Origin of the sequence: Streptomyces viridosporus T7A (assembly GCF_008704515.1) — a bacterium.
In the GTDB taxonomy this organism is placed as follows: domain Bacteria; phylum Actinomycetota; class Actinomycetes; order Streptomycetales; family Streptomycetaceae; genus Streptomyces; species Streptomyces viridosporus.
Map to the genome: position 1 here is coordinate 747,532 of NZ_CP023700.1, position 115,343 is coordinate 862,874.

The 115,343-nt window shown below is 71.1% G+C and carries 98 protein-coding genes, 1 tRNA gene and 2 pseudogenes (2 of these 101 only partly in view); 58 read left to right on the top strand and 43 right to left on the bottom strand.

The window, feature by feature from the left end; all coding sequences use genetic code 11:
- A protein-coding gene (locus CP969_RS03675; protein ID WP_004992683.1) for an alpha/beta hydrolase crosses the window boundary here: on the top strand, positions 1 to 409 show its 3' portion. The gene continues 389 nt to the left of window position 1, outside the view; only the last 409 of its 798 coding nucleotides appear in the window; the start codon falls outside the window, past its left edge; it ends in the stop codon at positions 407 to 409.
- Between the two features lie 133 nt (positions 410 to 542).
- Here CP969_RS03675 and asnB read toward each other — a convergent pair whose 3' ends face one another.
- The 7 genes from asnB to CP969_RS03710 all read right to left on the bottom strand — a co-directional run bounded on the left by asnB (position 543) and on the right by CP969_RS03710 (position 12,337).
- Positions 543 to 2,372, bottom strand: coding sequence for an asparagine synthase (glutamine-hydrolyzing) (gene asnB, locus CP969_RS03680; RefSeq protein WP_016827850.1), 1,830 nt, complete (start codon positions 2,370 to 2,372; stop codon positions 543 to 545).
- A 219-nt stretch (positions 2,373 to 2,591) separates the two neighbouring features.
- Positions 2,592 to 3,551, bottom strand: a complete 960-nt coding sequence (locus CP969_RS03685) for a ParB/RepB/Spo0J family partition protein (protein WP_158689421.1) — start codon at positions 3,549 to 3,551, stop codon at positions 2,592 to 2,594.
- 325 nt (positions 3,552 to 3,876) lie between these two features.
- Positions 3,877 to 7,644 (bottom strand): SDR family NAD(P)-dependent oxidoreductase, encoded by a 3,768-nt coding sequence (locus CP969_RS03690; protein WP_016827848.1) that lies wholly within the window; start codon positions 7,642 to 7,644, stop codon positions 3,877 to 3,879.
- A 344-nt stretch (positions 7,645 to 7,988) separates the two neighbouring features.
- The gene (locus tag CP969_RS03695) at positions 7,989 to 9,335 is read right to left on the bottom strand and encodes a condensation domain-containing protein (RefSeq protein WP_016827847.1); all 1,347 of its coding nucleotides are present in this window, start codon (positions 9,333 to 9,335) and stop codon (positions 7,989 to 7,991) included.
- 13 nt (positions 9,336 to 9,348) lie between these two features.
- Positions 9,349 to 10,215, bottom strand: coding sequence for a hypothetical protein (locus CP969_RS03700; protein WP_004992671.1), 867 nt, complete (start codon positions 10,213 to 10,215; stop codon positions 9,349 to 9,351).
- A complete protein-coding gene (locus CP969_RS03705; RefSeq protein ID WP_026085458.1) occupies positions 10,209 to 11,027 on the bottom strand; it encodes a glycosyltransferase family 2 protein in 819 nt (272 codons plus the stop codon). The genes CP969_RS03700 and CP969_RS03705 overlap by 7 nt, the downstream gene beginning before the upstream one ends.
- Positions 11,024 to 12,337 carry a DegT/DnrJ/EryC1/StrS family aminotransferase gene (locus CP969_RS03710; RefSeq protein WP_004992667.1) on the bottom strand — a complete coding sequence of 438 codons (1,314 nt, stop codon included), beginning with the start codon at positions 12,335 to 12,337 and terminating at the stop codon, positions 11,024 to 11,026. Before CP969_RS03710 ends, CP969_RS03705 begins: the two co-directional genes overlap by 4 nt.
- Before the next feature lie 351 nt (positions 12,338 to 12,688).
- Between CP969_RS03710 and CP969_RS03715 the strand changes: the two genes are divergently transcribed.
- The gene (locus CP969_RS03715; protein WP_063744527.1) at positions 12,689 to 14,155 is read left to right on the top strand and encodes an FAD-dependent oxidoreductase; all 1,467 of its coding nucleotides are present in this window, start codon (positions 12,689 to 12,691) and stop codon (positions 14,153 to 14,155) included.
- A 226-nt stretch (positions 14,156 to 14,381) separates the two neighbouring features.
- Here the strand turns inward: CP969_RS03715 and CP969_RS03720 are convergent, their stop codons facing one another.
- The 6 genes from CP969_RS03720 to CP969_RS03745 form a co-directional block, all read right to left on the bottom strand.
- Positions 14,382 to 15,428 carry a LacI family DNA-binding transcriptional regulator gene (locus CP969_RS03720; RefSeq protein WP_004992663.1) on the bottom strand — a complete coding sequence of 349 codons (1,047 nt, stop codon included), beginning with the start codon at positions 15,426 to 15,428 and terminating at the stop codon, positions 14,382 to 14,384.
- Complete coding sequence (locus CP969_RS03725; RefSeq protein ID WP_004992659.1) at positions 15,425 to 16,456, bottom strand: Gfo/Idh/MocA family protein; 1,032 nt, start codon at positions 16,454 to 16,456, stop codon at positions 15,425 to 15,427. The genes CP969_RS03720 and CP969_RS03725 overlap by 4 nt, the downstream gene beginning before the upstream one ends.
- Positions 16,441 to 17,292, bottom strand: a complete 852-nt coding sequence (locus CP969_RS03730) for an HAD-IIB family hydrolase (RefSeq protein ID WP_223887043.1) — start codon at positions 17,290 to 17,292, stop codon at positions 16,441 to 16,443. The genes CP969_RS03725 and CP969_RS03730 overlap by 16 nt, the downstream gene beginning before the upstream one ends.
- On the bottom strand, positions 17,276 to 18,625 hold the full coding sequence (locus CP969_RS03735) for a DegT/DnrJ/EryC1/StrS aminotransferase family protein (RefSeq protein ID WP_016827841.1): 1,350 nt from the start codon (positions 18,623 to 18,625) through the stop codon (positions 17,276 to 17,278). The genes CP969_RS03730 and CP969_RS03735 overlap by 17 nt, the downstream gene beginning before the upstream one ends.
- Before the next feature lie 8 nt (positions 18,626 to 18,633).
- Positions 18,634 to 19,779 carry a glycosyltransferase family 2 protein gene (locus tag CP969_RS03740; RefSeq protein ID WP_016827840.1) on the bottom strand — a complete coding sequence of 382 codons (1,146 nt, stop codon included), beginning with the start codon at positions 19,777 to 19,779 and terminating at the stop codon, positions 18,634 to 18,636.
- 89 nt (positions 19,780 to 19,868) lie between these two features.
- Positions 19,869 to 21,278, bottom strand: a complete 1,410-nt coding sequence (locus CP969_RS03745; protein WP_223887044.1) for an MATE family efflux transporter — start codon at positions 21,276 to 21,278, stop codon at positions 19,869 to 19,871.
- Between the two features lie 458 nt (positions 21,279 to 21,736).
- Here CP969_RS03745 and CP969_RS03750 point away from each other — a divergent pair, with 458 nt between their 5' ends.
- From CP969_RS03750 to CP969_RS03770, 5 genes are all read left to right on the top strand, one after another.
- A complete protein-coding gene (locus CP969_RS03750) occupies positions 21,737 to 22,408 on the top strand; it encodes a 4'-phosphopantetheinyl transferase family protein (protein ID WP_016827838.1) in 672 nt (223 codons plus the stop codon).
- A 244-nt stretch (positions 22,409 to 22,652) separates the two neighbouring features.
- Entirely contained in the window at positions 22,653 to 23,747 is a 1,095-nt protein-coding gene (locus CP969_RS03755; protein WP_216087571.1) for a histidinol-phosphate transaminase, read from the top strand.
- A 430-nt stretch (positions 23,748 to 24,177) separates the two neighbouring features.
- Positions 24,178 to 25,935 (top strand): carbamoyltransferase family protein, encoded by a 1,758-nt coding sequence (locus CP969_RS03760; RefSeq protein WP_004992643.1) that lies wholly within the window; start codon positions 24,178 to 24,180, stop codon positions 25,933 to 25,935.
- A gap of 91 nt (positions 25,936 to 26,026) precedes the next feature.
- Positions 26,027 to 27,946 carry a hypothetical protein gene (locus CP969_RS03765; RefSeq protein ID WP_016827836.1) on the top strand — a complete coding sequence of 640 codons (1,920 nt, stop codon included), beginning with the start codon at positions 26,027 to 26,029 and terminating at the stop codon, positions 27,944 to 27,946.
- Positions 27,947 to 27,999: 53 nt separating this feature from the next.
- Positions 28,000 to 29,037 (top strand): phosphotransferase family protein, encoded by a 1,038-nt coding sequence (locus CP969_RS03770; RefSeq protein WP_223887046.1) that lies wholly within the window; start codon positions 28,000 to 28,002, stop codon positions 29,035 to 29,037.
- A 96-nt stretch (positions 29,038 to 29,133) separates the two neighbouring features.
- Here the strand turns inward: CP969_RS03770 and CP969_RS03775 are convergent, their stop codons facing one another.
- Together CP969_RS03775 and CP969_RS03780 are read right to left on the bottom strand one after the other, a co-directional pair.
- On the bottom strand, positions 29,134 to 31,305 hold the full coding sequence (locus CP969_RS03775) for a carbamoyltransferase family protein (protein WP_016827834.1): 2,172 nt from the start codon (positions 31,303 to 31,305) through the stop codon (positions 29,134 to 29,136).
- 432 nt (positions 31,306 to 31,737) lie between these two features.
- Positions 31,738 to 33,297 (bottom strand): PHP domain-containing protein, encoded by a 1,560-nt coding sequence (locus CP969_RS03780; RefSeq protein WP_026085455.1) that lies wholly within the window; start codon positions 33,295 to 33,297, stop codon positions 31,738 to 31,740.
- A 130-nt stretch (positions 33,298 to 33,427) separates the two neighbouring features.
- On the opposite strand from CP969_RS03780, the gene CP969_RS03785 reads away from it, so the two are divergent.
- The 5 genes from CP969_RS03785 (at position 33,428) to CP969_RS03805 (ending at position 40,646) form a co-directional block, all read left to right on the top strand.
- Positions 33,428 to 34,408, top strand: a complete 981-nt coding sequence (locus CP969_RS03785) for an HAD family hydrolase (RefSeq protein WP_144055277.1) — start codon at positions 33,428 to 33,430, stop codon at positions 34,406 to 34,408.
- 11 nt (positions 34,409 to 34,419) lie between these two features.
- Positions 34,420 to 36,252, top strand: coding sequence for an ABC transporter ATP-binding protein (locus CP969_RS03790; RefSeq protein ID WP_051044561.1), 1,833 nt, complete (start codon positions 34,420 to 34,422; stop codon positions 36,250 to 36,252).
- Positions 36,249 to 38,075 (top strand): ABC transporter ATP-binding protein, encoded by a 1,827-nt coding sequence (locus CP969_RS03795; RefSeq protein ID WP_016827830.1) that lies wholly within the window; start codon positions 36,249 to 36,251, stop codon positions 38,073 to 38,075. The genes CP969_RS03790 and CP969_RS03795 overlap by 4 nt, the downstream gene beginning before the upstream one ends.
- Complete coding sequence (locus CP969_RS03800; RefSeq protein ID WP_106431089.1) at positions 38,062 to 39,729, top strand: glycosyltransferase; 1,668 nt, start codon at positions 38,062 to 38,064, stop codon at positions 39,727 to 39,729. Before CP969_RS03795 ends, CP969_RS03800 begins: the two co-directional genes overlap by 14 nt.
- A gap of 74 nt (positions 39,730 to 39,803) precedes the next feature.
- Complete coding sequence (locus CP969_RS03805) at positions 39,804 to 40,646, top strand: phosphotransferase (protein WP_004992617.1); 843 nt, start codon at positions 39,804 to 39,806, stop codon at positions 40,644 to 40,646.
- Between the two features lie 462 nt (positions 40,647 to 41,108).
- Here the strand turns inward: CP969_RS03805 and CP969_RS03810 are convergent, their stop codons facing one another.
- Positions 41,109 to 42,050, bottom strand: coding sequence for a phosphotransferase (locus tag CP969_RS03810; protein ID WP_026085453.1), 942 nt, complete (start codon positions 42,048 to 42,050; stop codon positions 41,109 to 41,111).
- Between the two features lie 49 nt (positions 42,051 to 42,099).
- Here CP969_RS03810 and CP969_RS03815 point away from each other — a divergent pair, with 49 nt between their 5' ends.
- Complete coding sequence (locus CP969_RS03815) at positions 42,100 to 43,824, top strand: VanW family protein (protein ID WP_016827826.1); 1,725 nt, start codon at positions 42,100 to 42,102, stop codon at positions 43,822 to 43,824.
- Between the two features lie 344 nt (positions 43,825 to 44,168).
- Here the strand turns inward: CP969_RS03815 and CP969_RS03820 are convergent, their stop codons facing one another.
- Positions 44,169 to 44,633 (bottom strand): hypothetical protein, encoded by a 465-nt coding sequence (locus CP969_RS03820; protein WP_026085452.1) that lies wholly within the window; start codon positions 44,631 to 44,633, stop codon positions 44,169 to 44,171.
- A 176-nt stretch (positions 44,634 to 44,809) separates the two neighbouring features.
- Here CP969_RS03820 and CP969_RS03825 point away from each other — a divergent pair.
- Positions 44,810 to 44,883 (top strand) — tRNA-OTHER (locus tag CP969_RS03825).
- Between the two features lie 226 nt (positions 44,884 to 45,109).
- Here CP969_RS03825 and CP969_RS03830 read toward each other — a convergent pair.
- Positions 45,110 to 45,499, bottom strand: coding sequence for a VOC family protein (locus tag CP969_RS03830; protein WP_016827824.1), 390 nt, complete (start codon positions 45,497 to 45,499; stop codon positions 45,110 to 45,112).
- A 256-nt stretch (positions 45,500 to 45,755) separates the two neighbouring features.
- Entirely contained in the window at positions 45,756 to 46,667 is a 912-nt protein-coding gene (locus CP969_RS03835; protein WP_016827823.1) for a LysR family transcriptional regulator, read from the bottom strand.
- Positions 46,668 to 46,800: 133 nt separating this feature from the next.
- Between CP969_RS03835 and CP969_RS03840 the strand changes: the two genes are divergently transcribed.
- The 3 genes from CP969_RS03840 to CP969_RS03850 all read left to right on the top strand — a co-directional run bounded on the left by CP969_RS03840 (position 46,801) and on the right by CP969_RS03850 (position 49,729).
- Entirely contained in the window at positions 46,801 to 48,069 is a 1,269-nt protein-coding gene (locus CP969_RS03840; protein WP_016827822.1) for a pyridoxal phosphate-dependent aminotransferase, read from the top strand.
- A complete protein-coding gene (locus tag CP969_RS03845) occupies positions 48,066 to 48,416 on the top strand; it encodes a hypothetical protein (protein ID WP_016827821.1) in 351 nt (116 codons plus the stop codon). Before CP969_RS03840 ends, CP969_RS03845 begins: the two co-directional genes overlap by 4 nt.
- 95 nt (positions 48,417 to 48,511) lie before the next feature.
- A complete protein-coding gene (locus tag CP969_RS03850) occupies positions 48,512 to 49,729 on the top strand; it encodes an MFS transporter (protein ID WP_016827820.1) in 1,218 nt (405 codons plus the stop codon).
- Positions 49,730 to 49,963: 234 nt separating this feature from the next.
- Here CP969_RS03850 and CP969_RS03855 read toward each other — a convergent pair whose 3' ends face one another.
- The 5 genes from CP969_RS03855 to CP969_RS03885 all read right to left on the bottom strand — a co-directional run bounded on the left by CP969_RS03855 (position 49,964) and on the right by CP969_RS03885 (position 55,122).
- Complete coding sequence (locus tag CP969_RS03855; protein WP_223887047.1) at positions 49,964 to 50,254, bottom strand: hypothetical protein; 291 nt, start codon at positions 50,252 to 50,254, stop codon at positions 49,964 to 49,966.
- A gap of 210 nt (positions 50,255 to 50,464) precedes the next feature.
- A complete protein-coding gene (locus CP969_RS03860) occupies positions 50,465 to 51,169 on the bottom strand; it encodes a hypothetical protein (RefSeq protein WP_223887048.1) in 705 nt (234 codons plus the stop codon).
- Positions 51,170 to 52,270: 1,101 nt separating this feature from the next.
- Positions 52,271 to 52,912, bottom strand: a complete 642-nt coding sequence (locus CP969_RS03875) for an NADPH-dependent F420 reductase (protein ID WP_004992580.1) — start codon at positions 52,910 to 52,912, stop codon at positions 52,271 to 52,273.
- Between the two features lie 341 nt (positions 52,913 to 53,253).
- Positions 53,254 to 54,243 carry an aldo/keto reductase gene (locus CP969_RS03880; RefSeq protein ID WP_016827815.1) on the bottom strand — a complete coding sequence of 330 codons (990 nt, stop codon included), beginning with the start codon at positions 54,241 to 54,243 and terminating at the stop codon, positions 53,254 to 53,256.
- A 462-nt stretch (positions 54,244 to 54,705) separates the two neighbouring features.
- A complete protein-coding gene (locus CP969_RS03885) occupies positions 54,706 to 55,122 on the bottom strand; it encodes a hypothetical protein (protein ID WP_026085449.1) in 417 nt (138 codons plus the stop codon).
- Between the two features lie 341 nt (positions 55,123 to 55,463).
- Here CP969_RS03885 and CP969_RS03890 point away from each other — a divergent pair, with 341 nt between their 5' ends.
- The 7 genes and pseudogenes from CP969_RS03890 to CP969_RS34735 form a co-directional block, all read left to right on the top strand.
- Entirely contained in the window at positions 55,464 to 56,618 is a 1,155-nt protein-coding gene (locus CP969_RS03890) for a PP2C family protein-serine/threonine phosphatase (RefSeq protein WP_016827814.1), read from the top strand.
- Positions 56,619 to 57,109: 491 nt separating this feature from the next.
- Positions 57,110 to 57,634: a DUF6584 family protein gene (locus CP969_RS03895; RefSeq protein ID WP_016827813.1), complete on the top strand. Its 525-nt coding sequence runs from the start codon at positions 57,110 to 57,112 to the stop codon at positions 57,632 to 57,634.
- A 541-nt stretch (positions 57,635 to 58,175) separates the two neighbouring features.
- A complete protein-coding gene (locus tag CP969_RS03905; RefSeq protein WP_078495464.1) occupies positions 58,176 to 58,607 on the top strand; it encodes an ankyrin repeat domain-containing protein in 432 nt (143 codons plus the stop codon).
- 386 nt (positions 58,608 to 58,993) lie between these two features.
- Positions 58,994 to 59,704, top strand: coding sequence for a 2-phosphosulfolactate phosphatase (locus CP969_RS03910; protein WP_026085447.1), 711 nt, complete (start codon positions 58,994 to 58,996; stop codon positions 59,702 to 59,704).
- 384 nt (positions 59,705 to 60,088) lie between these two features.
- A complete protein-coding gene (locus CP969_RS03915; protein WP_026085446.1) occupies positions 60,089 to 61,135 on the top strand; it encodes a S66 family peptidase in 1,047 nt (348 codons plus the stop codon).
- Positions 61,136 to 61,418: 283 nt separating this feature from the next.
- On the top strand, positions 61,419 to 61,646 hold the full coding sequence (locus CP969_RS03925) for a hypothetical protein (RefSeq protein WP_016827808.1): 228 nt from the start codon (positions 61,419 to 61,421) through the stop codon (positions 61,644 to 61,646).
- 193 nt (positions 61,647 to 61,839) lie between these two features.
- Positions 61,840 to 62,109, top strand: a pseudogene (locus CP969_RS34735) (hypothetical protein); the annotation flags it as partial.
- Here CP969_RS34735 and CP969_RS03935 read toward each other — a convergent pair.
- Positions 62,106 to 64,118, bottom strand: coding sequence for an APC family permease (locus CP969_RS03935; RefSeq protein WP_016827807.1), 2,013 nt, complete (start codon positions 64,116 to 64,118; stop codon positions 62,106 to 62,108). The pseudogene CP969_RS34735 and the gene CP969_RS03935 overlap by 4 nt on opposite strands.
- Positions 64,119 to 64,227: 109 nt before the next feature.
- The gene (locus tag CP969_RS03940) at positions 64,228 to 64,881 is read right to left on the bottom strand and encodes a hypothetical protein (RefSeq protein ID WP_223887049.1); all 654 of its coding nucleotides are present in this window, start codon (positions 64,879 to 64,881) and stop codon (positions 64,228 to 64,230) included.
- 24 nt (positions 64,882 to 64,905) lie between these two features.
- On the opposite strand from CP969_RS03940, the gene CP969_RS03945 reads away from it, so the two are divergent.
- From CP969_RS03945 to CP969_RS03960, 3 genes are all read left to right on the top strand, one after another.
- Positions 64,906 to 65,145 (top strand): hypothetical protein, encoded by a 240-nt coding sequence (locus CP969_RS03945; RefSeq protein WP_150474892.1) that lies wholly within the window; start codon positions 64,906 to 64,908, stop codon positions 65,143 to 65,145.
- A 664-nt stretch (positions 65,146 to 65,809) separates the two neighbouring features.
- Positions 65,810 to 66,148 (top strand): hypothetical protein, encoded by a 339-nt coding sequence (locus CP969_RS33140; RefSeq protein WP_191093693.1) that lies wholly within the window; start codon positions 65,810 to 65,812, stop codon positions 66,146 to 66,148.
- Positions 66,149 to 66,918: 770 nt separating this feature from the next.
- Positions 66,919 to 67,551: a TetR/AcrR family transcriptional regulator gene (locus CP969_RS03960; protein WP_004992549.1), complete on the top strand. Its 633-nt coding sequence runs from the start codon at positions 66,919 to 66,921 to the stop codon at positions 67,549 to 67,551.
- Positions 67,552 to 67,629: 78 nt separating this feature from the next.
- Here CP969_RS03960 and CP969_RS03965 read toward each other — a convergent pair whose 3' ends face one another.
- From CP969_RS03965 to CP969_RS03980, 4 genes are all read right to left on the bottom strand, one after another.
- Positions 67,630 to 69,246: a long-chain fatty acid--CoA ligase gene (locus CP969_RS03965; protein ID WP_016827804.1), complete on the bottom strand. Its 1,617-nt coding sequence runs from the start codon at positions 69,244 to 69,246 to the stop codon at positions 67,630 to 67,632.
- Between the two features lie 37 nt (positions 69,247 to 69,283).
- Positions 69,284 to 70,624 carry an MFS transporter gene (locus CP969_RS03970; protein ID WP_026085444.1) on the bottom strand — a complete coding sequence of 447 codons (1,341 nt, stop codon included), beginning with the start codon at positions 70,622 to 70,624 and terminating at the stop codon, positions 69,284 to 69,286.
- Positions 70,625 to 70,787: 163 nt separating this feature from the next.
- Positions 70,788 to 71,987, bottom strand: a complete 1,200-nt coding sequence (locus CP969_RS03975; protein WP_016827802.1) for an acetyl-CoA C-acyltransferase — start codon at positions 71,985 to 71,987, stop codon at positions 70,788 to 70,790.
- A complete protein-coding gene (locus tag CP969_RS03980; protein ID WP_016827801.1) occupies positions 71,984 to 72,892 on the bottom strand; it encodes an SDR family NAD(P)-dependent oxidoreductase in 909 nt (302 codons plus the stop codon). Before CP969_RS03980 ends, CP969_RS03975 begins: the two co-directional genes overlap by 4 nt.
- A gap of 550 nt (positions 72,893 to 73,442) precedes the next feature.
- Between CP969_RS03980 and CP969_RS03985 the strand changes: the two genes are divergently transcribed.
- A complete protein-coding gene (locus tag CP969_RS03985) occupies positions 73,443 to 73,679 on the top strand; it encodes a hypothetical protein (protein WP_026085443.1) in 237 nt (78 codons plus the stop codon).
- A gap of 348 nt (positions 73,680 to 74,027) precedes the next feature.
- Here the strand turns inward: CP969_RS03985 and CP969_RS03990 are convergent, their stop codons facing one another.
- Positions 74,028 to 74,615, bottom strand: coding sequence for a rhodanese-like domain-containing protein (locus tag CP969_RS03990; RefSeq protein WP_016827799.1), 588 nt, complete (start codon positions 74,613 to 74,615; stop codon positions 74,028 to 74,030).
- 81 nt (positions 74,616 to 74,696) lie between these two features.
- Between CP969_RS03990 and CP969_RS03995 the strand changes: the two genes are divergently transcribed.
- On the top strand, positions 74,697 to 74,984 hold the full coding sequence (locus CP969_RS03995; RefSeq protein WP_016827798.1) for a metal-sensitive transcriptional regulator: 288 nt from the start codon (positions 74,697 to 74,699) through the stop codon (positions 74,982 to 74,984).
- A gap of 34 nt (positions 74,985 to 75,018) precedes the next feature.
- Here CP969_RS03995 and CP969_RS04000 read toward each other — a convergent pair whose 3' ends face one another.
- From CP969_RS04000 to CP969_RS04010, 3 genes are all read right to left on the bottom strand, one after another.
- Entirely contained in the window at positions 75,019 to 75,765 is a 747-nt protein-coding gene (locus tag CP969_RS04000; RefSeq protein WP_016827797.1) for a sulfite exporter TauE/SafE family protein, read from the bottom strand.
- Complete coding sequence (locus CP969_RS04005) at positions 75,762 to 76,148, bottom strand: rhodanese-like domain-containing protein (RefSeq protein WP_016827796.1); 387 nt, start codon at positions 76,146 to 76,148, stop codon at positions 75,762 to 75,764. Before CP969_RS04005 ends, CP969_RS04000 begins: the two co-directional genes overlap by 4 nt.
- 97 nt (positions 76,149 to 76,245) lie before the next feature.
- Complete coding sequence (locus CP969_RS04010) at positions 76,246 to 77,613, bottom strand: MBL fold metallo-hydrolase (RefSeq protein ID WP_016827795.1); 1,368 nt, start codon at positions 77,611 to 77,613, stop codon at positions 76,246 to 76,248.
- 184 nt (positions 77,614 to 77,797) lie between these two features.
- Between CP969_RS04010 and CP969_RS04015 the strand changes: the two are divergent.
- From CP969_RS04015 to CP969_RS04025, 3 genes and pseudogenes are all read left to right on the top strand, one after another.
- A pseudogene (locus CP969_RS04015) lies at positions 77,798 to 77,998 on the top strand (DUF302 domain-containing protein); the annotation flags it as partial.
- Between the two features lie 542 nt (positions 77,999 to 78,540).
- Complete coding sequence (locus tag CP969_RS04020) at positions 78,541 to 79,422, top strand: universal stress protein (protein WP_016827793.1); 882 nt, start codon at positions 78,541 to 78,543, stop codon at positions 79,420 to 79,422.
- A 246-nt stretch (positions 79,423 to 79,668) separates the two neighbouring features.
- Positions 79,669 to 79,884 carry a LapA family protein gene (locus CP969_RS04025; protein ID WP_016827792.1) on the top strand — a complete coding sequence of 72 codons (216 nt, stop codon included), beginning with the start codon at positions 79,669 to 79,671 and terminating at the stop codon, positions 79,882 to 79,884.
- A 67-nt stretch (positions 79,885 to 79,951) separates the two neighbouring features.
- On the opposite strand, the gene CP969_RS04030 is transcribed toward CP969_RS04025, so the two are convergent.
- Entirely contained in the window at positions 79,952 to 80,830 is an 879-nt protein-coding gene (locus tag CP969_RS04030) for a universal stress protein (protein ID WP_078495540.1), read from the bottom strand.
- Between the two features lie 481 nt (positions 80,831 to 81,311).
- Between CP969_RS04030 and CP969_RS04035 the strand changes: the two genes are divergently transcribed.
- Together CP969_RS04035 and CP969_RS04040 are read left to right on the top strand one after the other, a co-directional pair.
- On the top strand, positions 81,312 to 81,767 hold the full coding sequence (locus tag CP969_RS04035; RefSeq protein WP_016827790.1) for a Crp/Fnr family transcriptional regulator: 456 nt from the start codon (positions 81,312 to 81,314) through the stop codon (positions 81,765 to 81,767).
- Between the two features lie 82 nt (positions 81,768 to 81,849).
- Complete coding sequence (locus tag CP969_RS04040) at positions 81,850 to 82,512, top strand: CBS domain-containing protein (RefSeq protein WP_016827789.1); 663 nt, start codon at positions 81,850 to 81,852, stop codon at positions 82,510 to 82,512.
- A 227-nt stretch (positions 82,513 to 82,739) separates the two neighbouring features.
- On the opposite strand, the gene CP969_RS04045 is transcribed toward CP969_RS04040, so the two are convergent.
- On the bottom strand, positions 82,740 to 83,783 hold the full coding sequence (locus CP969_RS04045) for an alcohol dehydrogenase catalytic domain-containing protein (protein ID WP_004992513.1): 1,044 nt from the start codon (positions 83,781 to 83,783) through the stop codon (positions 82,740 to 82,742).
- A gap of 452 nt (positions 83,784 to 84,235) precedes the next feature.
- Between CP969_RS04045 and CP969_RS04050 the strand changes: the two genes are divergently transcribed.
- From CP969_RS04050 to CP969_RS04075, 6 genes are all read left to right on the top strand, one after another.
- The gene (locus CP969_RS04050; protein WP_016827788.1) at positions 84,236 to 85,057 is read left to right on the top strand and encodes a universal stress protein; all 822 of its coding nucleotides are present in this window, start codon (positions 84,236 to 84,238) and stop codon (positions 85,055 to 85,057) included.
- Positions 85,058 to 85,183: 126 nt separating this feature from the next.
- The gene (locus CP969_RS04055) at positions 85,184 to 86,575 is read left to right on the top strand and encodes a nicotinate phosphoribosyltransferase (protein WP_039831779.1); all 1,392 of its coding nucleotides are present in this window, start codon (positions 85,184 to 85,186) and stop codon (positions 86,573 to 86,575) included.
- 11 nt (positions 86,576 to 86,586) lie between these two features.
- Positions 86,587 to 86,871, top strand: coding sequence for a DUF1876 domain-containing protein (locus CP969_RS04060; protein ID WP_004992507.1), 285 nt, complete (start codon positions 86,587 to 86,589; stop codon positions 86,869 to 86,871).
- A 125-nt stretch (positions 86,872 to 86,996) separates the two neighbouring features.
- Positions 86,997 to 87,461, top strand: a complete 465-nt coding sequence (locus tag CP969_RS04065; RefSeq protein WP_016827786.1) for an Hsp20/alpha crystallin family protein — start codon at positions 86,997 to 86,999, stop codon at positions 87,459 to 87,461.
- 164 nt (positions 87,462 to 87,625) lie between these two features.
- On the top strand, positions 87,626 to 88,498 hold the full coding sequence (locus tag CP969_RS04070; RefSeq protein ID WP_016827785.1) for a universal stress protein: 873 nt from the start codon (positions 87,626 to 87,628) through the stop codon (positions 88,496 to 88,498).
- Between the two features lie 60 nt (positions 88,499 to 88,558).
- Positions 88,559 to 90,955, top strand: coding sequence for a glycoside hydrolase family 65 protein (locus tag CP969_RS04075; protein ID WP_026085442.1), 2,397 nt, complete (start codon positions 88,559 to 88,561; stop codon positions 90,953 to 90,955).
- Positions 90,956 to 91,004: 49 nt separating this feature from the next.
- On the opposite strand, the gene CP969_RS04080 is transcribed toward CP969_RS04075, so the two are convergent.
- Positions 91,005 to 91,454, bottom strand: coding sequence for a pyridoxamine 5'-phosphate oxidase family protein (locus CP969_RS04080; protein ID WP_004992497.1), 450 nt, complete (start codon positions 91,452 to 91,454; stop codon positions 91,005 to 91,007).
- Positions 91,455 to 91,923: 469 nt separating this feature from the next.
- Here CP969_RS04080 and CP969_RS04085 point away from each other — a divergent pair, with 469 nt between their 5' ends.
- The 3 genes from CP969_RS04085 to CP969_RS04095 all read left to right on the top strand — a co-directional run bounded on the left by CP969_RS04085 (position 91,924) and on the right by CP969_RS04095 (position 95,136).
- The gene (locus tag CP969_RS04085) at positions 91,924 to 93,201 is read left to right on the top strand and encodes a GAF domain-containing protein (RefSeq protein ID WP_039831778.1); all 1,278 of its coding nucleotides are present in this window, start codon (positions 91,924 to 91,926) and stop codon (positions 93,199 to 93,201) included.
- A gap of 102 nt (positions 93,202 to 93,303) precedes the next feature.
- Entirely contained in the window at positions 93,304 to 94,827 is a 1,524-nt protein-coding gene (gene exaC, locus CP969_RS04090) for an acetaldehyde dehydrogenase ExaC (protein ID WP_004992494.1), read from the top strand.
- A 39-nt stretch (positions 94,828 to 94,866) separates the two neighbouring features.
- Positions 94,867 to 95,136 (top strand): hypothetical protein, encoded by a 270-nt coding sequence (locus CP969_RS04095; RefSeq protein WP_086019044.1) that lies wholly within the window; start codon positions 94,867 to 94,869, stop codon positions 95,134 to 95,136.
- 289 nt (positions 95,137 to 95,425) lie between these two features.
- Here CP969_RS04095 and CP969_RS04100 read toward each other — a convergent pair whose 3' ends face one another.
- From CP969_RS04100 to CP969_RS04120, 5 genes are all read right to left on the bottom strand, one after another.
- Positions 95,426 to 96,625: an NAD(P)/FAD-dependent oxidoreductase gene (locus CP969_RS04100; RefSeq protein ID WP_004992491.1), complete on the bottom strand. Its 1,200-nt coding sequence runs from the start codon at positions 96,623 to 96,625 to the stop codon at positions 95,426 to 95,428.
- A 95-nt stretch (positions 96,626 to 96,720) separates the two neighbouring features.
- Entirely contained in the window at positions 96,721 to 97,107 is a 387-nt protein-coding gene (locus tag CP969_RS04105; RefSeq protein ID WP_016827780.1) for a nuclear transport factor 2 family protein, read from the bottom strand.
- Between the two features lie 17 nt (positions 97,108 to 97,124).
- On the bottom strand, positions 97,125 to 98,348 hold the full coding sequence (locus CP969_RS04110) for a cytochrome P450 (RefSeq protein ID WP_016827779.1): 1,224 nt from the start codon (positions 98,346 to 98,348) through the stop codon (positions 97,125 to 97,127).
- Complete coding sequence (locus tag CP969_RS04115) at positions 98,345 to 98,542, bottom strand: ferredoxin (protein WP_004992488.1); 198 nt, start codon at positions 98,540 to 98,542, stop codon at positions 98,345 to 98,347. Before CP969_RS04115 ends, CP969_RS04110 begins: the two co-directional genes overlap by 4 nt.
- A gap of 29 nt (positions 98,543 to 98,571) precedes the next feature.
- A complete protein-coding gene (locus tag CP969_RS04120; protein ID WP_004992480.1) occupies positions 98,572 to 99,402 on the bottom strand; it encodes a mycofactocin-coupled SDR family oxidoreductase in 831 nt (276 codons plus the stop codon).
- A 355-nt stretch (positions 99,403 to 99,757) separates the two neighbouring features.
- Between CP969_RS04120 and CP969_RS04125 the strand changes: the two genes are divergently transcribed.
- The 14 genes from CP969_RS04125 (at position 99,758) to CP969_RS04190 (ending at position 113,663) form a co-directional block, all read left to right on the top strand.
- On the top strand, positions 99,758 to 100,555 hold the full coding sequence (locus tag CP969_RS04125; RefSeq protein WP_004992471.1) for an SDR family NAD(P)-dependent oxidoreductase: 798 nt from the start codon (positions 99,758 to 99,760) through the stop codon (positions 100,553 to 100,555).
- A 23-nt stretch (positions 100,556 to 100,578) separates the two neighbouring features.
- Entirely contained in the window at positions 100,579 to 101,814 is a 1,236-nt protein-coding gene (locus CP969_RS04130) for an acyl-CoA dehydrogenase family protein (protein WP_026085441.1), read from the top strand.
- Entirely contained in the window at positions 101,811 to 102,629 is an 819-nt protein-coding gene (locus CP969_RS04135; protein WP_016827776.1) for an SDR family NAD(P)-dependent oxidoreductase, read from the top strand. Before CP969_RS04130 ends, CP969_RS04135 begins: the two co-directional genes overlap by 4 nt.
- A gap of 79 nt (positions 102,630 to 102,708) precedes the next feature.
- Positions 102,709 to 103,998, top strand: coding sequence for a CaiB/BaiF CoA transferase family protein (locus CP969_RS04140; protein WP_026085440.1), 1,290 nt, complete (start codon positions 102,709 to 102,711; stop codon positions 103,996 to 103,998).
- Complete coding sequence (locus CP969_RS04145; protein ID WP_004992464.1) at positions 103,995 to 105,176, top strand: CaiB/BaiF CoA transferase family protein; 1,182 nt, start codon at positions 103,995 to 103,997, stop codon at positions 105,174 to 105,176. The genes CP969_RS04140 and CP969_RS04145 overlap by 4 nt, the downstream gene beginning before the upstream one ends.
- Entirely contained in the window at positions 105,169 to 106,356 is a 1,188-nt protein-coding gene (locus tag CP969_RS04150) for a thiolase C-terminal domain-containing protein (protein ID WP_016827774.1), read from the top strand. Before CP969_RS04145 ends, CP969_RS04150 begins: the two co-directional genes overlap by 8 nt.
- Entirely contained in the window at positions 106,353 to 106,787 is a 435-nt protein-coding gene (locus CP969_RS04155; RefSeq protein WP_223887050.1) for a Zn-ribbon domain-containing OB-fold protein, read from the top strand. The genes CP969_RS04150 and CP969_RS04155 overlap by 4 nt, the downstream gene beginning before the upstream one ends.
- The gene (locus CP969_RS04160) at positions 106,787 to 107,206 is read left to right on the top strand and encodes a Zn-ribbon domain-containing OB-fold protein (protein WP_016827773.1); all 420 of its coding nucleotides are present in this window, start codon (positions 106,787 to 106,789) and stop codon (positions 107,204 to 107,206) included. The genes CP969_RS04155 and CP969_RS04160 overlap by 1 nt, the downstream gene beginning before the upstream one ends.
- Positions 107,203 to 108,351: a thiolase family protein gene (locus tag CP969_RS04165; RefSeq protein ID WP_004992448.1), complete on the top strand. Its 1,149-nt coding sequence runs from the start codon at positions 107,203 to 107,205 to the stop codon at positions 108,349 to 108,351. The genes CP969_RS04160 and CP969_RS04165 overlap by 4 nt, the downstream gene beginning before the upstream one ends.
- 21 nt (positions 108,352 to 108,372) lie before the next feature.
- Positions 108,373 to 109,671: an acyl-CoA dehydrogenase family protein gene (locus CP969_RS04170; protein WP_004992445.1), complete on the top strand. Its 1,299-nt coding sequence runs from the start codon at positions 108,373 to 108,375 to the stop codon at positions 109,669 to 109,671.
- 4 nt (positions 109,672 to 109,675) lie between these two features.
- Positions 109,676 to 110,764 (top strand): phosphotransferase family protein, encoded by a 1,089-nt coding sequence (locus CP969_RS04175; protein ID WP_016827772.1) that lies wholly within the window; start codon positions 109,676 to 109,678, stop codon positions 110,762 to 110,764.
- Positions 110,765 to 110,805: 41 nt separating this feature from the next.
- A complete protein-coding gene (locus CP969_RS04180; RefSeq protein ID WP_016827770.1) occupies positions 110,806 to 111,057 on the top strand; it encodes a hypothetical protein in 252 nt (83 codons plus the stop codon).
- Positions 111,058 to 111,060: 3 nt separating this feature from the next.
- Positions 111,061 to 112,530: a class I adenylate-forming enzyme family protein gene (locus CP969_RS04185; RefSeq protein ID WP_016827768.1), complete on the top strand. Its 1,470-nt coding sequence runs from the start codon at positions 111,061 to 111,063 to the stop codon at positions 112,528 to 112,530.
- Positions 112,531 to 112,547: 17 nt separating this feature from the next.
- Positions 112,548 to 113,663: an acyl-CoA dehydrogenase family protein gene (locus CP969_RS04190; protein ID WP_016827766.1), complete on the top strand. Its 1,116-nt coding sequence runs from the start codon at positions 112,548 to 112,550 to the stop codon at positions 113,661 to 113,663.
- Positions 113,664 to 113,707: 44 nt separating this feature from the next.
- Here CP969_RS04190 and CP969_RS04195 read toward each other — a convergent pair whose 3' ends face one another.
- Complete coding sequence (locus tag CP969_RS04195; protein WP_004992428.1) at positions 113,708 to 114,538, bottom strand: FadR/GntR family transcriptional regulator; 831 nt, start codon at positions 114,536 to 114,538, stop codon at positions 113,708 to 113,710.
- Positions 114,539 to 114,687: 149 nt separating this feature from the next.
- On the opposite strand from CP969_RS04195, the gene CP969_RS04200 reads away from it, so the two are divergent.
- Positions 114,688 to 115,343 carry the 5' portion of a TIGR03619 family F420-dependent LLM class oxidoreductase gene (locus CP969_RS04200; protein ID WP_016827763.1) on the top strand. It continues 253 nt past the right edge of the window, so the window shows 656 of its 909 coding nt (coding positions 1-656); its start codon is at positions 114,688 to 114,690; its stop codon lies beyond the right edge, outside the window.

Genomic DNA, 115,343 nt, shown 5'->3' on the forward strand with positions numbered 1-115,343 from the left:
CACCGACCTGTTCTCGGTGGCGGGCAGTCACAGCGGCGCCTTCGAGGCGCCCCTGCGCGAGGGCGACCCCTACACCCCGTACCGTTCGGACCGGCGGCTGATGATGCCGACGGTCAAGGACCACGAACGCGTGTGGGGTCCGGTGGGCAGCGCGGTCCGGCAGGTCTACGACCCGTACCGGCTCCTCGCCGACAAGGATCCTGAGGCGCCGCTGCGTCTCTACCTCGATGTCGGCGAGGGCGACTACGAGCGCATGATCGCGATGAACCGGAACATGCGCGACGCCCTGACCGCCCACGGCGTCTCCCACGAGTACCACGAACGCCCCGGCGGTCATGACTGGAGCTTCGTCGACGCGGGCCTGCCCCGGCTCTTCGGCTTCGTGCGGGAGAACGTCCACGCCGCGTGACACCGGCGCTGAGAAGGCGGCCCCGGACTCGGAGGTGCGGCGGGCGGCCCCGCGCGACGGGCCACGGCCGCGACGCGCGGCCGGCGTCGCGCACCGGGCGCCCCCCTGCTCCGGTCCGGGGCCGATCTTGCGCTCAGGCGGCGATGCGCACGCCGTAGAGCTCCAGCCAGCGGTTCAACTGCAGCAGGTAGGACAGGCCGATGGCCGGTGTCACCGCGGTGATCGGGCCCGGCAGGCTGTCCAGTCCCGAGGTGACCGCCGCACGGACCTTCGCCCGGTCCATGAGGTCGAACACCGGCGCGTTCGGCTCTCCCACCATGTCGAGGACCAGACCCCGCAGCCGCTCCACGTAGCCGGTGTCACGGCTGGCCGGGTACGCGCTCTTCGGCCGCTCGACGACCTCGCGGGGCAGCAGGTCCGCGCAGGCCCGGCGGAGCAGTGCCTTCTCGGTGCCGCCGTAAGCCTTCAGTTCCAGCGGAACGTTGAAGAGGTACTCCGCCAGTCTGTGATCGGCGAAGGGCACCCTCACCTCCAGGCCGACCGCCATGCTCATCCGGTCCTTGCGGTCGAGCAGGGCGCCCAGCCAGCAGCTCAGTCCGAGGTGGAAGACCTCCCGCTCACGACGGCGGGCGCCGTCCTCCCCCGGCAGCCGTGGGACCTCGGCCAGCGCCTGGCGGTAGCGTTCCGCCTCGTAGCGGGCGGGCTCGATCTCGGCGCGCACGTCGTCGCGGAGCAGCAGCGCCGGCTGGCGCTTGGCGTACATCCACGGGAAGGACGCATGTCCGACGTAGCCGCTGTCGAGCTGCCAGGCGTACCCGCCGAACATCTCGTCGGCGGCCTCGCCGGACAGCGCCACGGTGCACTGTTCCTGGACCCGGCGGAACAGGTGGTACATGGAGGTGTCCAGGTCCCCCCAGCCCGGCAGGTCCCGTGCGCGCAGTCCGCTGTCGATGCCTTCGACGAGGTCGTCCGCACCGACGTCGGCCACGAAGCGCTTGATCCCGAGGCGTTCGGCGACCAGTCTGGCGAAGGGCTCGTCGGCGCTGGGCCGCCAGGTGTCGCTTCCCGGACGCTCCGACGTCCCGACGTTCACCGAATAGCTCGCCAGTTCGGCGTCGAGTTCCTGGACCGCCAGGGCGGTGATGGCGCTCGAGTCGATGCCGCCGGAGAGCAGTGTTCCCACGGGGACGTCGGCGACGACCTGCCGCTGGACCGTGTCGCGCAGCAACGAGCGCACCTCGGCCGCGGTGGTGGCGAAGTCGTCGGTGTGCGGCCGCGCCTCCAGTTGCCAGTACCGGCGCTCCCGACGACCGGACGGTCCGGCGATGACGACGCACCCCGGCTTCACCTCGCGCATCGTGCGGTAGACGCCGTGCCCCGGCGTCTTCGCCCGGGGCAGGACGAAGAGTTCGGCGATGCCCTCGCGGTCCACCTCGGCCACCATGCCGGGGTGGGCGAGCAGCGCCTTCGGCTCGGAACCGAAGACGATCCCGTCCCCCACGGGTGCGTAGTAGAGCGGCTTGATCCCGAGCCGGTCCCTGACGAGGAGGAGTTCCCTGGTGCGTTCGTCCCAGAGGGCGAACGCGTACATGCCGTTCAGCCGGTGGACGAAATCCGCTCCCCAGTGCAGATAGGCCGCGAGGAGCACTTCGGTGTCCGAGCGCGTCGAGAAGTGCGCTCCGTGCGAACGCAACTCCGCCCTGAGTTCCCGGAAGTTGTAGATCTCCCCGCTGAAGGTGACCACGACCTGCCCGCCGCCACGTCCCGTGCGCACCATCGGCTGCCGTCCGCCTTCGATGTCGATCACGGCGAGCCGTCGATGTCCCAGAGCGGCGTGGTCCGACAGCCATGTTCCCTGGGCGTCCGGGCCGCGCGGGGCCATGGTTTCCGTCATGGCCGCGATGACGTCCTCGCGGTGCTTCAGTATCTGGTTCCAGTCAACCCATCCGGCAATCCCGCACATGTCTTTTCCATTTCACAGAGAGTGATCGGGAGGAGAGGGAATTTCCCGAGGCATCGGAAACACAGGGCCGGGAGGGGCGCCGTGCGTGACAGCGCCGGCAACGCCTCGTCCCCGGGGACGGTCCGCGTCGCGAAAGACCCCCTCAGGGGGAAAGTCCGCCGGCGAGGCGACGGCAGCGCGCCGGGCGGACCTGTGCCACTTCCGTTCGAGGGGCGGCCGTCAGCCGGCGCTCGCGCGCGACAACTCCGCCTTGGCCTGCTGGGCGACTTTCAGCTCCTCGCCGAACGTCTGCAGTACCTGCGCATAGCCGCAACTGAGTTCGGCCATGGTCGTCCGGCAGTGCGGGGGAAGGCTCTGCAGCACCTCTTCCTGCTCGCGTAATGCGACGCGCACGGCATCGAACATGCGCAGCAGCGAGCGGCCCGTCTCACTGAACCGGAGAGAGGGGTCCCTCCTGAGCCGGTCGAAGATCGAAGTGAGATCGGGCTCCGCCGCGCGGTCCTTGCCGTTGCGGCGGCCCGCGGACGAAGCCGCGGTGAGGATCTTCTCGCGTGCTTCTTCGGGCAGGGCGCCCTGGGGCACGGGAAGGTCACCGCGGTCCAAGCGGTTGCGCACGTCGGCGGCGGTCGCGGGGGAAATGCCGGCGGCCCTCGCGATCTGCCGGAGCGAGGCCGTGGGGTTCTGGCTGATGATCTCCGCGGCGCGTTGCCGTCCTTGCGCGCTGTCCACCGGCCGCGATCGTCCGTCCCTGCCGATCCTGCGCGAGGGCTGGGGGGCTCCTTGCGCGATCTGGCTTCGCATCGCGGCCACTCTCCGGGGCGAGAGCCCTGTCAACGAGGCGACCATGCGGTCGCTCCACTCCGGGTGCGTGGTGAAGACCCGCCGGGCGGCTGCCACGCGGTCGTCCTGTGACAGCGGCAGACCGTGTTTGATGTTCGCGGACACCGAGAGCAGGAATACGTCCGCCTCGCTCCCGTGGAAGAAGCGGGCATCGATTTCCGTCATGCCGCGGATAACCGCCGCGCGCACCCGGTGCACGCCGTCGATCACCTTGCGGGAAGGCTGGTGGACCCAGATCGGAGGGAGGTCTTCGCCCGTTTCGGCGATCATTTGAATATGCTCGGAGTCCTCACCCTGCAGCCGCGGCGAGTCCGTGATGACCAGGGAGTCAATGGACACCGAGCGCACTGTGGACTTTCTGAGAAGTTCTTGTTGACGCGTGAGAGAACTCACCGGACCACTGTCGGAACCCAAACCCCGATAGTGCATCTCTGCCACGTAGACTCCCTGCCGCCCACTTATGGACATCTGTCACCCGACACAATTCCTCGATCACCTGCCCCACCAGTCTCCGCACTCAATCACGTGTCAGCAAGATTCAGGCGGCCGAGAACATCCCTCCGCGCCAAGTTGGCCTATTCATGCTCAACGAAGGCGGTGGGTATGAAAACGCTTACTAACAAGTGGCCGTTTTGTCCTTCGCGGTGTCACGTCCGCGGTCGGCTCACGGCCGGCTCCGCGGCGACACACGGAGCCGTTCGATCTCCCGGGCCAGCTTCTCGACCGTCGGGTGGTCGTAGAGGTGCTGCACCGTCAACTGGACGTCGAAGGCGACGTTCAACCGGTCCACCAGGCGCATCGCGGTCAACGAGTTCCCGCCTTGCTCGAAGAAGTGATCGGTGCTGTTCAGCGAGGTCGACCGCAGGGCCGCCCGCCAGATCTCGGCGACCGCGTGCTCGAGTTCACCGACCGGTTCCGGACCATCGCCCCCCTGGGCGGCCTGGGCGGCCTGGGCCGGCTCCACTCGTACGGCCACGCCGGAACCCACGGCGGAGACGACCGCCTGGCGGACCCGGTCGCCCGGCGCCTGGCCGTGGTAGGACACGGTCACCTGCAACGGTCCCAGGAAGGCCGGATCGAGCTCACGCGCGATGTGCTCGTTGCGGTCGTCGAGCCCGATGAGGACGTGCTCGGCGGGATCGGCCAGCGCGGTACGGAACAGCCGTACACCGTGCTCCGGGTCGATCTCCCGGTAGCCGTGCCGCCGCAGGGCCTCCAGACCGACGCCCCCGTCCTGGTCCGTCGTCCACCTGCTCCAGGACTGGCACTGGACGGGCCGGCCCAGGCGGCGCCAGTGCGCGGCGAACGCGGGCAGGAACCCGCTCGCCGAGGAGTACGCGCCGAAGGCCGTGCCGCCGAAGTGACCGTTGACGGAGGAGAACAGGACCAGGAGCGCGTCCGGCCGGTCCCGCAGCACCTCGGCGACGACCTCGGTACCCGTGACCTTGGCCTGGAACATCCGCCGGAACTCCGCCGCGTCCTCCGCGGTGAGCAGGTGCGCCCCCAGGTCCTGCCAGTAGTGATCGAAGCCGGCGCCCGCCAGGTGCACCAGGCCGTCCAGCTCCTGCCCGAACCGCTGCTCGGCCCCGGCCACCGCGGCTCGCATCGCGTCCAGGTCGGTCACGTCCGCCTGGTGGTGGACGACGTCGCCGAGCCCGGCGAGCTCGGCGAGACGTCCGGCCCGGTCACCCGTCGGAGCGGAACGGCCGGTCAGGACCAGCCGTACGCCGTGTTCGGTGAGCAGGAACCGCGCCAGCCGTACGCCGATCTCGCCGAGACCTCCGGTCAGCAGGTAGAGGCCGCCCGGGCGGATGCGGTGCGTCGCGTCCGGTGCGGCCTCGTGCAGCGGTGTGAGCCGGGGCACCAGCCGCCGCCCGTCGCGACGGGCCACCACTTCGTCCGCGCCCCGATCACCGAGTTCGGCCAGAACGGAGGCTGCCGGGTCGGGGTCGTCCGGGCGCAGATCGAGCTGGCGGACCCACGGCGCGCCGCCTTCGGCGTTGGCCGTGCGCACCAGGCCGTTGACGGTCGCGTGCACCGGTTCCACCGGGTCGTCCGGTGTGGCGAGGGCGCCGTTGGTCACCACGTACAGCGGGAGCCGCTCGTCACCGAGCGCCTTGATCAGACTGTGCAGGGACCCCGCGGGCAGGTCGGGGCCGCGGGTGCCCGCGCAGGCGGCGGACCCGGCACCGGTCGCCCAGGCGTGCACGAGGGCGCCGGGTGTTCCGTGCTCGCGCCGGACCGCGGCCAGCAGCTCGGCGTGGTGTGCCGGGTCGAGGGGGTCGACCCGGTAGCTCCCCGCGTCCCGCAGAAAGGTGGTACCGGTCGTGACCGGGACGACCGGGCCGCCGTCCGGGCGAGCCGCGCGCAGGCGCGCGGCGAGATCGCCTTCGCCGAACACCAGCCAGACACCGGAGCCCGCCGGTCCCGGGTCGGCGGTTGCCCGTACCCACTTGGTCGTGAAGAGCCACGACGCCGGTTCGTCGTCGTCGCCGTGGTCGTGGCCGGCGGCGGACAACTCGGCCAGCTCGTGGTCGAAGGCGCCGGCCTGGTGGTCGGCGAGCAGCCGCTTGCGCTCGATCTTCCCCGCCGACGACTTGGGGAACGCCGCCCGCGGGACCGGGACCACCGTACGGGGCAGCAGACCGACCTCTTTCGACAGCCGGGCACGGATCTCGGAGACGACTTCGCCGCGCTCCCGCGGGGTCTTCGCCGTCAGCACGCAGAGCACGACCAGCTCGTCCGTTCCGGTGTCCGGGTCGTACTCGCTGCAGGCGGCCACGAACGTCGGCAGCACACCGTCGACCTGTTCGACGACGGACTCGATCTCGTGGCAGGAGTAGTTGGCGCTCCGTACGACGACCAGTTCCTTCTCCCGCCCTGTGATGACCAGCCTGCCCCGGTGGACGAAGGCGAGATCGCCGGTGATGAACCAGCCGTCGGCGGTGAACGACTCCTCGTTGGCCGCGGGGTTGTTGTGGTATCCGGTCATCCGGGTGACGCCCCGCACCTGCAGGTGGCCGATCCGGTCCTCGGGCACGACCCGGCCGGAGTCGTCGACGACCCGTATCGACGTGCCCGGGGCGGGAACACCCACTTCGGCGAAAGTGGGGTGGCCGGGCGCGGGCCCGGCGAGTGGCGCGAGGGTCCCGCCCAGCGTCCTGGCGTCGATGGTCAGGACGCCGGTCGGCTCACGGTCGGCCCGCAGTGTCGAGTGCACCATGCCACCGCACACCTCCGACATCCCCCACGCGGGCCGCATCACATCGGGGGCGAGGCCGTGCGGCGCGAGCATCCGCAGGAACTCCTGTGTGGTGTGGCCGACGATGGCCTCCCCACCGTTGGTGATGTCGCGCAGACTGGACAGGTCCCAGGTCCGCTGCGAGATCTCGGCCGCCAGGTTCGTCATCAGCGTGATGACGAAGTTGGGGGCCGAACTGTTGGTGACCCGGTACCGTTCGATCCAGTCCAGCCAGCGCAGCGGATCGGCGACGAAGCTGTCGGTGCGCGCGTTGACGTGCTCCCACTCCATGATCACGTCACGCACGTTGTGCATCACCATGCCGGCGACATGGTCCAGGGGCATGAAGTTGAGGGTCACCTCCTCCGGGCCGAAGCCGTTGGCGGCGACGTTGACGTACGCGCGGGTGACGACGGTGCGGTGCGTGTGCCGGACGCACTTGGGTACCCCGGTGCTGCCCGAGGTGAGCAGGTGAACGGCGGGATCATCGGGCAGTGCGCGGTGCGGCTCACCCGGTTCCGCGGCACGCAGGTCCTCCACCGCGAGGACGTCGAAACCGGTCGTGTCCCACAAGGTGCGCAGCCCGGCCACCTGATCGGCCAGGGCGGCGTCGGTGAGCACGGGTGCCCGGTCGAGCAGTTCCCAGGCGCCGCGCAGCCTGCGTGTCACGGCGGTGTCCCAGCGGTAGGTCGGCGCCACCCCGATCGGGGTGGGCACGAAACCGCCCAGCACGCAGGCCCAGAACCCGGTGACGAAGTTGCGGTTGTCATCGCAGTGCAGCAGCACCGAATCGCCCACGGCCAGCCCGTTCGCCCGCAGCCCGGACAGGACCCGGGTGGCGTCGGCCAGCAGCTGCCGGTAGGTCTGCCGGTCCTCGCTGCCGTCGCCGAGCACGTACGTGGTGCCGCGGTCGCCGCGGGCCGCCCGCGTCAGCGCGTCGACGAGGGTGGCGGGCGCGGTCGACGGCGGCTCCCAGGGACCGCCGTCCAGTTGCGCCGGCGGGAGTCCGGCGGCCCCGTCGTGTGCGACCGGGTCCGGCGCGCTCGTACGGGTGGGGACCGGCCTCGGGCGTGGGCCGGGGCGTCGGCCGACGGTGACCGTCAGGGCGGTGACCCCCGGCACGGCGCGCGCGGCCGCCTCCGACCGTTCGGCGATGTCCGCGAAGGACCGACGTTCTGGCCCTGTGGGCATGACGCTCTCCTGTCCCAGTCGCACTTCTCACTTCCCTGCTCGCTGCCGAACCCCGGGTGCGCGTACCGCGACGGCGTTCGACTCCCGCCGCGGACGGTCGAACGCGGCCGAACCCGGCGTGATCCGCTCGGCGGCCGGGACCGTGCCGGCGAGGACGTCGAGGAGCCCTCGCCGGCCCCGGTCCGGGGAGGGGCGCGCACGACCACGCGACGTGCCGTGACGGGCCCGGGGGCTGTTCGCGCCACCGCGTCCGCATCCGCGGTCGAACCGTGTTCGGTGATCCGGCAGCTGGTCGGCGCCGGCGCGACGGCTCCTCGGCGCCGAAGGTCCGGCGATCCGCCCGGTCAGGGCGCGAGCGGCCGGAAGTCCTCCGCCACGGTGAAGAACGCGGGCGCCTCGGCGAGTGACCGGGTGGGATCGCCAGCCAGGAACTCCACGATCGCCTCCAGGTCGGCCCCGACCCGCTTCGCCATCTCCTCGGACACCGGCGGGTCGACGTAACGCAGTGTCGCGTCCACCCGCTCCGGGCGCAGGAAGAGGTTCAGCAAGAACGTGGTGCCCCCGTTCTCGCAGTAGGCGTCTTCCAGGAAGTCGGGCGCCGGAACCACCTCGTGACCGTCCATGGCCTCCGGCGCGGGGGCCTCGTACATGCCGTTCAGCTCGACCTCCCACGGCCCGGGTGAGCCCGCCCGCCATCCCGTGCTCACCCCCGCCCGGAGGCAGACCTCCTCGACGGGCAGTCTGCCGAAATGCGTCATGCCCCGGCGCAGTTCGTCGCGCCGCGCGGTGAGGAAGGACCGGACGTCCTCACACCGGCTGCTGTCGACCACGTCCACCACTTGGCTCCGCAGCAGTCCCACCACGTCGAAGCCGTGCCGGCGGTGGCGGCCGCTGTGGGTGACGGCCAGCCGGATCGGCGCGCCGTCCGCACGGCGGAAGTAGAGGCCGACACCCGCCGTGATGATCTCGTAGGGAGTGCAGACGTACTCCTTGGAGAGGGACCGCAGCCGTTCGTCGGTGGCATCGGAGAAGCTCAGCTCCCGCTCCCGGGTCCAGGCCTCGCCGCTGGGCCGCTTCCGGTCGAGCATCCACTGCGGCAGCGCGGGCGAGGAGGACTCCAGTGACCGCAGCCAGTCGTCGTAGGTCTCCAGTCCGTCCTGGAGCATCGACGCGTAGTAGTCCGAGAACTGCGTCACCCGGTCGGGACGGGCTTCTTCGCCGGGCCTGTTGTACTCGGCCCTGATCAGGTCGGTGACGATCTCCGCGGACATCCCGTCGCAGCAGGCGTGGTCCAGGACGCAGGCGACGAGTGTCCTCGGACCGGGTGCTCGTCCCAGCACCACGTGCATCGACAGTTCCCGGGGGACGGTCCACCGGTTGTCCAGGCCGCGGACGATGCCGGCGACCGAGTCGAGCGAGCCGTCCCAGTCGACCGTCGTCATGGGTGCCTCGGTGATCTCGGACGGCTCCCGGATCACCTGGGTCAGTTCGCCGTCGACGTCCTCCAGCGACGTGCGCAGCGCCTCGTGCGTGGCGATCGCGTGCCGGATCGCCCGCTCCAGCCTCACCGGGTCGACCGGTCCTTCGACGACGAAGCAGTTGAACAGCCTCTTGGCCGGAACGGAGGTGTGGGGAGCCACGATGAAGTCGTGGTAGACGGCCTGTCCTGCCGATGCCTTGCGCAGCTTCATATCCCATCCATTCTCAGAGTGACCACGGCAGCGCCCAGAAGCCCGCCTTGGCCAGGGCCCGGGCCGGGCCGGGCGGCAGCAGGGCGCGCTGCCGCAGGGCACTCGCCAGCTCGTGGCCGAAGGCGTGGTGGTCCAGGAACTTGCTCAGCACGAGGAGCTTGACGGCCTGTTCCAGCCGGGTCGTCTCGGTGCCGCACACCAGGTCGTCCTTCACCCAGAGCCCGCGGTACTCCACGGGCTGGTGCCGTACCGTGCTTCCCCATGCCGCGGCCGGTCGTGACTGTGTGCTCAGGTCGATCAGTGAGTAGCCGAGCCCGCGCAGCAGGGGGGCGACCACCGCCAGCGGGTACTGCCCCACGTAGTTGTCGACCAGGCCGCCTGCCACGTCGATGCACACCGCGTCCCGTACCGCGTCCAGGTCGGAGCTGAGCAAGGAGTACTCGAGCCCCTGGGTGGTCAGCCTCAGGACGTCGAACGAGTCGTACTCCCTGGCCAGTTGGCGCAGCGTCAGGGAGGGGACGGCGCGTCGTTCGCACACGTCGAAGTCGGCCGCGCTGCCGTACCGGGCCACCACAGCGCGGTGGGGTTCCAGCAAGGAGGAACGAGCGGGGTCCCTGGTCACGTTGAGCTCCTCGGGTCCCCCGTGCACGGAGACCGCGACGGCGTTCACCACGTGGTCGCCGGAGTCCGTCGTGGCGTCGGCCAGCGGGTCGCAGACGACGTTCCGGACGAGACCGCTCAGCGGGTCCCACGAGGCGGGGAGCCCGCGCGCCCCCACGTCCAGCACCCGGATCGGCGTGAGTTTCGAGGACAGCCACGCGAGCGTGTCGGACGCCTCCGCGTCGGACACCGAGCCCGGTATCGGCGAATCGGTCACCATTCCCCCTCGACCGCGTCGTCGCGAAAGGCGTTGGAGTAGCCGCCCAGCGTGTACAGCAAGGTCGGCATGTGGGTGCTCACCATGGGGACGTCCGCCTCCACGAGCGCGCGCAGGAGCTTGTTGTCCTCGCCGACCACATTGCGCCAGTCGTCGACGTCGTAGGTCTCCGGGAAGGGGACGGCCCGCAGGAGCGCCCGCTCGAACAGCCATTCACTGGTGTCGGCGTTCTGCACCCGGCCGGCCACACCGTTCGCCTCGACCTGGTCGCGCAGGACGTTGGACCAGGGCACGTACACACAGGGCCTGCGCAGCTCCAGGTACCGGGCCCGGGCGGCTTCGACGTCGCGGACCCATGGATGCAGCGCTTCCAGATACGGTGTGCCGTCCTGGTGGATCAGACGGCACTGGGAGTGCACGGCCGGGCTGCCGCTGCGCCGCATGGACCTGAACAGGCTGGAGAGGTGGTGCGGTTCCAGCAGGTTGTCGTCGTCGAGGAAGCTGATCAGTGCGGTGTCGGCCAGCTCGACCGCGGCATTGCGGAGTCGGGACAGCACCGGGGGTCCGGAGACGTCTCCGGGCGACCGGGGCCTGAAGTGCCACACCGTCGACCTGTCCCGGACGGTGTCGTTCCGCGCGGTGTGCTCGGCCAACGGCCGGTAACGCGGCTCGTCGTCGTCCACGACGACGAGATGCGTCACCGGACCCGGGAAGTCCTGCCTGCGCACGGTGTCCAGGCAGCGGCGCAGCAGATCCGGGCGACCCCGGGTCACGGTGATCACCGTGATTCCCTCGACACCCCCAGGGGCTCTCATGAGCGGCTGAGCACCACCTTGGCGACCGCGTCGGCGATGTCGGCCATGTCCTGCTCGTCGCCGAGCAGGGTGGAGTGATGGGTGAGAACCGAGTGGCGGACCAGGTACTCGGCGTTCGGGAACTCGCGTCCGCGGTTCTCGGCGACGAAGCGCTCGGCCAGCGGACCCAGCGTCGGCTTGGTCCACGGCCGGAGCAGTCTGCTGCGGCTGAGCGGTTCCCGCGGCGGGTAGAAGCGGGCGCCCAGCTCGGCGGTCAACGCCTCGGCCACGTCGCCGTTGGTCATGCCCGAAGGCAGTGGGTCGAACACGATCGGCAGTTCGTAGACGGAGATACGGGTCTGCTCGGCACGCCGGCGCAGGAGCCGGACGCCGGGGACGGCCTCGAGCAGCCCACTGAGGACCGCGTAGTTGCGGTTGCGGATCTCGTGCTGTTCGTCCAGGACCTCCAGCTGGGCGCACAGCAGTGCCGCACCGAACTCGCTGAGGCAGAGGTTGGCGCCCATCATGGTGGCGCTCTCCTCCAGTTCCAGTCCCTGGGGCGCGTCCTCGGAGGTGGTGTACCGGCGGGAGTCGGCGCGCAGTTCCTGCATCACCGAAGCGAGCCGGTCGTCGTCGGTGACCACCGCGCCGCCCTCACCCGCGGTGAGCACCTTGGACTGCTGCATGCTGAAGCAGCCGATCAGCGCCAGTGATCCGGCGGGCCGCCCGAGCCACTCGGCACCGTGCGCCTGCGCCGCGTCCTCCACGACGCTCGCCCCGTGAGCCGCCGCCATCGCGGAGATCGCGGGGATGTCGGCCATGGCGCAGGACCAGTGGACCGGGAGCACCGCGCGCGGCTCCCCGCGGAAGTCCAGGTGCTCCGGCGCCATGCACCCGGTCAGCGGATCGACGTCCACCAGCACGGGCACGAGTCCGGCCCGCAGCACCGCGCTCGCCGTGGCCACCCAGGTGAGGCTGGGGACCAGGACCCGATCGCCGTGGTCGAGCCCCAGCGACTCCAGGGCCACCACCAGGGCGCTCGATCCGTGGTCCACCGGCACGCAGTGCCGCGTCCCGACGTAGTCGGCGAACTTGCGGGCGAACCGGCGCTCGAACAGCTCGCGGCCCGCCGGACTGGTGATCGCCCACCGTTCGCCCCGCAGCACCGATTCCAGGAGCGGCCCGGCATTCCGCGCCGGCATCGGCCAGGTCGGCCAGCGGCGGTCGGCCGGACGCACCGGAATGCCGCCGTCGACCGCCAGCCGGTCGGCCGCGGGCCGCCGGGAAACGCCGCGACCATCAGTGTCGATCTGCCGAATCGAACGTCCCATTGCGCACCTTCCGACGTTGGGAATTCCCACGAAAGACCGAAGACCGTCACAGGTCCGGTTGGCCGGGCATGCCGTCAGGATGCCCGAGGAGAAGCTCTGTTCAACTGGCGAACGGGCACAGTTGAACGGTGAGTCCGCGCGGTGAAGTGCGGGCAAAGTCAAGGATTCTTGACCGGGCTGACACCCTCGTACAGAATTTCCGTGCCGTGCGGCGCGGCCGGGTTCGGGACCATGCAAGCACAGTAGGCGCCGGGATACTCCGCATCCTCCGAGACCACAGGTCGGAGGGACACGCTCGTCCGCATTCGACGCCGCCACTCAGCGACATCACCACCGAAACGGGAGCCGTACGTGCGGATATCCGAAGGAATCCACAGTCAGGCGGAAATACCGGAGGGTTGCTCGGTCCTGGTCGTCGGGGCCGGCATGAGCGGATTGGGCACCGCTCTGGAACTCAGCGAACGGGGTGCGCGGGACATCGTCGTCGTCGACCCCGGGCCGTTCACCGGTTTCGAGCACCGTTCCCGAACTCCGAATACGGTGCCGCTGCCCGATACGCCCCCCTGGTGGCGTTCCGCTTCCCCGCACTACGCGGAACTCCCCGGCGTGACCGGCCCCCTCGGCGGTCGCTCGCGCTGCTGGCACGGAGTGCTCCTTCCGGTGAGCCGGCGCGTGCTCGAACGGCACTGGCCGAACGACACGGCGGACCGTCTGCTCGCCGAGGGGCCCGGCTCGTACCGGGCGGTCACGGAGGAACTGCTGGATTGGCGGCGCACCTGCGGCGACGCGCGTCCGGACAGGGCGCCCGACGATCCGCGCGAGGAGCTGAGGGCCCTCTGGCCGGACCTGTCGCTGGAACCGGTCCCCCAGGCCGGTTGGTCCGTCGACGGTCCGGACGGCCGCCTCGTATGGGCGTACTCACCGCTGATGGCCTGGGCGCACCGCGGGCTCGCCCGGCACGCCGGCCTCGAGCTGCCGAGAGTGGTGTCCGGCCCGCGGGCGATCAGCGTGCTGGTCGAGGCGGGAAGCGTCCGAGGCGTGCGGCTCGCGACCCCGGACGGCGGGATCCGGGAAGTCCGCGCCGACGTGGTGGTCCTGGCGGCGGGCACACTGGAGAACACCCGGCTCTGCGCCCAGGCGCTCGCCGAGGCCGGGGACGCCGTCACCCGCTGGCCCGGCCTCAACGACCACGTCACCCACGGCTACGCGGTACCGCTGCCGAGCGCGCTCGCCGAGCGGTGGACCCGTTCGGACCACCGCTTCCTCTGGTCCGACCACGAGGAGGAGCTGAACGCGAATCTCTTCATGGAGGTGCACGCGGCCGGCCTGGCCGAACCGGTACTGGACCTGTGGTGGATGGCTCAGCAGGAGGAGCCCTTCCGCGACGAGGTCCGCTTCGACCCGCCGGACCGCACCGCCTCGGGCGAGGACACCGCCTGGGCCGGGCAGGTGACCGCCTCCTTCTCCCCGGCGGACGAGGAGGAGATCCGTCGGCGCGACGAGATCACCGGCAAGCTGCTGGAGGCACTGGACGTCGGTATCGCGGAAGAGCGGGGGCTCGTCGACTTCGATCCGGCCGCGAAAGCCGCCCTCGCCACCGGCACGGCCCACCACTACGTCAGCAGACTGGGCACCGCCGACCACGAGGCGGGCACGGTACCGCTGGGGCGGAGGCTGGACTTCGGCGGCCGGTCCCCCTCGGTCGGCAACCTGTTCGTCACCGGGCCGGCCACCTTCCCGACGGCCGGCGCCGCCAATCCGTCTCTGACCATCCTCGCCCTCGCCGCGCATACGGCGGAAGCCATCACCGGCGGCTGAGGGGACCCGGGTCCATGCCCCACGTCCTCGGCTGTTCCGGCGGGGTGGCGGGAACCGCTTGTCAGGCGGCCGACGGGCGGACCCTTTCCCGGGCCGGGTCGAAGCGCGGTGCGCCCGGGAGCGCGGCCGTCACGGGCTGCCTCGATGCCGCCGGTGTCGGGGGAAGGACTCCGCGGTCCGACGCGGCTCACCGGCAAGGCCGTTCCGTCCGTGAGCGGCGGTTCGGTCAGGCGGACTGCCGCAGGACCAGACGGGTCGGAGCGATCACGGAGGACAGCGGCTGGATGCCACCGTCCTCGGACGGATCCGAGGTCCGGCTGAACAGCAGCCGGGCCATCAGACGCCCCATGCCTTCGATGTCCTGGTGCACGGTGGTCAACGGCGGGTCCATCGCCTCGACGAGAGGGGGCAGATCGTCGAAGCCGATGAGGGCCACGTCGTCCGGCACCTTGCGGCCGCGGTCCCGCAGGACCCGCAGGGCGCCGCCGGCCATCAGGTCGGAGGCGACGAAGACGGCGTCCAGGTCGGGAGACTTCTCGAGGAGCGCGGACATGGCGTCCGCACCCCCCTGGAAAGTGAAGTCGCCCTCGACGATCAGATGGGGGTTGCTGTCCAGCAGCACGTCCCGGTAACCGTCGAGGCGGTCCACCGCGGCCGCCTGGTTGAGCGGCCCGGTGATGGTCGCGATACGGGTGCGGCCCAGGGACACGAGATGGCGGACGGCCTCCCTGGCTCCGCCGCGGTTGTCGGCGTCGACGTACGCGTAACCGCCGTCGCTCTCCCCCGCGCCGAGGAGGGGACGGCCGCCGAGGACGGCCGGCAGCCCCATCCGGGTGACCATCTCCGGCAGCGGGTCGTCGGCGCGCAGCGAGAAGAGCAGCGCGCCGTCGACGTGGCTGCCGCCCAGGAAGTTGCCGACGCGCGCGTAGTCGTCCGGTTCCTCGATCAACAGCAGGACCAACTGTGCTCCCTGCCGGACGAGTTCCTGTCGGATGCCCCGCAGGTGGAGGTCGAAGAACGGGTCGACGAAGAGCCGGTTCTGCGGCTCGGTCACGACGACGGCGACCGCGTCGTTGCGGCGGGTGACCAGTTTGCGGGCGGCCTGGTTGGGCACGTAGCCCAGTTCGTTCACCACCTGGCGGACGCGTTCGGTCACGGCGGGGCTCACCCGTGGCGAGCCGTTGATCGCCCGCGACACGGTGGAGCGCGACACCCCGGACCTACGGGCCACGTCCTCGAGCGTGGGGCGTTCTCCGTTGGGCCGGTGGGTCACACTCGTCCTCCCAACCGCAGCAGTTCCTCGAGCACCCGCTGGGCGCGGTAGCCGGTGTCGAAGTCTGCCATATGCAAGGGGGGTTGGGCCCCGGTCACGGCACCTGCCCAGGCGTGGACCTGGTCGAGGAAGGAGTCCGCCCAGCCGGGTACCTCACCGGGCGGGTCCTCCAGACCACCGGAGCCGAGCAGTTTGATCTGTTCCCAGTCCACCCCTGTCCGCAGGTGGAGCACCGGGCCGTCCTGCGAGTCGTGGACGAGGTCGCCGCGGCTGCCGGTCAGGGCCAGGGTGAACCCGGTCTGCTCCGGCTGTGACGCCTTCGAGGCGGTCAGGGCGAAGGAGGGGCCGCTCTCCAGGAGACCGCTGACGAAGGCGTGGTCGTCGACCCTCACCTCCATGCCCCCCTTCCTCGGGACCTTGGTCTGCAGCCCGACCCGGCAGCAGGTGAGGTCGATCCGGCTGTCGAAGAGGAAGTGCAGCAGGTCGATCAGGTGCACGCCCAGGTCGCCGAGCGCGCCGCTGGTGCACCGCTCTTCCTCGCCGTCGCGCCAGGTGAAGTGCTTGCGCGTGAGCGCGCTCTGGCGTTTGAAGGCGATGTCGACGTGCAGGACGCGCCCGAGCGTGCCGTCGGCGATGTGCCTGCGGGCCTCCTGCACGACCTTGAGGTAGCGGTAGTTGAAGCCCATGGCGCAGACCGCGGACGCTGCCGCCGCCCGGGTGCGCATGTCGGCGGCCTGGGCCAGGGACACCGCCATGGGCTTCTCGCACAGCAGACTCCGGCCGTGGTCCAGCGCTTCCAGCGCGTAACCCGCGTGGGTCCGGTTCGGTGAGGCGATGACCACGCCGGTGGACGCCTCGTACAGCTCGTGCGGGGAGACGAAAGCGCGCGTCCCCAGGGCACCGGCCAAGGACCGCGCCCTGTCCCGGTCCACGTCGTACACGCCCGCCAGTGACACGTCCGTGCCGGCCAGCACCGCCTCGGCGTGGACCCGGCCTATGCCGCCGGCGCCGATTATTCCGACTCGCAAACCCGTAGTCCCCTTCGCAGTTCGAACAAGATCGCATCCGTGTGGCTCCACGCGGACACGTGCGGGTGCCGGCGCCGTGCCTCCTCGGTGCAGTTGCCGACCAGCACCCCCCGGCCGACGGCGGCCAGCATCTCCAGGTCGTTGCCGCTGTCCCCGAAGGCGAAGGCGTCCGCGCTGTCCACCCCGTGCGCGCGGCAGACGTACTCGACGATTCCGCGCTTGCCACAGCCGGGCGGCAGGAAGTCGACGTCGTAGCAGTTCTCGGGGTCGCCGGCCGCCGGACTGCAGCGGCTGAGGCTCACCCCGAGAGAGAGCACACCCGCCACCCGTCTGATCAGGGCGAGGTGGCGGGTGTCCCGCTCGGCGTCCTGGGCGTAGTAGTAGTGGCTGATCACCTTGGTGCCGGGCGGGCGGTCGGGCTGCGGTACGAGCGGCACGCCCCGTCGGCGCAGTTCACGCACGGCCCGTTCCGCGAGGGCGGCGATGTGCGCGCCGTCGGGGAGTCCGCGCTGCCAGCCCCGGTCCGGGCGGAAGCTCCCGTCCTGCACCGTGTACAGCTCGGTGCCGAGGGAGCAGGCCAGGAAATGCGGCAGCGAACCCAGGCCGTGGGCCTCGGCCTTGCGCATCACGGAGTCGAGCGAACTGCCGGTCACCCATCCGAACAGCATCCCGTGCCGCTCGCTCGCCTCGACGAGGTAGGCCTCCAGCTGCCGTCGCGAGCGCACCTGTCCGGGGGTGCCGGCGTGGGCCAGATAGGTCTCGTCGAAGTCGGAGAACACCACGGTGCGCACCCTGCGCGGTACCGGCAGTGCGCCGATGTCAGCGGACGGTGGCACGGACGGCGGCATGCAGTGCCTCGATCACTCGGTCCTGCTCGGCGAGGGACAGGTCGTTGTGCAGGGGCAGGTGGAGGACGGTCTCGTGGAGGTGTTCGGTCCTCGGCAGCACCACCTGGCCGAAGAGTTCGCGGTGCAGGGGTGTCTGCTGCCGGTGGGTGAGCACGGGGTAGTAGATGTCCGTCTCCACCCGGCCGGTGGACCGCATATGGGCACGGATCGAGTCCCGCGCGGCGCGTCCGGCGGTGACGCGCACGCCGAACAGGTGCCAGGCGTGGTCCGGTTCGAAGGCGGGCAGGAGGACCGAGCCGTTCGCCGCGAGCTCCGCGCAGCCGTCGAGGTAGCGCCGGGCCAGGAAGGCCCTGCGGTAGTTGCGCAGGGTCAGGCGCGGCAGCAGGCCGAGGCCGACCGCGGCGGTCGAGTTGTCCATCCGCGCGTTGAGCCCGTACCCGCCCTCCTTGACGTTCTTCCGCTTCGGATCGAAGCCGTGGTAGGAGAATCTCCGTGCCCGTGCGGCGAGTTCGTCATCGCGGGTCACAACGGCGCCCGCCTTGCCGGTCAGCCCGAAGTTCTTGTACGGGTTGAAGCTGAGCACGGCCGCGTCCGTGTACTTCCCCACGCCGGTGACGCCGATGGCCTGGCAGGCGTCCTCCACGACGCGCAGGCCGTGCCGGCGAGCGACCTGCACCAGGGCCGGTACGTCGGCGAGACGGCCGTAGAGGTGGACGGGCAGGATCGCCCGAGTGCGCGGACCGACCGCGGCCTCGACCAGGGCCGGGTCCAAGGTGTGGCGGTCGGGGTCGACATCGACGAGGACCGGGGTGGCCCCGCGGGCCCACACGGCGTTCTCGGTCGCGGCGAAGCTGTTGGCCGGCATGATCACTTCGTCACCGTGACCGACACCGACCGCTTCCAGGGCGACGACGAGGGCGTCGGTGCCGCTGCCCGTCCCCACCACGTGCGGTACGCCGAGGAAGTCGGCCAGGGCGTCCTCGAACTCGGTCACGGCCGGCCCGCTGGTCAGCTCACCTCCGGCCAGCACGCGGGCGAAGCACTCCGCCGCTGTGCGCTGCTCGTCCCGCGTCAGCAGCCGCTCCCGGGGCAGGAACGGCACCGGTTGTCCCGTCTCCGGCCGGGGCCCGGTGGCGAAGACCGAGTCGGGGGCGGCCGGGTCGAGCCGTCCCGGGTCGCGGGTGAGGAGATCGGCCAGTGCCCGATTCGCACGGCTCGGGGAGGGGGTGTACGGCGGGACCTCGCCGCACCGCACCTCGGCCACCAGTCGGCTGATGTCGGCGCTGTCTCCGGTGAAGGAGGGGTTCGGGAAAGTGCGCATCGCGGTGCTCAGCTCCCCGCCGTACGGTCGAGGAGTGCGCCGCACCCGAAGGACTTCGCCGCCTGTTTGAGCAGTTCCGGGCCGGGATTCTTGAAGTACAGCAGTTCTCGGCCGGTCCTCAGGGTCTGGACGGTGACGGGCAGGTCGCGGTCGTCGGTGGTGTCGACCACGATGAGGTCCTGCACCGCGCCGGACCTGCCGATCTCCAGTGCCGCACCGTCCAGGTTGTTCTCGTCCACCACCAGTACCTCGTACGAGCGCCCGAGCGGCAGCCGGCCGGCGACCGCTCGGCAGGCGAACTCGAAGCGGAGGTAGGCGTCGAACCAGCTGGAGCGGTCCTCGCGTTCGGGGGCGAAGTAGGAGTCGAGGATCCACTGGAGCCGGACGTCGAGTTCGGGGTGCTTGGCGGTGAGGTACGCGAAGTTCTCCCGCCAGTCCGCGTAGCGCTCCGCGTCGGACTCGGGGTGGGACTGGTGGTAGACGCGCGAGAACGGGTTGTGGACGAGGGTCAGGCCGCGCCGGTGGAGCCGGTAGCCCAACTCGACGTCCTCGAAGCTCCACCTCTTGATGTCCTCGTCGAACCCGCCGACCGCCAGCAGGTGTTCACTGCGGACCGAGACGTTGCATCCGTACAGGAAGTGCCACCCGGTGGCCAGGTTGCCCAGGTTCTGCGACAGCGCGTCCATGACGTCGGCACGCTCGTCCACCGCGGTGACCGGCGGGAACGCCTCGGGGGTGAAGGAGCGCCCGAGGAGGGGCAGATCGACCGGTCCGGGTGCCAGGTAGTCCCGGAAACCGATGGCCACGAGATCGGGGCGCGTGCGGTGGCAGCGGATGTGCTCCTGGACGAAGAGGGGGTCGATGATCTGATCGCCGTCCACGAAGACGACCAGCTCCCCCTCCGCGGCACGAATCCCGGCGTTGCGTGCCGCGGACCGGCAGGACTCTTCGGTACGGGGCAGATATAAGCGTCGTACCGGGTAGGTGAGGGCCAGCGCATCGACGGCTTCCCCGGTGCCATCGGTGGAACCGTCGTCGACCAGGACGACCTCGAACTCGTCGGGCGCCTCCAGCCGCTGGTGGTTCAACGACAACAGACAGGGAATGACGAGGTCCTTCGAGTTGTAGGTGGGGATGACCAGGCTGGCTTTCACGGCATTCTCCGAAGAAGAACTAGAGGGGTACGCGAAGGGGCACACGGAGGAGTGCGCAAGTAATTCGCACGAAATGTGGAGGACATCTCTCAGACGCTGACGGAAGGGACTTCCTTCGGCTCCTTGACGAGCCGCCCGGCTCTTTGCGGCGCGGAGATGTAACGCCACCGGACCATGAGCAGCAGGGCTCGGAGGTTCTCGTCCACCGCCATGGCGATCATCACGCCGAGGATGGCCAGGCCCAACGGCAACGACAGGACGTAGGCCAGGGGGATGAAGACACCCCACAGCACCAGGATGCCGGTCAGGGCCGGGTAGTTGACCTGTCCCACGGCGCGCAGACTGCTCGCCGTGGTCATGATGAGCGAGGAAGCCGGAAGATAGAGCAGACCGCACCACAGGAGGAGTCGGCCCGCCTCGGCGACCTCCGGGGAATCGGTGAAGCCGTCCATGATCCAGTGGCTCGACAGCGCCGCCGCCAGTGCCAGGACGGACGCCGCCGCGATTCCCCCCAGCCGCGTCGCCCGGGAGATGCGCCGGATGCGGTCCAGGTCGCCGGCCCCGACGAGATGACCGACGGCGATCTGCAAGCCCTGTGAGAGCGCCGACGAGACCATGCCGATCATATTGGTGATGCTCAGCGTGTACATCCGGGCGGCGAGTTCGTCCTCCCCGACCGCGGCGATGATGCGGGTGGTGGCGATCTGGGCGGCCTGCCAGAACGCCGGCTCCAGCATGGTGGGCAGCGAGAAGGCGACGAGAAGCGCACCGTGCGCCTTCACCTGCCGCGGGTCGGCGGGCCGCCGGAACCGGATCCGGATCCGGCGGAAGACCAGCCAGGCGCTGAACAGCAGCCCGGCCGCCGTGGCGAGGGCCGTGGACAGCGCGACGCCCCGCACGCCCCATTGGGGCCCGGCGGGGAGCAGGACCAGGACACCGATCAAGACGATGTTGACGACGTTGGTGAACATCGCGGCGAACATGGCCGCCCGGGTGCGGCCGTTCGCGGCCATGACGCCGCCCAGCATCGCGCCCAGCGAGTGGATCAGGCAGCTGCCGCCGACGATGCGCAGGAAGGACGTTCCGTAGGCCAGGTGCTGCCCCTCGAGGCCCAGGAGCCCCGCCACGTCCTCGGCCCACAGGAACAGCGCGGCGCTCATCACCACACCCAGCAGGACGTGAAGGACCAGGGCCACGAAATAGCATTCCTGGACCTTCTTGATCTCCCCCCGCCCCAGCATCCTGGCGTACACGAGACTGCCGCCCTGTCCCATGAAGGAGAACATCATCAGCACGAAAGTCGTGACGGTGTTCACCGAACCCACGGATCCCGCCGCGGCATCCGAAATCATCCCCAGGGCCCAGATGTCGATGAGCCCCATGCAGTAGGTGAATGCCAATTGAAAGAATATGGGCCAGCTGAGGGAAAGAACCCCCATATTCACCTTGAACGGCACGCTGATGTTTCTCTCGCTTCCCCCGTGACATGAATCAGGCATTCGAAGATCCCTGAAACGCAAACGCGTCGGATACTAGCCACACACGGCGCGGATTCGAAAGAGCATGCCGAATCCGTCGGCGCCGGCACCCCGATCTTCAGCCAGGGGGACGGTCCCGGCACCCGGCACGGACATCACCCCCCGTCACCCCCTGAGCGCAGGGGAGAGACGGTGAACCGCCTGAACCCAGGAACATCGTCCGACGCCGTACCGGACGTCGATGACGGCTCGTGACAGCGGAGACGTCCTCAGCGTGGCCGATCCTCGGCGAGGTCCGCTGTCCGGACGCGGCGCGTGCGAGCACGGCGGAGCAGTTCAACCCGTGTCCGGCGCTCCGGTTGAACGGCGTCGAGCTGTACGAGTATGGACCTGGCCATCCGGCCGACGGACGAGCACCGCTTCCGCACTTGGAGCTGGGTATCCCTGACGAGGAACCGACACCGCCGGGCAGGCCGCCCGTGATCGAGGTGCTGCTGCCGCCGGGGGTCGAACACGCGGAGGCGTTCGGCGACCTCGCCGACGCGTGGCTGCACCCCGCGGAGGAGTCCGCCGTCGACGGGGCGGGGCCGGAGCGGCGTGCCGAATTCACCACGGCCCGCCACCTGGCTCGCCGTGCGCTCTCCCGCCTCGGGGTCGCGCCGGCACCCCTGCTGCCCGGCCCGCGCCGGGCGCCGGACTGGCCGGCGGGTGTGGTGGGGAGCATCACGCACTGCGCCGGCTACCGCGCCGCCGTGGTGGCGAGACGAACGGGCTTCGTCGCCCTCGGCGTCGACGCCGAACCGAACGAGCCGCTGCCCGCGAGTGTCCTGCGGCGGATCGCGACGGCGCCGGAGCTGGCCCGGGTCGCCGAACTCCTGGCCCTGCGGCCCGAGGTGCGCTGGGACCGGCTCCTGTTCAGTGTCAAGGAGTCGGTCTACAAGGCGTGGTGCCCCCTGACTCAGCAGTGGCCGGGCTTCCAGGGCACCGACATCTCCCTGGACGACGACGGGCCGTCCTTCACCGCTCGGCTGCGCGTACCCGGCCCGCGGCCGGGGCACCACTCCTTCCGCTCCTTGCACGGCCGCTGGCTGGCGCGCCACGGTCTGCTGCTGACCGCCGTCGCCCGGCCGGCTCCGCCCGGGCGCGACTGAGGCTCACGACGCGCCTGCCGGTGCCTCGCACCAACGTCCACGCCCCCTCCGGGAGCGGCCGTTGTCCGCGTCGGTGACCGTGCGGCATCATCGGCTCACCGCATGCGCCTCTCGCCGGAACGCCGAGCCGGAAAAACGGACACCCGACCTGATGTCCGTTCGGTTCGGCGGCTGTCACGCCCGCAGAACCCGGCGCCGGTCATGAAGCGGCAGGGGCTCGTCACGTCTCGCCGAACGGAAAGGGCTGTCCATGAGTGGGCTTCGTTCCCGGGCAACGCTGCACGACGTCGTACCCGCGTTCGTCCGGACGCCGGATCCGTCCTTGATACAGCTCGCCGCCAACGAGGCGGCCTACGGACCTCTGCCGTCCGTCGTGGAGGTGCTTGCCCGAGAGATCGAACATGTGAACCGGTATCCCGACGACGGCGCCGTCGAACTGCGGCACACGATCGCCGACTGGCTCGGGGTGGAGTGCGCCGAGGTCGCACTCGGCGCCGGGTCGCTGGGCCTGCTGGAGCAGGTGATGCTGGCGCTGTGCGACCAGGGCAGCGAGGTGGTGTATCCATGGCGGTCGTTCGACGTCTACCCCCAGTTGATCCGTGTCGCCGGAGCGACGCCCCGCCCGGTGCCGCTCCGTGAGGAGCGCAACGACCTGGACGCGATGCTGGCGAGCATCAACGAGAGAACGCGCGTGGTGATCGTCTGCAACCCCAACAACCCGACCGGCCCGGGAGTCGGTCGCCTTGAGCTGACGAGCTTCCTCGACCGGGTTCCCGACACCGTGGCAGTGCTGCTGGACGAGGCCTACTTCGAGTACGTGCGTGATCCCGACGTGCCGGACGGGCTCACGCTGCTGCGAGACCGTCCGAACGTCGCCGTGCTGCGCACGTTCTCGAAGGCGTACGGGCTGGCCGCCCTCCGGATGGGCTATCTGGTCGCGCGGCAGCCGATCGTCGAAGCGGTGGACAAGACGCACGTGACGTACTCGGTGAGTCGGTTCGCCCAGGCGGCGGCGCTGGCTTCGATCAGCGCCCAGGACGAGTTGCGCGAAAGGGTCGAGGCAACCGTGCGGGAGCGGAACCGGGTGCGCGACGCGCTGCTGTCCCAGGGGTGGGAGGTGCCGCCGAGCGAGGGCAATTTCGTGTGGTTGCGGCTCGGAGCCGCCAGTGGTGGTTTCGGGAAGGACCTCGAACGGTTCGGTGTCGCGGTGAAGGTGGTCCCCGACGAGGGCGTTCGGGTGACCATCGGTACGCGAGAGGAGAACGACGTCCTCCTCGAAGCGGCCGGCGCGGTGCGCGAGGATCTCGTGTCGGCCGGTGGGCACCTGCCGGCCGACTGAGCGAGCAGGCGGACCGGCACCGGACGAGGGCGCGGCGCCGGGTCCCGGGCGTGCCCCGCGGCCACGTTCAACTGCCGCCGCCGAGCAGTTGAACGGCTGCAGCGTGGCGGGCGCGTACTGCCCGGTGTTCACGAAAGCGCGCGGTCGCCGTGCGATCTTCTGCCTTCGGTCGTCGGCGGGCTAGTGTGGTCCCTGCGGTCGGGCGGGGAGTCGCCAGGTCTGCCGCCGGTTGTCTCCCTCGCCGTACGGGCACCGCTCGCCAGGATCGGCGGGCCCCTGCCGAGGTGCCACGGACCTGCCCCGGGTGCCGGCGCCCGCCCCGCTGTCGCTCCACCCCCTGAGCACGCCACCGAGGCCGCCGACCCGGTCGAACCGGTGCACGCCACGACGGGCGGCCTGGTACGCAGGGCGATACTGAAGGGCACTTGCCATGCTGACGCTCGGAATCTCCGCCTATTACCACGACGCCGCTGCCTGCCTCCTCTCCGACGGCCGCATTCTCGGAGCGGCGCAGGAGGAGCGGTTCACACGCCAGAAGTACGACCCGGCACTGCCGGTCAACGCCGTCCGATACTGCCTGGAACAGGCCGGGGCCACCATCGCCGACGTGGACCGACTGGCCTTCTACGAGGTTCCCCGCCACAAGCGTTCCCGGCAGGAGTGGCAAGCCGCCCGGCGCACCGAGGGACCAGAGGTCAAGGTGACCGCTCAGGAAACCGAGGCCCGGCTGCGCGACGGTCTCCAGTGGACCGGCGACATCCACTTCGTGGACCACCACCGGGCGCACGCGGCCAGCGCCTACTACGTCTCCGGTTTCGACGACGCCGCGGTGCTCGTCTGCGACGCGGTCGGCGAGTGGGACACGACCACGTTCTGGCACGGTAGGGGCCCGGAACTCACCCGGCTCGGCGGTGTCCGCTTCCCCGACTCCCTCGGCCTGTTCTACTCCTGTCTGACCTCGTACCTGGGCTACCGCCCGAACTCGGACGAGTACAAGGTCATGGGCCTGGCGAGCTACGGGAAACCCACGTACGAGGCGAGCCTTCGGAAACTGCTGGAGCTCGACGCCGACGGCGGGTTCACGATGGACACACAGGTGCTGGACTTCGTCGGCGAGCCGGAGGGTTACCGGAGCAACCTCGCCGAACTGCTCGGCATCCCGGCACGCCGCCCGGGTGACCCCGTGCTGCCGCACCACGCGGACATCGCCGCTTCCGGCCAGGTGGTCCTGGAGTCGACCGTGTCCGCCCTTCTCGACTGGCTCTCCCGGCAGCGGCAGACCACGAACCTGTGCCTCGCCGGAGGCGTCGCGCTGAACTGCCGTGCCAATGCCGTCGCCTTCGAGGCGTCGGCGTTCACCCGCATGTTCGTCCAGCCCGCGGCCGGAGACGCGGGCACCGCTCTCGGAGCGGCGCTGTGCGCCGAACCGCCCGAGATCCGTACGGCCGCCGCCCCCTCGGTGATGCGTCACGCCTACCTCGGCCCCAGTTACGGCAGTGACGCCGTCGCCGAGCTGCTGACCGGGGCCGGCGTGCCCTTCCGGGACTTCAGGAACGATGAACAGGGGCTCGTGGACGCGGTGGCCGGCGCCCTGGCCGAAGGCCGGACCGTGGGCTGGTTCCACGGGCGGATGGAGTTCGGGCCCCGGGCACTGGGCGCGCGCTCGATCCTGGCCGACCCCCGCCGGGAGGACATGCGGGACCGCCTCAACAGCAAGATCAAATGGCGTGAGGAGTTCCGGCCCTTCGCCCCCGCGGTGCCGGAGGAGCGGGCGGAGGAGTTCTTCGTCATGGGCCGCACGTCGCCGTTCATGATCGACCTGTTCAAGGTGCGCCGGCCGGACGTCCTCGGCGCGGTGACCCACGTCGACGGCACCGCCCGCGTGCAGACCGTGAACGCCGCCGTGGCACCCCGCTACCACCGGCTGCTCCACCGCTTCGGGACGCTGACCGGTGTGCCGGTGCTGCTCAACACCTCCTTCAACCTGAGCGACGAACCCGTGGTCTGCACCCCGGTCGACGCGCTGCGCACCTTCCTGCGCTCCTCCCTCGACCTGCTGTGCCTGGAGGACTTGCTGGTCGACGCGGCGTCGGTGCCCGCGGAGCTGCGGGAGGCCGCGACGGAGGAGCACCGCTTCGTGGCCGGTGCGGGGCTCCGGCAAGGCGGGGAACTGTACAGCTTCTTCTGACGCGAGCGAGTGCTCGGATCGGTCACGGATCTCCCGGTGTGCCGGGCGGATCGCATGGACCACCTCGACAGGCCAGTGAAGGGTATGGGAGATGGGTACGGTCCGCCGGATCATAGACGAGGGCTTCGGCCCCTGGACGCTCTCGGAGGACGGGACCTGCCTGGTCCGCCGAGACGACCAGCCACTGGACGAGTGGCCCAGGCAGAGCGGTTGTTGGCCCAGGGACGAGCGGATCCCGGTACGCCCGGAGAAGCCGTTCCGAGTCGCCGTCGTCGGTGAGTCGGTCGCCCGGGGCTTCCTGCTCGACCCGGTCGTGACGCTGCCCGACCTGTGCCGCGCCGCCTTCCGGGAGGCCGGCCTCGACGACCGGCTGGAACTGGTCGACTTCACCGTCAACGGGCTCTCGGCCGCGGGCGCGGCGAAACTGTGCCGGGCCGCCACGGAACTGCGGTGCTCGATGATCGTCCTGTACGTGGGCAACAACTTCCCGCGCTCGACCCCGTGGCTCGACGACCCGGAGACCCGGCAGGATGCCGCCCGGACCTTCGCCGGACGCGGGTACGAGGACTACCTGGCCGCCCGGCGGGAGGCGATGGCCGCGTTCGCCCGGGACTTCTGCCACGAGGTGGGAGAGACGTGCCGAGCGGCAGGGGTGCCGCTCGTCGTGGTGGTCCCGGCCACGAACCAGCTGGACTGGCACGCCCCCTGGGTGGTGCCGACCTGGCTGCCCGAGGACCGCCTGGCCGAGTGGACGGCGACACGCCGGCAGCTGGACGAGCCGGCCGACGGCACGGTGGTCCAGGACCCGGCCCGGCACATGGCCCTGGCCGAGCGGATGACGACCCTCGACGGCGGCACCACGGCACGGCCCATGGAGATCGTCGGCCGCTCCTTGGTCCTGCTCGGGCACGAGACCGAGGGCCTCGGGCTGCTGAGCCGGGCGGTGAGCGTCGGCGCCGATCCGGCCAACTACGAACGGCGCTGCCCGACGGAGGTCGCGGAGCAGCTGCGGCTGCTCGGCCGCGCACCCGGCTGCCGAATCGTCGACGTCCCGGCCCGCGCCCGCGAGCGGTACGGGGTCGCCGCGTGGGGCAAGGAGATCTTCCTCGACTACTGTCACCACACGCTGGACTCGCTCAGGGACGTCGCAGCCGACATCGCGGCCGAGGTGTACACCGGCCTCGGTCTGACACCGGCACCCGGGTGGCCCGAACGGCTCGCGCGGACGGTGTCCCCGCCCGCACGGGAGATGGCCTCCGCCTACCTGCTCTCCGCGTTGCACAACCAGCACTGGGGACAGTCCGCGGACACGGTCGAGCACTGGTTGCGGTGTGCCGTGGAGACCGATCCGACGTGCGTGGAGGACCTGGCCACGTATTTCGCCATGTCCCTTCCGGAGGCGCAGTTCTGGCTCCTGGGCAACGCCCTAGCGGCCCGCTCGGAACGCATGTACTGGTTCCTGAAGAACTTCTCCCACCTGCCCGTGCTCGACGCCGGGTTCGCCGAACGGGCGCTGCGGGTGCTCCCCGAGGACGGCAGACAACGGCTGGCGAAGGAACTGGACACCCTCTGGCGGGAGCTCCGGGTCGAGCGACGCGGCGAGATCAATCTGCTGGACACCTTCTGGCGGGAACGGGACAGCGGGCCCCGGCCCTTCACCGTCGTCGCGGGGGAGAGCAGCCCGGTCAGCCGCTACGGCTTCATCGCCTCGGGAGAGCACCCCCTCCATCTGGACATCGTCCTCGTCGCCGGGCCCGGGCTCCCCCGGGGCCGTTTCGACATGTGGCTCAACGGCCATCACTGCCGCAGCGGTCAGGTGACGTCCGAGTGGCAACACGAGCGCGTCGTGCTGCCGAGCGCCATGCTGCGGGCCGGCGCCAACGAACTGACGTACGCGTGGACCACCGCCGCGCGGGACGCGGACGTCGCCACCGCGGCGGTCTCCACACTCGGGACCGGGCCGGAGAACCTGCACCTGGTCCGCCTGGCGCGTATGCGGCTGACCCCGTGAGTGCCTCCGGAACCACCCCGGCCTCCCCGGACGGCCCCCTCTACCCTGGCGGCATGACGTTTCCCACCATGCCGGAGCGCCTGAAGCACGTCTGCTCCGCGGCGGCCCTGGTGCCCCGCACCGCGCCGCACCGGATCGAGAGCCAGTCCAACGACACCTGGGTGCTGGACGACGCCCGGTTGGGCTCCGTCGTCCTGCGCATCTGCTGGCGCGGGGACGTCAGCCGTATGGGGAGGGAGACCGCGGTCCTCGAGCGGTTACCGGACACCGTGCGCCGCCCCGTGGTGGTGGGCCACGGCGACACCACCGCGCACGGCCACCCGCTGTCGTACTCCCTGACCCGTCGGCTCACCGGGCAACCGCTGGAGGACGCCTGGCCCGCGCTCAGCACGGCCGAGCGCCGTTCGGCGATCCGCCGAACGGCCTCGATGCTGCGCGCGTTGCACCGCTGGGTGCCTCCCGCCGAGCTGGCGGACGGCGTGTGCGCCCGGCCCGGTCTGGCGGCGGGAACGGCCGACGACCTGGTGGGAGCGGACATCGCCCCCCTGCCCGTCGCTCGTGCGGTGGCCCTCGCGGAGCACGTCGCCCGGACGCCGCACGGGGACGCGGGGCTCATGTCGGCGGCGGTCCAACTGCTGAGGGCGCTCGGGGACCCGGAGCCGGCCGTGGACGATCCCGGGCGGCACGGGCTGATCCACGGCGACCTCAACCTGAGCAACCTGTGGTGGGCGCCGGACGGCACCGTTTCGCTGATGGACTTCGAGTGGACCCGGATCGCGCCGCCCTCGTTGGAACTCATGCGGATGTGCGAGTACGCCGACGACGACGCGGTCAACGAGGCCGACACGTACCCGTCGGTGCTGCGGCTGCTGGAGACGGAGTATCCGGAACTGTTCCGTGCCGAGGACATCGCCCGGCACGTCCGGTTGTACGTGTTGGCCTACTCGGTAAGGGCACTGGCCATCGCCCCGCCCGACGGGCCCGCCGACTCCCTCCCGTCCGGCCACGCGGTGCACCGGGTACGGCGCATCGTCGACGGCCGCTGGCCGGCCCCCGGCGCACTGCCGGACTCGCTCGTGGCCGCCGTCTGAGGCGGACGGCGGCCACCCGGCCCTGAGTGAGCGGACACCGGACTCGCCCCCGTCGGCCCTGTGCGCCGTAACAGGGCGAGCCCGGTGCCCGCTGTGTCACTTCTCCGCCGGCTGCCAGTAACGGGCGTACGCCGCCGGGACGCCGGACGGCTGTGCGTGGTGCACGTACAGGACGTCCCGTGCCAACACGACCTGTCCGCTCGGGTCCACCCAGAACAGGTCGTGGGTGCCGGCCTCGATGAGCCGGCGGGAGGTCTCCGCCGTCTCGGAGTGGTAGACCGCCGGGTCGAAGACGAACTTGTCCGCGCTCCACGGCACCAGGACGACGACCTGCGGCCAGTTCCCGGCGGTCTCGAAGAGACCGTCCTGGCTGTCGACCCGCACCACCTCGCCGTCGAAGCGCGGTGTTTCCCTCTCCCCCACCACGCAGACCGCCGACGTGCTCACGACCTGCTCGCGGCCGAGGACGTCCATGGCGCGCTGCGCATGGTCGGCGTCCTGAAGTGCCACCAGGAGCGTCGGCCTGTCGGGGAGTTTGCGGCAGTTGATGCGGAGCGGATCGAGGTCGCCCACTCGTGCCCCGCGCTTGTCCTCGAACACCCAGTCCCCGATCACCAGGACGTCCATCCCCGAGGACGCGAACAGGCGGAGTGCCTGCTCGCACGTCTGCACGATCGGCTCCCCCTTGTCGTTGAACGAGGTGTTCAGCACCATGCCCATCCCGGTTCGCTGCTTGAACTCACGGATGAGGCGGGAGAAGAGGGGGTTGAACGAGTCGCCGACCGTGCCGACCCGCGCTGTCCCGTCGACGTGGGAGATCGATTCCAGCTTCTCCCGCCACTCCTCGCGGAGCGGCGCGACGACGGTCATGTACGGGAGCGGCTCGGATGCCTCGAAGTAGGTGCTCAGGTCTTCTTCGAGGACCGACGGCGCGAACGGCCTCCAGTTCTCCCTGTGCTTGACCTCCGCGTTGATCCGGGTCTTGATTCCCGGCGTGGCCGGGTTGCCGAGAATGGACCTGTTGCCCAGCGCCCGCGGTCCGATCTCGCTCCGCCCCTGGATCCATCCGACGATCCGCCCTGCCGCAAGCCGCTCCGCGGCGAACGCGGCCGGGTCATCGCACCGCACTCCTTCGAGGCCGGCAGCAGCCGCCGCCTCCCGCACCCGGTCCAGGTCGATCTCCCGCCCGAGGAACGGGTGCTTCATCTCCCAGTAGTGGTGCGAGCCCGACCGCTCCCGCTGGTGATAGGTGTAGAGCGCCGCGCCCAAGGCCGCGCCCGCGTCGGTCACCTGAGGGTAGACCGCGATCTGCGGGAAGATTCCCTCCCTGCGGATGAGGCCGTTTCCCACCGAGTTCAAAGCGACGCCGCCGGCGACCAGCAGGGCGTTCGACCCGGTTCGCTTCTTCAGTGTGGTGGCCAGCCTGAGCATCACTCGTTCGCACAGGTACTGCCCGGCCGCCGCCACGTCCTTGTGATGCTGCTCGAGCCCGTCGTCGCGCTTGCGGCGCGGCCCGAACCGCTCCTCGAAGACCCGGGTGACCAGCTCCTGCGTGGAGTACGAGAAGGTGCCGTCCGTCAATCCCGCGTCGAATGCGAACAGGCCGTCGTTGTCCACACGGAGGAGGCCGGACAGGTCTGCCGCGTACCGCTTGGGATCGCCGTACGCCGCGAGCGCCATGGTCTTTCCCTCTTCGCCGAAGCCCCATCCGAGCCAGTGCGTCACGGCTTCGTAGAAGCGGCCGAGCGAATGCGGAAGACCGATGGTTTCCAGGATGCTGATGCCGTCACGTCGTGTGCAGTGCGCCAGCATGGCCGTGTCGGCTTCCCCGCTGCAGTCGAGACTGAGCACGGCGGCGTCGTCGAACGGGCTCGCGTAGAAGACGCTCGCGACGTGACTCACGTGGTGCCTGACATCGACGACCCGGTCCTCCCCGAACCCGGCCGCGGCCAGGACCCGGTGGAAGGTCGGGTGTCGCCACTCCACGTTCTTCGTGGCCCTCTCGAGGGCCGCGCCGGTCAGATACTCGCGCGCCTGCCGCAGTCGCTCGGGCACCAGGCCGTGATCCCCGCACGTCGCCACCAGATCGATGTCACCGGGAGCGACGCCGTGCTCCGCGAGGCCCTCGAACAGGACCGACACGTCGCTCGACATGCCGTGCTTCACGCGATTGAACCGTTCCTGTTCGTAGACGAACAGCGGCTCGCCGTCCTTGACCAGCGCGAAGCACGCGTCGTGCTCACCTGCCTTGGCGCCGAGCACGATCATCGCGACCACCTCATGCCGTCGATGGGCCGGCGCCCCCGGTCCAGGGCGAAGTCCGATTGCTGCCGCACAACACGTCTCGAAATCACGGGGACCCCCAAGGAATTTCTGTCCAAGTCGGGTGGGAAGATGAGTTCGGCAGAAGACGAAAGAGGTCTGCGGTCAGGTAACGCCGGCAGACTGCGGCCCACGTCTCCTCGATTCATCGGCCTGAGAATTCAGGCCGTCGAAGAATGTGTCTCTACGAGGTCGGTGAACGTCTCGGAGGGCTTCTTCCGGTCGGGGACTTTACGGGGCCGGTCGTTGATTCCACAAGCCGCCCTCGCCATTGTTCCGGGCCGGTGACGACCGGGACGCCTTTCGGGAGGTATTCGCACAGGGCGCGGTTCGGGCTGTTTTTTCCGCCGCGCCACCGGGGCCGGGCGGAGCCGACGATCATTCGGGGAGCACCCAGATCGGGTTGGCGTAGAACCACAGATCCGTCCAGGGATCCTGGTCGCCGTCCACGTCCAGTGCGGGCCCGTACGGATCGATGTCCGCGCCCATCAGGCCGGGCTGGGTCCGGTTGCCGTCGGTGCCGCGGAGGCGCACGTAGTACGGCTGATCCACCGGCCCCAGGTCGAAGCGCACCGAGAGCTTCCGCGCGCCCGGGCCGACCTCGAACGAGGTGACCACCCGGGTCTGCGGGGCGGTGAAGGTGTCGCGGTCGGCCACCGGACCGGTCACCGGTCCGAGGATGAGGTCGACGCGGGCCAGCCGCGGGATGAACTGGGCCCAGTTCGGTGTCACCGGAAGCTCGATCTCCAGCGCCAGTTCCACCGGGGTACCGCGCCGGGCGGTGAGGGTGCCGCCGAGCACGGCCCCGGACCGGGGAGAGCCGCCGGTCACCCGGACGCGCGCGTCGATCGAGTCGACCAGACCACCGTGGTCGACCCAGACGCGACCGGCGCGCAGGCCGTCCATGACGGCGCGGTATCCGAACTCCACCGCTCCGACATGGGTCCGGGAGTAGAAGCCGGGCCAGAAGTCACCGTCGATGGTGGGCCGCGGCGCGTACACGGGATCGTTGTTGCGGCCGTTGGCGGCGAAGTCGCTGCCGGGGCCGGGCTCGGCATTGTCCAGGTAGACGGCGTGGGAGTCGGAGTTGGCGGTGATCCACCAGGGGCGGCCCTCGGCGAGGAGGCTGTCCCACATCCCGCCGACGGTCGAGGTCATCCAGTCGAACCCTCCCCACGACCGGTAGGCTTCCAGCGGATATCCGGGAAACGACGCCGCGGTCGGGTTGAGGTAGTAATAACCTCGGGCGCCACCGAATCCGTGCGGTTTCGGAATGCCTCCGGCCTGATGGCCGGGAGCGCCTTCCATGCCGATGGCCACACTCGGATCCGCGTCCCGCCAGTCGCGGATCTCGTGCGGGGAGTCGATGCCCCTGTGGGAGGGGTGATTGGCCAGCATGAGCGCCGCGTCCACGTGACGCTGCCGCACCTGTTCGCCGAGGAAGGCGATCCCGGCGACCGCCATCGCCTCGTTCTGCTCCGCGGTATGGGTGGCCGGCATCTGCGAGCCGTCGTACGTCTGCTCGAATTCCTTGAGAACGGCCACCTCGTTCGGCCCCGGTGACACGAAAACCGTTCCGTGCTCCGCGTTCGGGATGTTCCATTCGAGCCCCTGGAAGATCAGCAGGTCCCGCAGTTCGGCCCGCGCGGCGACGATCTCCGGATGTACCGCGTCGACGCCGATCCTGCTGTGCTCGTCCCCGCCGTGATCGGTGATGACGAGCCAGTCCAAACCGTAGGCCCGCGCGTGCCGGGCCTGATCGATCACCCGGTACACGCCGTCCGCGCTGTACTGCGTGTGCACGTGGTGATCTCCGGCCAGCCACCGAAGTGCCCGCCCGCCGTCGGGCACCGCCGTGTCGAGGGCCTCAGGCCGGCCGGCCGCCGGCGCGTGATGATCGTGATCGTGATGGCTCTGCGGCACCGAACGACTCCTCAGGGTGGGGTCCGGTCGCCATGCTACGGGTGCTGGATCTTCGGGAAAACAGCGATCAACGCCTTATTCGTGAACGGCGGGCAAGCGAGTTCCACAGCCTTTGTCAAGGCGTTCAACTGTCCCCTGTCACCAGTTGAACAATGCGATTCACCAGCACAGCGGTAATGGTGTTCCGGAAAACTCGGGTACGGTGATGCGGCGCATCAAATCCGTGGACGGACGGGGCGGTATGGACCACGCGACATGGCCTGGCAGCGATCGGGGCGCGGCCGTCATCTTCGATATCGACGGTACGCTGCTGCGGCCGGGCACCTATCTTCAGCGTGTGCACATGGGATCGATGGCGATCGCGATCGAGCAGATTTCCGGCATTCGCGCCGAATTCCGCTATGACGGCGGTGACCTGTTCGTCAACGGCAACAATCTGGCGGGCTGCACCGACGCCGGCACCATCGACCTCGTCCTGCACACGGCAGGGGTGCCTGCCTCGGAGTCGCCCGGCCTGCGCGCCGCCGTCGTGGAGAACATGTGCGACCTGGTCGCAGCGGCGACCGAGGGTCTCGACAGCGGCCACGAACTGCTTCCCGGGACCGCGGAACTGCTCACCGAGCTGCGGCGTCGTGGGGTGATCGTCGGGCTGTCCACCGGCAACGCGCGTGCGGTGGCGTCCTGCAAGATGCGCGCCGCGGGGCTGCCCGGCCTGGAGGCCCTGGGCGGCTTCGGCGACAGCCACGGCGCCCGGTCGGACATCGCCCGTGACGCGGTGGCGGCCGTCCGTGCGGCCGCCGGCACGCGGGGACAGGTGCTCGGCGGAACCGGCGTCGTGCTGATCGGTGACACGACCAGCGACGTCGGCGCCGCCCGGGCGGCCGGCGTACGGTGCGTCGGGGTCGCCACCGGGGCCGCGCGGGCGCACGAGTTGGAGCGGGCGGGGGCGGACCTCGTCGTGCCGACGCTGGAAGAGCTGCGGGTGCGCGACCTCGCCGAGCTCGTCCACGCCGACGAGGGCGCGTATCCGGACGGCGCCGGCGATCCGGGGAACGGGCCGGCGCCCGCACCGTACGTGAGGCCGCCCGCCCGGCCCAGGGCCGCGCCGTCGAATCTGCGGGGGTAGTTCCAGCGATGATGAGCGCCGTACGTGACCGTCTGCGGCTTCTGGCCCTGCTGCGGGGAGTCGGCCCGGGTCTGCTCACCCTGCTCTGCGGCCAGATCGTGCTGACCAGCATGGTGCCTCCGGCCACGGCGATCGCCCTGGCCTATCTCCTCGACCGGGTGCAGGGGGTGCGGGCCGGCTCGCTGGCGGCCGCGGCCGCGCCGCTGCTCGTGTTCGCGGGCGTGCTGCTGCTCGGCCACGTGCTGGAGGCGGTGCGCGATCCGCTGGTCTACGCCGCGCAGGCGCGCATCGACGGAAAGCACCGGGCCGCGGTCGCCCGGCTCGCGGCCACCAGCCACACCATCGACGCGCTGGAGCGGCCGGAGGTGCAGAGACTGATCCGGCTGGCGCGGGCCGACCCGGAGAACTGGACCGAGCGCACGCCGGGCGCCGGGGCGGTGGCCCAGCTCGCCGAGTTCGGGCGCGCCATCACGCTGCTCAGCTCGGCCGTGGTGCTCGCCGCGTACGCGTGGTGGCTGATCCCCGTGCTGGTGCTGCCGGCCGTGCTGTACCAGCAGCTCAACCGGATGGACTCGCTGAGGTGGTACCGCGCCTGGCGCAGCAACAGCGGTGCGGCGCTGCACGCCGGCCTCTGGTACGACGCGATCGTGTCACCGAGCGAGGGCAAGGACATCCGCGTCTTCGGCCTGGGCCAGTGGGCGCTGGACCGCTCCGAGGAACACATCCACACCCTGTACGACCCGGTGTTCGCCGTGGCGAAGCACCAGATCCGCGCGCACTGGCGGCAGTTGGCCCTGCTGCTGGTTCCGATGACGGTCGCCTTCCTGGCGGTGTCGCAGGCCGCGGCGCGCGGACACCGGTCGCTCGCGGTCGCCATGGCGGTGCTGTCGGCCGGTGCGGCGGTGTACCGCGTGTTCGGCGGCGAACCGCGGGACGTGATCGGCGGTATCGCGAGCCTGCACGCGTTCGACGGGCTGCGGGCGCAACTGGGGCCGGGCACGCCGGCCGCGGTCCTCGAGGCGGAGGCGGACGCTGCGCCGAGCGCCGTCCCGGTGCGCTTCGAGGGCGTGGGGTTCACCTATCCGGGAGCGTCGCGACGGGTGCTGGACGAGTTGGACCTGGAGATCCGGCCGGGTGAGCTGGTGGCGATCGTCGGGCTGAACGGCGCGGGCAAGTCGACCCTGATCAAGTTGCTGGCGGGGCTGTACGAGCCGGACCGGGGCAGGATCACGGCGGACGGGGTGGACATCGCGACGCTGGGGCCGGTGGCGTGGCGGCGGCGCATCGCGGTGGTGTTCCAGGACTTCGTGCGCTACCACCTGTCGGCGGCCGACAACGTGGCCCTGGGCAACGCGGCGGTGCCGGTGGACCGGGCGGCGGTCCGGGCGGCGGCGCGCGACGCCGGTCTGACCGAGGTGCTGGACCGGTTGCCGGACGGGTGGGACACACCCCTGGCGCGCACCCGCACCGGCGGGGTGGACCTGTCGGGTGGCCAGTGGCAGCAGGTGGTGCTGGCGCGGGCGCTGTACGCGGTGCGGACGGGTGCGCGGCTGCTGGTGCTGGACGAGCCGACCGCCCATCTGGACGTGCGGACCGAGTTCGAGGTGTTCGAGCGGCTGGCGGCGCACAAGGGGGACGCGAGCGTCGTGCTCATCTCGCACCGGTTGTCCACGGTGCGTCAGGCGGACCGGATCGTGCTGCTGGAGGGCGGGCGGGTGGTGGAGTCCGGCACCCATGAGCGGCTGATGGCGGCCGGCGGCCGGTACGCGGAGATGTTCACGATCCAGGCCGACCGGTTCAACCGGGGTTACGACGACCGCATCGAGGAGGGCGAACTGATATGACCGCGACGGCGCCGACCGTCCCGGGTGGGTGGTCGCGGTACCTCCGCCTGTGGCTGGAACTGCTCGGGCTGTGCCGGCGGGCGTACCCCGGACGGACCGCGGGCCTGCTGGCCATCAAGCTCGTATCGTCGGTGAACGTGGCGGCCACGGCGCTGGCCCTGCAGGCGACGGTCGACGCCATCGTGCACGGCGACGTCACGGCCGCCGCGGCGGCGGGTGTCGCCGCCGCGGTCACGTACGCCCTGTCCGCGTACCTGCTCACCCTGGACTTCACGCTGATGATCCTGATGGTCGACTCGGTCGGGGCGCTGGACATGACCCGGCGGATCAACGACGAGATCGTCGGCCTCGACGCGTTGGACCACCTGGAACGCACCGAGGTCCTGGACCGCATCACCGTGGTCCAGGCCGGCGGGTGGAGCCTCGTCTACGGCACCTGGACGGTGGTGGACGTGGTGGCGGGCGCGATCCGGCTGGGGCTCACCCTGCTGCTGCTCGGCACGGTGAGCCCGTGGCTGCTGCTCCTGCTGGTGTTCGCCGCCCTGCCCCTGTGGCTGGACCGGCGCGGCCAGCACGCGGTCGCCAAGGCGGAGACGGACACCGCCGAGGCGTTCCGACTCCAGCGCCACCTGTTCAACCTGGCCACCGAGGCGGCCGGCGGCAAGGAGATCCGGGTCTCCGCCGCGGGCGACGCGGTCACCGAGTTGCAGACAGGGGCCTGGGACGAGGCGGTACGGGGACGGACCCGCGCGCGCCTGCGGGCGGCGGGCTACAAGGTCGTCGGCTGGGTCCTGTTCACCGCGGGTTTCGCCGGCGGGCTCGTCATGCTGCTCGACCGTGCCGCGCGCGGCCAGGGCAGCGTCGGCGACGTGGTGTTGGCCATCACGGTCGCGGTGACCCTGCGCGACTCGATCCAGATGACCGTGGCCCGGGTGAGCCGCACGGCCAGCAGCGCGGGGGTGGTCGACGCGTACCTGTGGCTGCGGGCGTACGCCGCCCGCGCGCGGGACGCGGACGCCGACGGCCTGCCCACGCCGGCCGTGCTGCGCGAGGGCATCACCCTGGAGGGGGTGCGCTTCACGTACCCCGGCACCGACCGGGCCACGCTGGACGGCCTGAACTGCCACCTGCCCGCCGGCAGCGTGGTCGCTGTCGTCGGCGAGTACGGCTCCGGCAAGACCTCACTGGTCAAACTGCTGTGCAAGTTCTACCAGCCGGACGCCGGCACGATCCGCGTCGACGGCGTCGACCTCGCCCGTCTGGTCACCGCGGACTGGCACGCCCGCACCAGCGCGGCGTTCCAGGACTTCGGCCGCTTCCAGATCCGCTTCGGGCAGACCGTCGGCCTCGGCGACGTGCAGCGGCTCGACGACCGTGAGGCGGTCCGCGAGGCGATCCGCGCGGCCGACGCCGACGCGCTGGTCCAGCGCCTGCCCGAGGGCCTGGACACCCAGCTCGGGCGCCGCTTCGACGGCGTGGACCTGTCCGAGGGGCAGTGGCAGAAGACCGCACTGGCTCGTGCCTCGATGCGGCGGACGCCGCTGCTGTTGGTGCTGGACGAACCCACCGCCTCGCTGGACGCGCCCAGCGAGCACGCCATCTTCGAGCGCTACATGGCCCGCGCGCGTGAACTGAGTGCGCGTACCGGGACCGTCACCGTCGTCGTCTCGCACCGCTTCTCCACGGTCACCGACGCGGACCTGATCCTGGTGCTGCACGCCGGACGCATCGTCGAGTCCGGTACCCACGACGAACTGCTCGCGATCGGCGGACGCTACGCGCAGCTGTACGGCATCCAGGCCGAGGCCTATGCGGCCGGCTGAACCGCCGGTGGCGGACCGGGCCGGGAACGGGCCCCCGACGAGCGTCGTGACGATCGACGGGGCGGCCGGAACGGGAAGGACAGCGGTGGCCGCCGCCCTGGCCGCCCGGCTCGGCTGGCGGTGGTGCTCGATCGACGAGCTGTACCGCGCTTGCGCCGTGGTGTGCCGCCGAACCGGCGACCGGGCGTCCGTCGACGACATCCGGTTCGGGGCCGACCGGACGTCGGGCGGCCCACGGCCCACGTACCGGGGGCAGCGGATCGACGGCCTGCACGGGCCGGACGCGGCCGGCGCCGGCTCGTTCGCGGACGACCCGCGTGTCCGGGCGGCCGTCGCTGCCGAAGTACGCCGGTTCGTCGGCAGCCATGACGCCGTGGTCGAGGGGCTCGGCGCCGGCCAGGTGTTCCCGCGGGCCGTGCTGCGCCTTCACCTGTGGGCGTCACCGGCGCGGCGCGCACGGCGGCACCGGGCCGGGCTCGAACCCGACGCCCCACGGCCGGAGACACCTCTGCGGCTCGGCACGGTGGCCTGGAACCGGGGCTCCTGGTCGTCGCACGACACCGTCTCGCGGCTGCGTGATCGTGTGAACGTCGCGCTGGGCCGGCGACGGCGGTCCGTGTCGGTGGTGATACCGGCTCGTTGCAGCCGGGACGCCCTGGGTCTGGTCCTGCCGAGGCTGGCGGCCGCGGCGGCCGGTTGCGACAGCGAGGTGCAGATCGTGGTCGTCGACGACGGCTCGACCGACGACACCGCTGCCGTCGCGGCGACCGGCGGCGCTCGGGTGGTGTCGCTCGGCGCGTCGCGTGGCCGCAGCGGCGCCCGGAACGCCGGTCTGCAGGTGACGACGGGCGACGTCGTCGTCTTCCTCGACTCCGACATGCTCGTGGAGCCCGACTTCTTCGCCGAGCACCTGCGCCTGCACGAGGTTGCCAACGACACCGTGGTGGTCGGCGGCCGCCGCCACCTGCCGCCCGGCGTCACCGACCCGGCCGACGGCCGAGTGCTCCGCCGGGACAGCCGCGAGGCCCTGCTCGATGTCTACTCCTACAACATGGCGTGTCTCGCCCATCCCTGGTCGCTCGCGTACGGATGCAACGTGTCGGTCGACCGGTGGTTCCTGGAACGGGCCGCGCCGACCGGATTCGACGAGTCGTTCGTCGGCTGGGGCCTCGAGGACCAGGAGCTCGCCTACCGGCTCGCCGGGCACGGCGCGCGATGGGCGTACTCCCGCGCCGCCTCGGGCGCGCACCTGCACCACGACCGCACGATGACAGCCGAGCGGTTCGCCGGTTGGAAGGCCAACCTCCGCCGCTTCGTCGACACGCACGAGGAGGCCTCGGCGCTGGAGCGTCTCGTGCCGGGCATGGACCCGTCCCGGGCCGTCGACTACGTCGATGTCTACCGCGGGTTCGACGGCGGGCCGGCGACGGCGGACGAGGCCGGCCTTCTCGTCGTCCGCGTGCCGGGGTCGGACGACCCGCTGCCGGCCGTCCAGGACGCGGTGGCGAACGGCGCGGGCGCGGTCGCCCTGGTCGACGAGGGCGACCGTGCCGAACTGGCGGTGCTGGCCGAGGCGGCTGCCCCGGGGCGGGGCGTCCGGCTTTACGGCGGAGCCGACTGGGACCGGCTCTCCCCGCACCCGGGTGCCGGATGATGTCCGCGAAGACATCGGGGGCGTCGTTGTCGTCCCCGGACGTGTATGTGTACCCGACGATGAGGGAGAACGACATGGAGCCTTCGGAACTCCGTCGCGCGGTCGAGGCAGGACGGGCGACCGCTTCGGAGCTGGGCCTTCGGGTCGACGACGTGGTCGTCATCCACAACTCGGACCGCGTCGCGCTGCGCCTGGTCCCTTGCGACGTCCTGGCTCGGGTCGCGCCTCTGGGACATCTGGCTGATTCCGAGTTCGAGGTGGAGGTCGCCCGCCGTCTCGCGGAGGTCGACGCTCCGGTGGCCGGGCTGGATCCTCGGGTCGACCCCCGCGTCCATGTGCGCGATGCCTTCGCCGTCTCGTTGTGGACCTACTACGAACCCGTGGAGACGGAGATCGCGCCGGCCGACTACGCGGACGTGCTCATGCGGCACCACGCCGCCCTGCGCCAGGTCGATCTGGACGCACCGCACTTCACCGATCGAGTCGCCGGGGCACTGAGGGAGGTGAACGACCGGGAGCAGACCCCCGAACTGCCCGATGCCGACCGGGAACTCCTCATCAGCACACTGAGTGGACTGAGTGCCGCGATCAGCGTGAACAAGGCCGGCGACCAGCTGTTGCACGGTGAGCCGCATCCGGGCAACCTCCTCCACACGAAGAGGGGGCCGCTTTTCGTGGACCTCGCCACGTGCTGCCGTGGGCCGGTCGAGTTCGACCTCGCCCACGCGCCCGACGAGGTGGAGAAGCACTACGCGGGAGCTGACCAGGACCTGATCCACCGGTGCCGCGCCGTGGACTGGGCCATGTTCTCGGCCTGGCGCTGGCGCCGGGAAGACCAGATGCCCGACCGGGAACACTGGAGGGCGGAGGGACTCAACCGGGTTCGTGCCTCACTCGACCGTTGCGGACTGGGCTGAACTCGGAACGGAAGGGCTGCCTTGTCCCCGTGCGGGGCCACCCGACACGGTGCGGCGGACCCTCGGCCCGGGCCCGGTTCACCGACTCGCCGACTCGCCGATCAGCCGGTCGTCCACGGTCTTCGCCGACACGGCCGCCGACTCGCCCCTCAGGTGATCCGGCCCGCTTCGACCGGACCGGTGAATTCCCCGACCGTCACGACCGACCCGCTTCGCGAACGGGTCGAGGGCGGGCCACAACCTTGATCAGCACACCGATCGTCGTGTACCGGCCCTCTCACCTTCCGCAGCACTCGGAAGCGCACCTGAACCGGACTTTCGCCACCCTGAGGACCCTGAGGAGGAGGCGTCCGGCCCGCAGGCGTCCCCGAACCGGCAGCGGGGCGGAGCAGACCGCGCCGCCTGGCTGAACCGGACGAGGAAGCCGGGCCGGTCGACCGGTTTGCGACGGCGGGAGATCGATCAGCGACGGGCTGCCGCGGTGAGGCGTCGCAGGGCGGTACGGGCGGGTGGGCCCCAGGTGGGCTTGCCGCCGGGGCGTCCGTGGACGCCGGCGTCTGCGATGAGGATCCCGGCGAGGGCGCGCAGCACCGCCCAGCCGCGGGCGCGGCGCAGGGTCGCGGCGTCCGGGGCCGGCTGGTAGGCGTCATGGAAGCGGTCGGCGGCACCGTCCGGCAGCAGGATCCAGGCGGCGGCGAGGTCGCAGGCCGGGTCGCCCGCGCAGAGGTCTCCGAAGTCGATCACGCCGCAGAAGGCGCCGTCCGCGGTGAGGACGTTGGCCGGATGCAGGTCGCCGTGGAGCCACAGTGCCGAGCCCGCCCAGTCGGGCGCGGCGGAGGCGTCCTCCCAGACCGCGCGGACGGCGCCCGGATCGGGGACCAGCCCCGGCTCGGTGGCCGAGGCGAGCATCTTGGCGAACTGCTCGGCACGGTCGGCCAGCGGTCCTCCGCGATCACGGCCGACGGGCGCCCCGGTGGGGGCAGGCCGGTGCAGAGCCGTGAGGAAGGCGGCCAGGCTGTCGGCCGCGGCCGAGGGGCGGTGGACACCGGCGTCGAGGTCGGGGAGGTGACCCACGGGGGCGTCGGCGGGACCGTGCAGCCGCACCTGACCGAGCGCGGTGGGCAGTGGCACGGTCCCCGCCCGGCCGAGCCGGTCCGTGCCCGCGCCCCGGATGGAGAGGAGCGGGTTTCCCTTCGGCGCCGAGCACGGGAGCGGTCGTGAACGAGCGCTCCAGCAGGGCTGACAACCAGGGGTGTCCGCTCGCTCACGGGAAGGCGCCGGTCGCTGAACGTGCCGGGCGCCGTTGCGCTCGTCACTCGGGCCGCTGATCCGGAACGCCCGGCGCGACCTGGGATATACCCTTTGGTGCCCGGTTGTGCGTAGCTTGACCGACTGCTCTCGCACACAGTGCCGCGACATCGGGCGCACGTCACATCGATCGTTCAGGAGACCCATGCGCCCCCGAATAGCCTCCCTCCCGCCCGTCGCCCTGGCGGGCGGTGCGCTGACCGTCGGCATCGGCGGTCTGTATCTCGCCGGACTGTTGCTCACCGGCGGTGAGATCGAGGCGGGTACGACGGTGCGCGGCGTGGACATCGGGGGTCTGACCCGCGAGGAAGCCGCCCGGAAGATGGAGCGGCACCTGGTGGCGGCCGGCCCCCGGAAGCTGGCAGTGCAGGTAGGCGACCGCAAGGGCGCGGTCGATCCGGGGCAGGCGGGGCTCACCTTCGACATCCCGGAAACCCTTGACCGGGCGGCGTCCACCGGTGCCGATCCGGTCAGCGTGATCGGCGGGCTGTTCCGCTCGGGCGGTGACATCGAGCCGGTCGTGCGCATCGACGAGGACAAGGCCCGTGCCACCTTCGAGGAGCTGGCGAAGACGCTCGGCCAGGAGGTCCGCGACGGCGCCGTCTCCTTCGAGGACGGCCGTGTCGAGCAGATCGCCCCGCGCACCGGGTACGCGCTGGACGTGGACGCCGCGGTCGGCGCCCTGCGCACCCCCTTCCTGCGCGGCGCGACGGACTCGGTCACGGTGCTGCCCGCACGCGAGACCAGGCCGAAGGTCACGGCGGAAGAGGTGCGACGGGCGGTGCGCGAGTTCGCGCAGCCGGCGATGTCGGCACCGGTCACGCTCACCGCGGACGGCAAGCGGTTCACGCTCCCCCCGACCGTGCTGGGCGAGTACCTGACCCTGCGGCCGGACGACACCGGCAGGCTCGCGCCGGAACTCGACAGCAAGGGCCTGCGCGCCGCCCCTGCGGTGACCGGCGCGCTGAACAGCCTCCCCACCACACCTCGAAACGCCCGGCTGGGGCTCGAGGGCGACAAGGTCGTGGTGGTCGCCGACGCCAGACCCGGCGTGAAGGTCACCGACAAGGCCCTGGGCAAGGCCGTCCTGCCCCTGCTCACCAAGTCGGGCGCCGCCCGCACCGCAGAGGTGACCACGCAGCAGATCCAGCCGGAGGTCACCCGCGAGAACGCGGCACGTCTGGGGCTGACGGAGAAGATGTCCTCCTTCACCGTCAACTTCGAACCGGCCGCCTACCGCACGACGAACATCGGCCGGGCCGTGGAACTCATCAACGGCTCCGTCGTCATGCCGAACGAGACCTGGAGCTTCAACCGGACCGTCGGCGAGCGCACCGAGGCCAACGGCTTCGTCGACGGCATCATGATCTTCGACGACCGCTACACCAAGGCGCCCGGCGGCGGTGTCTCCGCGGTGGCCACGACCGTCTTCAACGCGATGTTCTTCGCGGGCGTCAAGCCCGTCGAGTACGGTGCCCACTCCTTCTACATCGAGCGCTACCCCGAGGGCCGCGAGGCGACGGTCGCCTGGGGCAGCCTGGACCTGAGGTTCACCAACGACTCCGGCAAGGCCGTCTACCTTCAGGCCGAGTCCACCGACACCTCGGTGACCGTCACCTTCCTCGGCACGAAGAAGTACGACCGGATCACGTCGGTCAAAGGGCCGCGCACCAACGTGCAGCAGCCGGCGAGGAAGGTGAGCACCGCCGAGAAGTGCGTGCCGCAGACCCCGCTCGAGGGCTTCGACGTCACCGTGGAGCGGGTCTTCCACGACGACGGCCGGCAAGTGAAGCGGGAACCGTTCCACACGCGCTACACCCCGCGTGACGAGATCACCTGCGAAGAGGCACCGAGCAAGCGTCAGCCCTGAGGAAACGGCCCCGTCGACTCGCCGACCGCCCGACGGACCGAGACCGGAAACTCACCGACGCCGACACCGACCTCGAGCAGGGCGGCGTCGCCCCCTCGCCTCCAGCCCTTGGGACTTCAAGCTCGGCGCCCCGAACCCGTGCCCGAGCACCTCGCGGCCAGGACAGCGAGCAAAGGCGTCCCCGGCGTCTCGGTCGTCACGCCGAACGTGCGTGTTCCTCGGTCGGAGCACATGTTCGGGCGAAGGCCGCTTCCGCGTACGCCGACTACCACACCGACTGATCACGTACGACGCGTCGTTCGGCCCCAGAGGTCAGAGATCAAGCCGGGCGCCGGTCGCGGGCGTCATCGCCGCTGGTCTGATGCCGTGATCACGCCGTAGGTGACCAGGCCGTAGGCGATGTGCGGGACGACGTCGGCGGTCCAGTCGCGGACCGACCACGTGCGGGGGTCGCTGACGCCGAGGCGGGCCATCGGTACATCGGTGAGGGCCATCGCCAGGGCGCCGGTGAGCAGGCCGCCCAACCACAGGGGGCCCCGGGCCCCCGCCCGGTGGATCAGTGACACGGCGGCGCCCGTGGCGGTGCCGACGGCGATGCCCGACAGCGCTCCGAGGCCGGTGAGCCGGTTGTCCCGGCCGCTCGTGTCCGGGACCGGGTGCCCCATGCGTGTGGTGATCTTGTCCACCGCGGTCTCCGGCGTACTGCTGGCCGATCTGCCGCGCAGTGCCATGTCGGCGTAGGTCACGGCGTTCAGAGCGGTGGTGCCGGCCGCTCCTGCGGCGCAGCCACGCGCGATGCTTCGGATCATGCCGCTCCGGGTTCCCGTGGCTTCCACGACCGAAACGGTGCGCACCGTGTGGGCTTTGTTCACGGGTTTGGGTTCCGGCTCAACTTCTGCGGCGCTGTCACGTCGGGTGATCCGTCGTTGTCCCGACCGTTCAAGAGCGGCGGAGCACAGGTGGCCCGTATGATCCCTGACGGGACGGGGCTCGTAGCGCAGAGGTTGTCGCGCCTTCACCGCGTGTGGGAGGACGCCGGTTCGAATCCGGTCGGCCCCGTCCCACCCCGACGGTCACGTCCACCGGCCGTTCTGGTTCTGGTGGTCAGGACGTGAACTGCTCGTCCGGTCGCTTCGACAGGTGCCGCCGGGGCACCCGAAGCCGGCGGGCCGAATCAGTGGGAGCAAGAGGCGGCGCAGGCGGCAGCCGCACGCGTGACCGCGGAGGGTCACCGAGGCCTTCTCGGCAACGTGTCGGGGCACAGTCGCCCGCTCACGGCCCGGTCCTACGGTGCCCGGGTGCGAAGGACGCGGAACTCGTTGCCCTCGGGGTCCGCCATGACCACCCAGTTCCGATCTGAGCCTCGACCCGCATCCGTCTTGGTGGCGCCGAGGCCGGGCAATCCGGTCACCTCGCCCTCGGTACTGCCGTCGACCGGGCGGACGTCGAGGTGAAGCCGGTTCTTCACGGTCCTGCCCTCGGGCACCCGGACGAACAGCGGGGTGGGCGGCATCTGGCGGGCCCGGACATCTTCAACGGTCGGCACCCAGGAGCCGATCTCGACCTTGCCCTCGCTCCGGTCGATCACCTTGAAGTCCAGGACCTCGCACCAGGAGGCCGCGAGTCTTTCAGGATCGTGGCAGTCAACGGCCAACTCGGTGAACCTGCTCGTCATGTCTCTCCCGGATAGCGCGGACGGGGCTCGGGGTATTGGCCCGTGCCGCCCTCGTCCTGCTCCAGTTCGAGCACGGCCGCACCACCCGGACGAAGGTCACGACCTGTCACGAGACGTTACCGGCAAGGGCTCACTGCAGGGGGCCGCATCCGCGACAACAGGGGCGGGCGATTCGAGGAGTTGCTGCCGGCCGGCGCCGCCGCGGGCGCGGGCGGCGTCCAGGCCCCCACACTGCGCTGCGCGAGTTCGTCCCTGCTCAGGGTCGGCTGCTGAGGGCCTGTTGGACGGCGCGGAGGCAGGCGGTGATCGCGGGGTCTTCCTGGGTGGTGGTTCGGGTAAGTGCCAGGACGGTGCGCTGCATGCGGGGAGTCAGCCGCAGTCCGGCGACGCCTGCTTGCTCGTGGGCGAGACCGGCGGGCAGGAAGGCTACGCCGGCACCGGTGGCGACGAGTGCGGCCAGGATGTGGAGTCCTTCGAACTCCCAGCGCCGCGGGGGTGTGGCGTTGAGGGCGGTCAGGTACTGGTCGCCCGCGGCTCGGGAGAGTTGCCCGACGGGGGCGCACAGCCAGGTCTGGTCGCGGACGATCCGTCGCAGCCGTGCGGCGGTGGCCGGGCCGGGCTGCTCGGCGAGTGGGTGGTCCGCGGGGATCGCCAGAACGATGTCCTCGCGGCGCAGACGGTGGACCGACAGACCGGTGCCCTCGACTGGTGGGTGCGCGGACCAATCGTCGATGACGGCGAGGTCGTAGCGGCGGTCCAGGACGGCTGCGGCGGCGTTGGTCGAGCCGGTCTCGTGCGCGACGACGTTCAACTCGGGGTGCGTGCGTTGCAGCGCGGCCAGGTGGGGGGCGAGAGCGGGGGCCAAGGCGTGGATACAGCTGACGGTCACCCGGCCGCTGACGGTACCGGTGCGGGCGCGCATGCGGCTGTGAGCGGTTTCCGCGGCGGCGAGGATGCGTGCGGCGTGCTCGGCCAGTTCTCGTCCCGCGTCGGTCAGACTCGCGCGCTGAGCGGTGCGCTCGATCAACGCGACGCCGGCCTCTCGTTCCAGGGTGGCCAGTTGCTGGGAGATCGCCGACGGCGAATACCCCAGGTCGGCGGCCGTGGCAGTGATGGTGCCCCGGGCAGCGAAGCGGTGCAGGATCTCCAGCCGCCGCAGGTCCAGCATCAGTTCTCCTTAAACCGCCCGTCGTTTTCTCGCGCTGTTGCTGATGCTACGCCTCGGGCACGCTGGGCGTGGGCCCGGCAGAGCGCTGTGGCACCACGACACCGGAGCTCAGTACCGAACAGGACGGTTCCTCATGACGACCCACTCCGCCACGCTCGCCATCGACGAGGCCGTTCACGCCCGCCGTGAAGCCGGGCACGACGTACTCCATCTGGGGTTCGGGGAGGCCGGGGTGCCGGTCGCCCCGGGTTTGGCCGAGGTGCTCGCCGACGCCCACCTGCGCAACGGGTACGGCCCGGTTGCCGGCTCATCACAGGCCCGGGCCGCCGCCGCGGGCTGGTTCACCCGACGCGGCCTGCCCACCGAACCGGGCCAGATCCTCTTCGCCCCGGGCAGCAAGCCTCTGCTCTTCGCCCTGCTGGCCGCGATCGGCGGTGACGTGGTGCTGCCCTGCCCCTCGTGGGTCTCCTACGCGGCCCAGGCCGCCCTACTCGGCCGCCGCGTCGTCTCCGTACCCATCCCGGCCGAGGCCGGCGGCATTCCCGACCCCGAGCCACTGGAACAGGCCCTGCGGCAAGCCGGTGCGGACGGGGCCCGGCCGGGCGTACTGGTCCTCACCGTCCCGGACAACCCGACCGGCACCGTAGCCCCCGCCGAGCAGGTCGAGGCGGTCTGTGCGGTCGCCGAGCGACACGGCCTCGCGGTCATCAGCGACGAGATCTACGCCGAACTGGGCCACCGTGGCACCGTCTGCAGCCCGGTACAGCACCTGGGCGAACGCACCGTCGTCACCACCGGGCTGAGCAAGTCCCTGGCCCTGGGCGGTTGGCGCATCGGCTTCGCCCGCACCCCAGCGGGCCGCTGGGGGCGGCACCTGCAACAGGAACTGACCGGGGTCGCCAGCGAAATCTGGTCCAGCCTGGCCGCGCCCATGCAAGCCGTGGCCGCCCGCGCCCTGAGCGACCCACCGGAGGTCACCGCACACATCGCCGCCGCCCGCCGTCTGCACGCCCGCCTCGCCACCGAGGTGCACACCCGGCTGCTCTCGGCAGGAGCACAGTGCCGCCCTCCCCAGGCCGGCTTCTACCTCTACCCCGACTTCGCCCCCGCCCGTGAGGTTCTGCGCGCCCAGGGGATCACCACCGGCACCGACCTCGCCACCGCCCTGCTCGACCGGCACGACATCGCCACTCTGCCCGGCAGCGCGTTCGGCGAACCCGACACCGCCCTGACCCTCAGGCTCGCCACCAGCCTCCTGTACGGCGCCACCCCGCGGCAACGCCACATGGCGCTGACCGCGGAAGAACCACAGGCCCTACCCTGGATCGCCCCCGCCCTCACACGCCTCAGTGCCGCACTGGTCGAACTCACCGCCGACCGACACCACCACCCTCACAGGTGATCCTTTCGGTCACCCCGCCTCACCGTCTCACTCTCCGCCCGCGTCCGACACACAAGGCCACCGGCAGCCCGCCCCACGCAGAAGGGCGTTCACTGGAGCGGAACGAAAACCGGTGCCAGAAGGTTGTTGCTCGCGGCTTCGACGAGTACTGCTGGCTGACCGCTGCCGAGCGGCCGGGCGAACACCCCGTCCTCGCGCGGGCCGCGGAGGGCACGTGGCACTGGTACGACGCGTCCCCCTCGGAGTTCCTCCACCGTGTCCTCGCCGATGCCGATTTCCAGCCGTGCGGGGTGGCGCGGTACGCGCTCGACCCGACCTTCGAGCCCGGCGCCGGCGTCAATGAGTGACGGCGTGTCGTATCCGGAGCCAAGCTGGGAGATCCTTCCCCGGAAGACCGGCCAGAGCGTCAGCCCGGACGCCTGGCCCCGGCCCGGGGAAGACCATGAACGCTGGTATACAACGCGGCGCGATCGCCGCCGTACAGGTACTCGGCCTCGCCGTCTGGTTCTCCATGTCAGCGGTGGTTCCCACGCTTCGCGACGAGTGGGGACTCAAGTCGGCCGACGCGGTATGGCTGACCGCGTCGGTCCAACTCGGTTTTGTCGCCGGCGCACTCACGTCCGCCGCCCTCACTCTCGCCGACCGCGTCCCGCCCCAGCGCCTCCTCGCCGGCGGCGCCGCCGCGGCTGCCGTGTGCACGGTGCTGCTGGCCGTGTCGGTCGATCGGCTTGCCGCAGCCGTTCCCCTCCGCTTCATGACCGGCGTGTGTCTGGCGGGTGTTTATCCGGTCGGCATGAAACTCATGGCTTCCTGGGCGCACGGTGCCGCACGCGGCAAGTCCATGGGGGTGCTCATCGCCGCCCTGACACTCGGATCGACCCTTCCGCATCTCATCGCCGGCGTCGGGTCACTGCCCTGGCGGGGCGTTCTCCTGGTCGCGGCAGCAGCCGGGCTCCTGGCCGCTTTCATCGCGCTGGCCTTCCTCCGCGTCGGTCCCCATGCCGCCCCGGCCGCGCCCACCCGCAACCCCCGCTACGCCCTCACCATGTTCACCCAGCGCGGCCCCCGCTCGGCCAACCTCGGTTACTTCGGACACATGTGGGAGCTCTACGCTCTGTGGACATGGATCCCCGCGTTCCTCGCCGCGACGGACAGCGCCCCTCACCTTCCCGGATCGATCGAGGTCACCGTGTTCCTCACCATGGGGATCGGCGGCGTGATCGGCTGCCTGCTCGGCGGCTGGGGCGCCGACCGCTTCGGCCGCCCTCCCGCCGCCATGGCAGCCCTGCTCACCAGTGGTCTGTGCTGTCTGCTCTCACCACTGCTCGTCCACTCCCCGCCGGTGCTCGTGGTCGCGTTCTGCGCCCTGTGGGGCGCTGCTGTGATCGCCGACTCCGGAGTGTTCTCGACCTCCCTCAGCGAAGTCGCTGACTCCCGCTACATCGGAACAGCCCTCACGGCCCAGACCGCGATCGGATTCGCCCTCACAGTCGTCAGCATCCAGCTCACCCCCCTTCTCGCCGACGCCGTCGGCTGGCGCTACGCGTTCCTCCTCCTGGCCCCCGGCCCCTTGGCCGGCGCCCTTGCCATGCGCGCCCTGAGAACCGGAAACGGCCTCCCCGAGCGTGCAGGACGAGGACGTACCGCTCCCCGGCTCTGATCGCTCCGGCCTGCCCGGCCAGGGTGCACGGGACTCTTGCCCCCTCCGGACCCCTCCGGACCCCTCCGGACCCTGCGAGTGCCGATACATCATCCGCGCAGGTCACGGCCTTGGTTGCCCAGCGGCGGGCCGCGCACGCCAGCCCTTGATCGTCCTTCCACGAGTCCATGCGGACGGCGTCATGACCTCTCGTGCTGCCGCGCCCGGCCTGCCTCGCCGCCACCAACGCCGAGTTCAGGATGGGCCATCGGCCTCGGCGACGTCGTCGCCCTTGGCCACTCCGTCCCGTCCCATGCCGAGGAAGCGCCGGATGGCTTCGACCGGCATGTCGAGTCCCTCGGACGCGGACTGCTCGTCGCCGAAGACCTGCACCGCCTCGGTGACGGCCACGGCCAGTTCGGCCTCGGCCTTGCGGACCTTGGCCTCGGCCTTGTCCACGGTGTCGACCACCGCCAACTGACGGCGCTGCCTCTCCTGAAGTCTCTGCTTGCGGGAAGGGGTTTTGTCAGGGTTCTGCACAGTCATGACCAAGATCATAATCAGTCGGGCGCACGCCCGTGAAATCGGCAACTCACCCGCATTGACGGGGCGTTCACCGCTCGAAGGCTCAGCACCGGGGTCATGTCCCCTGCGGTGGTGAGGCTGATCATCGGGCATTGGCCTGCGGCTTGGGAACACCAAGGTGCTGCGTCACAACGTGCCGGTGTCCCGAGGTCCAGGAGCACTCGAGGCGGCTCAGACACCCATCACGTACCACTGTCTGGGCGATGCGCCACGCAGGTACAAGTGCCGGCCTCGTCCGACAGGGCGTGCGTACCCCCTGAGGGGTGCGCCGTTGGGGAGGGTGAGACAGGCTTCCTCGACCAGAAGGACCTCGTGCTCTGTCATACGGCAACGATGAAGGCGATCTGGTTGCCGGCAGCCACCCAGCATGATGACCTGCTCTCCGTGCACGGCCATGCCCGCGGGAGCGACCACAGGGGACTTCCGTAGCCGGATCTCACCATTGGTTCGGGCCTCAAGCAGCGGGAAGGTCGGGTAGTAGTTGGCCCACGCGACACCGTCGTCAACGTTGAAGGCATAGACCGTATCGATGTACTCGATGCCCTCCGGAGGCCTGTACCCCCACTGGCGGTTACCGCCGCTGTCCCAGCGCACCAGGCCGTCGGCGCTGATCGGGTCGCTGTAGACGCCTTCGTCGAAGTAGGCACTCCATACATGGTGCCGTCGGTCCGCCATCAGGTACTCGACCGCATGCCCCATCACGAAGCTGCGGCGTCGCCGCCCGTCCCTCCCGTAGATCTGCGCGTTCTGATCCCCTGCGGCACCGTGGCCCTGCAGAACGAACCGGTCATTGGGCAGCGCGTCCAGGTGGGTCACCCTCAAGTTCATGTCGTGCAGCCACTGTTCCCGGACCGCGCCGCCGCTGTCGATGACCAAAAGCGCGTCGTACGGACGGGTGCGGGGCTGAGGGTAGGGCCTGCCGTACGAACGTGGACGGAGTTCCGCATCGGGGCAGATCAACCAGAGGGCTCGGCCCCAGGCATCCACAGTGGTCGCCAGAACCTTCTGGTGGTCGTACTGCCGAGGCAACAGTGCGTGAGGACGCAGTGCCACCTTCCTCAAGAAATCACCTCACGGGCGAACGAACACGACTCGCCCATGATCCCACCCCTCCAAACCCCTCGACCAGCCGTGCCCACACCTCGGAGATCAGAACTCGAACTGACAGACGACCTACCGCTGCCTCCGTTCAGGATCGGCGCTTGCAGTCACCGGTCCACGAGTCCACGACGCGCTGAGCGGCGGCAGGGAACTCATCGGCGCGTTGGAGCCGCACACCGAGGGCGAGTGGTTCTGGTGCTCAGGCCTCGCCCGCGAAGGCGTCGCACTCGACGGGGTCGGCCTGCTGCGCCGCGTCACCTTCCAGGCCGACGCCCCCCAGGGCGCGCTGACCCTCACCCGCTACATCGACATCCACCTCACGGAGACCCGGCGCAACGCCTCCTCCCCCGGCTCCTGGGCGGTGGACATGAAGGCGCCGACAGCCCCTGCTGAGCGGCTCGGTCGGCGCGCGTTGCCGACCGAACCGCCGAGTCGCACGTGGGCGGCAGGGGCGTCGGTGATGCGGTGGGTACCGCAGCGGAGTTTCCGCAGGCGGCGCCATCCCATGAGGGCGGTCAGAGCCTGCTCACCGACACAGTGGATCTTGGCCTGGGGGGTGTGGTGCCGACGCTGCCACCGCTTGAGCCGACGGCTGCGGAACGGGAGACGGCCGCACCGGTGAGCGCGGTGTCAGTGGGTGACAGCGGTCCGTGCTCACGCACCGCTTCGGCGAGATCCTTCGCCCCGGGCACGACGCCCCTCACGATTCGAGGCAGTCCGTTTTCCTCCGCGACGTCGTACACGAGCGACACCGTCCGGGCCGGCCGCGGGCCGACTGCCCCACCAGCAGACCGGGGACTGCTCCCGGCACGGCAGAGGTGAACGCCGAACCCCACCGCACCCCCGACGCCTCACCACCGACCACGCACGAACTCGTCAGGGAAGGATGGCAATGCCACTGGACCAGCCGAGGCCGAGCCGCTCCTGGCTGGCCATGTGAAGGAACTGGAACGCTTCGAGTTCCCGTGCCCGGCGCAGCGGTCCGACATCCAGGGGGCGCAGGCCTGCCGAGGTGACGACTGAGGCCACGGCCTCCCTGGCTGCGTCGTCGTCACCCGCGATGAAGACATCCAGGGGCCGACCGGCCACCTCGCCGGAGGCCAGCGGGCCGGCGAAGGTGGTGTTGAAGGCCTTGACGAGACGTGCGTCCGGTACGACCGCGGCGATCTCCTCGGCCGCCGAGGTGCCGGGCGGTACGACCAGCGAGTCGAAGGTGCTGAAATCCACGGGGTTGGAGATGTCGACCACGACTTTGCCGGACAGCGCGGCACCGAGGGAGGCGGCCACTTCGCGTCCAGCGGGATAAGGAAGGGCGAGCACCACTACATCCGCGGCTGCCGCGCCTTCCGCGTCGCTCGCCTGGACGTCTGCCCCGCTCACCGCCTCGGACAGGGAGGTGGCCAGCCCTTCCGCCTTGCCCGGGTTCCGATCATGCAACCGGAGCGAATGGCCGCCCGACAACACCCGTGTACCGATGGCCCGGGCCATGTTCCCAGCCCCGACAATGCTGATGATCACTTGCGGTTCCCCTCTGACGTGAGGTGTTTCGTGCCCACCCTCACATCGGCGAGCAGGCCGTGCCAGCGCCCACCGCTGTCCGGGGCAGCGCGGCCGCCCCTGGGGGCCCGGGGCGACCAGCGCATGGTGATTCCGCCGTACAGCCATGAAAACGCAGGTCGAAGAGTTCGGTTGTCGACATCTCGAACAGGAAAAGAGCCGACACGGGGGTGTGTGCCCCGCGGCGGGCGCAGTCGCGCATCAGGTCCGCCCACGACTCACCCGATTCGCGGTAACCGCCCCTGAGTACGGGATGGCAGGACCCGGCAGCTGCTGCCGGCTCCGGCTAGCGATTGATGGTTCTAGCGATTGATGGTTCGCATTCCTGCCTCGTCATACCGCTCCCCCGCCGCCTCGGGCAGCTCCGCGTCGATGCGGGCCAGGTCGTCCTCGGTCAGCGCGATGTCGACCGCGGCGGCGTTCTGTTCCAGGTAGGTGCGGCGCTTGGTGCCCGGGATCGGCACCAGGTTCTCGCCTTGGGCCAGCACCCAGGCGATGGCCAGCTGGGCCGGAGTCACGTCCTTCTCGGCGGCGATCTCCTTCACCTTTGCCGCCAGCCGCAGGTTCGCCTCCAGGTTGGCGTCCTGAAAGCGCGGGTTCTCACGGCGCCAGTCGTTCGCGTCCAGCTCGTCCGGCGAGGTGAACCGCCCGGCGAGGAAGCCGCGGCCGAGCGGCGAGTACGGCACGAAGCCGATGCCCAGCTCCCGGCAGACGGGCAGCACCTCGGCCTCCACGTCCCGTGACCACAGCGAGTACTCGCTCTGCACCGCGGTGATCGGGTGCACGGCGTGGGCGCGTCGGATGGTCTCCGCGCTCGCCTCGCTCAGGCCGATGTACCGCGCCTTGCCCTCGGCCACCAGCTCGCCCAGCGCGCCGACCGTCTCCTCGATGGGTACGTTCGGATCGACCCGATGCTGGTAGTACAGGTCGATGTGGTCGGTCCCCAGACGCTCCAGGGAGCCGTGGATCGAGCTCCGGACGTGCTCGGCCGAGCCGTCCTGCGGGCCGACCGTGCTCATGTCGCCGGGTACGGCGTTGTCCATCCGGTAGTTGAACTTCGTCGCGATCACGTACTTGTCACGATGCCCGCGGATCGCCTCGCCGACGAGCGACTCGTTGGTGAGGGGTCCGTACATCTGCGCGGTGTCGAGAAAGTTCACCCCGAGGTCGAGGGCGTGCCGGATGGTCGCGACCCCCTCCTCTTGATCGGTGGAGCCGTAGAAGGCGGACATGCCCATGCACCCCAAGCCGATGGCCGACACCTGGAGGTCCCGCAGACTGCGCTTCTGCATACCGTGTCCCAGCCTCTCCCTGCACACTCGTTCATCGTTCGGACGGCACGAAGCCCCTCATCCATCTAGCGACGGATTCCCCCGTTCGGCATCCCGTGGGAGTCACCGGGCGACACGGACTTCGTGCGCCGCGGTGTCCGTGACGCTACGACCGGGAGCGCGCTCCGGCGCAAGTCAACCGTTCAGGCACTCCGGCGGCTCGGACAGGCCGTTCTGCGTGACCACCGACCGGTTGCGCAGCTCCGACGCGGGCACCGCCGGGCCCAGGTCAGGGGGCAGGGGTCGGGCGTCGGGGGCTGGGAAAGGGGGCGTACAGCGCCGGCACCGCGCCCCCCGCCTCCAGGAACGCCGTCCGCCCTCCCAGCGTCGGTTCTGGAAGCGGGCAGCACCTTCCCTCGACCACACGACGACTGCATCCCGCCCTCACCGCTCCAGCCCGTCACACCACACAGCCGGATGCGCTCACGACGACCCACCCGACTTCTGCCTGACAAGTTCGTGCGTGGTCGGCGGTGAGGCGTCGCGGGTGCGGTGGGCTTCGGTGTTCGCCTTTGTCGTGCCGGGACCGAGTCCGCGGTCTGCTGGTGGGACAGCCGGCCGTCGACCGGTCTGGACGGTATCGCCGGTGTGTTCGCGGCGGCCGAGGAGGCGAGCGGGTGCCCGCCAGTTCTCCAGGTGGGCGATGCCGTGCTCGACCCGGACGCGCAGCGAGGAATGCGCCTGGCACTGCCTTTCGTGCATCTCCTCGTGCCGGTCGGAGGCGTTCTTCTTGGACTTGCGATGCGGTGGGGTCAACCGCGCGTCCGCGTGCCCTGCGGCCGGGCGCCGGGCCCGGATCTCGGTGCCGTCGATGAGGTCCGTCTTCCCGTCGGCGCCCACGGCCCGCTTCCGGGGCCGGGGCCCGACCTGGTGCTGTCTGTGTCACAACGGGCCCATCCGGGCGGCGAGTTCAGCGATCACACCGGCCGGCAGGCCCGCGGTCCTCCGGTACCCGGTGATCGCTGCACGAGACGCGTTCCCCACCACCCGACGTTTCTCGGCCTCGCCGCTGCCCTGTGCCGCTACAGGCGGCTCGCCCGCCTCACCACATGGGACACGGTCTGAATGACGAGCTGATCGTCCAGGGCTCCGCCGACCGTGGTGCTCCGGTCGCCGTGGTCGGGGATGCGGCAGAGACTGAAACCCGGATTCTGTCCAGGAACACCCCGGAGCGCAGGAGAATGGGACCCACCCGCGCGTCACCGCCCCGCGAGAGACGGTGGTTCCGATGGCTGCCCGCCGCGCTGATCCTCGGCGTATTCGTCCTCGACCTCCTCGCCCCGCGAGGTGTGAGGGTATTCATCCTGTTGGCGGCCGCTCCCGTGCTGGTCGCGCCCTGGTTCTCCCTGACCGGGACGATCGCCACCGGAGGGGCGGCCCTCCTCGCCGCGGTGGTCCTGCCCCTGGTGAAAGGCCGGACGCCGTTCAGCATCGATGACGTCTTCCCGTTCTCCACCTTCGTCACCCTGACCTTCCTGGCCGCGGTCGTCAACCGGCTGCTGGCCCGTGAGCGGCAGCAGCTGAAGACCGCCCGTGAGGTCGCCGAAGCCGTCCAGCGCGCCGTACTCCCTTCCCCGCCCGGGCGAATCGGGCCACTGGCTGTGGCCGCCCGTTACGAGGCCGCCGCGCGGGAGGCCGCCATCGGGGGCGATCTATACGCGATCCACTCCACTCCCTACGGCATCCGGCTGATGATCGCCGACGTCCTGGGCAAGGGCCTGGGCGCGATCCGAACCGTCAACGCGCTGCTCGGCACCTTCCACGAGGCCACCCTCCGCATCCCGGACCTGCCCGGTGTGGTCCGCTGCCTGGAGGAGCGGATCCATGAGACCAACGCCGCCGAGAACGGACGGGAAGCCGAGAGGTTCGTCACCGCCGTCATCGCCGAACTCTCCACCGATGGCTCGACCCTGCACGTGGTCAATCGGGGGCACCCGGCGCCACTGCTGCTCCACCATGGCCGGGCCCGTCCACTGGAGCCGGGTGTGCCCTCGCTGCCGCTGGGCCTGGCCGACCTCGGTGGCCCGGACGTCCCGGTGGACCGGTACGCCCTGCCCGAGGGGGCGGTCCTGGTGCTGTTCACCGATGGTGTCGTCGAGGCCCGCGACCACCGGGGAGTCTTCTACGACCCGGCCCCGCGGTTGTCCCGCCCCCTCCCTCCGGACCCGGACCGCGTGCTGGACGCCCTGCTCGCCGACCTGTACCGGTACGCCGCAGGGCACCTCGACGACGACATCGCGCTCCTCGCCATCGGCCTGCCCCACGACGCGAGCGACGCCCCCGGCAAGGCCCCGGCCGTCCACCGGGCGGAAGCAGACGACAGCCGGTGCGCTTGAGGGAGCTCACGACTCCGCCGCGCAATCCCCGGAGCTCCGGGACCGCACCCCGCGACCTGCTGAAACACGGCCAGGCTCGGCCCTCCGAGCGACTGCCCTACGAGGCTCGCGCATGCAGCGAGGGGAGGGTGCGGCGCGAGCCGTCGGGGTCATCACGCCTCTGAAAACCGGATGAGCGCAACGTGCTGACCTGCGGAAACGTGAGTGCTGTATGCACCCGGGGTGAAGACCTCATCCTTGTCCGGGGACACGCGCGGACCGTGCATGGATCAACCTGTTTCCGTCAGGGTGGAGGAGAGGCCGTCCGAGCAGCGAGACCGGGAGTCACTTGTAGCTTTGTGAAAACAAGTCGAGTCGAGTGGTCTCGCTCGGCGGCTTTGTGGAGCGACAAACCTGCCACCCGATCGAACGACGCTGGAGGAACTGCTCCTGGAAGGCACCGGCTCGTGCATCGGGGATGGCTGGAACGTTCCGTGAGGGATCATGCAGCCATGACTCTCATGGACACCCTCGCGCGTGTGGAGGCAGACCTCGCTGCGGGGCGGATACCCATGGCGCGGCAGCGTCTGCGCGGCCTGGTGGCCTCCTTCCCTCAGGACCTGTCGTTGAGGCGCCGCCTGGGCGAGGTCTACCGGCTGTACGGCGAGCCCGCAGAAGCCGGCCGATGGATGTACCTCGAAGCGGATCGGGACCCCGCGGAGACGTACGCCTTCGAGGAGCGATACTCCACGCCGCTGCGGCGGATGCGGGCACTGGCCTGGCGCGGACCCGAGTCCCTGGCCGGCACCGCATTCGCAGCCCAACAACTGGCGGCCGTACAAAAAGCCGGCTCCGACCACGTCGGCCGGCCCGTCGCCTGGGCCGCGATCCCCCTCGATCGCAACGGTGAACCGGAAGACGACAGGAACTCGGTCGCCGACCGTCTCGTCGGCGCCGGCGTGGCTGTGGTGGTGCTGGGGTTCTTCGCCATCTGGGTGGTCGGCTTCATCACTTTCGCCCGTTGGCTCTGGCCGTAACAGGCGGAGGCGGCGTCAGGTGCCCGACTGCCGCCTCCGGCTGAGTCGCAGCACCCCGCGCAGCACCACGGCCCCCTGCAGCAACTGCTGCACGGCAGACACCGGCCTTACGGCAGGGGCCGGAACAGCGTCCCTCTTGTCGAAGCACTTCCGGTGCTGCACACAGCCCGGACGTCTCGCCGACTCCTGCCCGGACCGGCCCAGCGACCAGCCAACGCGCCCATGAGGCGTACGCCTTCTGCGAGAACCGTGCCTACCTGCGGCGGCGCGGCATCCGCCGCACCATCCCGAGAAGGCCGGCCAGGCCCGCAACCGCAAGAAACGCGGCTCGCGCGGAGGTCGTCCGCTGACCTTCGGCCCCGAGGACCACAAGGCCCGGCACGCGGACGAGTACGGCATCAGCCGCCTCAAAAGACACCCTGCCGTGACCACCAGGGACGACGAATCCATGGTCCGTTACGAGGCAACCGTCCCGGTCGCAGCCCCCAACGAGCGGTCTCGACCAGGCGTTTCACTCACCTCCTGGCTAGCCTGAGCGATCGTGAACAGACGACGGCAGAAGAAACTGTCAAAGCGCCTCGTCGAGGCGGCGACGTTCGGCAACAGCACCCATGTCAACGCTCTGCTGCGAGCCGGGGCCCGCCCGGAGACAAGCAACGCCGAGGGCACCACGCCTCTCTACGCGGCATCGGTCAACGGAGCCACCGGCAACGTCCTGTGCCTGCTGGAAGCCGGAGCCCTGCCCAACACCGAGAGCGGACGCGGCGCGGAAGGCACACCCCTGTGCGCGGCCGCGTGCTGGGGCCATGCCGAGACGGTGCGTGCACTCCTCACCCACGGCGCCGACCCCGATCTCCGCGAAGACCACGGCATGGGCCGTTCCCCACTTGAATGGGCGATGACCGGGCCTTACCCCGAAACGATCGCCATGCTCCTCGCCGCAGGCGCCCGACCACACGACCGAGCCACATGACCCCTCTCGTAGTGCCAGGTCCCGTGATCGGTTTTCGGCACATGCTCCCAGGTCTGCGACGGAAGCGGATCTCGGCCGGGAAGGGTCACGTTCTGCGGGTCGTGGTGACCCTACCGGTAGTCAGGGGGCCCGGCTGGGGCCGCTGTTGCCCCAAGGCATCGAGCCAAGCCGTCCGCCGGTGTGGACGGGGCGACATCTGATGGACGGAGCTCTTTCCGACGTGCTGACGGTCTGGGACACCACAGGCGAGGAGCCGCTGGTCTTTCCGCTGATCCGCCCGACACTCGAGCGCGTGCCCACGGGGTAGCAGCCCAGCGGACCCCGAGTCGCCGAGAGGGCGTCGACGTGCCTTGTGGACCGCTTCAGTGGGCTGCGACCATCCCGGCATGGACTCGCGAGTAGTCGGAATACCCGAGGTGGACGGCACCGAACAGGTGGCCGTTGTGATCGATGTGATGCGGGCGTTCACCACCGCCGCATGGGCTTTCCACCGCGGGGCGGACAAGATCGTCCTCGCTGCCGACGAGGACGAGGCGCTGGCGATCAAGGCGTGTCACCCGGGCTGGCTTGCGCTCAAGGACGGGGCACCGGTCAGCGGGTTCGACCTGGTCAACTCCCCTGGCCTGATCCGGGAGGCCGACTTGGCCGACCGCACCGTGATCCAGAAGACCACTGCGGGAACGGTCGGGGCCCTGGCGGTTGTCGAGGCGAAATTGGCCCTGTGCGCCAGTTTCGTCGTGGCCGGTGCGACGGTCCGGGCCCTGGCGGATGCCGGCGCCGACTCGGTGACGTTCGTGGCCACCGGTGAGAACGGCCGTGCCGCTGAGGACCTGGCCTGCGCGGAGTACCTGGACCGGCTCCTGGCCGGGGAGCGTCTCGACTCCGGCCCCTATCTGCACCGCGCCGACACCTCTCCGGCCGCGGACGATCTGCGCGGCGGGCGACGCCGCGGTGCTCACCCCGCCGATGTGGGGTTGTGCTTGGAGGTGGACCGGTTCGACTTCGCCATGAAGGTCGGCCTCGAGGAGGGGCTGGCGGTGCTGCGGCCGCTCCGGACTCGACCGGATGCGGTGTCCGCTGCACACCGTGCACGGTGATCGATGAACCGTTCCCGCCTCACGCCGACACGCGGTGGAGGGTGAAGCGGACCTGACCGGTCGGCCGTACGAGCGGCGCCGGAAGCACTGTTCGCGGACCACTGCCTGGCGGCACCGTCGACGCTGCGCCCGTCGACCACCGACCTGGCTGTGGTGAGTCAGTGGCCGGTGTGCACAGCAGTGAGCCTCCGCCCACCTGGAAACTCAGGTCGAAGGGCCGACGTGACGGCCCTTCGGGGTACTCGCGCCGGCCGTGGTCGGCAGTCCACGAAGTGGATCGCCCGTCAGGGGATGACTTCGGTCCCTGCTGGAAGTCGATGAACGGAGAGTCCCCGCCTGAAATGAAGATGAGCGGTAGTCGATCAGACCTCTAGCCTGACGGTCATGACCTCACCTGCATATCCGCCCAAGCCCGTGCCCGGTGACCGCATAGCGATCATCTCGCCCTCGTCCGGATTGCCCGGGCTCTTCCCCCTTCCGTACGAGCTGGGGCTCCAGCGGCTGCGTGAGGATTTCGGCCTCGAACCGGTGGAGTACCCGACCACTCGCAAAATGGGGTCCACGCCCAAGGAACGCGCCGACGACATCCACGCCGCGTTCGCCGATCCCTCGGTCAGGGCGGTGATGGCCAGCATCGGTGGCGACGACCAGATCACCGTGCTTCCTTTGCTGGACCGCGAGCTGATCCGCGCCAACCCCAAGCCCTTCTTCGGAACGAGCGACAACACCAACCTGCTGGTCCTCCTGCACAACCTGGGCATCGTCGCCTACCACGGCGCCTGCCTGATGACCGAGCTCGGCCGTCCCTACGCACTCCACCCCATGACCGCCGACTCGGTACGCGCGGCCCTGTTCACCTCGGGCCCGTACGAACTCCGCCCCGCCACGCGCTACCGCGACACCGACCGCGACTGGGCCGACCCGGCCACCTTCGACAGGGAACCGGACTCGCAGGCCGCCGACGGCTGGATCTGGCACCAGCCCGACCGGCTCGTCGAAGGCCGCGCCTGGGGCGGCAATCTGGAGATCCTGTCATGGCTGCTGATGGCCGACCGCGAGATCGCACGCGACCCCGCCGCCTACGAGGGCGGCGTGCTGTTCCTGGAGACGTCGGAGGAGCTGCCGAGCGGGGAGGAGGTCTTCCGGATCTTGCGCAACATGGGAGAACGGGGCCTGCTGGCGCGCTTCCCTGCCCTGTTGATGGCCCGCGCCAAAGCGTGGTCCTTCCAGCAGCCGAACAAAGCGGAGGACAAGCTGCGCTACGCCGCTGAGCAGCGCGAAGCGGTGCTGCGCGCGTTGACGGCGTACGCCCCGCACACCATGGCGGTGTTCGACGTCGACTTCGGGCACACCGATCCCCAACTGGTGATCCCTTACGGCGGAACGGTCAGCGTGGACGGCCCCGCGCGGCGGATCACGGTGACGTACTGACGGCGCTGGAGATCCTCAGCTCACGACAGAGGACCAGAAACAGGCCAGCCGCACCCACCAGCTCACCCCGCCCGGAAGACCGCCGACCGGGTCCTTGCCGTCGGGCGCGCGCCGGTCGGGCACGGCTTTGCCCACCTCAAGAACTGACGGGCCCTCACCAAGCTCCGCACCGGTCCCGTTCGCGCAACGCGTCTCCTGCGCGCCCTGCTCGTCCTGTGGCGCGTCGGACTCAGGGGGCAGCGCCGGGGACGATGCCCGGGGCGCGTGCGACGCGCTGGCCGGCGTGGACGAGTCGAAGTCCTCGACGGAGGGCAAGGCGGGCGAGCAGGCGCTGTACCGCTTCGCGGGCGCCTTCGACCTGGCCACGGCCGCCGCCGCGGGCGCCTCCTCGTACGAACCGCTCGCAAAAGCCATCACCCGGGCGCACAACCGTCACCGCCAGGTCTTCGAGGTCGACGCCGAGGTGAAGAAGGAGCCGGCCAAGGCCCGCAGGATCTGCGCCGACCTCTGACCCTCCCGGACGGCAGAGTTCCGGGCGGTTTGCACGGCATCCCGCGAGTTCGCCGTGTCCCTCGGTTCCTCGGCGTGGGACCCGACCAAGCCCCTCTTCGCCCTCGGCCTGTGCGTCTGTTTCGGACAGACGCACGGCACACCTGCTGTCGGGGGGACGGACGCATCACGCACGGACGACGTCAAGGAATCCCATGACCGACCTGGCCGCCCTCACCCGGCTGGGCCCGCCCCCCCGAGCAGACCGTGGGCGTCCGCTGGGAGACCTACGACGGGCCCCTCACCGCCTTCCTCACTCCCGTCCTCAGCGGGCGGATCCAGGTCCCCCAGTCCCCGCACAGCCTTCTCGATGCCCCCGCCCGCTTCACCCCCTCGCGCCCCGCCCTCTGGAAACCAGAACTCCCTGCGACGTCCAGCCCGTCGGCACCGCGACGATCCGCTCCTGGGCACGCGCCAACGGCTACGCAGTGCCGTCCCGGGGGCGGGTCCCCCGGTCGGGGGGTTCGCCGCGGCGGACGGAACCGGGGGCGCGGGCGGTCGGTCGCTTGGCGTGGACGGCGGAGGACAGTTGCCAGGGGACGCTGGTCACGGTGACGCCGGGGATGAAGAGCAGGCGGCTCTTGAGCCAGAGGGCGGAGTGGTTGTGGAGGAGGTTCTCCCACCAGTGGCCGACGACGTATTCGGGGACGAAGACGGCGACGACGTCGTGGGGGCCGGCGCGGCGGATGGAGCGTACGTACTCCACCGCCGGTCTGGTGATTTCGCGGTAGGGGGACCGGAGGATCTTCAACGGCACCTGGATGTCGAAGTCGTTCCACTGCTTGCGCAGGACGGCCAGTGACTCCTGGTCGACTGCGACGGTGACCGCCTCCAGACTGTCGGGCCGGAAGGCGCGGGCGTAGGCGAGGGCCCGCAGGGTCGGCTTGTGGAGGGTGGAGACGAGCACGATCGCGAGGACCCGGGACGGCGGCGTGCTCTCCTGGCGCGGATCGGTCACCGCGAGTTCCGCGGCGGTCCGGTCGTAGTGACGGTGGATGCCTCGCATCATCAGCCACAGCAGGACCGCGGCGAGTACGGCCACCCAGGCGCCCTGGGTGAATTTGGTGGCCAGCACGATCACTAGGACCAGGCCGGTGACGACGGCACCGGTGGTGTTGATGGCGCGGGCCAGTTGGTGGCGGCGGCGCGACACGGGGTCGGTCTCGGTGCGCAGTGCGCGGTTCCAGTGCCGGATCATTCCGGTCTGGGAGAGGGTGAAGGAGGTGAAGACGCCGAGGATGTAGAGGTGGATCAGGCTGGTGACGTTTGCCTTGAATCCGTAGAGGAGGAGTCCGGCGACGCAGGCCAGGGCGATGATGCCGTTGGAGAAGACGAGCCGGTCGCCGCGGTTGTGCAGTTGGCGGGGAAGGTAGCGGTGCTCGGCGAGGATCGAGGAGAGCAACGGGAAGCCGTTGTAGGCGGTGTTCGCGGCGAGGATCAGGATCAGGGCCGTGGTCGCCTGGATGTAGTAGAACCCGAAACTGGTACTCCCGCCGAAGACAGCCGCGGCGAGCTGCGCGATGACGGTGCGCTGGGTGTGATCGCCGCAGTCGGCCAGTCCGGTGAGCCGGCAGGAATCGTTGGTGATGTGCACCTCGGCGACGATCGCGAGGGCGGTGACACCGGTGAACATGACGACCGCGATGATGCCCATGGCGGCCAGGGTGCTCGCGGCGTTCTTCGACTTGGGCTTGCGGAAGGCCGGTACGCCGTTGGAGATCGCCTCCACGCCCGTCAGTGCCGTGCAGCCGCTGGAGAACGCGCGCAGTACCAGCATGACCAGGGCCAGCCCGGCCAGGTCCGCGTCGCCCTGTTCGGGGACGATGCCGTAACGGGCGCTCTCGGCGACGGGGGCATCGCCCAGGACGTAGCGGAGCAGCCCCGTGCCGACCATGATCAGCACTCCGCCGATGAACAGGTACGTGGGAGCGGCGAACAACCGGCCGGACTCGCGCACGCCCCGCAGGTTCATCGCCGTCAGCAGGGCCACGAAGCCCAGTGCCATCAGGACGCGGTGGTCGGCCAGCGCGGGCAGTGCCGAGATGATGTTGTCCACTCCGGAGGCGACCGATACCGCCACGGTCATCACGTAGTCGACCAGCAGCGAGGCCCCTACCACCAGACCCGCCGAGGGGCCGAGGTTGGTCGAGACGACCGTGTAGGAGCCGCCCCCGCTCGGATAGGAGTTGACGACCTGGCGATACGAGAGCACCACCACCGCCATCAGCGCCACGACCGCGGCCCCGATCCACGGCGTGAAGTGCAGATAGGCCAGTCCACCGAGGGTGAGGACCAGCAGGATCTCCTGCGTGGCATAGGCCACGGAGGACAACGGGTCGGACGCGAAGATCGGCAGAGCGAGCCGCTTGGGCAACAGCGTCTCGCTCAGTTCCTCACTGCGCTTGGCCCGCCCGATGACCAGGCGCTTCAGCATTTCGGTCACCCTCGGCACGGCGCGATCGTAGACCGGCCGCACCAGCAAAGGCCCTGACGACGCGCAGCCGGCGTGCGTGAACGTCACATCCCACCCGCGTTCGCACTGGTCACAAGACCGCCATCCCCGTGCACGGTGTCGTCCGATCCGGGCGGCGCGGTGAGCGAGGGGCAAGCCGGAGCGCCTGCGTCACACAGGAGGCCGGCTTCCAGGGGGCGAGGACGCCCGGTTGTGCGTCGTTCAACATCTGGTCGAGGGTGCGGGCGAGGCCCTTGGTGTCGTCGACGTGCGCGATCCACGGGACGTCGGCGAGGAAGTGGGCCAGGTCGTCGGTGACGAGGACGTCGAGCGTCGTACGGAGCTCGTCGGGGACGGGGTCGTCCACGAGGCAGAGCCAGGCGAGCGCGGCAGGTACCCGGATGTCCGCGGGCTGCGCGGGGGCGGTCCGAAGGGCGTGGGCCCAGGCGGCGGCGTGGGGGTCGTCGTGCTCGCGGGCGAGTTCGGCGATGGCCAGGACGAGGCTCGCCCGGATTGCGGGGACCTGTTCGACGGTCAGGCGGGCGTGGAGGACGTCCGTGATGCGGGCGGCTTCACCGGTGGCGGTGGACAGGGCGTAGCAGGCCGAGGAGCGGAGCTCGGGGTCCGGGGCGTCAAGGAGCGCGAGGAGCAGGTCGGTGTCGGTGATGAGGGCGTTGCGTGACGCTTCGACGGACCAGTTCATCGCGTAGCCGCCGCAGTCGCAGAGCAACTCCTGCGTGGCCACTTGGAGGAAGGTGGTGCGCGTGCCGTGTCCCCAGTGCTCCCGCCGTGCCGCCGCGGCGGCCAGGCCGGGCGTTTCCGCGCGGTGATGCGCCGACGGGTCGGCGGCGACGCGCAGGAGGAACGGCACGGTCAGCGGGGCAACGGCGCCGACTGTTCCCTGGTGGACGACACTGCCCCCAACCGCCGCAGCGCGCCCCGGGCCACCTCGGCGTCCGCGGAGCGCACCCGGGCCAGTAGCCCGGGTACGTCCGAGCCCGAGCCGTAGGCGTGTCCGAAGCGGCTCCAGGGCACCTCAGCGAGAACGCACAGTGGCCGGACGATCACAGCGCACGAAGAGGAGAAGAGGAAGGGCCTGCCGTACGAAGCGACTCCCCGTCCGGCCCCAGTCGTGGGCAGCACCGTTGACGGCACAACCGGTTCGGGTCGCGGCAGGGGCCCGTCGGCTCACACGGCCCCGGAGTGACTCCCGAGCGGCGGTCCCCGGCGCACGGAGGCGCCCGACGACGCCACCGGACGCAGCCGCCGGGCTCGGGCGGGGCATCGGCTACCGGGCCGCGGCCGGATCACATACGTGACGGCCGACTCGCCGATCCGGTGATCCAGGAGGGCGTAGTCCGGATCCTGCGGTGACGGTCGAACATGGTGGGTTTCCCAAGATGCCGATGCGCCAGTGTGTGACTAGGCTCACAGAGTGAATGCCGTAAGCACGGCGTGCCCGGCCGACCGGTTCCCGGACCGAGCGGACCATGGCCACAGTGATCGCCCGCGTGTACCGATGGGCGGCCTGGAGGCGTCGGCGGTCGAGCCCGTGCACCGGAACGGCGTTCGATGACACTCAAAGACCCTCTCGCGAATTTCGTTTGCGACTGCGGCCATCCATTCCCACGCTCCCTTCAGGGGGCGGGACGATGGGGCGAAAGGTATTTCCCATGCGACCACAACGCGCGAGGCGCCTCGCCGCGGCGTCCGCCGCAGGGCTGCTGATGGCCGGCGGTGTCGCCGTCGGTACGGCAAGCACCGCTTCGGCCTCCTCCCAGAGCTACAGTCACAGCCAGCGCTGCGACAACGACAACTGGTGGGGCAACGACTGCGACGACTACGGTCGTGGCGGCTACCACGACTACGACAACCACGACTACGGCCGTGGCGGCCACCACGACTTCAACAACCACGACTACGACCGTGGCGGCCACCACGACTACAACAACCACGACAACGGCCGCGGCGGCGACCACGACAACGGCCGGGGCGGCTACGGCCACCGCTGATGACACACCGCCGACCATGCGATGTGCGGTTCCCTCGGGACCGCACATCGCGCCATTCCGGCTCGACAGGCCGTCGGGCCGTTTTCAACCGGCCTACGCCGGGCCCGCCTGCGTCGACAGGTGCGCGGTCATCAGGCGCGGGCCGAATTCCGTGTGCAGCAGTCGTATAGCTCCCGTCCGGGACATCACCGACGAACTCGCGCGTGGTCGGCGCTGAGACGTCGAGAACGGCACCGGGCACGGCTTACGTCCCGACCGCGGCAGCGGCAGCGGCAGCGGCAGCGGCAGCGGCAGCAGGCCATGATCACCGGCACAGGCGCACACCGGCGGGGTACCGCTGGAACGGCGGCCGAACAGGCTGGTCCGGCGAGGGGGCTGGGGGCGAGGGTTTCCGCCGCCCGGTCTGTCACCGGCCGGAACCCCAGGCGACCGGTTGACGCGTCGTGGCCTCCCGGTTCGCGACTTTCTCCTCCCAGGTGACTTCGTCTTTCGGAGCACGGATCGTTCTTGTGCTGTTGTTCCGGGCCGCCGCGTCGGAGTTCGCGGTCGGCCCGGCCGCCTTCACCTGCTCACCGGATCGGGCAAGGAGACGTCGAACCCGCTCAGGGGCAGAACCCGCTAGGAGTCCGCTGCCGCCGGTGGTCGCGGGCTCACTGTCTGTTTCTCGTCCTGAAATACTAGGGAGTATCATCATCGGTGCGCTCCGGCTCCTCGAAGAGTGCGTCGGTGCGCGATGCGCCGGACCAGTACCGAACGGGAGAAGGATCTGGATGGCAGTCACGGACGGCGTCGAGGCCGACAACGCCAAGCGCCGAATTCTGGATGCCGCGGCCGAGGCCTTCATGGAGCAGGGGTTCGGCGTCGCCATCGATGACATCGCCGACAGCGTCGGTGCCACCAAAGGGTTGATCTACTACCACTTCCGCTCCAAGTTCGACATTTTCCTGGCCGCGTACGAGCACGGCATGCGAACCGTCCGCGAACAGGTGGAGCCGATGGCCCAGGCTCCCGGGAGCGGGCGGGAGAGGCTCATCGCCATGTCGACCCAGCACGTGATGAACCTGATGACGAACCTCGCCTACCACCATGTGGTGCACCTCGGAGTACGTGAGCAGTCGTCGACCGCGTTGAAACCCCGTCAGCGGAAGGCGTTGGACGCGCTGAACGTCCTGCGGGCGGAGTACGAGGACCTTTTCCTTCAGGTCGTCAAGGACGGTATCGCCGACGGCACCCTGCGTCCCGTGCGCGCGAATCTGGCCGCCCGGACGCTGCTGTGCAGTCTCAATGCCGTCGACATGTGGTTCCACCGGATCGAGGGGCAGTCGTCGGACGAGTTGCGGCAACTTGCCGACGAGATCGTGGACATCGTGGTCGGAGGACTGCTCCTCGACCCGGTTCGCTGAGGCTCTGCCGCCGCGGTGTCCGCACCGGACGGCCCGTCGTGGAGTCCGCGACGGGCCGCCCGGTGCGGTGGCTGCCCGTCAGCCGCTCGCAGTGGTCATCGACCGGCGCAGTGCGGCTTTCGCGAACTTTCCGGACGCCGTCTTGGGAAGACCGTCCAGCAGGACCACTTTCTCGGGGATCCACCACTTGGCCACCCGTCCGGACAGATGCCGGCGGACGCTCTCGGCGGTGAGGCCCGAATCCGGTACCGGCACCACGCAGGCCAGCGGCCTCTCCCCCCACTTGTCGTCGGGCACCGCGATGACCGCGGCCTCCAGGACATCGGGCATCGCCATGATCTCGTTCTCGAGTTCGACCGACGAGATCCACTCCCCTCCCGACTTGACGAGGTCCTTGGTCCGGTCGACGATGCGCACGACACCGAGGGGGTCGATGGTGGCCACGTCGCCGGTCCGCAACCAGCCGTCCTCGGTGAACGCCGAGGCCTGGGGGGAACCGCCGAAATAGGCGGCCGCGACGGTCGGGCCGGCGACCTGCAGCTCACCTCGGTGCCGTCCGTCGCGGGGCGCGGGGGAACCGTCGTCGGCGACCAGGCGCAGCGAGCACAGCACCGTGGGCGGACCGGGGTCGGCCAGTGCGGTGATGCGGTCGTCCTCGGTCAGGGAGTGCGCCGTTTCGCTGGGTACTCTCGCGCTGCAGACCAGCGGGCTGGTCTCGGTCATCCCCCACGAGCTCGCCAGCGGGACCCCGGTCTTCTCGTGGAAGGCGCGGGAGAGCGAGACGGGCAGCGCGCCCCCGCCGCTGACGGCGCGCCGCAGTGCGCTCAGGTCGGCGTCGCCGAGGTGGGGCAGCATTCCGCGCCAGACCGTGGCCACCGCGGCGGCGAACGTGACCCGGCACGCCTTCATCTCCCGCACCAGGCGCTCCGGTGACATGACCGGGCCGGGCATGACCAGGTTCGCTCCGGCCATCAGCGCGGCGTAGGGAAGACCCCAGGCGTTGACGTGGAACATGGGCACGATCGGCATCACCGTGTCGTCCTCGCTGATGGCGAAGGTGTCCGCCATCAGCAACGTCATCGCGTGCAGCACGATCGAGCGGTGGTCGTAGAGGACTCCCTTGGGACGGCCCGTCGTCCCCGAGGTGTAGCACAGCGCGGCGGCGGTGCGTTCGTCGACGCTCTCGAACGCCGCGACCGGCCGTGCGGCGCTCAGGAGGGTCTCGTAGTCGTGCACCCGGGGGTCGGTCGGCAGCTCCGTCGGTGCGCCGTCGTCCATCACGACGAGGTGCCGCACGCTCGGGCACGTGTCGAGCAGGGGGTGCACCACGTCGAGGAGCGACCGGTCGACGAAGAGGACGTCGTCCGCGGCGTCGTCGACGATGTAGGCGATGTCCTCCGTGAAGAGACGGTGGTTGACCGTGTGCAGGACCCGCCCCGAGCAGGGCACGGCCATGTACAGCTCCAGGTGGCGCTGGGAGTTCCATCCGAAACTCCCCACCCGGGCGCCGGCCGGGACGTCCAGGTGATCCAGCACTCCGGCGAGGCGTCGGACGCGCTCGGCGACATCGCCGTAGGACGTGGACACGGTGCCGCTCGGCTGCGTCGTGGTGACGTGTTTGCGGCTGAACCGGTGCTCCAGGCCGTCCATGAGCATCGGCAGTGACAAGGGGCGGTCCTGCATGAGGCCGTGCATGTGCGTTTCCTTCGTGTCTGTTCCGGGAGGGGCGCGGCTAACGCGAGACGGGGACCGGGGCCTCGGCCCCGGTCGCGTCCTCGCCGCGGACGGCCCGTGCGAGCAGAGGCGTGAGCAGGACGCCGACGACCGAGGAGGCGATGACGACATAGAGCCCCGCGCTGGGGTTCCCGGTCGCGTCCTCGGCCAGGCCGAAGGCGTACGGGCCGAGGAATCCGCCGAGGAGTCCGATCGTGTTGATGAACGCGAGACCGGCGGCGGCGACCAGTCCGGACATCCGCGCCATGGCCACGGACCAGAACAGCGGCAGCGTGCCGAACACGAAGACCATGGACACCGCGATCAGCAGGATCTGCGCCGCCGGGGAGGACGAGAGCAGGAAGATCGCCGCCGTCACCGCCGTCGACGCAGCGAGGATCCCGATGAGTGCCACCTCGTTGCCGAAACGACGGTGCACGACGGGAACGAGGAGCACGCCGACGGTGGCCCCGATACCGGAGCTTCCCGACACCAGGCCGATGAGGAACGAGCCGTGGATGTTCAGCTCCTCGACGATCGACGGCATGTTGAAGACGATGCCGACGTTCGTGACCTGGTTGAACAGGTAGATCAGCGCGACGATGACGATGAAGGGGCGGGCGAAGGCCTGCTTCAGGTTGCCCTTGATGCGGTTCCCGGTCTCCGCGCCGTCACCGGCGGCACGGGCGGAGAGTATCTCCGCCTCCTCGGGCGTCAGCCAGGAGGCGTCGCGGGGGGTCTCCGGCAGGCTGAACCAGACGAGGACGCCGACGAGCATGGTCACGAGGCCCTCGATCAGGAACATCCACTGCCATCCGTGCAGCCCCAGAGCCGTGTCGAACTCCATCAGCGCGCCGCCCATCGGGTTGCCCACGATCAGGGCGACGGTCGGGGCCAGGTAGATGAAGCCGACCACGGTGGCGCGGTGCTTCTGGGAGAACCACACGGTGACCATGTACATGAGGGTCGGGTAGAGGCCGGCCTCGGCCATGCCGAGGAAGAAGCGCAGCACGTAGAACGACCACTCGCCCTGGACGAACATCATGGCCGCCGAGAGCGCGCCCCAGGTGAGGGCGATCCGCGCGATCCACCGTCTTGGGCCGACTCTGTGCATGATCAGGCTGCCGGGCACCTCCAGGAAGGCGTAGCTGACGAAGAAGATGCCGGCGCCCAGCCCGAAGGCGGTGACGCTGAGGCCGACGTCGGCCTGCAGCTGGGTCTTGGCGAGCGCGACGTTGGTGCGGTCGATGTAGGCCATGAAGTAGGCGGCCAGCATGATCGGCAGGAGCCTGACCATGGCCTTGCGAGTGGCGCGCGCGTGCAGCGTGTCCGCCGCCGAAGAAACCGAATCGATAGCCATCGGAGCCCTTCCAACGGGTTGAGGTACTGGTGTCGTGCGGGGAACGCACCCGGGGTGGTGGCGAGGTGTCGCCTCGGTACGGCAGCGGCAGTCGCGCTGTTCCGGATCCGCGCTGTGCCAAGGAGGAAGTCCGCGCGCCGGTCGCGTCGGCGGACGGTGATCGTCAGAAGATCTCGAAGAGACCGGCGGCGCCCATGCCTCCGCCGACGCACATGGTGATGACGGCGTACCGGGCACCGCGCCGGCGGCCCTCGAGCAGGGCGTGGCCGACGAGGCGGGCCCCCGTCATGCCGTAGGGGTGGCCGACCGCGATGGCGCCGCCGTTGACATTGAGCTTGGCCGGATCGATGCCCAGGCGGTCACGGCAGTGGACGGCCTGTGAAGCGAAGGCCTCGTTGAGCTCCCACAGGTCGATGTCGTCCACGGAGAGACGGTGTTCGGCGAGCAGCTTGGGGACGGCGTGCACGGGGCCGACCCCCATTTCGTCCGGCTCGCAGCCGGCGACGGCGATCCCCCGGTAGGCGCCGAGCGGGGTGAGTCCGCGCTTCGCGGCTTCGCGGGCCTCCATCACGACGGCGGCGGAGGCGCCGTCGGAGAGCTGGGAGGCGTTGCCGGCGGTGACGGTGGAGGTCGCGGACGCCTTCCCGTCGCGAAGCACCGGCCGGAGACGGGACAGCGCATCTCGTGTGGTTGAGGCGCGGCTTCCCTCGTCCTCGCGCAGGGTGAACTCCCTGACGGCCGCCGGGGCGTCCGGTGCCTCGGGGGTCGTTCGTCGGCCGGAGAAGGCGACGATCTCCTCGTCGAAGAGTCCCGCCTGCTGGGCGGCGGCCGTCCGCCGCTGGGACAGCAGGGCGAACTCGTCCTGCTCGTCGCGGCTGACGCCGTAACGCTCCGCCACGATCTCCGCCGTCTCCAGCATGCTCAGGTAGAGCGAGGGCTTCTCCCGCGACAGCCACGGGTCGAGGGCCCGGTGGGTGTTCCGGTGCTCGTTCTGGACGAGGGAGATGGATTCGACCCCGCCGCCGATCACGATGTTCATCCCGTCGGTGACGACCTGCTTCGCCGCGGTCGCGATCGCCATCAGACCCGACGCGCACTGCCGGTCGATGGTCATTCCGGGAACCGTCACCGGCAGACCCGCCCGCAGCGCCCCCTGGCGAGCGACGTTCATCCCCGTCGAGCCCTCCTGCATCGCGCAGCCGAACACGACGTCCTCGACCTCCTGTCCGTCGAGTCCCGCCCGCCGCAGTGCGCCGGTGATCGCGTGGGCGGCCAGGTGCTGGCCCGAGGTGTCGTGGAACGAGCCGCGGAACGCCTTGCCGATCGGCGTCCGGGCCGTGGACACGATGACGGCCTCCCTCACGGCACGGCTCCCGTCTCGGTGCCGGCCATGGCGGCATACCGCTTCGTCTGGTCGAACGCGGACGCGGTGACCACGGGATCGCTCATGTCGCTGATCTCGGTCCACCGCTCGGCGATGGTTTCCGGCGAGCGGTCGCCCTCGGGGAGGTAGACCCCTGCGGACTCCTTCATCTGCGCAACGGCGAAGACACCGGCTCCGGCGGCGAGGACGGTCTTGGTGGGGGCCTGTTCGCTGACGAGGAACAGGGCTCCCGGAGCAATCGATTCGGGCGTGAGCAGGCCGAGGATCCGCTCGTCGATCAGGCCCTCGGTCATCTGCGTGGCCGCGGTCGGGGCGAGCGCGTTGACACGGATGCCCTTCCGCTCGCCCTCGATCGCGAGGACGTTCATCAGGCCGACCAGGCCGGACTTCGCCGCGCCGTAGTTGGACTGGCCGAAGTTGCCGTAGATGCCGGATGCGGACGTGGTCATCAGCACTCTGCCGTAGCCCTGTTCCACCATGTGCGGCCACACCGCCTTGGTGCAGTGGATCGAGCCCATGAGGTGCACGTCGACGACCTGGCGGACGTGGTCCAACTGAATCTTCGCGAAGGACTTGTCGCGCAGGATCCCGGCATTGTTGATGAGGATGTCGACGCGGCCCCATCGCGCGATGGTCTCGGCGACCATCTCCTCGACCGCTTCCGCGTCCGTGACATCACAGAGGTGGGCGAACGCCTCACCACCGGCGGCCCGGATCTCCGCGGCGACCTGGGCCGCCGCGCTCCGGCCGGTGGACACTCCGCCCGGCGACCCCATGTCGTTGACGACCACCTTGACGCCGCGCTCGGCAAGGGCCCTGGCGTGGGCCCGTCCCAGCCCACCACCGGCACCGGTCACCACCGCGACCTGACCTTCGAAGTTCATCTCACTCCCGCTTCATACTACGGAGTATCATCATGGCCAGGACGTCAATGAGGTGTCAACAGTCGATTCCGGGGGCCGGGCCCCGAGCCCGGCCCTCCGGCCGCGCCGGCGGCGCGGGGGTGTCGCCGGGCCGGTCGGCGGCGGGTGCGGGTGGGGAGGGCTGCCTTCGGTCGATACCGGGAAGGTGAGCGGGGTTCGGGAGAGGACCGTCGCGGTCAGGGCGTGGGACAGCCGAAGGGGAACCGGGCGTACCGCGGTCGGGTCCGGCCGGAGCGGCGCCGAAACCGGCGGTGACCCCGTCGATGACGAGGACGGACGCGCGATCGCCGCGCGGACGTCTCGGGCTGCCTGCGCGTACCGCCGCTTCACAGGGAGGCCCGGGTGGGCCGCGGGCGGGAACAATCCGAGTCGGCGCAGCGCTGCTTCCTCTGCCCGGCCCCGTGTACCGGCCGGGGCGACGGTGAGGGGCGAACCGACCCTGCGGAGGAGCGTGGGACCGATGACAACGGCACGGAGTGACCGGCTTCGGACGGCCGACGAGAGTTCTCTGGTGACTTCCTGCGGACGCAGGATCGCTGTGCGGTGCCTGCGGCTCGCCCCCCTGGACCGGCCCATCAGCCGGGTCACCCTGGACGTGGGCCGCGACCTGGGCGGAGAGCCGGGAGTGTGGGCGGCGCTCACCGCCGAGGAGGCACGGGGCCTGGCCGACCTGCTCCTCGCCCACGCGGCGGAGGCCGAGCACCGTGCCCCGGTGGGCGGTGATCCGCAGTCAGGTCGGCACCTCTGAGCCGGCCGTCTGCCGAGCGCCGCCCGGACGTCCTCTTCGGCGGGGCGGGCACCGAGGCACAGTCCGAACTCGCCGCGGCCTTCCGGAGCTCCTCCGTCCCCCGTCCCCGCCTTGACGCCCGCCCCCGACCGGACCGTGCCGTACGCCCGGCCCGGCGCTCCGCCGCCGCGGGGCCCCGGGGAACTCAGCGGGAGGACCCGGGCCGCCGAGCCGCCGAGCCGCCGGCAGGGAGACCCCGCGTCGGCAGATCGCAACGGGCTCGACCGCGCGAAGCCGAGGCCCCGACGCATGCCCGGGGCGCCCGCGGCATCCGCGCGGGCGCCCCGGAACGTGCCGGTCCGGCCGGGTTCAGCGGCTGCGCAGGGCGGCGAGCACGGTGTCGAGGTCGGCCGCGCGGGGGCGGTTGTGGGGCAGCTTGGCGAGGACGACCGCCATGCCGCAGGTGTTGGTGAGCGCGGAGAAGACGAGACCGCCGGCGACGCCGGCCGAGAGGAGCTGGAACGCCGGGTGCACGAGCAGGCCGAGCAGGAGGCCGAGGAGCACCACGGCGCCGGCCGTGAAGCGGACCTGGCGTTCCATGCTCCACCGGGCCCGGGTGTCGCAAGCGGCGGGGCGGTCCAGGGCGTGCCCCTCGGCCGCCCAGGCGCCGGTGCCCCCGGCGAGCGTGGCGGTGGGGATGCCCTGTTCGGCCAGCAGTTCGCAGGCGGTCTCGGAGCGGGCGCCCGAGGCGCACACGACGAGCACCTCCGCGCGCTCGGCGGCGTTCCGTATGTCGGGCAGGGCGCGCCGGATGTGGTCCAGGGGGATGTTCAGGGCGCCGGGCAGGTGGCCGGAGGCGTATTCGGCGGGCGTGCGCACATCGATGACGGTGAGTTCGTCGAGTCGGGTCCGGGCCTGGTCGGTGCCGAGGACGACGGGGGTGAGGGGGCGGGTCATGGCAGGTGTGATCCTTGGTGTTCGACGTGATCCCGAATCGGGACGTACAGTACCCCTAGGGGTATTCATGGAGGAGTGGTCGTGGAGCTGGAGCTCGAGGGTGCGGGTCTGAAGGCCGTGCTGAACCGGCTGCGCCGGGCGCAGGGCCAGATCTCCGGGGTGATCCGGATGATCGAGGAGGGGCGCGACTGCGAGGAGGTCGTCATGCAGCTCGCCGCCGCCTCCCGCGCGCTGGACCGGGCCGGGTTCGCGATCATCGCCACGGGACTGCAGCAGTGCGTGGTCGACATCGAGTCCGGCCGCGGCGACGGCGAGGACGCCGAGCAGATGCGCGCCCGGTTGGAGAAGCTGTTCCTGTCCCTGGCGTGAGGGCTCGTACGGGCGGTTCGTGGGATGCGGCGCATCACGTCACCGCGTCGATCAGCATGAAGGCGGCCACGGCCAGCAGCGCCACGGCGAAGATCCGCTGGAGCACGCGCCCGGAGGCCTTCGCGGCCAGCCGTTTCCCGTCCCAGGCACCGAGGATCGCCGCCCCGATGAAGGGGCCGACGACCGCCCAGTCCAGCCGGTCGACCGTACCTGCGCGCATCACCAGCGTGGCCAGGGAGTTGACCGTGATGACCAGCAGACTGGTGCCCACCGCGTCGCGCATGCGCAGGCCGAGCACACCCACCAGCGCCGGTACGGCGAGGAAGCCGCCGCCGACACCGAGGACGCCGGTGACGGCGCCGAGCCCGGCCCCGGCGGCCGCCGCGCGGCCCGGCCGCACCGGCGCGGCGGTGTCCGCGAGCGGCCGGGTCCGCAGCATGCGGAGTGCGGCCGCTGCCGCCACCCCGGCGAACGCCGCCGTCAGCGCTGCCTCCGGCAGGCGCCCGGCGAGCGCGCCGCCCAGCATCGCCGGGCCGATCCCGGCCGCCGCGAACAGCAGTCCCGTACGCCAGCGCACATGGCCGTCGCGGGCGTGCGCGGACAACGCGGTGACCGAGGTGAACACGACGATGACCAGGCTCGCGGTGGTGGCCGCCACCGGGGTGAAGCCGAGCAGGTAGATCAGGGCGGGGACGGCCAGCACACTGCCACCGCCCCCGAGCGCGCCGAGCGCCAGGCCGACCACGGCCCCGGCGGTCAGGGCGAGGACGAGAGCGCTCACGTGACGGTGCCGTTCCTGCCGCGCGAGTCCACCACCGGCAGTCCCGCCCCGGCCCGTTCCCTCATGCCGCCGATCACGTCCACGGCCTGTGCTCCCCGGGCCGCGAGCAGTTCGGCGACCTGCCGGGACCGGCTGCCCGAACGGCAGATCACGACCAGGGGTCGCGCCTGCGTGTCCGCGGTCAGCCCGGCCCCCGCGGCCAGTGCGGGCAGCGGCAGGTGGACGGCTCGGGGAGCGTGCCCCGCCCGCCGTTCGCGGGCTTCGCGGACATCGAGCAGCACGGCGTCGGTGCCCGCTTCCGCGCTCCCATGACCGGTGCGCGCGGCCGCCTCCCGCACGGTCACGCGGCCCGGGACGCTCCGGCCCCGTCGGAAGATGTTCATGTCGGTTCCTTGCTTCTGTTCCTCGTGCCGGCCCGGAGGGGCGGCACGGCCCGCGGCGCCCGCGCCGTCCGGTGCGGTTCGGTGCGGTTCGGTGCCGTCAGACGCCGCGGACGGCGAGCCCGGCCCGCCCGGCCGCGTCGAAGGAGTCGTCCACGGCCACGACATCGCGGCCCGCGGCATCGAGGAGGGACGCGGCGATGGCGGCACGCATGCCTCCCGCGCAGTGCACCCACACCTCGCCATCGGGGACCTCGTCGAGGCGGCGGTGCAGGGTGTGGACCGGAATGTGCACCGAGCCCTCGACGTATCCGCCCGCCCGCTCCGCGTCGCGCCGGACGTCGAGGACGACGACGCCGTCGGCCGGGCGGCGGTCGGCGAGGTCGGCGAAGGTCGCCCGCGGGAAGGAGGCCGGCTCCTCGCCCTCGCGCACCCAGTCGGCCGGACCGCCGGTGGCAGCGGCGGCCGGGCGGTCGATGCCCACCCGCACCAGCTCGCGCTGGGCGGCGGCGAGCTGGTCGGGCGACTCGGCGAGCAGCGTGACCGGCTTGCCCCACGGGATCAGCCAGGCGAGATAGGTGGCGAGCTGCCCCTCGGCCTCGAAGTTGAACGAGCCGGAGACGTGTCCTTCGGCGAAGGCGACGCGGTTGCGCAGGTCCACGACCCACTCCCCCGCGGCCAGCCGGGCGGCGATCTCCTCGGCGTCGGCCACGGCGGGCGGGGTCAGGTCGACGGGCGCGGGACCCGTGGCGTTGACCGGCCCCATGTGCGTGTAGTAGGCGGGGATGTCGTCCAGGCCGGTCAGCAGATCGGCGACGAAGGTGTCCACGTCCCGGGTGAGGGCCTCGTTGGACGCCTTCTCCTCGCCGATCGTCGTGCCGGAGCCCTCCGCCTGGGTGGACGAGCAGAAGCTGCCGAAGCCGTGCGTGGGGAGCACCGCCGTCTCCTCGGGCAGCTCGGCGGCGAGCCGGTGCGCGGAGGCGTGCTGTGCCCGGGCGAGGTGCTCCGTCAGCCGCGGCTCGACGAGGTCCGGGCGCCCGACGGTGCCGATCAGCAGCGAACCGCCGGTGAACACGGCGACCGCCGTGCCGTTCTCCTCCAGCACGTAGGAGGTGTGGTGCGGGGTGTGACCGGGTGTGGCCAGGGCGCGCAGCACCAGGCCGGCGCCGGTGTCGACGTCCGTGCGGTCACCGTCGTGCACCGGCACGCGTTCGAAGCGGACGCGGGCCCCGGCCGGCACGAGGTAGGCGGCGCCCGTCACCCGGGCCAGCTCCGGCCCGCCGGTGACGTAGTCGTTGTGGAGGTGGGTCTCGACGACGTGTGAGATCCGCACCCCGCGACGGGCCGCCGCCTCGACCATCCGGTCGATGTCGCGCGGCGGGTCGACCACCACCGCCGTCCGCTCACCGCCCGCCAGATAGCTGCGGTTGCCCAGCCCCGGCACCTCGATCGTGTCGACGAAGAACACGTGGTACTCCCTTCCAGCGAATGATTACCCCGGGGGGTATGCTCTCGACCGTAACACAAGTACCCCCGGGGGTATATTCGAGGGCAGGGAACCCCTGCCGACCGCCTCGCGCACACCTCGCGCACGGCCGGACACCGTCAGCCCGTGCGAGCCGTGGCGTGTACCGACGGGAAAGGCCGCCGCCATGCGCTACGACCGCACCGTGCACCCGGACACCGGCTTCGCCGCCGCCGTCGCCCGCACCCGCGACGCCCTGGCCGCCCAGGGTTTCGGCATCCTCACCGAGATCGACGTCACCGCCGCCCTCAAGACCGAGCTCGGCCACGACATGGAGGACCACGTCATCCTCGGTGCCTGCAACCCGCCCCTCGCCCACCGCGCCCTCCTCCGGCGAGGGCACCTCGCCGAGTTCACCGCCCCGCCCACCGGGCGGCACTGAGCCGTTGCGGCGCGGCAAGGTGGGATCGTCATGAGCCGTCGTCACGAGCAGCACCCCGTCGGATCGGGGAGGTCGGCCGGCTCGTGCTCGACACGCTGGACTCGGCGGAGAAGCCCTCGTCGCACGGCCGGCGAGGAGGTGTCCACAGCCACGCCCCCTCGCCGGCCACGCGCCGCACGGCGTCGGCGCAAAGGGTGACTGATCGGCACGACCGGTTCCCGTCCGGGACGGCGGCCGGGCGCACCACGGCCCGTCCCGAGGGAGGAGCTGTACCGCGAGGTGGCGAAGGGGCATCCTGGACAGGAGCCGACCGGGACTTCCGCGCACACGCTCGGCCCGGTCGCGGGCGCACGCGGGCGTGCCGGCTTCAGCGGTCCGCTTCCGGGCTCCGTGAGCCGGGGCGCCCTCCGCCCCGCGCGCCGCCCGGTCCTCCGGGCCCGCGTCCCGCAGGGGCGGTGGCGACCGCGGATCCGGCGAGGAGGGTTGCCATGGGACAGCCGGTCGTGGCCGGGGTGGACGGTTCGCCGTCGAGCCTGGACGCGGTGGAGACCGCGGCCCACGAGGCCGAACTGCACGGCGTGGGCCTCCGGCTGGTGCACGCCTTCGGACAGTCGTCCCCGCACGTGCCGCCCGCCGGACCGCCGTGGAGCCCGACCGCGGCGGGAGTGCGTGAACTGATCGACGGCACCCTGGCCGAAGCCGAACGGCGGGCCCGTCACACGGCTCCGCGGGTGGAGATCGCCCGGGACGTCACCCTGGGCGAGCCGTCGACGGTGCTGGAGATCGCCTCCCGCGCGGCCTCGCTGGTGGTGATCGGCAGCCACGACCGGAGCGTCGTCGGCGGCCTGCTGCTCGGCTCGACCGCCGGTCACCTCGCCGCGCACGGCCACTGCCCGGTCCTGGTGGTCCGGGGGCGGCGGGCGCCGGCCGACCCCGTGCTGCTGGCGGTCGACGACGCGCCCGCGTCCGCGGGGGCCGTCGCCTTCGCCTTCGCCGAGGCGCGCCTGCACGGCGCGGTTCTCATGGCGCTGCACGTGTGCCGGCCCGGAAGCGCGGACGCCTACGACGGACCCGCGGACCCGCCCTTCGTCACGTACGACAGGAACCACCTGCTCGACCATGCGGAACGCGTGCTCGACGCGGCGCTGGCCGGACACCGGCAGCGGTATCCGGACGTCACCGTGCGCCACCGGCCGGTCGTCGGCCGGGTGCGCCGCACCCTCATCGAGGCGAGCGCGAGCGCGCGGTTCCTCGTCGTCGGTGCGCGGGGCAGGGGCGGCTTCACGGGCTTGCTCCCGGGATCGGTCAGCCAGGCCGTCCTGCACCACGCGCGGTGCCCCGTCGCGGTGGTCCGGGACCGCCGGGAGTGACCCGGCGTCGCCCGTTCCCCGGGGCCCCGGCCCGGCGCCCAGCGGATTCGACGAGCGCTCAGGGCCGCGAGCAGCCGCACGTCTTCTCGGTACCGCGTTCCAAGGCCCCGGCGGGCGTCACGGACCATGGCGTGCGGAGCCGAACCCGGTCGTCCGGCCCGCGGGGTCGAGTCGCCCGCGCACACCAAACGGCCGATAATGGTCCTCATGGCGCGGAACGCTGCAAAAGCACACGCTCCTTCGACCTTGACGGTCAAGGGGCAGGACATCAAGCTGCGCACGATCGGCTCCGTGCTCATCGCCGCCCTGGCCATCTGGTTCATCGCCGCCAACACGAAGTCGGTCACCATCAGGCTGTGGATCCCGACCGTCACGCTCCCGCTGTGGAGCGTCCTCACCGTGACCTTCCTCGTGGGCGTAGTGCTCGGTCTGCTCATCGCCCACCGGCGTGCCCGGCAGTAGCACCCGCGACCGGCGGTGGCGACTCCTTCGCCCGGGAAGGTGCGGTCTCCCTCCGGGCGGTTCTTCGTCACACCTGCTGCGGCACGACCGCGACCGGGCACTGGGCGTGGTGCAGCAGTGTGTGGTTCACCCGGCCGAGTTGGAGGCCGACGTGTCCCCGGCGGCGTCGAGCACCGACGATCACCAGGTCGGCGGCGGCCGACCGGAGCACGAGGACCTTGGGAGCGGGGCCCTCGACCGTCGTCCGGCGCACCCGGACGCCCGGATGGTCGGCCATCGCGTCGCGCAACAACTCCTCGAGCAGGGCGAAAGCCCGCTCCTCGTGGTGGCGCGCCGGTTCCTCGGCAGATGCCGGGTAGTCGGTGCTCCCGTGCGCGGGGCAGCGCCAGGCACGTACGACGTCCAGGACGCAGCCGCGTGCCTCGGCCTCACGGAAGGCGAACCGCACGGCCTCACTGTTCGTGCCGGGGTCTCCCGCGCCGAGCAGGATCCGCTCGTGGGTGCCGGCCAGGCCGGCCGCGTCGCCCCGGACGACGACCACCGGGCAGTGCGCACGCGCCGCGACGGCCAGGCCGACCGAGCCGAGGAGCAGTCCCCTCAGCTCCCCGCGGCCCCGTGATCCGGTGACGAGGAGCGAGGCGTTGTCGCCCTCGCGCAGAAGGGCGTGCACCGCGTCCTCGGGGAGGATCGCCGTGCAGGCCCTGACATCGGGGTTGCGCCGGCGGGCGCGTTCGGCGGCGGACGCGACGACGTGCTCCGCCGCCGTCCGGGCCGCAGGGCGTCGCGGGGCGGACGACGGGCGGGGTCCTTCGTAGCGCTCCCAGAGGGAGGCGTACACCAGCCGCAGCGGCATCCCGTGCCGGGCCGCCTCGTCCACGGCCCAGTCGACGGCCCGCAGACTGGAGTCCGATCCGTCGACGCCTGCGATCAGGGGCGGTTCCGCCATGGTGCCCACCGCCTTTCGGCAGCTATGTGCTCCGGTACGGCTCGTCATCCACCGTCTCACGCGACCCGGTGCGGGGAGACGGGCCGTCGGCCCGCGCCGGGAACCTTCGGGCCACTGGGGCGCCCTGCGCGGGGGCGGGGGTGCCCGGGCGGCGGGTGCTTCCAGCGGCGCTCAGGACCGGTCGGCTCACGACCGGGCGCGGCGTCGAACGGCTGCCGGCGGCTGGCGAGGACGACCGGCTCACCGCCGCCCCGCCCCGGTGAACCGGACGGGTTCCCCTCTGCCGCCCATGGAGGCGGGCAGTCGCTGAACCGCTGCCGGGCCGGTGGGGCCGAAGGTCCCTCGGACGGGTCCGGCCGGCCCGTGGCGTCCCCCGCCGACCGGGCACACGCTTGTCCTTGAGGGCCCGTGGTCCGCCCCGACCGTAGGGCCGGCGAAGGCCGCCGTCCGTCTGTGGCGGCAGACGCGGAAGGGGACAGCGATGACATCCACCACCACTCTGGCCGCCGGTCTCCCGGCCGAGTACCGCGAGCGGTTGATGCCGCACGCCCGCGAGGTCTCCTTCGAGACGGGAGCCCGCCTGTTCGAGGAGGGGCGGCGGGCCGACCGGTTCTGGATCGTCCGGACCGGCACCGTCGCCCTCGACCTGCACGTGCCCGGCCGCCGCGCGGCCGTGATCGAGTCGCTGGGCCACGGCGAACTGGTCGGCTGGTCCTGGCACTTCCCGCCCCACTCGTGGCACCTGGGCGCCGAGACCACGAGCCCGGTACGGGCCTGGGAGTTCGACGCGGAGGCCGTACGGGTCCTGTGCGCCGAGGACCCCGACTTCGGCCACGCGATCGCCGTGTGGGTCGGCCGGGTGGTCGCCCACCGGTTGCACGCGACCCGTGTCCGGCTGCTCGACCTGTACGCCCCGTACGGCAGCGGGAGCGGATGACGACGACCGGGCCTCCCGTGCCGCGCCCCGGCCCCGAGCGGCCACCGGCCGGCGCACGTACCCGACACCCGGAGGGAAGACCATGAACGGCAGCCCGTACACCGTGAGCGACGTGATGTCGCACACCGTCGTGGCCGTCGGTCGCGACGCCCCGTTCAAGGAGGTCATCCAGCTCATCGAGCAGTGGAAGGTGAGCGCCCTGCCGGTGCTGGAGGGCGAGGGCCGGGTGGTCGGCGTCGTCTCCGAGGCCGATCTGCTGCCCAAGGAGGAGTTCCGCGACAGCGACCCCGACCGGTTCCTGCAGCTGCGTCGCCTGCCCGACCTGGCCAAGGCGGGGGCGCTGACGGCCGGAGAGCTGATGAGCACCCCGGCCGTCACCGTCCACGCCGACGCCACCGTCGCGCAGGCGGCCCGCGTCATGGCGCAGCGCAAGGTGAAGCGGCTGCCCGTCGTCAACGACGAGGGACTGCTCGAAGGCATCGTCAGCCGGGTCGACCTGCTGAAGGTCTTTCTGCGGACGGACGAGGAACTCGCCGAAGAGGTCCGCCGGGAGGTCGTCGCCCGCCTCTTCCCCGCCTCGTCCGAATCCGTCCGGGTGGATGTCACCGAGGGAGTCGTGACTCTCACCGGCCGCATCCGGGACACCTCGCTGGTGCCCCTCGCCGCCCGCGCGGTGCGCGCCGTCGAGGGGGTGGTCGACGTCGAGTTCCGTCCCGGGAACGGATCGTCGGGCGAACCGCGGTGAAGGCGAGGGGCGACCGCCGCTCGCCTGTCGGCCTCGCCCCGCTGTCCGGCGGCGCCGGCTTCCCGCTCTCCCGCGTGAGGTGGAGGGAGGCGGGGCAGGCCGGCGCTCCCCCCGTGCTCCCGCCGGGGCGGTCGGGTGCCGCCGGGCGGGAAGGAGGTGCGCGGTGCTGTCTGCCCGGTGCGACCGGAGGGCCGTTCATCGGGACGGTGCGACCGGAGGACCGGTCGTCAGGACGGCGCCGACGCCTCGCGGTGCAGCACGACCTTGAGGGCGCCGGTGTCCGGGCCCTGGGAGAAGACCTCGTAGGCGTCCTCCATGCGGTCGAGACCGAACCTGTGGGTGACGAGGGGGGAGACCGCGAGCCGTCCGAAGGCCAGGAGGTCGAGCAGCCACGGGGTGGAGAAGGTGTCGACCTGGCCGGTGCTGATCGTGAGGTTCTTGCGCCACAGGGCCTCGAGGTGCAGCGTGACCGGTTTGCCGTGCATGCCGATGTTGGCGATGTGCCCTCCCTCGCGCACCACGCGTGTGGCCAGGAGGAAGCTCTCCGGATCGCCCGCGGCCTCGATGACGACGTCGGCTCCCGGTCCCTCGGACAGATCGGCGACCATCCGCCCGGGCAGTTCGGCGGCATCGGCGCCCAGGCGGGTGGCGGCTGCCAGCCGGGGAAGGGACAGGTCCACCGCGATGACCCGGCGGGGCGAGTAGAGACGGGCGATGACGACAGCGGCGAGCCCCACGGGCCCCGCCCCCACCACGACGACGGTGTCTCCCGGGCCCACGTGTCCGTTGCGCACCCCGATCTCGTAGGCCGTGGGGAGGAGTTCGGCGAGCAGGACCGCGTCGTCGAGCGGGACGTACGCGGGCCGTCGGTACGTGGAGTAGTCGGCGAAGGGGACGCGGACGAACTGGGCCTGCGTCCCGTTGATCATGTTGCCCAGGATCCATCCGCCACCGCCGCGGCACTGTCCGTACAGGTTGTCGTGGCACAACGGGCAGTGTCCGCAGGACGAGACGGCCGACACGATCACCTGGTTCCCGGGGCGCAGGGTGTGCACCCCGCGGCCGACTTCCACCACTTCGCCGACGGCCTCGTGGCCGAGGACCGTACCCGGCTTCACCTCGGGGAGCTCCCCCCGCCGGAGGTGCAGATCACTGCCGCAGACGGTGGTCGCGTCGACGCGTACGATCGCGTCGGTGTCCTCCTCGATCGCGGGGTCGGGAACCGTGTCCCAGGAGGTCTGTGCAGGACCGTGGTAGACAAGTCCGCGCATGGTCGCTCACTCCCTCGGCACTTCATCTCCACCGTCGCCCCCGAAGGGTTTCCGGGCAACACGGAATGCCGACTCGCCCCGCCTTCCCTCAGTCCGGCTGCGTGTGGGGGCGGCAAAGGACCGGGGCCCGGCGGGCAGCAGCGGCAGGGCTCTCGGGTGAGCCGTCGGGGCCGAGGGCGATCGCTGGTTCCATGGCGCCCGCCTCCGTCCCGTAAGAAGCTGGAAGTGGCGGTGGCGGGGTCCGCCCCCTCCGGAAGCACCGGCGCGTCCCGCCGCCTTCCGCTGATTCGAGGAGTACCGCGAACCTTCCCGCGGCGCACGCGAGCCCGGTGGGTCGGGGCTCGGGCGGGTGGGGTCCGGGGAAAGAAGGCCGGGTGGGGTCCGGGGAAAGAAGGCCGGGTGGGGTCCGGGGAAAGAAGGCCGGGTGGGGTCCGGGGAAAGAAGGCGTGGCAGTGGTGATTCCCCTGGTGGTCGGCATCGACGGGTCGGAGTCGAGCCTGGAGGCGGTGGACTGGGCCGTCGACGAGGCGGCCCGGCACACGGTGCCGCTCCACCTGGTGCATGCGGCGGAGCCGGGCCGTGAGGCGTCCGACCTGATCGCCGTCGCCTCGGCGCGGGCCGGGACGGGCACCGCCGCGGTGCGGCTGTCGAGCGAAGTGCTGTACGGGGACGCGGCCCTCGCCCTGATCGGCAAGGGGCGCAACGCCTTCGCACTGGTCCTCGGCTCCCGGGGGCTCGGAGGTCTCACCGGGCTGCTCCTGGGTTCGGTCGGCCTGGCCGTGGCGGCGCGGGCCGACTGCCCGGTCGTCGTGGTGCGCGGATCGGCGGAGCACCGGGGCGTCCGGTTCGGGAGCGTCGTCGTAGGGGTCGAGGACGGTGAGGGAAGCGACACGGCCGTGGAGTTCGCGTTCCGCGAGGCACACGTACGGCGCTGCGAGCTGGTGGCGGTGCATGCCCGGAGTACGCCGGCAAGCGCTCCCTCCGAGCCCCCACCCGGGTCGTGGTACCCCCGTGAGGCCCGTCGTCGCCCGCCGGCGCAGGTGCTCGACGACGCTCTGCGCGGCCCCGCGGAGCAGTACCGGAACACCACCGTGCGCCGCCGGGTGGTCGAGGTACCGGCGCGGCAGGCGCTGTTGGAGGCCGCGTCGGGAGCGGACCTGCTCGTCGTCGGAGCCGGTAAGCGGCATGGGCACTTCGGCCTGCAACTCGGCCTGATCAACCACGCGGTGCTGCATCACGCACCGTGTCCGATCGTGGTGGTGCCGCGGAAATGACGACGCGCCACCGGAAACCGAGACGCACCACCGGAAACCGGGTGGGATCCGGTGGAGCCCCTGCGGGCCGGCCGATTCCGCCGGTGACGTGAAGGAGAACCGGACGGGACCGAGAGGGTGGCGCTGATGTCCGACGCGACGACCACCGACCTGTACGAGGTGACGATGGCCCTGTCCTACCTGCGGGAGGGCATGACCGGCCCGGCGACGTTCAGCCTGTTCGTCCGCGATCTGCCTGCCGAGCGGGGCTTCCTGGTCGCCGCGGGGCTGGAGTCCGCCCTGGACCACCTGTCCGGGCTGCAGGTCGGCCCCGAGGACGTCGACGCCTTCGCCGCCGCGCTGCACCGCCCGCCACGGGACCTGGAACCCCTGCTGGGCCTGCGGTTCACCGGCCGGGTGCGGGCGGTGCCGGAGGGAAGGGTCGTCCTCGCCGGAGAGCCCTTGCTGGAGGTGACGGCTCCCCTGCCGCAGGCGCAACTGGTCGAGACGTACGTGCTCAACCAGCTCAGCCATCAGACGACGATCGCCTCGAAGGCGGCGCGGTGCGTCCTGGCGGCGTCCGGGCACCCGGTCGTGGACTTCTCCCTGCGGCGGACCCACGGTCCGCAGGCCGGTTTCCAGGCCGCCCGGCTCGGTGCGATGACCGGATTCGCGGGCACCAGCAACGTGGCCGCGGCCACGGCCGTGGACGTGCCCGCCGTCGGCACGATGGCCCACTCCTTCGTGGAGGCGTTCCCGACCGAGGAAGAGGCGTTCCGCGCGTTCGCCCGGGCCCACCCCGGCCCCGTGACCTTCCTCGTGGACACCTACGACACCGAGGCGGGCGTCCGCGTCGCGGCACGCGTGCTGCGGGACCTGGACCTCGGGCCCGGTTGCGCCGTACGCCTGGACAGCGGCGACCTGGAGGACCTGGCGGTGCGGGCCCGGGCCGTCCTCGACGGAGCGGGCCTGCGGGACGTGCGGATCACCGTCAGCGGCGGTCTCGACGAGTACGCCGTGGACGACCTGGTCCGTTCCGGGGCACCGATCGACGTCTACGCGGTCGGCACTCGCGTCGGGGTCTCGGCCGACGCTCCGTACCTGGACTCGGCCTACAAGATGGTGGAGTACGACGGGCGACCGGTCATGAAGCTCTCGTCGGCGAAGGTGACGGCGCCCGGGCAGAAGCAGGTGTTCCGTCGTCCCGGCTGCGCCGACGTGATCGGCCTCGCCGATGAGCCGCCGCCACCCGAGGGCACGCCGCTGCTGGAGACGGTGATGCGGGACGGGCGGCGCACCGGCGAGAGGTCCACGCTCGGCGAGTGCCGGGAGAGGTTCGCCGCGGACCTGGCCGCACTGCCGCCGGCCGCCCGGCGGATCCGGGCCCCCGTCGCACCTCGTGCGACGCCCTCCGAACGGCTGAGCACCCTCACCGACCACGTCCGGCGCCGTCTCGCGGAGCGGACGGCGGCACCCGCCGCGCGGCACGGGGTGTCCGAACCAAGCCCCTCCGGATCGCACCGGTCCGTACCGAGCTGAGGAGGAAAGCGATGCCGCACACAGGGGAATGGAAAGTCCGCCTCCACCTCTTCGAGGACGGGGGGACGACGAAGGCCCGCGCGGTGATCGACACCGGAACCAGGGAGCTCACCGGCCACGGGGTCGCGCACCGCAATCCGGCGGACACGGACGTGCCGGAGATCGGCGACGAACTGGCGGCGGGCAGGGCCATGCAGGACCTCGGCCGGCAGTTGGTGGAGATCGCCGAGCGCGACATCGAGGGCACGGGCGCGACCGGGCCGGGCCCCCGCCCGGCCGTCGGCTGGCCGGCGTGACCGCGGGCGCATCAGCCGGGACGACCCCGAGGGCCCGGCACCCGCCCGGGGACCCGGCCCCGCAAGCAGCGGATCCGTCCCGAAGGCGGGTGCGCTGTCGATCCAGGAGTCGAGGAGGACGACCGATGACACTTCCAGCACACCGCGGCAGGGGCTCGCTCTCCGGGTGGGACCCCTTCCGGGAACTCGAGGACCTGCGCAACCGGATGGACCGGCTCGTGCAGGCCACCTTCTCCGGCCGCGACCTTCCCGAAGCCGGGGCGGCCGAGGCGTGGGCGCCACCGGCCGACGTCGAGGAGACCGAGGACGCCTACCTGATGGAGCTGGAGCTCCCCGGCGTGGACAAGGACCGGATCACCGTCGAGGTCGGCGACGGCGAACTCGACGTCCACGGCGAGATCGAGGAGAGGGAACGCACCGGCGTGCTCCGTCGGCAGACCCGGCACGTCGGACGGTTCGACTACCGCATGAGTCTGCCCCCGAACGTCGACACCGAGCACATCACCGCGGAGTTGACCAACGGAGTCCTCACGCTGCGCGTCCCCAAGGCCGAGAAGGCCAAGCCGCACCGCATCGAGATCACCGGCTGAGCCGGGCGGGGCCTGCGGTCCCGGACCGATGACGCGTCGCGTCGCCCACGGCCCGGGACCGGCAGGGCACCGGCTGCGTGGTCCGTATGTCGCGGCAGGTCCCGGGCAGTGCGACGGTAGTGACAGGGGGTGTGTCAGCGATCGCGCAGGAAGGTGAGGGCACCATGGAACTCCCACTGGTGGTGGGTGTCGACGGATCGGACTCCAGCCTTCAGGCACTGGACTGGGCGGTGGACGAAGCGGCACGCCATGGTCTTCCGGTGCGTCTCGTCCACGCCTCGCTGTGGGAGCGCTACGAGGCGGCCCGCCCCTCCCTGAGGACCGATCGCCCCGCTGAAGAGGTCCTGGCGGAGCACATCGTCGCGTCGGGCATCGAACGCGCCCGGCTCCGCGATCCCGAGGTGAAGGTGTCGGGCGATGTACTGCCCGACGACGCCGTGTCCGTGCTGCTGCACGCGGGGCACGAAGCATACGCCCTAGTCGTGGGCTCACGCGGCCGTGGCGGAATAGCCGAGCGGCTGCTGGGGTCGGTCGGTCTCACCGTGGCGGCCCGCGCCGTGTGCCCGGTCTTCGTGGTCCGTGGCCCGGAACAGAACCGGCAGGGCCTCTTCGGGCGGGTGGTGGCCGGCGTCGGCACCCCGGCCACGAGCACGAGTGCCGTACGGTTCGCCTTCCGCGAGGCCGAGGCACGCGGCTGTGCCCTGGATGCCGTACGGGCCTGGCGCAGTCCGGTTCACGAGCACGCGGACCCCTCCCTCGCCGATGACGCCGCCCGTGCCCACGAGGAACGCGCCTCGGCCAACCTCACCGACGCGCTGAGCGAGGCGATGCGGCTGCACCCCGGGGTCGAGGTGCGGCGCAGGCCGGTCGAAGGCCCTGCGCACCGGGTCCTGCTGCACACCACGACCGAGGCCGACCTGATCGTCGTCGGCGCTCTGCGACGGCACGGCCACTTCGGTCTGCAACTCGGCCGCGTCGCCCACACCCTGCTGCACCACTCCGCGTGCCCGGTCGCCGTCGTTCCCCGGCGGGCCTGAGCACCGTCCTGCGGACCGCACGCCGTGATCGTCGTGGAGGGGAAGGGGTGGCAGCCCCGGATGCCGGAGTGGACCTGGGAGTACGAGGGGTACGACCCCGCTGCCGAGCGGTTGCGTGAGTCGCTGTGCACTCTCGGCAACGGCTACTTCGCCACCCGCGGCGCGGTGCCCGAGAGCCGGGCGGGGGTGGTGCACTGCCCGGGAACCTACGCGGCCGGCTGCTACAACCGTCTGGAGTCGAGCGTCGCGGGGCGGCGGGTGGTGAACGAGGACCTGGTCAACCTGCCGAACTGGCTGCCCCTGCGGTTTCGTCGCCGTCCCGCCGACGGACCGTGGGGTCCGTGGTTCTCTCCGGACACCCACGCCCTCCTCGACCACCGGCACACCCTGGATCTGCGCAGCGCCACGTTGACCCGCACGTTCCGCCACCGGGACGGGGCGGGCGTGCTGAGCGTGGAGCAGACACGCCTCGTCCACATGGAGGACCCCCACCTGGCGGCACTGCGGACGGTTTTCACGGCCGAGGACTGGTCGGGGGAGATCGAAGTCGAGTCCGCCCTCGACGGCGGTGTGATCAACGGCAATGTGCACCGTTACCGGTCGCTCAACCGCCGCCACCTGACGCAGGTGGAGACAGGGACGGAGGAACCCCGCACGGTGTGGCTGCGCTGCCGCACCAGTTCCTCCGACATCGCGATCGCCCTGGCGGCCCGGACCTCGGTCACCGGGCAGCGGCCCGTCTCGTCGGAGCTGCTGCCCGCCCGGCAGCGCGCCGTGCACCGTCTGGTGATCCCCCTCGTTCCGGGCCGGCCCGTCGGGGTGGAGAAGACCGTGGCACTGCACACCTCACGCGACACGGCGATCGCCAACCCGCTCGAGGCGGCCGTCGACCGTGTGACCGCGGCCCCGGGCTTCCGCGCGCTGCTGGACTCCCACACCGCCGCTTGGGGACGGTTGTGGCGGCGCGCGGAGGTCCGGGTTCCCGGCGAGGCGGGTCGCTTCCTGCGCCTGCACCTGTTCCACGTCCTGCAGACGCTGTCACCGCACACCGCGGACCTGGACGTGGGGGTGCCGGCCCGGGGACTGCACGGCGAGGCCTACCGGGGCCACGTCTTCTGGGACGAGCTGTTCGTGCTGCCGTATCTGAACCTGCACTTTCCCGAGGTCTCCCGAGCACTGCTGACCTACCGCCACCGGCGTCTGCCGCAGGCGTGCCGCGCGGCGGCCGCGGCCGGCCGGGCGGGGGCGATGTACCCGTGGCAGAGCGGCAGCGACGGACGCGAGGAGACCCAGGAACTGCACCTCAACCCCCGCTCGGGGCGCTGGCTGCCGGACCACTCCCGGCTCCAGCACCACGTCGGCTCGGCGATCGCCTACAACGTGTGGCAGTACTGCGAGGCCACCGGCGACACCGAGTTCCTCCACACCAAGGGCGCCGAGACGCTGCTGCAGATCGCCCGCTTCTGGGCGCACACCGCGGTCCTCGACCCGGAGACGGGCCGGTACCGCATCCGCGGGGTGGTCGGCCCCGACGAGTACCACGACGGCTACCCGGGCGCCCCCCGGCCGGGCCTGGACGACAACACGTACACCAACGTCACCGCCGCCTGGGTCCTCTGCCGCGCTCTGGACCTCGTACGGCGGCTTCCCGCATGGCGCCGGGAGGAGCTGTTCGAACGGGTGCGGCTGGACGGCGGCGAACTCTCCCGGTGGGAGGAGGTGTCCCGGCGGCTGCGCGTGCCGTACCACCGGGGCGTCATCAGCCAGTTCGAGGGCTACGACGACCTGGCCGAGCTGGACTGGGACGGCTACCGCTCACGGTACGACAGCATCCGGAGACTGGACCGGATCCTCGAGGCCGAGGGCGACTCGGTCAACCGCTACAAGGCCTCCAAACAGGCCGACGTCCTCATGCTCGGCTACCTCTTCCCGCCCGCCGAACTGCGCTGGTTGTTCCAGCGTCTGGGATACCCGATGGACGACGACGTCTGGCGCGGGACCGTCGACTACTACCTTCGGCGCACCAGCCACGGCTCCACCCTCAGCGGACTCGTCCACGGCTGGGTCCTCGCCCGGGTCAGACGGGCCGAGGCGTGGAGTTACGTCCGTGAGGCCCTGGAGTCGGACGTCGCCGACCTCCAGGGCGGCACGACCGGCGAAGGCATCCACCTCGGTGCCATGGCCGGGACCCTCGACCTGGTCCAGCGCGGCCTGACGGGGCTGGAGACCCGCGAGGACGCCCTGTGGCTGGACCCGGTGCCGCTTCCGGCGCTGTCCGAGTACGGGTTCCCGCTGCGCTATCGCGGTCACTGGGGCGTCGGCGTGCGACTGCGGAGCGGGCGGTTGCGGGTCGGTGTGCCCTCCTCGGAGGAATCACCGATCCGCGTCGTACTCGCCGATCGGGCCGTCACCATCGCCCCGGGGGAGACGTGCACGCTCGTGCTGCCTGCGGGGTGATCCTCCCGGCGGGCCGACCGTCCCTCCGCCCGGGCCCCGTGGGCGGCCGTCATCCGTCCGCCGCTGCCAGGTTCACCCCGTACAGGGTGCGTCCGCCGACGAGTTCGCGTCCGGTGACCAGCTCGGGCTCGACACGGACGAAGACCTCCCGCTGCGCGGGCACCCAGGAGACCGGGCCGACGCGGGTCAGGCGCTCGTGTTCGGCGGGGTCGGTCACCACCGTGGCCGGGCCCGTGACGACGACGCTCCAGCCGGCCTGACGGACCGCGTCGACGTGGTCGGCCTCGAAGGCGACCACCGCGCCGTCGATCGCGCGGACCAGTTCCGAGGCCGAGGCGGTACGCAGCAGGACCGCGCCGTCGGCGTCCAGGCAGAAGTTGACCGGCAGCACGGCGGGCAAGGCCCGGCGCGTGAAGACGATGCGGCCGACGGGCACCTGGGTCATCAGCCGCAGGCACTCCTGCCGCCCTAGTTCGCGGAAACCGTCATCGGGGTACATCTCCGGCCCGTCCTTCGCTGGTACAGCGGTCCTGCGTCCTTCCACCCTGGGGCGGGCGAGGCCGGAAGGTGAGGGCCGACGGTCCCGTTCCCGCTGGAGAACGGCCCGGCGGCCCGGCCGCGCCCGGCGGCCGGGCCCCACGGAAGCGGCCGCCGAAGCCGGTGGGCAAGCCGGTCACCACTTCCCCCCGTGGGGTGCGGGGAGTCCCGCTTCCCCGGCCGGCAGGAGGAGCCGGGCGCTCTGGGGATCGGTGATGCCGGAGCTGCGCGGGTGCCGTGTGCGCCTGACGCGCAGTCAGGTGACCGCGTCGCGCCGCGGGGTGCGACCGGTCACGACCGTCCGCTCGGCGAGCACCCGCGTGGGAAACCCGGCCGGCGGCGGCAGGGGATCGCCGCCCCGTCGAAACGGTTGTCGCCACGCACCCCCCGGGCGACGATGTCCCCAGCGCATCGCCCTGTGGGAGGCCATGTTGACCGATCCCTGGGTGGCCCTGGAGCCGGGGGCCGACCCCGCCGAGCGCGTACGCGTGCTGCACCGGGCTCACGAGACCTTCACGGAGGCCGGCACGGTGCCGCGCCCGGTGCGCGGCGTGGTCGCCGACTCGTGGCGGCGCTCGGCCCGCGCCGGGGTCCACCCGGACGGCACCGCCGACATCGAACTGACGGACAGCGACCTCGGGGCCTTCCGCGCCGAGCACCCACTGGCTCATGTGATGCCGCTGTTCCGGGAGCTGATGGGCACCTTCGCCTCCGACGGCCAGCATCTGCTGGCGGTGTGCGACGCGCACGGCAGGCTGCTGTGGGTCGAGGGGCACCCCTCGACGCTGCGACAGGCGGGGCGGATGAACTTCGTGCCCGGCGCGCGGTGGGCGGAGAGCGCGGTCGGGACGAACGCGCCGGGCACGGCGGTCGCCGTGGGCCGTCCGGTCCAGGTCTTCGCGGCCGAGCACTTCGTGCGGCGCGTGCAGCCGTGGACGTGCGCGGCGGCCCCCGTGCACGACCCCCGCACGGGGCGGCTGCTCGGTGCCGTGGACATCACCGGCGGGGACGGTCTCGCGCATCCGCACAGCCTGGGCTTCGTACAGGCCGTGGCGCGCGCGGCGGAGTCCCAGCTGGCGCTGCTCGCCCCAGGACGCCCGGCCGCCGGCGGACCCGGCCTGACGGCACTGGGCCGGGACCGGGCCGTACTGACGGCAGACGGCCGCAGGATCCGGCTCAGCCGCCGGCACAGCGAGATCCTCGTCCTCCTGGCCCGGTACCCCGACGGCCTGACCGGCGACGAACTGCTGTGCGCCCTGTACGAGGACGAGTCGGTGCCACCGGTGACATTGCGCGCGGAGCTCGCCCGGCTGCGTCAGGTGCTCGGCCCGGGACTGCTCGCGTCGCGCCCCTACCGGCTCGCGGCGCCCCTGGAGTCGGACATCGCCGTCGTCGAACGACGGCTGGCGGCCGGCGCGGTCACCACCGCCCTGGCCGCCTACACGGGCCCGCTGCTGCCCGCCTCCCGGGCACCGGCGGTCGTACGGCTCAGGCACCGCCTCGCCGACGGCCTGCGCGCGGCACTGATCGCCCGCTCGGACGCCGACCTGCTGGCCGACTGGGCCCACGCGCCGTGGGGCGAGGAGGACCTGGACGTGTGGCGGGCACTGGCCGCGTCCCGGCCGACGGCATCGAACCGGGCCCGGCTGGCCGCGCTCGAAGCGGAGCTGGCGGCCCCGGACGGCTGGGCCCGCCCCGAGGGCCGGTAGCGCCGCCGCCCGCCCGCAACGTGGATGCAACGTCCGCGTCCTTACGCTCCGGCGCAGAGCTGTCCGACGGCGGGCAGCGCTGCTGAAGGAGGCCAGTTCCGCATGACCCGTTACGCGGCGCCCGGAAGCGAGGGCGCGATCGTCTCCTACCAGCCCCGCTACGACCACTTCATCGGCGGGGAGTACGTACCTCCGGTCAAGGGGCAGTACTTCGAGAACCCGAGTCCGGTGAACGGGCAGCCGTTCACCGAGGTGGCGCGCGGTACGGCGGAGGACGTCGAGGCGGCACTCGACGCGGCCCACGCGGCCGCGCCCGGCTGGGGGCGCAGGTCGGCGGCCGAGCGGTCCGACATCCTGCTGAAGATCGCCGACCGCATGGAGGCCAACCTGGAGTCACTCGCGGTCGCGGAGAGCTGGGAGAACGGCAAACCCGTACGGGAGACCCTGGCGGCCGACATCCCGCTGGCCATCGACCACTTCCGCTACTTCGCCGGTGCCGTGCGCGCCCAGGAGGGCTCGCTCAGCGAGGTCGACGACGACACGGTCGCCTACCACTTCCACGAGCCGCTGGGCGTCGTCGCCCAGATCATCCCGTGGAACTTCCCCATCCTGATGGCGACGTGGAAGCTCGCGCCCGCACTCGCCGCGGGCAACGCGGTCGTCCTCAAGCCCGCCGAGCAGACGCCGGTCTCCATCCACTACTGGCTGAGCCTCGTCTCCGACCTGCTGCCGCCGGGCGTGCTGAACATCGTCAACGGTTTCGGCCCGGAGGCCGGGAAGCCGCTCGCCTCCAGTCCGCGGGTGGCGAAGATCGCCTTCACCGGCGAGACGTCCACGGGACGGCTGATCATGCAGTACGCGGCCGAGAACCTGAAGCCGGTCACGCTGGAGCTGGGCGGCAAGTCGCCGAACATCTTCTTCGACGACGTGTGGGAGAAGGACGACGAACTGCGCGACAAGGCCCTCGAAGGGTTCACGATGTTCGCGCTGAACCAGGGCGAGGTGTGCACCTGCCCCTCCCGCGGGCTGATCCAGCGCGGCAACTACCCCGACTTCCTGGCCGCGGCCGTCGCCCGCACCGAGCTGATCAGGCCCGGGCACCCGCTCGACACCGACACGATGATCGGCGCGCAGGCGTCCAGCGAGCAGCTGGCCAAGATCCTGTCCTACATCGACATCGGCCGGCAGGAGGGCGCCAAGGTCCTCACCGGCGGCGAACGCGCCGATCACGACGGCGATCTGAAGGGCGGCTACTACGTGCAGCCGACCATCTTCGAGGGCGACAACCGGATGCGCATCTTCCAGGAGGAGATCTTCGGCCCCGTCGTCTCGGTGGCCTCGTTCGACGGCTTCGACGACGCGATCAGGATCGCCAACGACACGTCGTACGGTCTCGGCGCGGGCGTGTGGACGCGCGACATCAACACGGCCTACCGCGCCGGACGCGCCATCCAGGCGGGCCGCGTCTGGACGAACTGCTACCACGCCTACCCCGCGCACGCGGCGTTCGGCGGCTACAAGCAGTCCGGGATCGGCCGGGAGACGCACAAGATGATGCTGGACCACTACCAGCAGACGAAGAACCTCCTTTGCAGCTACTCGCCCAAGAAACTCGGGTTCTTCTAGGGGATCGATCCGAAGGCCCGGAGCGAGAAATCGTCCGGCGTGTCGGGGCTTCCGGAGCGACGCGCGGCGAGCCGGCCCTGGCTGGTCGGCCGCCGGCACGACGACGGACTCCATGCGGCTCACGCCGGCGGCGCCTCCGTCGCCGACCCCGGCGTGGAGGAACTGGCCGTAAGGCTGCTGCGGCCGGTTCCGTATCCGCTGTTCGGGACATCGATGTGGCGCGGGAGCACCGCCGTTCCTCCGCAGGACGCCAGGGCCGTCACTGCGGAGGAACGCACCGTACGACACACCCGGTGGTGGACGCGCTGACGAAGTTTCCTCTCCCGCCCGGCGCACCGGGCCCGAACTCCGACGAGGGCGTGCGGCGAGCCTGAAGGAGACGCCGGCCAAACCGGCTTCCCGCACCGCCGACCAACTCGCCGCACTGATACGGACCCGGCTCGAGCGGATGCGGTACCGTCCGGACCTCCTGGACGGCTTGATCGCCGAAACCGGCCTAGTCCTGGCGTTATGACAGGCGCAACGCACCCCGACGCAAACACCTCAGTGGCACGCCTGTTTCGGGTCAGACGGACGTGTCCCTGCCTGGAGGACTCGTTCACTCCGAGGTGGCCAGGGCCAGGACCTCGGCGCGGTCGGCCTCGCGGCCGACGAGCCCGCGGTAGCGGGCGATGAGCCTCGCCGCGCCGAATCCGACGACGCCGACCAGGCGCGCGCCGGCGAAGTAGGCCGCAACCGTGCCCTTGACGGGACCGCTGTCGAGGCCGGCCCCGTGCAGGGGGAGCACGGTGTCGGCGAGGTCGGGCCGCCCGACCAGTTGGATCTTCAATCCGAACTGATCCGACCAGAAGTACGGCGTCGAGAGAGGCGGCGCATCGGCGCCGACGATGTCGCGGGCCACGGCAGCAGCTTGATCGGTGGCGTTGGTCCAGTGCTCGCTGCGGTGCCGGCCGCCTCGGACCGGGTCCGTCCAAGCGGCGATGTCGCCGACCGCCCACATGCCGGCAACGCCTTCGACGCGGCCACGGGCGTCACACGGCACCCCGTCGGAGGTGTCGATGCCGGTGCTCGCGAGCCAGCCGAGCTCGGGAACTCCTCCGATTCCGACGAGCATGACATCGGCGTCCAGGCGCGTGCCGTCGGCCAGCTCGACGGCGGACCCTCCTGTGAAGCGTTCCAGGAGGGCGCCCGTGCGCAGATCGACCCCGCCTTCGGTGAGCAGCCGGGCGCAGACGGCGCCGATTTCGGGTCCCAGGGCCCGGGTGAACGGCACGGGCATGGCCTCGAGGACGGTCACGTCGACGCCGCGGGCCCGCGCGGCCCCGGCGACCTCGGCACCGACGAAGCCGGCGCCGACGATCAGCAGGGACCGTGCGGTCGCCAGTGCGTTCTGCAGCGCGAGCGTGTCGTCCAGGGTGCGCAGCGTGCGCGCGGTGTCCGGCTGGTCGGGAAGCCGCCGCGCCGCCACACCGGTCGCGGCGACGATCGCGTCGCCCTGCAGCCTGGTGCCGTCGGCGAGTTCGACGGCACCGTCGTGCAGCGCCACCGCCGGCTCGCCGAACCGGGCGGAGATGCCGAGTTCGTCCAACCGGGCCTTGTCGCACAGGACGATCCGTTCGGGGTCCCACTCCCCGGTGAGCACCTGCTTGGACAGCGGGGGGCGGTCGTAGGGCAGGTGCTGCTCGGCGCCCACCAAGCTGATCTTTCCTCGGAAGCCTGCGGTGCGCAGCTGTTCGGCGGTCCGGATACCGCCCAGCCCGGCGCCGACCACCACGACGTGCTGTGGCTGGCCTGTCATGCGAACTCCTTATCCGACCCCGGGCTCGTCCCGGAACTCAACCAGCGAGCTGCCGAGGGGGCGGGTGCGGTACGCCCCCGCCCCCTCGGAATCCGTCAGCCGTAGTCGCACCACTCCACGAGGCGACCGTCCTCGAACGTCATCAGCGACAGGACGTCGAGCTTGCAGTGCTCGCCGGCCTTGCCGAAGCCGGGCACGTCCACCGCGGCGGTCCCCTGCCACACGGTCTCCCGGAAGACCGTGTTCCCGCTGACCGCCCAGCGGGTGGTCTCACCGATCGACCGGTCGGGGAACGCCTTGCTCATCGTCTCGATGGTCTCGAACATCAGGTCGCGGCCGCGAGCGGCGACCCCCCGGTTCTGGTGGACCACCTCGACGTCCTCGTGCACGAGTTCGCGCAGCGCGTCGAAGTCGAGGCGGTTCCAGGCGTCGACCACGGCGAGCGCGCGGTCGAACAGTGCCTGCTTGTTGTCTTCGGACACGTCGGTGTTCCCGTCTGTCAGCCCTGGGCGGGGACGTCGATGATGACTTCGTGGATGCCGCGGGTCGGCATGGAGAAGCGGGAGATCGTCTGGTCGGGTGCGAGGGTGAAGCGGGGCATGCGCTCGAGCAGACGCGCGAGCACCTTCCGCATCATGAGGCGGGCGTGGTTGGACCCGAGGCACCGGTGGGGGCCCACGCCGAACGCCACATGGCGCACCTCGTCGCGGTGCAGGTTCCAGGTGTGCGGATCGGGGAACTGCTCCGGGTCGCGGTTGGCGCCGTTGTAGCTCGTCCAGACCTTCGCACCGGCCTCGAGCGGGACCCCGGCGAGCTCGGTGTCGCGCGTCACCGTCCGCTGCAGTGCCGTCACGTTGGCGAACATCCGCAGCCCCTCCTCCACCGCAACGGGGACGAGACCGGGATCGGCGACCAGCTCGGCGAGGTCGTCGGGGTGGGTGGCCAGGTGGTGGACGATGGCGCTCAGGAGGGTGCCCACCGACTCGGTGCCGGCGATCGCCAGCGGCACCACCACGGCGGTGCGCTCGGCGAGGGTCGGCTCGCGGCCGCCGATCTCCTTGACCGTGCAGACGGCGCTGACCAGGTCGTCCGGAATCGGGTCGGCCATCCGTCGCAGGACCAGTTCCTCGGCCGCCTTGTTGATGCTCGCGAACGCCTGCGCCGCGATCTCCGGGGTTTCGCCGACGAACAGGTCGTGGCTCCAGTGCATCCAGTCCTCGATCTCCTCACCCGGCAGGTGCAGGAGCTCGGTGAAGATGATCTTCAGCTGGAGCGGCCGCAGGAAGTCGGCCAGCACCTTGAACCGGCCGTTCGGCAGCACGGCGTCGAGCAGCTCGTCGATGGTCTTCGAGATCGTGAGCTCGTAGGCCTCGACCCGCTTGACGGTGAGGAACGGGTCGATCACCTTGCGCCACTCGGTGTGCGCCGGCGCGTCGAGATCCTCGGGCAGGAACCGGCCCTCGTTCTTGGGCGGTTCGGAGCGGTTGTCGCCGCCCAGGATCGCGACGCCGCCCTCGGAGGAGTAAGTGGCGGCATCCCGCAGCACGTTGAAGACGTCCTGGTACCGGGTGGCGTAGTAGCACGGAGTGCTACCCTGTCTGTGCACGCCGAGCGAGGCTTTCTGCTGCAGTGCGCCGATGGTCTCCCAGAAGTTCTCGTTGAACTCCTCGGACCAGAGGTCGACCGGGCACAGGCCCTGCTTCTGGGCGTCGTTGGCGGTCATCGGACCTCCTTGACGAGGATCGCGAACTCCGGACAGGTCGCGGCGATCGCACGGGCCCGCTCCACGTCGACCGGCTCGTCGCTCTTGAGGACGGCGATGCCGTTCTCGTCGGCGTCGAGCACATCCGGGGCCACCTCGTAACAGCGACCGTGGCCCTGGCACATGGGCACGTCGATTTCCAACTTGGCGAGCATGGAAACTCCTTGTTCTCCCGGCTGAACAGTCAGAACTTGGCCAGCAGACCGCAATCCACGGGGATCGCGACACCGGAGACGTAGCGGGCCTCGTCGGAGGCGAGCCACAGCACGGCGTTGGCGACGTCCTCCGGCTCCACCCAGGGGACGGGCAGCAGGGTGAGCGGCTTGAAGGCCTCGGCCGCGTCGTCCAGGGTGGGATTCTCGATGTGCGGCAGGTAGTTCTTCAGCAGGCGCTCGTTCAGCGCCATCGGCGTGTTCACCGTGCCGGGGTTCACCGAGTTGACCCGGATTCCGTGCCCGCCGAGCTCGTTGGCGAGGCCGCCCATCAACCCCTGCACTCCGTGCTTGGACGCCCCGTAGTGGATCTGACCCGGCACCCCGCGCAGCCCAGTGGTGGAGCTGACGAAGATGATCGACCCCGACTTGCGCTCGATCATGGACGGGATGACGGCCTTCGCGGCGTGCCAGGCGCCGACCAGGTTGGTCTCGAGGATGTCGGTCCACTGCTTGTCGGTGAGCTCGTGCGCCAGGCCCTGGTTGGAGATCCCCGCGTTGGAGACCAGGATGTCGATCTTGCCGAACTGCTCCAGCGCCTCGGCCACGACGCCGTCCAGCGTGGCCTGGTCGCGCACGTCGCCGGCGCGAGCGATGATCCTGCGACCTTCCTTCTCGACCAGCGCCACGGTCTCGGCCAGGTCCTCGGGGGTGCCCTGACTGTAGAGCAGCTCGGGCTGGTCACGACACAGGTCGACGGCGACGATGTCGGCGCCCTCCTGCGCCAGCCGCACGGCGTGAGCGCGCCCCTGACCACGGGCCGCGCCGGTGATCAGCGCAACCTGGCCTTCTACCCGCCCCATGTGTCCTCAACTCCACTCTTGATACGGCCTTGCTGCAGGTTTGTGTGATCTTTGTCGCTTGGGTGGCCAGGACGCTACAGCCGTCAAGCGCGGCAGGTCAATAGATTCATCATAAGGTTTCGTCGCCTTTCCTCATGAGGATCTTTTGATCGGTGCGCCTCATGGAGAGACCCTTGCGCTATTTCCTCATGATGTTTTATGTTGCGTCCGCCACACCGCGGAGGCAGAGGGCCCGAGGGGCGGCGGCACCTGCGGACGTAGCCGGCCTCCACGGCGCTCGGGGCGGACGGCCTCAGCGCGGGGAGAACCCGCTGATCGCGGGCGGGAGAGGCGAGCACACAGATGGAGGAGCGACTTGGCAACAGCAGAGGACCACAGCAGCACGGCAGCGACCGGGCTGCTCCGCGACCAGTGGGCCGTGGTGACCGGGGGAAGCAAGGGCATCGGGTTCGCGATCGCGGAACGCTTCGTCGGCGAGGGTGCGAACGTCGTCATCGTCGCTCGTGACAAGGCAGCTCTTGACGACGCGGCCGAGCGGCTGCGCACGCGGGCCGGGGACGGCCAGCGGATCGAGTCGCTGGCCGCCGACCTCAGCGGGCGCGCCGGCGTGGATGAGCTGTTCGATCGCCTCACCCATGAACTGCCGGCGCTGAACATCTTCGTGGCAAACGTCGGCTACGGGATCTTCCGGCCCTTCCTGGAGGTGACCGACGAGGAGTGGGACGGGATCATCTCCACGAACCTCACCGGGACCTTCCGCTGCACGCAAGCCGCCGCGCGCCTCATGCGCGACCGCCCCGCCGACAATCGCGCGATCGTGGTGATCTCCTCGATCCGGGCGGAGGGCACGCGGCCGGGCACCCTGCCCTACTCGACGACGAAGGCCGGACTGAACCAGCTGGTCCGGGTGGCGGCCTACGAGCTCGCCCCGCTCGGCATCCGGGTGAACGCGCTCTCCCCCGGGCTCGTGGTGACTCCGATGTCGCTGTCGAACAACCCCAAGGCCGCCGAACTCGGCGCCGAGCTGGCTCCCCTGAACCGGGCCGGCATGCCCTCCGACATCGCCGAGGGTGCTCTCTACCTGTGCAACCCCGCCGCCTCGTTCGTGACCGGGACCAATCTCGTCGTGGACGGAGGCGAGTCCTTGTGGTGACGGCGGAGCAGCTGGAGGGGACCTTGCCGGGGGCTGACGCGCCTGGGCTCGCGGACTTCGTCCGGCAGGCCCGCGAGTGGCTGGCCCGTCACGCCCGGCCCCGGCAGGACCGGGACGAGGCGTCCAGCGACGTCGCGGTCTTCCACGACCTGCCCTTCGATGAGGAGAAAGCGCTGCTGGAGCGAATCTGCGCATGGCAGCGCGTCAAGTTCGACGCGGGTTACGGCGCGCTGACGTGGCCGGCCGAGTACGGCGGTGCCGGACTCGCCCCCCTGTTCGAGGAGGCGTTCGCCGAGGTCGAGGCGGAGTTCGACACGCCGGGGTCGCATGAGCTCGCCTCGGTGAGCCTGCACCTGATCGCGCCGACGGTGCGCCTGTTCGGTACGCCGGAGCAGCAGGAACGGCTGGCCCGGCCCCTGCTGCGCGGTGACGAGCTGGCCTGCCAGCTGTTCTCCGAGCCGTCGGCGGGATCGGACCTGGCGGGGCTGAGCACCCGCGCCGTCCGCGACGGGGACGACTGGGTCGTCACCGGGCAGAAGGTGTGGAGTTCCGGCGCGCAGTTCGCCGGATGGGGCGAACTCATCGCGCGGACCGATCCGGACGTACCCAAGCACAAGGGCATGACGGCGTTCCTGCTGCCTATGGGCACTCCGGGTGTCGAGGTGCGACCGCTGCGCCAGATGTCGGGCGGATCGTCGTTCTGCGAGGTGTTCCTCGAGGAGGTGCGGATCCCCGATTCACTGCGCCTGGGCGGTGTCGGCGAGGGATGGCGGGTCGCCCTGGCCACGCTCGGATTCGAGCGCGGCCACAGCGGACAGACCAGCTCCGTCGGCGGCGGCTACGCACAACTCGTCGCGCTGGCCCGCAAGCTGGGCCGTACCGGCGATCCAGAGGTGCGGCGGCTGCTGGCCGAGGTGTGGGTGCACGAGAAGACCGCCCAGATCGCGGCGCAGCGCGACCGGGAGACGCGGCTGGCCGGGATCGAGCCGGGGCCGATCGGGTCGCTGCGCAAACTCGCCTGGAGCCAGCGACTGACGCTGGTGAGCGAGGCCGCTGCGGTCGTCCTCGGACCGCGGCTGGTGGCCGACACGGGAGATGGGACGTTCAAGTGGACCGAGCACGTCCTCGGCGCTCCCGGTTACCGCATCGCCGGCGGCTCGGACGAGGTGCAGCGCACGATCATCGGCGAGCGTCTGCTCGGCCTGCCGCAGGAGCCGCGGACGGATCGTGACGTGCCCTGGCGGGAGGTCCCCCGATGACGACGACGGATCGCATCAACGTTCGTTCGGTGGCCGAGGCCGTGACCGCGGCACGGGCAGTCGAGCAGCCGCTCGCCGGGCGAACCGCCCTGGTGACCGGCGGCAGCCGCGGGTTGGGCCGGGAGATCGCCATCGCGTTCGCGGCGGCCGGTGCCGACGTCGCGGTGGCCAGCCGCAAGAAGGACAACTGCGTCGCGCTCGCCGAGGAGCTGGCGGCCGCCACCGGCCGCCGGGTGAGTGCGCACGCGGCCCACGTCGCGGACTGGAACCGGACGACCGAGCTGCTCGACGAGGTCGAGGAGACCCTCGGCACCGTCGAGATCCTGGTCAACAACGCGGGGATCGCGCCGCTGTATCCCAGCCTCGAGGAGGTCAGCGAGGAGCTGTTCGACAAGGTCGTCGGGGTCAATCTGAAGGGCCCCTTCCGGTTGATGGCGGCGGCCGGCAAGCGGATGGCCGCCACGGGCGGCGGGGCGATCCTCAACATCAGCTCGATCGCTTCGGTGCGTCCGACCGCCGCGGACCTGCCCTACGCCGCGGCCAAGGCCGCGTTGAACACCCTCACCGCGGGCTTCGCCCAGGAGTACGGCCCGTCGGTACGGGTGAACACGATCCTGGCCGGCCCGTTCTTCACCGACATCAGCCAGGCGTGGGACATGGAGGCGTTCAACGAGATGGCCGAGTCCTGGCCGCTGCACCGCGGCGGCAGCCCGGACGAGATCGTGGGTGCGGCGCTGTACCTGTGCGGGCCGTCGGCCGGCTTCACCACCGGCGCCCTGCTCGCCGTGGACGGAGGGCGCCTCGCGGCGCCCTGACCACAGCTGTCCCAGCAGTCCCCCACAGGCGAAGCCTGCGCCAATGAAAACCTCATGAGAAAATTGGGAAGGAGTGTCGGTGTCGACAGTCTTGAACCGCCACCCCAGGAAGCGACGGGGCCCGCTCGCCGGGCTCATCGTCGCCGACTTCTGCTGGATGGGCGTGGGCGCGGTCGCGACCCGCATGCTCGCCGACTTCGGCGCCGACGTCATCAAGATCGAGGACCGCACGCGCCTGGACATGCCCCGCCGTCTGCCCTTCTACAAGGGCGAGGTCCGCACCTACGGCGAGGAGGATCCCCACCCGGACCCGAACAAGGGCGGGTTGTTCAACAACTACAACCGCAACAAGCTCGGCATCACGATCAACATGCGGACCGAGCGCGGCAGGCGGATCGCCGAGGAGCTGATCTCGAAGGCCTCGGTGGTGACCGAGAACTTCGCGCCCGGCGTGATGGAGCGGTGGGGACTGACCTACGAACGGCTCCGTGAGCTGCGACCGGACGTGCTCTACGCCCGGATGAGCGGATACGGCCACGACGGCCCGCACAGCGAGTACCGCAGCTACGGCCCGGTCGTCCAGGCCGTCAGCGGACTGACCCACATCAGCGGCCTTCCCGGACGCGAGCCTTCGGGGTGGGGCTTCTCGCACATGGACAACCAGGCGGCGTACTACAACTCCGCGGCCATCCTGATGGCGGTGCTGCAGCGGGAGATCACCGGGCAGGGCACCGAGGTCGACGTCTCCGCGGTCGAGGTCGGGATCAACCTGCTCGGCCCGGTGATGCTGGACGTCGCCGTGAACGGCCGGTCGACCCGGGGGCCGGACTTCCCCACGGGCAACCGGCTGGAGCATCCGCAGGCGGCACCGCACGGCGTGTACCCGGCGGCCGGCGACGACCGCTGGGTCGCGATCGCGGTCTTCGACGACACCGACTGGAAGGCGCTGGTCACCGAGGTGGGCGCGCCCGAGTGGACCGCTGATCCGCGGTTCGCCACGCAGACGGACCGGTTCGCCCACCAGGACGCCCTCGACGAGTACCTGTCGGCGTGGACGCGCGAGCACGACCCGCACGAGATCATGCATCGGCTGCAGGCCGCGGGCGTCGCGGCGGCGGCGGTGCAGCACGCCGGCGACCTCAACGAGTCCGACCCCCAGCTCGCGCACCGGGGCACCTTCTTCGAACTGGACCATCCCGTCATCGGCGAGGCGCGGTTCGAGGGCAGCCCGGTGCTCTTCTCCGGCATCGAGCCGGACAACTGGCGCTCGGCACCGCTGCTCGGCGAGGACAACGAGTACGTGTTCACGACCCTGCTCGGCATGCCGCGTGAGGAGATCGCCGAGCTCACCAGGGAGGGGATCCTGTGACCGCCACCCCCTACACCGACCTGCGGGTCGTGGAGATCGCCGACGATCCCGGCGGGGAGTTCACCGGCAAGCTGCTGGCCGGCTCCGGCGCCGACGTCGTCAAGGTGGAGCCCCCCTCCGGGGCGGCCGGCCGGCGGATCGGGCCGTTCGCCGGCGACGCCACCGGTTCCGAGGCCAGCCTCTCCTTCCGCTGGTACAACGCCGGCAAGCGCAGCGTCACGATCGACGACACCGACGACGCCGGGCGGGCCGCGCTCGCCGAGCTGATCGCCGGCGCCGACGTGCTGCTGACCTCGCTGCCGCCCGCGCAGGCCGCCGCGCGCGGCCTCGTCCCGGCCGAGCTGGCCGCCCGGCACCCACGACTGATCGTGGTGGCGGTGACCCCGTTCGGCCTCGACGGGCCGTGGTCCTCCTACCGCGGCAGCGACCTGGTCGGGCTCGCGGCCGGCGGGATGCTCCACTCCTGCGGCTACGACGACCACTCCATCCCGCCGATCCGCCCCGGGGGCGACCACGCCTACACGACGGCGGCGAGTTTCGCCCACACCGGTCTCCTGCTCGCCCTGCTGGAGCGGAGACGGACCGGGCGGGGCCAGGTCGTCGATGTCTCCGTGCACGCGGCCTGCGCGGTCAGCGGCGAACTGAGCAATCCGTTCTGGTTCTATCCGAAGTCGGTCGTCAAGCGGCAGACCGCTCGGCACGCCCAACCGGCCCCGACCCAACCGGCCCTGTTCCGGTGCGGCGACGACCACTACGTGTACTTCGCGCTCATCCTCGCCGACCAGAAGCCCTGGCAGGCACTGGTGAAGTGGATGGACGACATGGGGCTGGCCGCAGACCTCACCGACCCCGCCTACGACGATCTGGCGCACCGCCAGGAGAACTTCGCGCACATCCAGGAACTGGTCGAGGTGTTCTTCCTCCTCCTCGACGCCGAGACCGCCTACCACGAGGGCCAGCGGCGCGGACTGCCGATCGGAGTCGCCAGGGCTCCGGAGGAACTGTTCGACGACGAGCACCTGCAGGCCCGCGGCTTCTTCGTCGACGTGGAGCAGGACGGTGAGCAGCCGGTCAAGCAGCCCGGCGCCCCCTACCGCTTCAGCGCGTTCGGCCTCCCGGGGCCACGTCGTGCTCCTCGGCTCGGAGAACACACCGCGGAGGTGCTCGAAAATGCCTGAGACTGCTTCCCACCGTGACCGCTGCGCCATCGCGGGCATCGGCGCCACCGAGTTCTCCAAGGACAGCGGTCGCAGCGAGCTGACGCTGGCCGCGCAGGCCTGCCGGGCCGCGCTCGACGACGCCGGGCTCACCGTGGCCGACGTCGACGGCGTGGTGTCCTGCGACTACGACCTGGTCTCCTACAGCGCGATCTCCGACGCCCTGGGCATCGACGACCTGACCTACTGGGGGCAGACCGGACCGGGCGGGTCAGGGCCCTGCGCCATGGTCGGTCAGGCGGTCGCCGCGATCCTGTCCGGACAGGCGACCACCGTTTTGGTGTACCGCGCTCTCAACGGGCGGTCCGGACGCCGGTACGGGCAGGGCTTCGTGGATCCCGAGACCCCGGTCGGCGGCCGGGGCACCTACGAGGAGTTCTTCGCCCCCTACGGGCTGGTCACCCCCGGCCAGTTCTTCGCGCTCCTCGCCCAGCGGCACATGAGCACCTACGGTACCCGGCACGAGGCGCTGGCGGAGATCGCGCTGGCCTGCCGGGAGGCCGCCAACCGCAACCCCGCCGCGCAGATGCACGACCGGACGCTGACGCTGGAGCAGTGCCTGACGGCTCGGCCGATCTCACTGCCGCTGCGGCTGTTCGACTTCTGCCTGGAGACGGACGGCGCCTGCGCCGTCGTCGTCACCTCCGCCGAGCGCGCGGCCGACTGCGCGCAGCCGCCGGTGCTGATCCGCGCGGTCGCGCAGTCGACGGGCCCGCGGGTGCAGCCCGGGGTGATGTACCCGATGCTGATGCGTCCCGACATCACGGTGACGCCCTCCCGGACCGCGGCGCGGACGTTGTTCTCCCGGGCCGGCCTGGGCCCCTCCGACGTGGACGTGGCGCAGATCTACGACTGCTTCACGATCACGCTTCTGCTCCAACTGGAGGACTACGGGTTCTGCGCCGAGGGCGAGGGCGGTGCCTTCGCCGAGAGCGGTGCGCTGCGCCCGGGCGGCTCCCTGCCGGTCAACACCGCCGGGGGGAACCTGTCGGAAGGTTACGTGCACGGGATGAACCATGTGCTGGAAGGCGTCCGCCAGATCCGCGGCACGTCCACCTCACAGATCGCCGGGGCCGAGGTCAGCCTGGTCACCTCGGCCCCGCCGCCCGGCACGAGCGCGCTGCTGCTGGTGAGGGGATGAGCGGGATGTCCAACGAGGTGTTCAACGACGTCGCCGCGCTGCCGCTGCTGCCGGCCGAGGACGACCATGACACCGGCGGATTCTTCGCCGCCGCCCGCAGGGGCGAACTGGCACTGCGCTTCTGCGGCGCGTGCGGGCAGTTGCTGCACCTGCCCCGGCAGGTCTGCTTCTCCTGCGGGGACACCCGGAGCGAGTGGCGTGCGGTGCCCGGCCGCGGGCGCGTCCACGCCTGGACCACCGTCACCCATCAGGTGCACCCGGCGTTCCCGACGCCGTACACGGTCGTGCTGGTCGACCTCGAGGATGTCGACGCCCGGCTGGTCGGGAGCCTTCCCGGGCAGGTCGAGCTGGAGGTCGGGCAGCCGGTGCGGGTGCGTTTCGACCGGGCGCCCGACGGCACCACGGTCCCCGCCTGGGAGGTCGAGGCGTGATGCGTACCGTGGACGATTCGCTGTTCACCGACACTCCGGACGGGGTGGCGCTGGTGGGCAGCCGGTGCGCCGGCTGCGGCGCGCACACCTTCCCCCGGCAGGACGGCTGCCCGCGGTGCACGGGGGCCTCGATGCAGGACGTGCCGTTGTCGCGGACGGGCACGCTGTGGTCCTTCACGGTGCAGGGGTTCCGCCCCAAGCCGCCGTATGCGGGACCGCCGGAGTTCGAGCCGTACGGGGTGGGTTATGTGGAGCTGCCGGGACAGGTGATCGTGGAAGCGCGGCTGACCGAGAACGACCCCGACCGGCTGCGGATCGGGATGCCGATGGTGCTGGAGATGGTTCCGTTCCGCGCCGATGACGCCGGGACGCCGGTGCTGACGTTCGCGTTCGCCCCGGTGCGGGAGGAGCGGCGATGAGCGCGGACGTGGCGATCGTCGGGATCGGGATCCACCGGTTCGGCCGCACCCCCGGGGTCCCGGGCCGCCGGCAGGCGGTGGTCGCGGCGCGGGCGGCGCTGGCCGACGCGGGCGTGGGCTTCGCGGACATGCAGTTCGCGTTCGGGGGCAGCCACTCGGCGGGCGACGCCGACACGTTGGTGTCGGAACTGGGCCTGACCAGCCTGCCGTTCATCAACGTGGCCAACGGGTGCGCCACCGGCGGCAGCGCGCTGATCGCCGCCGACGCGGCGATCCGCTCCGGCAGCCACGACCTCGGCATGGTGATCGGATTCGACAAGCACGAGCGAGGGGCGTTCAACACCGACCCGGCCGAACACGGCATCGGTGCCTGGTACGGGGAGACCGGGCTGATGCTCACCACTCAGTTCTTCGGCATGAAGATCCAGCGGTACCTGCACCAGACCGGGATCGACGTCGGTGTGCTGGCGAAGATCGCGGCCAAGGCGTTCCGCAACGGCGCGCTGAACCCCGACGCCTGGCGGCGCACCCCGCTGAGCGAGACGGAGATCGCGGCGGCGCCGATGATCTCGCATCCGCTGACCCAGTACATGTACTGCTCGCCCGCCGAGGGCGCGGTGGCGCTGGTGCTGTGCCGCGCGGACCTCGCACACCGCTACACCGACCGGCCGGTGTTCCTGCGCGGGGCGACGCTGCGGTCGCGGCGGTACGGATCGTTCGAGGTGTTCAGCCCGTGGCTGGCGACAGAGCGGGCGGATTCGCCGACGGTGGAGGCGGCACGGGCGGCCTTCGAGCAGGCCGGCGTCGCACCGGACGAGGTGGACCTGGCACAGCTTCAGGACACCGAGGCCGGCGCGGAGCTGATGCACATGGCCGAGACCGGGCTGTGCGCCCACGGCGAGCAAGAAGAGCTCATCGCCGAAGGAGCCACCGAGATCGGCGGCCGGCTGCCGGTCAACACCGACGGCGGTTGCATCGCCAATGGCGAGCCGATCGGCGCGTCCGGGCTGCGACAGGTCTACGAGACCGCGCTGCAGCTGCGCGGCGACGCCGGCGCGCACCAGGTTCCCGGCGGGCCCCGGGTCGGCTTCACCCACGTCTACGGAGCACCCGGCATCAGCGCGTGCACGGTACTCACCCGCTGATCACAAGGAAGGAACGTTCCCATGGCTTGGGACTTTGAGACCGACCCGGAGTTCCAGCAGGAGCTGGACTGGGTCGAGGAGTTCGTCCGGACCGAGGTCGAACCGGTCGACCAGGTGATCGAGCACGCCTGGAACACCCGTGACCCGCTGCGCAACAAGCTCATCAAGCCGCTGCAGCAGAAGGTCCGCGAGCGCAGGCTGTGGGCCTGCCACCTCGGCCCCGAGCTGGGCGGCCCGGGCTACGGGCAGCTGAAGCTGGCCCTGCTCAACGAGAAGCTCGGCCGCACCCACTCCGGCCCGGTCGTCTTCGGCTGCCAGGCCCCCGACTCCGGCAACGCCGAGATCCTCGCCCACTACGGCAGCGACTACCTGAAGAAGACCTACCTCGAGCCGCTGCTGGAGAACGAGATCGCCTCGTGCTTCTCGATGACCGAACCGCACGGCGGCTCGGACCCGACAGGGTTTCGCACCACCGCCGTGCTCGACGGTGACACATGGGTGATCAACGGGGAGAAGTGGTTCTCCTCGCACGCGCTGTTCGCCGAGTTCCTGATCGTCATGGCGGTCACCGAGCCGGAGGCGCCCAGGCACCGAAGCATGTCGATGTTCGTCGTGCCGGCCGACGCCCCGGGCGTCGAACGGGTCCGGGACGTGAGCGTGTGGGGGCACGAGGAGCGCGTCGGCACCCATCAGTACCTGCGCTACAACGATGTGCGGGTGCCCGCGGAGAACCTGCTGGGTGAACGCGGCGAGGGGTTCGCCGTCGCCCAGACCCGGCTCGGCGGCGGCCGGATCCACCATGCGATGCGCACCGTCGGGCTGGTCGGCCAGGCGTTCGAGCTGATGAAGCGGCGCGCGGTGTCCCGGACGACCAAGGGTGAGCGGCTCGCCGACAAGCAGCTGGTCCAGGAGATGATCGCCGACTCCTGGATCCAGCTCGAGCAGTTCCGGCTGCTCGTGCTGCGCACCGCCTGGAAGATCGACAAGTACAACGACTACCGCACGGTGCGGCCCGACATCGCCGCGGTCAAGGCGGCGATGCCCCAGGTGCTGCTCGACGTGGCGTCACGGGCGATCCAGATCCACGGCTCGCTCGGCATCTCCAAGGAGCTGCCGTTCGGCAAGTGGGTCATGGAGTCCTTCCACATGGGGCTGGCCGACGGCGCCACCGAGGTGCACAAGGTCAACCTCGCCAAGGCGCTGCTGCGCCGGACGCAGCCCGACGACGGGTTGTTCCCGCCCTACATCCTGCCCACCCTGTCCGAGCAGGCGCACCAGCGCTACGCCGACGTCATCGCCGAGTCGGGCACCCATGAGTGAGGAGATGACGGCATACGACGCCGAGACCGCTCCCGTCCGTCCCGGGGAGGATTTGGACTGGCCGCGGGTGGAGGCCTACCTGCGCGCGGAACTGCCCGAGCTGACCGGGGAGTTCTCGGTGCTGCAGTTCCCCCACGGCTCGGCCAACCTCACCTACCGGATCCGCTTCGGCGACACCCCGCTCGTCCTGCGCCGCCCGCCGTTCGGGCAACTGGCGCCGGGCGCGCATGACATGCGGCGCGAACACAAGGCGCTCTCACGGCTGTGGCGGGCCTACCCGCGGGCCCCGCGCGCGCTGCTGTTCTGCGACGACCACTCCGTCGCCGGGGCCGACTTCCTGGTGATGGAGTACCGGCCCGGGATCGTCGTCTGGGACGCGGTACCGGAGTCGATGGCCGCCTTCCTCGACGCCGGCCACCGGATCGGGCTCGCGGTGATCGACGCGCTGGCGGACCTGCACCGGGTGGATCCCTCCGCATGCGGCCTCGGCGACCTGGGCCGCCCGGACGGCTTCCTGGCCCGCCAGGTCGCCGGCTGGCGCAAACGGTGGGATCTGGCCGCCACCGAAGACAGCGACCCCACCGCGGCCGAGCTCGGCGAACGGCTGGCGGCGAGCCTGCCGGAGTCTGGGCCGCCCGCCGTACTGCACAACGATTTCAAGATCGACAACTGCCAGTTCGCACCGGACGACCCCGACACGGTCGTCTCCGTGTTCGACTGGGACATGGCCACCCTCGGCGACCCCCTGGTCGACCTCGGCACCCTGCTGAACTACTGGCCCGACCCGGAGTTCGGCGACGCGGGCGCGCTGGCGGAGCTGCGCCTGTCGCGGCTCGGTCTGCCCTCCCGCCAAGAGGTCGTCGACCGTTACGCCGCGCGGTCGGAACGCAGCGTCCGCGACATCGACTGGTACGAGGCCTACGGCTGTTTCAAGACGCTGGTCATCCTGCAGCAGTTGTACGCCCGCCACCTACGCGGCGAGACCACCGACGAACGGATGGCCCGCCGCGGTGCCCACATCTCGGTACTGGCCGAGCGAGGCATGAGCCGGCTCGGCCTGCCCACCACACTTCCAACGAAAGGACTGCAGTGAGCATGAAACCGGGAACGCGGTTTTGGAGCACGGTGAGTCCGGTGTCGGTCGTCGTCGTCCGGCCGGCCGCCGGGAAGGTGACGCTGACCTGCGGGGGCGTCCCGATGGTCGAGCACGAGCCGGAGAACGCGGCGGTCACCGCCGAGGGTGAGGGCCCACTGCTCGGCAAGCGCTACGCCGACGAGGACAGCGGCCTGCAGATCCTGTGCACCCGTGGCGGGGCCGGCGAGCTCGCGGTCGACAGCCGCCTCCTCCAGTTGATGAACACCCGTCCGCTGCCGGCATCGGACTGAGCGATGGATGCCTCGATCCTGTTGAAGATGGTCGCCGATGTCGCCCCCGAGCGCGTTGCGATCGGGCCGGCACGCTCCGGGCTGACCTACGCCGGGCTGCTCTCGCGCGCCGAGACGCTGGCCGGGGGGTTGCACGGCCTGGGCGTGGACCACGTCGCCCTGGTGGATGTGAACTCCGCGCTGGTGCCGCAGGTGTTCTACGCTGCGGCGCTGGCGGGCCTGCCGTTCGTGCCGCTGAACTACCGGCTCGCCGACGACGCGCTGCGCGCGGTGCTGGCCCGGATCGCTCCGGCCGTGGTCGTGGTGGGCGAGGAGCAGCGGGCCCGGTGCGCGGGCATCGACGGCGTCACCGTGCTGACGGCGTCCCAGCTGCCGACCGGCGCTCCCGGCCGGGCCGGCTCCGGGGACATCAGCGCACTGCTGTTCACCTCGGGCACCAGCGGGGAGCCCAAGGCGGCCGTGCTGCGCCCGGCTCACCTGGTCTCCTACGTGCTGTCCACGGTGGACCTCCTGTCCGCCGGCGAGGACGAGGCGCTGTTGGTCAGCGTGCCGCCGTACCACATCGCCGGAATCTCCTCGCTGCTGACCTCGGTGTTCGCCGGACGCCGGCTCCTGATGCTGCCCTCCTTCGACCCGGCGGCCTGGGTGGAGCTGGCGCACGAGGAGGCGGTGACGCACGCGATGGTCGTGCCGACGATGCTCGGCCGGATCCTCGACGTGCTGGAGGCCGAAGGCCGCACGCTGCCCGCCCTGCGGCACCTGTCGTACGGGGGCGGCCGGATGCCCCTGCCGGTCGTGGAGCGGGCCCTGCGGCTGCTACCGCACGTCGACCTGGTCAACGCCTACGGGCTCACCGAGACCAGCTCCACGATCGCCGTGCTCGGCCCGCAGGACCACCGCGACGCCCTCGCTTCCCCCGACCCCGCCGTCCGGGCACGGCTCGGCTCCGTCGGCAGGCCCCTGCCCAGCGTGGAACTGCAGATCCGCGACGAGGACGGGCGGACGCTCCCTCCCGGCGAACCGGGCGAGATCCACGTGCGCGGCGAGCAGGTCTCCGGCGAGTACCTCACGCACACCGCCACCGACGGCGAAGGCTGGTTCCCCACCCGCGACCGCGGGTGGCTCGACGCCGAGGGCTATCTCTTCCTCGACGGCCGGGCCGACGACGTCATCGTGCGGGGCGGGGAGAACCTGTCGCCGGGCGAGATCGAGGACGCGCTGCTGGCGCACCCCGCGGTGGCCGACGCGATCGTCTTCGGCACCCCGGACGTCGAGTGGGGCGAGGTGCCCGTGGCCGCGGTGGTACTGCGCGCTCCCGTCGAGGAGGCGGAGCTGCGGGACTTCGTCCGCGCCCGGCTGCGCTCGGCCAAGACCCCGGCCCGCGTGCTGGTGCGCGACGCGCTGCCGCACACCGACACCGGCAAGCCGCTGCGCCGCGTGCTGCGCGCCGAACTGCCGGCAAGCCTGTCGTGAGAGGAAACGACGACCTGATGCGCCTGACACCCGACGCAGATGCCGAGGAGCTGCGGGAGACCGTACGCGCCTTCCTCGGCAAACACGCCGACACCGCGGCGGTCCTCCGCGGGCCGAGCGGTGAGCCGGGCTGGGACCCCGCCACCTGGAGCCGCTTCGCCGGTGAACTCGGGACGGTCGGCCTCGACGTGCCCGAGGACCTCGGTGGGGCGGGGGCGAGCTTCCGCGAAGTCGCGGTCGTCGCCGAGGAGCTGGGCCGATCCCTGGTCCGGCTTCCCTGGTTCTCCACCGCCGTGCTGGGCGTCGGGGTGCTGCTGCACACCGACGACGGCGCCGCGCGGGCCGACCTGCTGCCCGGGCTCGCCTCCGGCGAGGTGACCGCCACGCTGGCCTACCGGGAGGACCCGGAGGGCTGGGACCCCGGCCGCCTCGCCACCACCGCGACCCCCGACGGCGACGGCTGGCGACTGACCGGCACCAAGATCCTGGTCGTCGAGGGGGCGGCGGTCGACCTGCTGCTGGTCGCTGCCCGCACTCCCGAAGGACCGGGGATCTACGCCGTCGACGCCGACGCGCCCGGTCTGGTCCGCACGCCCATGCGGGCGATGGACCCGGGCCGCCGGCTCGCCAGGATCGAACTGGCAGCCACGCCGGCCCGCGCCGTCACAACGCCCGGCGGCGCCCTGCCGATCCTCGCCAAGGTGCTCGACCGGGCCGTCGCCGCCCTGGCCGCCGAACAGCTCGGCGGCGCCGCCGCGGCACTGGAGTCCGCCGTCGCCCACGCCCGCGACCGCATCCAGTTCGGCCGGCCCATCGGCTCCTTCCAGGCGGTCAAACACCGCTGCGCCGACATGGCCCTGCACGTCGAGGCGGCCCGCTCCGCCAGCGCCTGGGCAACCGCCGCCACCGCCGAGGCGTCCGGCGAACTCCCCCTGGCGGCCGTGACGGCCGCCCTGCGCTGCGGCAGCGCCTACCGGTACGTCGCCGCCGAGAACATCCAAGTCCACGGTGGTGTCGGCTTCACCTGGGAACACCCCGCGCACCTGCATTTCCGGCGGGCCACCACGAGCGCCGTCCTCTTCGGCGACCACGCGGAGCATCAGGAGCGGCTCCTCACCGAACTGGGAGTCTGACAGGCCTGGAGCGGGGCGACGGCTCCCGCTCCAGGCCACTGCGCTCAGCGCCACTCGATCGCTTGCTGCAGCCGCTCCGGCCACCGCTCCCGGTAGCTCGCCGTCACTGCCACGATGTGCTCCCGCATCAGCGTGGCTGCGCGCTTCGCCCGGCCGGCGATGATCGCCTCGGCGATGTCGGTGTGCGAGTGCAGCATGTGAGCGCTCTCGGCGATCGGGTCGATTCTCTCCAGCACGTGGTCGGTGACGATGTGGGTCACCGCCTGGGTCAGGAGGGTGAGAACCCGGTTCCCGCTCAGCGCCGCGATCACCGCGTGGAAGTTGTTGAGGTCCTCGAAGACCTCGTCGCGTTCGTGCTCCTCGGGCTGGTAGTCGAGGAACGGCGCGAACGCCCGCATCTTGAGCTTGCGATCCGGCAGCTGCGCCACCCGGCCGGCGAGGGGCGGCTCAAGGATCTCCCAGGTGTCGAAGACCTCGTCGTAGGTCGCTCCGCTGAGGTGGAAGTACAGCGTGGCAGTCCGCGCGAGGTAACTGGCGTTGAGCGGCTCGACAAGCGGTCCGCCACCCGGTCCGCGCTTGATCGAGACCAGTCCCTGCACCTCGAGCAGGCGCAGCGCCTCCCGCAGCGTCTCGCGGCTCACGTTGTAGTGCGCCAGCATCTCGGCCTCGGGACGCAGCCGGTCGCCGACCTCGAGGTTGTCGGCGACGATGTCGTGCACGATCGCGGCCGCGGTGACCTCGGAGGCCTTCGGCGTGCGCGAGGCGGTCTGTCCGTTGCCCGGGTCGACGGTGCGATAGGCGGTGCCCGGCCGGTAGACGATGGGGATGCCACGGGGTCGGCCGGGGGGATCTTTCGCGGCGGTCGTGTCAGTCATCCACATCTCCTCATTGCCTCGCTGCCGCATCTCCACCAGGTGTGGCCGCGTGCCGACGGTAGGGAAGAGGATGCGTACTTCCTCATGGACATTACAAGGTCGACACCATATCGTTGACGAAATTGCTCATGAGATTATACCGTCCGGCCATGACACCGCGGTACCGTATCGGCCTCAGCGCGTACGACATGGACGCCGTCGAGTTCACCGAACTTGCGGTGGCGGCCGAGCAGTGCGGTTTCGACACGCTGTGGCTGGGCGAGCACATCATCGCTCCCGAGTCCGGTGGAGGAGTCCACCCCACCACAGCCGACCAGCCCGTCCATCACCTCGGCTCGGTGGTCGACTCGACGGTGCGGTTGATCGATCCGCTCACCACTCTCGCCGCGGCCGCTGCCCGCACCTCTCGGATCTTCCTGGCCACGGGCATCTACCTGCTGCCGTTGCGGCATCCGTTGGCCACTGCGCGGATCGCGAGCACTGTGCAGGACCTCGCGCGCGGGCGCTTTCTGCTGGGAGTGGGAGCAGGCTGGCTGCAGGAGGAGTTCGACGCACTCGGCGTCGAGTTCCGCACGCGGTTCGGTCGGTTCGAGGAAAGCATCGCCGTGCTGCGCGAGGCCTGGGCGGGCGGTTGGTTCTCCCGGTGCGGTACGCACTACTCCTTCGGCCGTGTACAGGTTGTGGCAGAGCCCGTGGCCATCCCTCTGGTCCTGGGCGGCAACTCGGGGCCGGCGCTGCGGCGAGCGGCTCGCCTGGGTGACGCCTGGCTCAGTTCAGGCACCCTCGACTACGAGAACGCGGCCCG

Bases quoted from the DNA above. Each gene is read 5' to 3' on its own strand.
- CP969_RS03745 (WP_223887044.1), bottom strand. From the start codon at position 21,278: ATGCCTGATTCATGTCACGGGGGAAGCGAGAGAAACATCAGCGTGCCG.
- CP969_RS03915 (WP_026085446.1), top strand. From the start codon at position 60,089: ATGACCTCACCTGCATATCCGCCCAAGCCCGTGCCCGGTGACCGCATA.
- CP969_RS04075 (WP_026085442.1), top strand. From the start codon at position 88,559: ATGCCGGAGTGGACCTGGGAGTACGAGGGGTACGACCCCGCTGCCGAG.
- CP969_RS03980 (WP_016827801.1), bottom strand. From the start codon at position 72,892: ATGAACTTCGAAGGTCAGGTCGCGGTGGTGACCGGTGCCGGTGGTGGG.
- CP969_RS04035 (WP_016827790.1), top strand. From the start codon at position 81,312: ATGACATCCACCACCACTCTGGCCGCCGGTCTCCCGGCCGAGTACCGC.
- CP969_RS04065 (WP_016827786.1), top strand. From the start codon at position 86,997: ATGACACTTCCAGCACACCGCGGCAGGGGCTCGCTCTCCGGGTGGGAC.
- CP969_RS04005 (WP_016827796.1), bottom strand. From the start codon at position 76,148: ATGAACATCTTCCGACGGGGCCGGAGCGTCCCGGGCCGCGTGACCGTG.
- CP969_RS03695 (WP_016827847.1), bottom strand. From the start codon at position 9,335: ATGAAGCTGCGCAAGGCATCGGCAGGACAGGCCGTCTACCACGACTTC.
- CP969_RS04070 (WP_016827785.1), top strand. From the start codon at position 87,626: ATGGAACTCCCACTGGTGGTGGGTGTCGACGGATCGGACTCCAGCCTT.
- CP969_RS03850 (WP_016827820.1), top strand. From the start codon at position 48,512: ATGAACGCTGGTATACAACGCGGCGCGATCGCCGCCGTACAGGTACTC.
- CP969_RS03765 (WP_016827836.1), top strand. From the start codon at position 26,027: ATGGGTACGGTCCGCCGGATCATAGACGAGGGCTTCGGCCCCTGGACG.
- CP969_RS04055 (WP_039831779.1), top strand. From the start codon at position 85,184: ATGTCCGACGCGACGACCACCGACCTGTACGAGGTGACGATGGCCCTG.
- CP969_RS03830 (WP_016827824.1), bottom strand. From the start codon at position 45,499: ATGACGAGCAGGTTCACCGAGTTGGCCGTTGACTGCCACGATCCTGAA.
- CP969_RS04120 (WP_004992480.1), bottom strand. From the start codon at position 99,402: ATGGGGCGGGTAGAAGGCCAGGTTGCGCTGATCACCGGCGCGGCCCGT.
- CP969_RS04170 (WP_004992445.1), top strand. From the start codon at position 108,373: ATGGCTTGGGACTTTGAGACCGACCCGGAGTTCCAGCAGGAGCTGGAC.
- CP969_RS03895 (WP_016827813.1), top strand. From the start codon at position 57,110: ATGACTCTCATGGACACCCTCGCGCGTGTGGAGGCAGACCTCGCTGCG.
- CP969_RS03700 (WP_004992671.1), bottom strand. From the start codon at position 10,215: ATGGTGACCGATTCGCCGATACCGGGCTCGGTGTCCGACGCGGAGGCG.
- CP969_RS04165 (WP_004992448.1), top strand. From the start codon at position 107,203: ATGAGCGCGGACGTGGCGATCGTCGGGATCGGGATCCACCGGTTCGGC.
- CP969_RS03800 (WP_106431089.1), top strand. From the start codon at position 38,062: ATGCGGCCGGCTGAACCGCCGGTGGCGGACCGGGCCGGGAACGGGCCC.
- CP969_RS04110 (WP_016827779.1), bottom strand. From the start codon at position 98,348: ATGACCGCCAACGACGCCCAGAAGCAGGGCCTGTGCCCGGTCGACCTC.
- CP969_RS04160 (WP_016827773.1), top strand. From the start codon at position 106,787: ATGCGTACCGTGGACGATTCGCTGTTCACCGACACTCCGGACGGGGTG.
- CP969_RS04045 (WP_004992513.1), bottom strand. From the start codon at position 83,783: ATGCGCGGACTTGTCTACCACGGTCCTGCACAGACCTCCTGGGACACG.
- CP969_RS03835 (WP_016827823.1), bottom strand. From the start codon at position 46,667: ATGCTGGACCTGCGGCGGCTGGAGATCCTGCACCGCTTCGCTGCCCGG.
- CP969_RS03815 (WP_016827826.1), top strand. From the start codon at position 42,100: ATGCGCCCCCGAATAGCCTCCCTCCCGCCCGTCGCCCTGGCGGGCGGT.
- CP969_RS03960 (WP_004992549.1), top strand. From the start codon at position 66,919: ATGGCAGTCACGGACGGCGTCGAGGCCGACAACGCCAAGCGCCGAATT.
- CP969_RS04115 (WP_004992488.1), bottom strand. From the start codon at position 98,542: ATGCTCGCCAAGTTGGAAATCGACGTGCCCATGTGCCAGGGCCACGGT.
- CP969_RS03970 (WP_026085444.1), bottom strand. From the start codon at position 70,624: ATGGCTATCGATTCGGTTTCTTCGGCGGCGGACACGCTGCACGCGCGC.
- CP969_RS04100 (WP_004992491.1), bottom strand. From the start codon at position 96,625: ATGACAGGCCAGCCACAGCACGTCGTGGTGGTCGGCGCCGGGCTGGGC.
- CP969_RS03890 (WP_016827814.1), top strand. From the start codon at position 55,464: ATGGGACCCACCCGCGCGTCACCGCCCCGCGAGAGACGGTGGTTCCGA.
- CP969_RS04020 (WP_016827793.1), top strand. From the start codon at position 78,541: ATGGGACAGCCGGTCGTGGCCGGGGTGGACGGTTCGCCGTCGAGCCTG.
- CP969_RS03855 (WP_223887047.1), bottom strand. From the start codon at position 50,254: ATGACTGTGCAGAACCCTGACAAAACCCCTTCCCGCAAGCAGAGACTT.
- CP969_RS03880 (WP_016827815.1), bottom strand. From the start codon at position 54,243: ATGCAGAAGCGCAGTCTGCGGGACCTCCAGGTGTCGGCCATCGGCTTG.
- CP969_RS03805 (WP_004992617.1), top strand. From the start codon at position 39,804: ATGGAGCCTTCGGAACTCCGTCGCGCGGTCGAGGCAGGACGGGCGACC.
- CP969_RS33140 (WP_191093693.1), top strand. From the start codon at position 65,810: ATGCGACCACAACGCGCGAGGCGCCTCGCCGCGGCGTCCGCCGCAGGG.
- CP969_RS03705 (WP_026085458.1), bottom strand. From the start codon at position 11,027: ATGAGAGCCCCTGGGGGTGTCGAGGGAATCACGGTGATCACCGTGACC.
- CP969_RS03820 (WP_026085452.1), bottom strand. From the start codon at position 44,633: ATGATCCGAAGCATCGCGCGTGGCTGCGCCGCAGGAGCGGCCGGCACC.
- CP969_RS03710 (WP_004992667.1), bottom strand. From the start codon at position 12,337: ATGGGACGTTCGATTCGGCAGATCGACACTGATGGTCGCGGCGTTTCC.
- CP969_RS03910 (WP_026085447.1), top strand. From the start codon at position 58,994: ATGGACTCGCGAGTAGTCGGAATACCCGAGGTGGACGGCACCGAACAG.
- CP969_RS04185 (WP_016827768.1), top strand. From the start codon at position 111,061: ATGGATGCCTCGATCCTGTTGAAGATGGTCGCCGATGTCGCCCCCGAG.
- CP969_RS04175 (WP_016827772.1), top strand. From the start codon at position 109,676: ATGACGGCATACGACGCCGAGACCGCTCCCGTCCGTCCCGGGGAGGAT.
- CP969_RS03790 (WP_051044561.1), top strand. From the start codon at position 34,420: ATGAGCGCCGTACGTGACCGTCTGCGGCTTCTGGCCCTGCTGCGGGGA.
- asnB (WP_016827850.1), bottom strand. From the start codon at position 2,372: ATGTGCGGGATTGCCGGATGGGTTGACTGGAACCAGATACTGAAGCAC.
- CP969_RS04155 (WP_223887050.1), top strand. From the start codon at position 106,353: ATGAGCGGGATGTCCAACGAGGTGTTCAACGACGTCGCCGCGCTGCCG.
- exaC (WP_004992494.1), top strand. From the start codon at position 93,304: ATGACCCGTTACGCGGCGCCCGGAAGCGAGGGCGCGATCGTCTCCTAC.
- CP969_RS03990 (WP_016827799.1), bottom strand. From the start codon at position 74,615: ATGACCCGCCCCCTCACCCCCGTCGTCCTCGGCACCGACCAGGCCCGG.
- CP969_RS03735 (WP_016827841.1), bottom strand. From the start codon at position 18,625: ATGCGCACTTTCCCGAACCCCTCCTTCACCGGAGACAGCGCCGACATC.
- CP969_RS04195 (WP_004992428.1), bottom strand. From the start codon at position 114,538: ATGACTGACACGACCGCCGCGAAAGATCCCCCCGGCCGACCCCGTGGC.
- CP969_RS04040 (WP_016827789.1), top strand. From the start codon at position 81,850: ATGAACGGCAGCCCGTACACCGTGAGCGACGTGATGTCGCACACCGTC.
- CP969_RS03935 (WP_016827807.1), bottom strand. From the start codon at position 64,118: ATGCTGAAGCGCCTGGTCATCGGGCGGGCCAAGCGCAGTGAGGAACTG.
- CP969_RS04060 (WP_004992507.1), top strand. From the start codon at position 86,587: ATGCCGCACACAGGGGAATGGAAAGTCCGCCTCCACCTCTTCGAGGAC.
- CP969_RS04135 (WP_016827776.1), top strand. From the start codon at position 101,811: ATGACGACGACGGATCGCATCAACGTTCGTTCGGTGGCCGAGGCCGTG.
- CP969_RS04030 (WP_078495540.1), bottom strand. From the start codon at position 80,830: ATGGCGGAACCGCCCCTGATCGCAGGCGTCGACGGATCGGACTCCAGT.
- CP969_RS04190 (WP_016827766.1), top strand. From the start codon at position 112,548: ATGCGCCTGACACCCGACGCAGATGCCGAGGAGCTGCGGGAGACCGTA.
- CP969_RS03770 (WP_223887046.1), top strand. From the start codon at position 28,000: ATGACGTTTCCCACCATGCCGGAGCGCCTGAAGCACGTCTGCTCCGCG.
- CP969_RS03690 (WP_016827848.1), bottom strand. From the start codon at position 7,644: ATGCCCACAGGGCCAGAACGTCGGTCCTTCGCGGACATCGCCGAACGG.
- CP969_RS03775 (WP_016827834.1), bottom strand. From the start codon at position 31,305: ATGATCGTGCTCGGCGCCAAGGCAGGTGAGCACGACGCGTGCTTCGCG.
- CP969_RS03795 (WP_016827830.1), top strand. From the start codon at position 36,249: ATGACCGCGACGGCGCCGACCGTCCCGGGTGGGTGGTCGCGGTACCTC.
- CP969_RS03840 (WP_016827822.1), top strand. From the start codon at position 46,801: ATGACGACCCACTCCGCCACGCTCGCCATCGACGAGGCCGTTCACGCC.
- CP969_RS03760 (WP_004992643.1), top strand. From the start codon at position 24,178: ATGCTGACGCTCGGAATCTCCGCCTATTACCACGACGCCGCTGCCTGC.
- CP969_RS03965 (WP_016827804.1), bottom strand. From the start codon at position 69,246: ATGCACGGCCTCATGCAGGACCGCCCCTTGTCACTGCCGATGCTCATG.
- CP969_RS04080 (WP_004992497.1), bottom strand. From the start codon at position 91,454: ATGTACCCCGATGACGGTTTCCGCGAACTAGGGCGGCAGGAGTGCCTG.
- CP969_RS04150 (WP_016827774.1), top strand. From the start codon at position 105,169: ATGCCTGAGACTGCTTCCCACCGTGACCGCTGCGCCATCGCGGGCATC.